The sequence below is a fragment of the Paenibacillus liaoningensis genome (genome assembly GCF_059609455.1).
Window position 1 is genome coordinate 1 of the sequence record NZ_JCAALU010000020.1, and the last position, 115,343, is coordinate 115,343.

Consider the following 115,343-nt stretch of genomic DNA (forward strand, 5'->3'; position numbering starts at 1 on the left):
ATTTCCCAATTTAGTAAGACCCCTTGAAGACGACGAGGTTGATAGGTTCGGGGTGGAAGCGCAGCAATGCGTGCAGCTGACGAATACTAATCGGTCGAGGGCTTATCCTAAACAACACGCTAAAGTTTCAGACTTTGTCTTTCGCATCCAGTTTTCAGGGTAGCAATACCCGTTCTATCCGTTTGGTGGCGATGGCGGAGGGGAACCACGCGTTCCCATCCCGAACACGACCGTTAAGCCCTCCAGCGCCGATGGTACTTGGACCGCAGGGTCCTGGGAGAGTAGGACGTCGCCAAGCACGAGAAGCCTGCCGCAGTTTGCGGCAGGTTTTTTGTTTTGTTTTTAATGAAATAAACGTTATTACGTCAAAAGTCCTTTGAACGAAAGGGCCTTTGGCGTTTTTATATTTTAACCCTGTGTTACCGTTGCTTTGGTAACGTCCACAGCTCTGCTACCGGTTCTTGTTAACGCTGTAGCTTGTAAATGCATAGATGATACTAATTAGGCTTCTAGGCTTTATACACGATGCAGGTTGCTTTTAGGCATGCATAGCACTAATTGTTTTGCATGGCAGGTTAACTAACGGTATGGGATTGGTCTTTAGATATGGCTGGGTATTAGCGGAGTTGGACAGCTAGAGAGTAGTTTGTTGGGCTCATAGAAGGGATTAGTATCATGTTTATAAAGCCATTTTAAGTATACTATTTAGGATATTTTTCATCTTAAATTACAATATTATTATGAACAACAAGATTAAAATAAGGGTTAACAAGGTTCGTAAATATACATAATTAGTTTATGAAATGTCCTGACATTTGATTGTTTGGTTATAGGCGATGATCCTATTCTTATAATAGCTGTTGTGGATTGTTATCCTTTTAAAGTGTCGAGCTAGTGGTCAGGAAAAGAACAGCTATAAATTTTTTGATGAAATAAATATGTTTGATTTTGTAAAATAATATTGTAGTCTTAGTATGTGAGATTATCTCATTAGAATTGGTTTATTAATCTGTTTTACAGTTACAATGACAATAATATTGACATGCTCAGCGCTCTATAATATTGCTAAAATAACGGGAGGTTATGAAGATGGAAAAGTCCATTAAGACGTTGTTTGATCAAGTTGCTAAGGACTATGATTTTCAGCGGCATCAGCTAATTCCATGCTTTGATGAGTTTTATGGAACAGCTGTGGATTGGGTGAATACACCTAAGCAGAAACCGCGTATTTTGGATCTTGGGGCTGGGACAGGGCTGTTCGCCGCGTTTGTTCAGCAAAAATACCCGCTGGCGGAGTTTACTCTGATTGATTTGAGCGAAGAGATGATGAGGGCAGCTCGTTTGAGATTTGAACATAGCAAGCAAGTCGAATATATTGCGGAAGATTATACAAAATATATGTTCAAGCAAAAATATGATATTGTCATTTCGTCCTTATCTATTCATCACCTGAGCCATGAATCTAAGCAGGAGCTTTTTCACACCGTGCATGAGCTTCTAGAGGACGATGGCAGCTTTATTAATGCTGACCAAGCTGCCGGAAGCTTATCTTGCTTTGATCTTGCCTATAAGGACAAATGGGAGCGGCACATTGGCAAAGGGGATTTGGCTGAGCAGGCGATAGAGTCTGCAATTGAGCGAAGAAAGCTCGATCAGAATGCAACGGTACACGATCAACTGCAGTGGCTCCACAAAAGTGGTTTTGCAGCGGCAGATTGTGTCTATAAGCATCATGAGTTTGCTGTTTTTGCAGCTTTTAAGCAGGTACTTAATTATTCATAAATTTGTTTCAAGTGCTGGAAGAGACGATGCTGAACAAAGAGCCTATTGCCAAAGCTATTGCCAAAGTAGAAATCGAAATGATGCCTGCTAGCGCTGATTATAAAAAGGCAACAGCAGTCGGACTTGTAACCCTTTTTATTACAGATATTTCGCCTCCTCAAAATACGAAGTTCTCACATGTAAGCGTGACGCTTCTGTTTAGTGAGAAAATTCAGACAAAAAGCTTATTGCAAAACGGAAATTGCTCGCCTTGTGACAGCCTTGACAGCCCATGACCCCTCTGCTAATATTGCAATAATATACGTGAAGACGGCTCAATTTAAGGGAGGAACATATTCGTGTGGGAATCAAAATTTGCCAAGGAAGGCCTAACATTTGATGATGTGCTGCTCGTTCCAAGGAAATCAGAAGTACTGCCAAGAGAATCGGATATTTCGACAAAACTTTCTGCTAGCATCAAGCTGAATATTCCATTGATCAGCGCAGGGATGGACACGGTTACGGAAGCAGCTCTTGCTATTGCCATAGCGCGTGAGGGCGGAATCGGCATTATTCACAAGAATATGTCCATTGCACAACAGGCGGAAGAAGTAGATCGTGTAAAACGTTCGGAAAGCGGCGTTATTACGAATCCATTCTCGCTTACACCTGATCATCATGTGTATGATGCGGAAGAATTAATGGGTAAATATCGCATTTCGGGCGTGCCGATCGTAGATGCTGACAAGAAGCTTGTTGGTATTTTGACGAATCGTGACCTTCGTTTTGTACATGATTATTCCATTAAAATCCATGAAGTTATGACACGTGACAATGTAGTAACGGCTCCAGTCGGCACGACGCTTACAGAGGCGGAAGTATTGCTGCAAAAACACAAAATTGAGAAATTGCCATTGGTGGATGACTCGAATACGCTCAAAGGCCTGATTACAATCAAGGACATTGAGAAGGCGATTCAATTCCCTAATGCTGCAAAAGATACACATGGCCGCTTGCTTTGCGGAGCAGCTGTTGGTATTTCTAAAGATACAATGGATCGTACCGAAGCACTCGTACAAGCAGGTATCGATATTCTCGTTGTAGACTCTGCACACGGGCATCATATCAATATCCTTGAGGCAGTTCGCAAAATCCGCAAGCAATACCCGGAATTGACGATTATCGCAGGTAATGTGGCTACAGGCGAAGCTACACGCGATTTGATTGAAGCAGGCGCATCTGTCGTTAAAGTCGGCATCGGTCCAGGCTCGATCTGTACAACGCGTGTAATCGCAGGTATTGGCGTACCACAGATCACAGCGATTTATGACTGTGCTTCCGTTGCTCGTGAATACAATGTACCGGTTATCGCTGATGGCGGTATTAAATATTCCGGCGATATTACGAAAGCTATTGCAGCAGGCGCAAGTGCCATTATGATCGGCAGCTTGTTTGCAGGTACTTCTGAAAGCCCTGGCGAAACAGAGATTTTCCAAGGCAGAAGCTTTAAAGTATATCGCGGTATGGGTTCCCTTGGCGCTATGAAAGAAGGCAGCAAGGACCGTTACTTCCAAGAAAACGAGAGCAAGCTAGTTCCAGAAGGCATTGAAGGCCGCGTGCCATTCAAAGGTCCTTTGTCGGATACGGTTCATCAGCTGCTTGGCGGCTTGCGTTCCGGTATGGGCTATTGCGGAACATCAAACCTGGAGCAACTGAAGAACGATACACATTTCATCCGGATTTCTGGTGCAGGACTTCGTGAAAGCCATCCACATGATGTGCAAATTACGAAGGAAGCGCCTAACTACTCGCTTTAATATCCCGGCCAACGGGCCAGAGACAGACCACAAGAAAGCGGAACTTCGCTTTTGCCGGGTCTGTCTTTTTTTTCAATAGAGGGCATTGATTTAGATCCACTATTTTACATGGTAATTATTGCTCCGGGGAAGTTTTAAGGGGTTTAAACAGCTCAAACGGGCTTCCTGCAAGGGCTTAGCTATTGAAAGAGGGCTGAGCGCAGTAGAGGTTTAATTCCCCTGCTTGCATGTGATACAATTAACAACGACAAACTTTCGGATGAAAAGGGGAGAAGACGTTGAAGGCAAAGGTAAAGCCGATTAGACTGACATCGGTTATCGCCGCTTTTGTGGCGATGTGGTTGGTTATTCTGTCATTAGGGTCTGGTGCAGCAGCGGCTGCAGGTAAGGAAGATTGGGTCGAAAACTCTTTAGGCATGGAATTATCATCAGCCATTCTAATAGATGCAGATTCGGGACAAGTCATCTATGAAGTCAATGCGGATACGCCGCGTCCTCCTGCCAGCATGACGAAGCTCATGACGGAATATATCGTACTTGAGGAAATTACGAATAAAAGATTAACTTGGGATCAGGTCGTTACCGTTAGTGAAGAAGCAGCGAATACTCCTGCAGATGGCTCGCAAATTTATTTGGCGCAAGGCGATCAGCATACGGTTAAGGACTTATATATTGCTATGGCAGTAGGTTCGGCGAATGATGCAACGATTGCTCTTGCTTCGCAAATAAGCGGTGGTGAGCAGAGCTTTGTTGCCAAGATGAACGAAACGGCGAAAGAGCTCGGCCTGACGACGGCTCATTTTACAAGTGCGACAGGATTGCTTGATACAACGCTTATTTCGGCTCGCGATATGGCGAAGCTGGCACAAACGATTTTGAAAAAACATCCGGACTTTCTGGATTATTCGAAAATTCAGGAATACAAATTCCGTGAACGCGATACAGCGACCATGAAGAATTATAACTGGATGCTGGAAACGAACAAAAGCAACACGTATTTACGTGCGTATGCTTATGAGGGCGTAGATGGCATGAAAACCGGCTATATATCGGCAGCTGGTTATACGTTTACGGGTACAGTTAAACGAGGCGATACGCGTTATATCAGCGTCGTAATGAATACAAAGTCAAAAGAGGCCCGTTTCTTTGAAACAGCTAAGATGTACGACTATGCGTTCAACAATTTTGAGAAGAAATCAGTGCTTCCTGCAAAATCTGTAGTAGAAACGCTGGAATCGGTTAAAATTAAGAAGGGTGTCGAAAAGACGGTTCCTGCCGTTACGGAGTCCGACATCACTTTCACGGTGAAAAAAGGTGCGGAGCCTAAGATCGAGCTGAAGGAAAGCAATCTTTTGAAAGAGGAAGAGCTTGTTGCTCCCATTACAGCTGGTCAGAAGCTCGGAACAGTCACTTACGAGTATACGGATGCTGAAGGCAATAAAGTGGATAGAACGGTTAATTTGATCGCATCGGAGGATGTGGAAAAGGGCGGCTGGCTGCGTCTGCTGTTCCGCGCTATTGGTCAATTTTTCGTTGGACTGTTCAACGATATTGTGAATCTGTTTTAATCACATAAATACAGGGAAAACAATAGTTGTCGATTAAGGAGCGTTCCTGTAAAATTAGTGCCTAGAGCAAGTATCGATATTATAATGGGAGCTAAGCGCTAACCCTTCAGGATGAAGGGCGCGGCGTAAAACCTTGAGGAGGATTTTTCGAAAATGGAAACAGGAACTTCGCGTGTAAAACGTGGTATGGCTGAAATGCAAAAAGGCGGCGTCATCATGGACGTTATGAACGCCGAGCAAGCAAAAGTAGCAGAAGCGGCAGGTGCAACAGCAGTTATGGCGCTGGAGCGCGTTCCTTCCGATATCCGTGCAGCAGGCGGCGTTGCCCGTATGGCTGACCCAACCATCGTAGAAGAAGTTATGAAAGTTGTTTCGATCCCTGTTATGGCGAAAGCGCGTATCGGCCACTATGTAGAGGCGAAAGTGCTTGAATCGATGGGCGTTGACTATATTGACGAGAGTGAAGTTCTGACTCCGGCAGACGAAGTGTTCCACATTAGCAAAAATGAATTTACGATTCCTTTTGTATGTGGCGCTAAAGATCTTGGCGAAGCGCTTCGCCGTATTCAAGAAGGGGCAGCAATGCTTCGTACGAAAGGTGAGCCGGGAACAGGAAACATTGTTGAGGCTGTTCGCCACCTTCGTCTGATCAATGGCCAAATCCGTAAAATTCAAGGTTTGTCGAAGGACGAGCTGTATAATGAAGCGAAGGTTCTGGGCGTTGCTTATGACCTGCTTCTGGGCGTACACGAGAGCGGCAAGCTGCCAGTCGTTAACTTTGCAGCAGGCGGCGTAGCAACACCTTCTGACGCAGCACTGATGATGCACCTGGGCGCTGACGGCGTATTCGTAGGCTCGGGTATTTTCAAATCCGACAGCCCGGAGAAATTTGCTCGTGCTATCGTAGAAGCTACAACTCATTACCAAGACTACAAATTGATCGCAGAAGTATCCAAAAACTTGGGAGCGCCAATGAAGGGCATCGAAATTTCCAAGCTGGACGCTTCGCAGCGTATGCAAGATCGCGGAATTTAAGCAACAAGCTTGGATAAGAAAGGCGTGTAGGCGATGAAAATTGGTGTACTCGCGCTTCAAGGCGCAGTTGCAGAGCATATACGCAGTTTGGAGGCGGCGGGCGCGGAAGCGGTCGCCGTTAAACAGACCTCGCAGCTGGATGAGCTGCAAGGTCTTGTTATTCCAGGCGGCGAAAGTACGACGATAGGCAAGCTGATCCGCAAATACGGCTTTCTAGAAGCGATTCAAGCTTTCTCCGAGCAATCTAAGCCGATTTTTGGTACTTGTGCGGGAATGATTCTGCTCGCTGAACGTATTGAAGGACAAGAGGATGCGCATCTGAAGCTCATGGATATGACGGTGGAGCGCAATGCTTTCGGAAGACAGCGGGAGAGCTTCGAAACTGATCTAGACATTAAAGGCATTGATGAGCAGGTTCGTGCGGTATTCATTCGTGCTCCTTTGATCAAGGAAGTTGGATCGCAGGTTGATGTGCTATCGGAATACAAAGGGGAAATTGTGGCGGCTCGGCAAGGACATTTGCTGGCAGCATCCTTTCATCCCGAGTTAACCGATGATTACCGTTTGCATGCCTATTTTGTCGATATGATTAAACAATTGGCAGTGAGCCGGTAGCTGAGAGGAGTTCAACCAAGCGTGATAGATATAAAATGGCTGCGTAATGATTACGCAAAAGTAGAGCAAGGGCTGACCAATCGCGGTAAATCGCTTGATTTAATCGCAGATTTCCCTGTTCTGGATACAAAGCGCCGGGACCTGCTGCAGGAAACGGACCAGCTGAAAAATCGCCGCAACACCGTATCGCAGGAAGTGGCGAAGCTGAAAAAAACAGGCGGCGACGCTGATGCGCTGATTATCGAAATGCGTGAAGTAGGCGACCGGATTAAGCAATTGGACGAAGAAGTGCGCGCGGTAGAGGTACAAGTGGACGAGCTTATGCTTTCGATTCCGAATTTGCCGCATGAAAGTGTGCCAGTAGGGGCTTCTGAGGATGATAATGTAGAGCTTCGCCGGATTGGCGAGCAGCCGGCATTTGATTTCGAGCCGAGAGCGCATTGGGATCTTGCACAAGAGCTTGGCATTCTTGATTTCGAACGTGCAGCTAAAGTAACGGGCTCCCGCTTTACGTTTTATCGCGGCTTAGGTGCGCGTCTTGAGCGTGCGCTGATTAACTTTATGATGGATCTACATAGTGATAAGCACGGTTATGAGGAAGTGCTGCCGCCTTATTTGGTCAACCGCGACAGCTTGATTGGAACAGGGCAGCTTCCGAAGTTCGAAGAGGATTTGTTCAAAATATCCGATTCGGATTATTTCCTAATTCCAACGGCCGAGGTTCCGGTTACGAATCTTCATCGTGAAGAGATTTTGTCGCTTGAAGAGCTGCCGAAGCATTTTGTAGCTTACAGCTCTTGCTTCCGCTCGGAAGCGGGTGCGGCAGGCCGAGATACACGCGGCTTGATTCGTCAGCATCAATTCAACAAAGTCGAGCTGATTAAGCTTGCGAAGCCGGAAGAGTCCTACGATGAGCTGGAGAAGATGACGGCTAATGCCGAGAAGGTACTTGAGCTGCTGGGCTTGTCCTATCGCGTGCTCGCTCTGTGCACAGGCGATATGGGCTTCACCGCTGCGAAAACCTATGACCTTGAAGTATGGCTGCCAAGTGCAGGCACATACCGGGAAATCTCCTCATGCTCGAACGTAGAGGACTTCCAGGCGCGCCGTGCGGGCATCCGTTTCCGCAGAGACGCGAAGAGCAAGCCGGAATTCGTTCATACGCTTAACGGCTCAGGTCTTGCGGTAGGACGTACCGTTGCCGCTATTCTTGAAAATTACCAACAGGCAGACGGCTCCATCGTCATTCCTGAAGTATTGCGTGCTTATATGGGCGGAATCAGCGTAATTGGACCTAAAGCTTAAAGTTTTTACATTTTTGATAGCCACAGGTTAAGAAAAAGGTTGATATTCATTTTTAACCTGTGGTATAATGATTTTTGTGATGATTTTATATGTGGAGAGGTACCGAAGCGGTCATAACGGGGCGGTCTTGAAAACCGTTAGGGTGCAAGCCCACGTGGGTTCGAATCCCACCCTCTCCGCCAACTTAATAAATGATAACGTCCAACCTTACGGTTTGGGCGTTTTTTTGTTGTCTGGGGATTGGGGATATCGTCTGAGCAGGAGTTATCACCATTATCCACGATAGCCCTGTGGACAAATTGTATATAATGTGGATAACTCGCATGAATTGTGTATAAAACTGTGGATAATCTTGTGTTTATGCTGGATTTTGCCTGAATAATTGGCGGGCTCGCGCCGCATCTTATAAGATGTGGAGGTGTTGATAAAGATGGCGAAAAAAGATGAGCTGACCTACAGCCAGCCAGAACTGGTGGAAGCATGGAACCGCACGCTGCCGGATATGATGAACAAGCCGGATAAGTGCCAGGTAGCAGCCGATGAGGCGGACCCAAAATCGCTGCGGATTACAATTCAGTCCGCGGGGCATCAGGCGTATGAGATCGATTTTAAGGTGACATATGTGGATAGCCGTGAAATTAAAGTGGAGCTCGTAGATGTGGAAAAGGATCATCAAGCTGTGGATGAACGCACAGACATGCTTCAACAGCTCATTCATGATTATAAGCGTCATATCCATGAATGCGCCCAAGCGCTTGCGCAGCTTACACACGCCTAAAAGGAGGACGATGATATGAGCAAGCCAGACAGCGTGCCTGTGCCGGAGGCGCAGCGTCAATCTCAGGACAAAAGAAGCCGCAATGATGACTCTGCACAACAGCAGCCTTTATCTGGATCGAAAAAAACGAAGCAGAAAAATCATACTTCTCACCTAAATCCGGAAGGATCATAAATTCAAGGTGTTCATACAAAAGTCCCGTTTCTTCTCAGAGAAGCGGGATTTTTTGGATATTGCTTCTATATGCTGTCGTTTTGTTATAAAATAGGGGGGATGTCAAGCAGAGATACAAATAGGGAGGATCAACTAGAATGAAAAACAGACTACATAAAGTGGCTATGCTATTTATCGCTGCTGCTTTAATTATTGTCGCAGGATGCAGCGCGAGCGCGTCTCCTAAGGAGTCTTTGGAGAAAGCTACTCAAAAAATGGCGGAAGTCACATCATATGATTCTACGATGTCTTTTGGGATAGATGAGCTTACAGTGCCAGACGAATTGCTTCAGGAAGACGGAGCTGGAGCACAATATGTCATTGGCCTGCTTAAAGGCGCTAAAGTAAATGTTAAAGCGGTATATCAAAAAGAGCCGCTGCGCACAGATATGGAAATGGATGTTACGGCAGCGGGCCTTTCCATTAAAATACCGATGATTATGACAGACAAAAAGATGTTTGTGAAAATTCCAGCGCTTCCAATGCTTATGCTGCCAGAGCAATACACAGATAAATTCGTGGAGATTGATCTAGAGGAGCTGGCAAAGCAAGCGGAAACAGGAGCGATGCTGGATACTGCGGCCCAACAGAAGCTTGGTCAAGAAGTGAGCGGCATTATTTTAAAACATTTTGATGAAAAAACGTATTTCTCCTCGCTGAAAAAAGAAGATGCAGCGCTCCCTGAAGGGGTAGAGGCGGATCAAGTTGTTCGCTTTCAAATTAATGAAGGCAACTATCAGCAGGCAGTAGAAACAATCGTTAATCAAGTGCTTCCAGAGCTAATCGACACATTGACGAAAAACGAAGATTTCATGAAAATGATTGAAAGCACGAATGAGGATGTAACGAAGCTGAAGGCAGATTTCGAAGCCAACAAGCAAGAAACGTTGGACCAGCTGAAAACAAACCTGAAAGTCAATGATTTCTCCATTGTAGGAGCCATTAAAGATGGCTACTTATCGCAGCAGACTGCTAAAATCAATGTAGATTTTACGGATGAAAGCGGCGGTATCGTGAAAGTTGGCGGTTCGTTAACAGCTGAATACCACAATATTAATAAAGCGCCTAAATTCCTGTATGAAATTCCGACGGACGCGGTTAAGATGGATGAGCTGATGTCTGGAATGGGATTGGGTATGTAATTTTATAGCTTAAAATGATACAAAAGAAACCGCCCATTCTAAGTGAATGAGCGGTTTTTTTTATAACGCTGTAGCGGAGGCCTGAATGATTCTATTGCTTTAAAAAGTAAAGTATATTACTATACGTATATGAGTTTAAAGGAGGAATCGTAATGCAAATAGATGTATGGTCAGATTTTGCATGTCCGTTTTGTTATATTGGTAAAAAGAGGCTGGAGGGCGCATTAGCCAAGTTCGAGCATGGCAAGCAGGTGAAGGTCGTGTTCCGCAGCTTCGAGCTGGACCCTAACGCCGCGATCAGCTATGAGCACGATGTGCATGAAATGCTGTCCCGCAAATACGGCATGCCACGCGAGAAAGCAATCGAGATGAACAGCGATTTGGCAAAGCAGGCGGCATCCGTTGGCTTGACCTTTAACTTCGATACACTGGTGCTAACGAATACGTTTGATGCGCACCGCTTAACCCATTTTGCAGCTAAATACGGCAAGCAAGATGCGATGTCGGAACGACTGTTCCGTGCTTATTTTACCGATTCCAAGCATTTGGGACAGCGCGATACACTCGCTGATCTGGCTGCTGAGGTTGGACTGGATCGTCAGGAGGCACTTGCTGTGCTGGAAAGCGATGCTCATGCACAGGACGTTCGTGGCGATGAGGAGGAGGCTTCGCGGATAGGCGTGCGCGGTGTGCCATTCTTCGTCATTAATCGCAAATACGCGATATCGGGCGCTCAGCCCAATGAAGTGTTCCTGAATGCAATCAAGCAGGCTTGGGATGAAGCGTATCCGGCCCTGACCGTCATCAATGATTTGCCGGATGATGCTGACGATGCAGCTTGTTCGGATGGCACTTGCGCGCCTTCGGCGGCTAAGGATGCTAATTCAGACAAGGCGTAATTGTATATAACTGAAATGATGAATATTTGAATATAAACAGATTTTAGGGAAGGCTGGGGTGGCGGGCAAGTGACGCTGCTTCAGCTTTTTTTTTGAAATATAAGAAAGTATATGTTTTGCCTAACAGGTGTGAAAATAAAATTTGGCCAAGGGTTGTCCTTCGCCCTTTATGATGAGAAAATGAGGAAAAAGAGCATCAGGAGGCTATGCGCGTTGAAAAGAAAGTCCCGTAAAAAGAAGTTTAAAATGAAAAATGCCCTTATTTCCTTGCTTATTATGCTGGCTTTGGCCGGAGCGTCTTATATGGGCTGGCTTGATGAGCTGGCGAAAGATTGGAATACGGCAGAAGGAACGGATTACACGTTATATTTTCCGACGGATCGGTATCCAGAGACAGGCAAGCACATTAAAGATGCGATTGCAGCGGGAAAATCCCCTATTTGTACGATTGATCGGGAAGGCGCGGATCAGAATCGGAAAAAATCTTTGCAGGGCGTAAAGGTGAAAAAAGGCTACGATCGTGATGAATGGCCAATGGCGATGTGTGCCGAAGGCGGGAGCGGCGCCCATATTGCTTATATTGACCCATCGGATAATCGCGGGGCGGGGTCATGGGTCAGCAACCAGCTGGAGAAATACCCGGATGGTTCGAGAATTGCTTTTGTTATCAAATAAGCAAGCATTTATTTTGAGTAAAAGTCTAATTGTCTGCGTTCATGCAGAGGATTGGGCTTTTTTTATATTCAAAGACTGGGTGAATACCGTGTTGCATATAGGGCGCAAACATAGACTGGTGTAATGATGATAAAAGACTATTTTTTGCGTTTTTGAATAGAAAGCGAGCAAATAAATCGGTAAAGAGGGATGAAGATGAACAGGAACCGGAAATCACAAGAGCTTAACAAATGGATTAAGCAGCTCCAGCTTGTGAAAGGTCTAATACGCCAAAATCGGGTTAAACGAGCGAGCTCCCATATTCGATATGTCATTTCAGCATGCAGGCGTACAGTCTATAAAAAGCGGTAATGCGAAAAAATAATGGGAGATGAGCAGGTTGGCGAAAAGAAGAGCCAGTTGTTTGCGGAAATTAAACCTCGCCATTCTTGAATTGAGATTTGCGCGCAGGCTGGCGGGGAGAAATAAAATTGTCCGGGCGGAGCGCGAAGTGATCGACTCGATTTTGCTGCTGACAGAGGCGCTGAAATGTCTCGATGGGAATCAAGATAAAAAACCTCGGAATGGCCATACCCATTGGCCAGCTCATGCAAGACGCGGAAAACGTGGCCCGAGGGGTGCCAGAGGCCCAAGGGGTGCGAGAGGTTTTAGCGGTCAAGCTGGAACTGATGGGGCAACTGGAGCAACTGGTCCGGCAGGAGCAACAGGATCTGCAGGGCAGCCTGGAGCGATGGGCCTTCCCGGAGCGATTGGTCCAGCGGGATCGCCTGGAGCGCAAGGCGCTGCGGGAGCAATTGGCCCAGCGGGGGCGAATGGTGCTCCGGGAGCTACAGGATCGCCTGGAGCGACTGGTGTAGCTGGAGCAACAGGGGCAGGGCTAGAAGGGATAGTCGCGTATGATCCCTTGGTAGCCCCAACTTATCCCGTTAATCAGGTCGTTACGTTTAATGGTAGCACGTATATCGTGAATACGGCGCCGCCAAGCGGAGTGCCAGGAAGCTCCGCAGACTATACTCTGATTGCTGGCGCGGGAGCAACGGGTGCAACAGGAGCCAATGGGTCGGCAGGATCAGCCGGTGTAATGGGAGCTACAGGAGCGACAGGTGTAACGGGAGCAACAGGGGCAGGACTGGAAGGGATGGTGGCATTTAATCCTTTGGCAGCCCCGGCATATCCCGTTAATTGGGTCGTTACATTCAATGGAAGTACGTATGTCGTGAATACGGCACCGCCAAGCGGAGTACCAGAAAGCTCGGCAGATTATACGATGCTGGCTGGTGCAGGTGCGACGGGTACGACTGGGGCAACTGGAGCAACGGGGGCTGGAGTGACCGGAACGACCGGAGTAACCGGGGCTACTGGTACAACTGGAGTGACAGGTTTTACAGGAGCAACAGGGGCGACGGGTGCAGGGGTTACAGGCTCTACTGGCATAACTGGATCTACAGGTACAGCGGGAGAAACAGGTGCAACAGGAGAGACAGGAGCAACGGGTGTAACGGGTACCAACGGCGTAACTGGAACAACCGGAGCAACGGGCTCGACAGGTATGACTGGTGTGACAGGAGAGACAGGAGCAACCGGTACGACTGGTGTATCTGGAGCAACGGGTTCGACAGGTATGACTGGTGCAACAGGAGAGACAGGAGCAACGGGTGTAACGGGTACCAACGGCGTAACTGGAACAACCGGAGCAACGGGCTCGACAGGTATGACTGGTGTGACAGGAGAGACAGGAGCAACCGGTGTGACCGGGGTAACGGGTGCGACAGGCACGACTGGTGTAATCGGCGTAACGGGCTCGACAGGCGTGACCGGTGTGACAGGAGCAACTGGTGCGACAGGAGCAACAGGAGCAACCGGAGCAACCGGAGCAACCGGAGCAACCGGAGAGACGGGGGCCACGGGTGTAACCGGAGTAACTGGTGTCACAGGAACAACCGGTGTAACTGGTGTGACAGGGGCTACTGGTGAGATCGGAACGACTGGAGAAACTGGGACAACTGGTGCAACAGGAGCAACCGGAGAGACGGGAGCCACGGGTGTAACCGGAGCAACTGGGGTCACAGGAACAACCGGTGTAACTGGCGTGACAGGGGCTACTGGTGAGACCGGAACGACAGGAGCAACCGGAGAGACGGGAGCCACGGGTGTAACCGGAGCAACTGGGGGCACAGGAACAACCGGTATAACTGGCGTGACAGGGGCTACTGGTGAGACCGGAACAACAGGAATAACCGGACCAACTGGTGCGACAGGAGTCACAGGAGCAACCGGAGAGACGGGGGCCACGGGTGTAACCGGAGCAACTGGCGTCACAGGAACAACCGGTGTAACTGGTGTGACAGGGGCTACTGGTGTGACAGGGGCAACTGGTGAGACCGGAACGACAGGAGCAACCGGAGAAACGGGAGCGACAGGAGCAACGGGTGTAACCGGCATAACTGGTGCGACAGGAGTCACAGGAGCAACCGGAGCAACTGGCATCACAGGAACAACCGGTGTAACCGGGGCGTCCGGATTTACAGGATCCACGGGAGCTACAGGTGTAACCGGAGCCACGGGAGTGACAGGTGTGACCGGAGCAACTGGTGAGACCGGAACAACAGGAATAACCGGACCAACTGGTGCGACAGGAGTCACAGGAGCAACCGGAGAGACGGGGGCCACGGGTGTAACCGGAGCAACTGGGGTCACAGGAACAACCGGTATAACTGGTGTGACAGGGGCTACTGGTGAGACCGGAACGACAGGAATAACCGGACCAACGGGTGCGACAGGAGCAACCGGAGAGACAGGAGCCACGGGTGTAACCGGAGCAACTGGTGTCACAGGAACAACCGGTATAACTGGCGTGACAGGGGCAACTGGTGAGACCGGAACGACAGGAATAACCGGACCAACGGGTGCGACAGGAGTCACAGGAGCAACCGGAGCAACTGGCATCACAGGAACAACCGGTGTAACCGGGGCGTCCGGATTTACAGGATCCACGGGAGCTACAGGTGTAACCGGAGCCACGGGAGTGACAGGTGTGACCGGAGCAACTGGTGCTACAGGAGCAACTGGAACTACCGGAGTCACTGGAGCAACAGGCGTTAGTACGACAGCTGTATCCGCTTTTGCAGCCAATACAACTGGGGGTATCATTGCAGTTATACTTGGAGGCACGAATGTACCGCTTCCAAGCTCTCAAAATATCGCCGCAGGCATAACGGTCAATGGATTAAACGATACGTTCACAGTTGCCGCAGCGGGCAGATATTATATTACGTACCAAATTAATTTGACAGCGGCGTTATTGGTCAGCTCGCGTCTGTTAATTAACGGCATAGCGAGTACGGCCTCAACATTAGAGCCAGTATTAAGCTTATCCTCTTTCAATAACGATATTATTGTTGGACTGACAGCAGGCTCGACCATTACCCTTCAATTATTTGGACTGCTGGGTGCGGCCACATTGCTTGGAGGCAGCGCCGGCGCGGCATTGACCATTATCCAATTAAGCTAAGTCGGCCAGTTGGGCACCAAGGCAAGAGTGACTGAATAGGATGGGTCAATAGAATCAACTCGCAGGAGTGTGGTTTCATTGATCGCGATCAGTCTTTGCATGATAGTCAAAAATGAAGAAAAAACATTGGCACGCTGCCTCTCCTCTATTGCCCCCGCCGTAGATGAAATTATTATTGTCGACACAGGCTCGACCGATGCTACAAGGGAAATCGCTGCCGATTTTACCGATCGCGTCGAGTCTTTCACCTGGGTGGATGACTTCGCCGCCGCCCGCAATTTCGCATTCTCGCTTGCAACGAAGCCTTATATGATGTGGCTGGATGCGGACGATGTATTGGAGGTTTCCGAGCTGCATAAGCTGAAGGCGCTCAAACACCAGCTGGACGATACGGTAGACTCCGTCTCGATGGATTACCACCTGTCCTTTGACGAGTACGGCAACGTAGTTAACAAACTGCGGCGCAATCGCATTGTTAAGCGTGAGCGGAACTTTCAGTGGATTGGCGCGGTCCATGAGTATTTGGAGGTTTACGGAAACATCGTTCATTGTGATGTAATCGTTACACATAAGAGCCTCGGGCATGATAGCGACCGCAATTTAACGATGTATGAAAATCGACTTCGCAGAGGAGAAGTTTTCACCCCGCGCGACTTATTTTATTATGCCAATGAGCTGAAAGACAATGGCCGCTACGATTCGGCCATCCGTTATTATGACAAGTTTCTTGCTACCGGCAAAGGCTGGATCGAGGATAATATTCTTGCTTGCGGGCGGCTTGCGGACTGCTACCACGAGCTGAACGAGCCACGCAATATGATGGATTCTGTGCTGCGATCCTTCTATTATGATAAGCCTCGGGCGGAATTTTGCTGCCGCCTTGGGTATTATTTTTTGCAGCGGGATGAGCTTCAGATGGCGGTATATTGGTATAAGCAGGCGCTCCACGTGGAGCATACGGACACAACAGGCTGGGGTTTTGCGAATATAGCCTGTTCTACTTGGCTGCCGCAGCTTCAGCTATGTGTCTGCTATGACCGTCTGGGCGACTATGAGTCAGCTTATAGGCATAACGAGCAGGCGGCCAGCTACCGGCCGGAGGATGAGCGAATGGTATCGAACCGGGAATATTTGAGTCAGCGGCTGAGTAAGAAGGATGAGGGAGGGATCGTACTTGTCTGAGAAAAAAAGGCGTGTGCTCATTGCCAGTCCCGTTCAGCAGCAGCCTACGATTCTTGCGTTGTTTCTCGCTTCGCTGAAACGCTTTCATGCAGATCAGCTGGAGCTGAGCTATCTCTTTATTGACGATAATACGGATGCTACGAGCAGTCAGCTGCTGGAACAGTTTACTGCCGCTCGCGAGGGGGTAACCATTATCCGCTCAGAATCCTCCGATAGTCAAGACGTGTATGTACGCACGGATATAACGCATTGCTGGAACGAGCAGCTCATTTGGAAGGTTGCCCATTTCAAAAATCGAATCATTGAACATGCGCTAGAGAGCCAATTTGATTACTTATTTCTGCTCGACTCTGACCTGCTGCTGGACGCCAGAACGCTTCCGCAGCTAGTAGCGGACGACAAAGATATAGTATCGGAAATTTTTTGGACCCGCTGGCAGCCGGATGCGCGTCCTCAGCCGCAAGTATGGCTGCATGACGAATACGGACAGTGGGAGCGAGGCCGAGGCGAGAAGCTGAGCGATATGGAAATTGCGGTGCGCTTGGAGCAGTTTTACGCCATGTTAAGCGAGCCTGGCGTATACGAGGTAGGCGGGCTTGGCGCATGTACACTGCTGAGCAGACGTGCCCTTGAAGCAGGTGTGCACTTTGGCCCCATTAGCAATTTAACCTTCTGGGGGGAAGATCGGCATTTTTGCATTAGGGCGGCTGCGCTTGGCCTGCGGCTGTTTGTGGATACCCACTATCCCGCCTATCATATTTATCGCAGCGCGGATTTGGCTGGGGCGGAGCGGTTTCTACAGAAAGAAGCGGAAGTCCAGCCCCAGACCCGAGGACGGCTCACGCTGTCGATGATCGTAAGGAACGAGAGCAGCCGCTATTTGCGCCAGGCGCTGGAGCAGCATCGCCAGTATATTGATGACGCGGTCATTATTGACGATGGCAGCACGGATGACACAGCTGAGGTGTGCCTACAGGCGCTGGAAGGCATTCCGGTTAAGCTGATCCGCAACGAGGTGTCGCGTTTCAGCAATGAAATTACGCTGCGGAAGCAGCAGTGGGAAGAGACGTTGACTGTAAATCCGGAGTGGATTCTGAATCTAGACGCGGATGAATGGTTCGAGCAAAGCTTCGTTCAGGAGCTCGATTCGCTGCTGCAAAATCGGTCTACGAATGTATTTTGCTTCCGGCTATACGATTTCTGGAGCCTTCATTCGTATAGATCGGATGCGATCTGGCAGGCGCATGAAAGCTATCGTCCTTTTTTGCTCCGCTATGACCCAGCATTTGATTATAAGTGGAAAAATACACCGCAGCATTGCGGGCGTTTTCCCGCTAATATTTTGGAGCTGCCTCATCAGCTGTCGGGCATTCGCCTTAAGCATTATGGCTGGGCAAAAGAAGAGCATCGCCGGGAGAAGCTCCACCGCTACCAGCTGCTTGACCCCGACGCCAAGTATGGCTGGAAGGAGCAATACCTGTCGATTTTGGATAATAATCCACAGCTCGTGGAGTGGCAGGAATAACAGGCACCAGCATGAAAAAAAGCATCTCTGCTCATCAGGAATGATGAGTGGAGATGCTTTAATCTTCTTATCGGATTTACGTATAATAAATGGCTTAACGCAAAATTCGGCCAATAATGCCGCCGAGCCCGCCTTCGTTATTGTTATTGCTTGGAGCACCGCCGTTATTGCCAACGTTGCCAGCGTTACCAGCATTGCCGCCGTTGCCGCCAAAAGTGTTTTGGAAGGCGCTGCTTTGCTCTTGCGGCTGGTAACGGTTGTCATCAATGCCGAATTTCACGCCGCTTTGGCGCTCGAAAGGCTGAATGATAACGATTTGCCCAGGCTCATTGAACTCATACATATACGATTCGCCAGAGGTTTGTCCGATAAGGGTTTTCCAGTTCACATCAAGCTTCACTTTAGGTGAAGGGCCTGTCCAGGCAACAATCGCATCGGGATCGACGCGGCATGGAGCTTGCAGAACGAGCGGGTTGCCGTTCGTTTTCACTGCGACTTGAGCGCCTTGTCCGTTATAGGAGAGCTTGGAGGTGAAAAGTCCGCGTTGGGAAATGACACCGGAGCCGATGATCGTAACGCCGTAGTGGCAAGTTTCTGTAAACGCCAGCAGGTCTTCACTTTCAACACTGACGTGCTGCCAAGGGCCGCCCTGCTCCAAATTAATGATGGTCACATGCGTGTTCTGGTCAGCAAGATAGACGGAGCCTTGGCCTTCGACTTCCATAATTTCAAGGTTTTCGCCTGTAATGCGGCGCATACCGTGGTTCAATACTTGTCCAACAATGTTGCCGGAGTTTGTGCCAAGCAAGCGCTTGGAATATTTAAATTTGCCGTTGTAAGCCTGATCAGCGACCATGGAGCCTTTTTTAGCGAAAAACTTGCCTTGGCCTTCAGCTTTCAGAAACAGCTCGCGTTCCACTTGAAATTGAAATGGCATATGAGTTGACCTCCAGTTAGATGTGTAGTGAATTACATAGCGCCATAATGTGCGCAAATGCCAGTGAGATCAAGCGTAAGGCCTGTACCTACCGCATTGAACTTCCACTCGTTGTTGTGGCGGTATACTTCTCCCGCGAGCAAGGAAATGGAAGTGGAATAGTCCTCGGACAGGTCGAAGCGGCAAATTTCAGCGCCGTTCGCCTAGTTGACGATCCGAATGTAGGCGTTGCCGATTTGGCCAAAGTTTTGATTTTTGCGAACAGCGTCGTCAATCGTCACGGTAAATACGATTTTCTGAATGTCAGGAGACACGCGGGACAGTTGGATTTCTGCCGACTCATCGTCGCCGCTACCTTGTCCAGTCCGGTTGTCGCCGTTATAGCGAATCGCTCCGTCTGGGCTGTTCAAGTTATTATAAAAAATGATATGGCCGTTGGAAGGAAGCTTCTCCGCTTGGTTCAGCAGGAAAATTTCAACATCGAGGTCATAATTTTGGCCTTGCAAGCGATTCGTATCCCAACCGAGTCCAACCTTTAAATGGTCGAGTCCGGGGTTGTTTTTCGTCAAATCGAGCTTCTGTCCCTTGGACAATACAAGTCCGCCTCCGAAGCCGCCACCTTGAGGAGCAGGTGCTGCACCAAAGGAGTTAGCGTTGCCCGCATTCGGGAATCCGCCTTGCTGAGTACCGCCTTGGATGCCGCCCTGTTGAATGCCGCCTTGTTGGATGCCGCCTTGCTGAATACCGCCCTGTTGAATGCCACCCTGCTGGATACCGCCTTGGATACCGCCCTGAATGCCGCCTTGTCCACCAAAATTGTTGCCGCCGTTTGAATTCGATCCAATACCCATTTGTATTGCCTCCTCAAATATGAAATAAAAGAACCATCTGCCTCGACAGTTATTCACCTTAAAGCTCTTAACAGGCCAGAATGGTGGAATTTGTCGATTCTGTGTAAGAATATGAAACTATTTGTAGTATAGCAGATTGTGATTGTAGTTGTTAATGGTTAATGGTGTTACAGTTCCTGCTGCAGCAGGGATGTCTGATTAGATACGGCGAAGCGAAAGCTTGGTTGCATTTTTAAAAATATAGGAAAGTATAGGATTTCCCGATCCTTTCTCTATATTTCTCGGAATGAAACGTGCTGTGCCGCCAAAGGACGGCGACAGCCGTTTCACCTTAAATTAAAGAAACATAACAAAATAGAAGACAAAAGAGAACTATAAAAACAATTTGAATCTCCTATTTTTTTCAAGTGGTTCCTCTATAATGATGTGAAGCGCTTTCAAAACACTTTAAAAAATAGGAGGTTCGCATGAATAAAAAACGCAAATGGATCGCGGCCATCATGGCCCCAGCTATCGTTGTTTCGATGTTCTCTTCTGCTGCTTTCGCTCAATCAGGGGCGGCAACTAACGCGTTTGCTCCCGATATACAGGGACATTGGGCGAAAGCTGCTATAGAGAAATGGAGTGCGCAGGGAATTGTAAGCGGTTACTCGGACGGGACCTTCCATCCGAATGGCAGCATGACCCGGGCGGAATTTGTCACGGTCATTAATCGGCTGTTCGGTTTATCGGCTTTGTCTGCTTCAGCCTTTAGCGATGTGCCGGAGACAGCATGGTATGCGGGCGATCTTAGCAAAGCGCGGGCTGCGGGCTTTTATGAGGGGTTCCCGGGTAACGAGGCAAGAGCGGAGCAGCCGATAACGAGGCAGGATGCGGTAACGCTGCTGGCGCGTATTTTCGAGCTGAAAGCAGCGGACAATGCAGCGTACGCGGGGTCCTTCAAGGATAGCGGCCAAATTTCCAGCTATGCGAAAAAGGCGATCAACGCGCTGCAAGGTGTCGTCAGCGGCTACGAAAATGGCGATTTCCAGCCCGCAGGAAAAATCTCTCGTGCAGAGGTCATAACCTTGGTGGACAAACTGGTGGCCGAGCTGTATGCCAAGGCAGGGGATTATACAGCGGCGCAAACGATTTCGGGCCATGCGATCATTAATCATGCTGGCATTACGCTCAAAGATGCCCAAATTGCCGGCAACCTTTATTTGACCGCAGGCATTGGGGACGGCGAAGCAGTAGTCGATCATGCCAGCGTGAAAGGAACGACGTTTATTGCAGGTGGCGGCGAGCATACCGTTATCTTTCACGATTCAACGCTGGCAGGCGTAGAAATTAACCGCAAGGATGGCAAGGTGCATGTCGAGGCAGACGGAGACACCAAAATCAATAGCATCGTGGCTAACAGCAAGGCTATTCTGGAGCTGGGAGACAACGCGGAGGCAGACAGCATAGTGCTGAATCAGCCTACGGAGCTGATCACCGGCCCAGGTACAACGATCGGGAGGCTGACGGTGCAGGCCGATTCCGTCACTATTAATGGCCAGCCAATAGCCAAAGGCAGCTATACGTTGAAAAATGGCACGCTGACGCCAGTTGGCACCGGCACGATGCCAGGAACAGGAGCATCCTCGGGCAGCAGTGGTGGCAGCAACAACGGCGGCGGAAACGGCGGAAATACGGAGCCGACGGTGAACTTTGTCGATCAGCATGCAACGGCTGAGACCAAATCACTGTTCGCCTATTTGAACGGCGTGCGCGGTCATGAAATTTTATTCGGCCATCAGCATGCAACGGACGAAGGTGTGACATTGACCGGGGCAGACGGCTCGCAATCCGAGGTGAAAAATTCGGTTGGCGATTACCCTGCCGTGTTCGGCTGGGATACGCTAAGCCTGGAAGGCAAAGAGAAGCCGGGTGTGCCGAACAATGTGGAGCAAAGCCGGATCAATCTCACTGCATCGGTCAAGAATGCCCACGATCTCGGCGGCATTGTGACGCTCAGCACCCATTTTCCGAACTTTGTGACCGGCGGCAGCTTTAATGATACGTCAGGCAATGTAGTTGCTCATATTTTGCCGGGCGGCGACAAGCATGCGGAGTTTAATGCTTTTTTAGACACCATTGCGAATTTCGCAAATAATGTGAAGGATGATGATGGCAAGCTCATTCCAATTCTGTTCCGTCCTTTCCATGAGCAAAACGGCGGCTGGTTCTGGTGGGGCGCGAAAACGACGACCACAAGCGAATACAAGGAGATTTTCCGCTATACGGTTGAATACCTGCGCGATAAGAAGGACGTGCGCAACTTCCTGTATGTTTTCTCGCCAAATGGCTCGTTCGGCGGCGCAGAAAGCACTTATTTGACGACGTACCCGGGCGACGATTATGTCGATATATTGGGGATGGACCAATACGATAACAAGGAGAATGCGGGTTCGCAGGGATTTTTGAACGGACTGGTTACGGATCTGGGCATGATCTCAAGGCTGGCGGACAGCAAGGGGAAAATTGCGACGTTTTCCGAATTCGGCTACAGCCCGGAGGGGATGAAGACGACCGGGAACAATAATACGACCTGGTTTACCGATTTGCTGAGTGCAATCAAGTCCGATGAGGACGCTTCACGCATTGCCTATATGCAGACATGGGCGAACTTTGGCCTTGGCAACAATTTGTATGTGCCTTATAAAAATGCGCCAAACGGGCTCGGCGATCATGAGCTGTTGCCTGATTTTATTAACTTCTATAATGATTCGTTTACGACTTTCCGCAATGAGGTGCAGGGCGTATATGGCCATACGGTCGTGACAGCGCCAGAGCAGCCGTTCATGCATATTGCAACGCCTACGGATAACAGCATTGTCGGCAGCTCCGTCACGATTCGCGCACGGGCGCTGGAAATTACCCCAACGAAGGTCGTCTATACGGTACAGGGTTCGGATACAGAATATCCGATGACGCTTGATAGCGACGGATTTTTCTATACGGCGAATTGGTCTCCGGCAGCGGGCTTAAATGGCAAAACAGCGGTGCTGAACGTCAAAGCATATGTTGGCAATCAGGTTGCGCTAACGCAATCTGCGACGGTATCGGTACAGGCAAGCGAGATTTTGATGAAAACGTACACCTTTGACCAAGATACAGAAGGCGTCGTTAAAAATGGCGATCCGGGCACTTATCCGGAAACGATGGCGCTGACCGTGGGGCATGATGTTTTGGACGGCAACGGCGTATTGAAGCTGGATGCCCAGCATGCAGCAGCAGCGGATACGTGGCAGGAATTCAAGCTTGCGCTTCCAGTGCTGGACAGCGGAAATGCACTGGCCGATGTGAAGCGCATCAAGCTGGACGCTTTTATTCCGCTGAATGCGGGAGATGCGGAGGCGACGATTAGCAGCATGGCGATGCTGCCGCCGGATTGGGATACGAAATATGGGATGACGACGACCAAAATCAAGCTGTCCGAGCTTCCGCAGGTGACCGTAGGCAGCACGGTATATGCGAAATTTTCGCCAGTTATTGATTTGAATGATGCGGCAAAATCAGCAGCGGCGACGGGGCTTGTCCTTTCCTTGGTGGGCAGCGGATTAGAAGGCGATTTTTCAATCTGCGTCGATAATCTAAGCTTGTACAGCACGTTTGCTGAAGCGGAGAAGGACCCGGCTGTAGTGGACAACTTCGAGACGTATCAAGGCAGCGATGCCGCTCTGGCAGCGAAGTTCATCCATGCGGGCGGCGATGCGACAGCTGTAGCGCTGGACGGCGTGCATAAAAGCTCGGGCAACTATGGGATGAAACTGGACTATACGCTGGGCACTTCCGGCTATGCGGGCATTACGAAAGTGCTGGGTGGAGTAGACTGGTCCACGTTCAACCATTTGAAATTTTGGATGGTGCCGGACGGCAGCAACCAGAAGCTCGTGATTCAGCTGCGTGTGGATGGCGTTTCCTACGAAGCATATCCATCGCTTGCAGGTACAACCGGGCAATGGGTCAGCCTTCACTTTAATGCGTTTACCGTTGCTCCTTGGGATACAGGAAATACGGGCAAAAAGATCAACAAGGTCAGCTTGAAAAATGTACAGGAGTTTTCCATTTACGTGAATGCCACTAATGGAGCAACCCTTAATAGCACGCTTTATTTCGATGATATTGAAGCGATAAATGATGGAACAGGCGGCGTGCCAAATGGCGGCTCCGGTTCGGGAAGCTCGCCAGCGGAGCCAGGCACGCTTTATGGATTCGAAACGGATACGGCTGGCTGGACGGTAAGCTCGAATGAGGCGCAGGCCACAGATGCCGCGACTACAGCGGATGAGAAGACAGAGGGCGACCATTCGCTGACGTCTACCTTCTCGCTAGCAAGCCCGGCGGGCTTTGAGCTGACGAAGGTTGCTGCAGCGGACCTGTCCGCCTCTACATCACTCAGCGTCAAGGTGAAGCTGTCGCAAGGAACTGCTAATGCCCGCCTATATATTAAGACAGGGAGCACATGGGAGTGGCATGATAGCGGAATGGGCGTTATCGTCGATTCCAGCGGATTTAAGACGCTGACGCTTCCGCTCACCGGTGTAACGGGACTAGAAAGCGTGCAGGCAATCGGCGTGAAGATCGAGCCGACAGCGGGGCAGACGGGCACAGCAGCTGTCTATGTAGATGATGTGTATGTGGAAGGAAGCGGGGGGCCGGGAACTGCTGGTCCCACTTACGATTTTGAAAGCGGAGCAGAGGGTTGGGCCATTAATACCGATGCGGATAATGCCTACAATACGGCAAATGCCCGTGATATAGCAGTGTCGACTGATGCAGCATCATCAGGAAACAGCTCGCTGAAGGCGGCTTTTGATTTGAACGGCGGCAATTTCCAGCTTAGACGGGTCGGTGTGCTGAACTTGGGTACAGCAAGTACGCTGTCCGCCAAGTTTAAAGTGGCAGCGGATGGGAATGCAGCGCTTTCGGGCGCTGTATCCGTGAAGTTGTTTCTGCAAACGGGCAGCGGCTGGAGCTGGTTCGCGCCGAATGAAACGGTTTCCTATAGCGGCGATGGATTCGTGACGGTAAGCTACGATTTGTCAGGCGTCGCGGATAAAAGCAATGTTCAGGCGCTAGGCATTCAAGTGTTTGCACCAAGTGCCTCGACAGGTGCAGCAACGATTTATTTGGATGAGATTAAGGTGCAATAAATGAATAATCGAATGTAATAGCAAAGAAGGGAGGCCCCGCATAAGGGCCTCCCTTCTCTATTGATATGCCGTATCTCTGCATATGTGGGACTCGACTATTTTTAAATGCATGCTAGCCCTCTGGAGTGCGAAACGAATCCAAATAATTGTGAATGTCAGCTTCGGGTGTCTTCAGCAAGCCCTTGAGCATCGATTGAATGGAGCGCAGCGACTCCACCTTGTCATCAATCTCGACTATTTTGCTGCGCACATACTCTTTTAAGGCTTCAGCGTCCATATCACGGCCTAGCAGATGCAGCACTTCCTGAATCTCCTTAAGGGAGTAGCCGAGCGACTTGGTGTCCTTAATGAATTTGATTTTGACCAAATAATCGTCCGAGTACAAACGGTATCCACCTTGGCTTCGGCGGGGGGCCGGAAGGATGCCGCTTTCCTCGTAGTAGCGAATCGTTGCCATGCTGAGACCCGTTTTTTTGGCAAGCTCGCCGCGTGTCATTCCTTCCATGAGCATTCCCCTTCTTGCTGTTGTCCGTGTGTTTATTGGGCAGCAGCTTTTTTCGTATAGTTATTGTCGAACACAACCTCAGGATAGTCCGGCGATGGCCCAGCCAGCAGCGGCTGCGATTCATTTTTCAAATATTGATTGAAAAAGGCCGTGATATAAGAACGGGTAATGTCTACGACGTGATCGGGGTCAACTCCCTTGGCGAACAGCTTAGGCGACAGCAGCGCGATATCGGTAAAGCTCTGATGGATAAAGGGTTCAACGGTCATATAATAAGTGTCATTGGTGCTTTTCGTCATGACCGAATCCAAATCGGAAGCGAACTCATCGAAATAGACATAGGATTTCTCCTTCGTCGCTGGATCAAGGCTTTTGGCTGTGTCGCCTGTCATCAAATACATGAACGGCTGCTTCAAGCCATTATGGGCTACATCGCCCCAAAATCCGCCTTCTAAACTAACCCCCGCCTTAAAACGGCTGTCCTGTGCCAGCGTCTCCGCAGTTGTCGCCCCGCCATAGGAGTGGCCGAAAATGCCAACGCGGTTTAGATCCAGCTTGCCCTCCAGCTTATGATCAGGGTCATCCTGATTCCATGCCGTCAACGTGTCGAGCACAAAACTCGTATCAGTTACACGGATAGCGACTTCTTTGATATTGTTGTCGTAAAGCTCTGCTGAAGTTGGAAATTCGGGCTCAGCTTCGTATAAAATCGAACGGCCATCCGGAAAATCAACCTTCGCTGATGTATAAGGATGATCCATGCCTACGACGATATAGCCATTGCTTACGAGTTCCTCAATTGCCGTCATGCTCTGGAAGCGGGTCGAGCGAATGCCAGGAGAAAACAGGACAACCGGATAGCTCGCTTCAGCAGAGGATAGCTCGGCCCCTTCTACGACATGCGTCGGAATGTTAACCACATGGCTGAAAATTTGCTTCGGTATGCCGAATACGAGGCTGACCGCTTCCCCAATTTCCGAAGGGTAATGCTCAGTCGATGCGCCTTCGGTATTATTTTTATCTACCGGATACCATATATTGATCATCAGCTCGCGCTTGTCATTCGGGTCGTCACTGTGCGTTTCAGCGCGGGACTCATCCGTCAGTTGCCGTGCGATGGTGCCAATGCCATAGCTGCCGTTAGGTTCAGGCATTGTGAAAATCGGCAGCAGCGTGCTCGCATATCCAGAAAATCCGCTAAGTGCGATGACGATAAGGGAGAGCAGACTTTTTTTAATAATAGCTTTGGAACGGATAGAATTGTCATAGGGCTTCAGCAGCCGGCGGACTAAGGCCATAATCAAAACGAAAGCTACAGCGTAAGCAGCAACCATCTGGATGCGGAAATGATCGATTACTCCATGCAAGAGCACAGCCAGTACAACCGCTCCAAGCATCCCGGCATCGAGCCGCTTCGATTTTCTTGCGAATAACAAGCCTCCCGCTGCCGCTAAAATAACCAGAATGACAATGACCTCTAATATTTTCATTATACAGTACCTCCATTTATTTCTGTATTCTCCGTCCAGCAGGCCGGAAATCTTGTATAAACAGAGTATAAAGATTGAAGTATACCTCAAGGTCAAGGTATTATTTTTGAATGCCCTCTTCTGCCGAAAAAGTCTCCCCTTATGAATGTGAACCTACATACCGAGAGGCAGAGTTGTCCTTTTCGTTTTGAGAGTTTACTTCCAGCACAGAGCTAGTCTTGGCGGACACAGTAGCAGCTATTTTATCAGAATGATGGGTTAAGGCACAGGCCGCGGACACAGGAGCCGTTAATATGCTGCAAATGGCCATTTTGACGGGATCATGCGGTTGATAACGAATTTCCTGTCCGCTTACGACCCGAAATCGGTTCAAAATCCAGAATAGCGGAACCCCTGTCCTCACCATTTAGAGAAAAAAGAACGAACCTAGCAAGCATTGTGCTACTATATTGGCAAATCAAGCACGATGTTTGACAGAAAAGGGGACTAGCTGTGTTTTACTCATTAAAAAGCCGACTAATTGCTGTTTTTATTTTGCTGTTCGTCCTTTCTTTTGGCGCTATGTCTTATATATTATTTAATGAATCACGCTCTATTATCCGCTCTTATATCGAATCCTCGGCACTGGAGAAAATGGAGGAGTACGGCGCTTACGTCGATATGGTCCAGATGCAGATCTACGATCTGGCCTCGCTCGTGTTCAATAGCGATACGACGAAAAACTGGGACGGGGCCATGACAGACCCGAAGCTTGTGGCGGGCGAGAAAATGCTGGCGAATATTAAGCTCAGCAGCTTTCTCACGCAGGCGATGAACAGCTATACGAGCGTATCGAGGGTGACCTTTTACCGCGCCGATGGCACGTGGATCAGCAGCGACAATCAGGTCGTGTCCGATCCGGGTCTGCTTGAGCAGCAGTGGTACAGCGATTTTAAAGCATCGGGAACCCACTGGGTGGCCAGCCATATTGACCCGGTCGAGGCACGATACAATAACACGCATCCGGTTGTCAGCATGCTCATGCCAATCGGAACGTTTGAGCCAAGCCGTGCCCGAACGGTGATGAAAATCAATGTGAGCAGCGACTATTTTCAGCAGCCGCTCAATCGGATTCACCTTGGTGAAAGCGGTACCATTTATTTGCTGGATCAAGGCGGCCAGCTGCTGCTTTCCCCGCCTGAAGCCGGGGCACAGGCCGACATGCAGGCTGCTATGGAGAAAATCCGCGGAGATATGCGCAAACAAGGCGTTATTTATATGGATTCGGATAAAGGGAAAACCGATATTGTCGTATTTAAAAAGCTGCAAAGAACGGGATGGATACTTGTCGGCTTCGTATCGGAACAAGACTTGTATGCAAAGCTGTTCCAATTGCGCAGCAGCATTATTTTATTCGCCTCCATATTGCTCGTATTATCCGTCTTTCTAGCCATATGGCTGTCGCAGAGCATCTCCAATCCGCTATCCCGCCTCATATCCGCTATGCGCCATGTTCAGCGGGGCGATTTCAATCAGGCGGAGCTGCGTCTTCCGCCAGAAATCAGCATTCGCAACGAAGTAGGTTTTGCGACGGTAACCTTCCGCAATATGGTGCGCCAGCTCCGGCAGCATATCAAAAACGAATTTGAGCTGAAGCTGCTGCGCCAGCAAGCGGAATACAAGGCGCTGCTGATGCAGATCAATCCGCATTTTTTGTTCAATACGCTGGAGCTGATGAGCAGCCTCGCCATGCAGAAGCGCACCGACGATACGGTGCAGGTCATCGAGTCGCTCGGCAAAATGATGCGATTCTCGCTGCGAATGAGCGACGATGTGGTGCCGCTGCGCGAAGAACTGAAATACGTGAAGGATTACGTGGAGATTTTGCAAATCCGCTTTGGCGAACGGCTGAGCTTGACGTTGAAGGAAGAAGGCGAGCTTGCGCATCTGACGATTATTAAGTTTATTTTGCAGCCGCTAATCGAAAATGCCGTCAAATACAGCTTTCAGCATCAGCCGGAAGCCTGGGTGGAAATTGTGGTCAGCAGGAGTGAGGGGCGCATCGTTCTGAGCATTGCGGACAATGGCCAGGGCATTCCTGACGACATGAAGCGCCAGCTTGCGGAACGCTCGGCCGCTGCTCGAATGGACATGCTGTTGAATAGCCGAGATAGTCAAATTGGCCTCAGCAACGTCATTGCAAGGTGCAGGCTGTATTACGGCGAGCTGTTTGAGATCCAGATTAAAGATAGCGGCTGGGGCGGTGCGCTAATCGTACTGGCGCTGCCTATACAGGAGGAGGGTAAGCATGTATAAGGTGCTGATTGTGGACGATGAACCGGAAATCCGGCTGGGGCTGCGGCTCAAGGTAGATTGGGAGGAACTGGGCCTATGTATTGCGGGCGAGGCGGCGAATGGCATGGAGGCGCTGGAGCAGCTGGAGCGCGATGCTTTCGATGTTGTTATGACAGATATGAATATGCCCGTGATGGACGGATTGTCTTTTTTGGACGATTGCCGCAGGCTGTATCCTGAAATCCGGCTGATCATCCTTACAGGCTATGAGGATTTTAGTTATGCGCATGCGGCTGTCCGCCATCAGGCACGCCATTATTTGCTCAAGCCGGTTGCGCGGGATGAGCTGACGGAGGCGCTGCTGAAGGTCAGAGGGGAGCTCGATAGGGAGCAGGAGAGCCATCGGCAGTCAGAGGATATGAAATGGCGTCTGACCCAGTATTATCGGGAAATGAAGGAGCATTTTCTGCGCTATCTCATCCGGGGCGAAGCAGGGCGTGAGGAAGCGCTATTGGAGCGGGCAAAGCTGTTTCAGCTGGAGGAATGGGGAGAGCGGACGGTCAGATTTATAACAGCAGGATTAGAGCAGCGTGGGCAGCAGTTGAATCAGCCGAATCAGCTGATTCAGGCGGGGCAGGCTGGACACAAGAGTCAGTCAGAACAAACAGACCAGGCTGGACAGAGGAGTCAGTCGGAACAAGCAGAACAAACAGACCGGACAGACCGGACAGACCGGACACGCCAGACGGAACAAGCAAACCAGACGGCTTGGCAGACGAACCGCAGGCCGGAGCAGTTCAGCCTGCCGTTCGAGCTGATATGCCGTGAGCTAGCGGAGGGTTCCACCGGCTCGGTGCAAGTCGTTCGAGACGAGCATTATCACGGCTTAATGCATATTGCTTTGCTGGATGGAGAGGAGAAGCCAGCTGAATTTGAGCAGAAGCTGCGCGATATGGTGTACGGGCATCTCGGATTCGTGCCCTCCATCGGCATAGGAAATGCTGTTAAAGGCTTTAAGCAGTGGAAGGAGGGCTGCATGTCCTCGCTCGTCGCCTGGAATTTGGCGGAGGCGCAAGCTCGCCAAGGCGAACGGGCAGCGGAGGAGCCGTTTCTGCTTCCGAAGGAGACGGTCGGTTTGATCCGGCGGCTGCTGGAACGGGGAGAAATGGAGCAGCTCGTCAAAATGATAGAGCGCGAGCTGAAGGAGGCGCTTAGCGTATCGCGCATCCGGTTCGTGAAGGCGATTTTTCAGTTTAACCTCGTCTTGGAGGCGCAGGCGCATGAAGCGCATGTGCCGTTAACGGGCGGCGAGCAGCTTTGGCTGCGTCCGGAAATGGCGCTCAACCTAAGCACAGCGGAGAAAGCCTGCCAATTTTTGATGAAGCTTGCCTCGTCTATTCATGACAAGCTGCAAGGGGCGGAAGAGGGCGCTGTTGATACGGTTCTGGAGGCTTCCAGGCAATATATCGCAGAAAACTACATGTATGACTTGAATTTGACGATGCTTGCTGAACGATTCAATTATAATTCGTCCTACTTCTCGGAGCTGTTTAAAGCGAAAGCGGGAAAAACGTTTATTCACTATTTGACCGAAGTCCGCATGGCGCATGCAACCCGGCTGCTGGAGGAAACGGGGCTCAGCCTATGGGATATTTCCGAGCTGTCCGGCTTTTCCAATGCGAGCTATTTCAGCTCCAAGTTTAAAAGAATGTATGGCCTGACACCGTCCGAATTTCGCCAGCGCCTATCTGAAAAAAGTGATAACGAACTCCCGAAGAAATGATATGTTGCCGAATCCTATTCCTGCGTATGATTGGTGTACGAGTGCAGCTTGCTTGCGTACATCAATCATTAGGAGGGATTTTTGCCATGGGCGTTTCCCGCAAAACACTGGCCCGCGAGCAGAACCAAACCGCTTATTTGTTTCTGCTGCCGTGGCTGATTGGCTTTTTCTGCATGACGGCTGGACCGATGCTTGGCTCGCTGTACCTGTCCATGACCAAGTACAATTTGCTGTCTCCGCCATCATGGATTGGGATGGATAACTACGTACAAATTTTTACGAATGACAGCACGTTTATGGGCTCTTTATGGCTAACCTTCAAGTATGTATTCATTTCCGTGCCGCTCAGGCTGGCTTTTGCACTGCTTGTAGCAGTGGCGCTCAATAAGGGCATACGGGCACTGGGCATTTACCGGACGATATATTATATCCCGTCCTTGCTTGGCGGCAGCGTTGCCATTGCTATCGTATGGCGGCAAATATTTGACGGTACTGGTGCTGTAAACAAGGCGCTCGCTTGGCTCGGCATTAAAGGCCCATCCTGGATTGCCCATCCAGATTATATTGTATATACGATTGTTACGCTGTCGGTGTGGCAGTTCGGCTCGGCGATGGTCATTTTTCTAGCGGGGCTAAAGCAAATTCCCGCCGATCTTTACGAAGCTTCCCAGGTGGACGGGGCGAGGAAGTGGAATCAGTTCGTCAGCATTACGCTGCCGATTTTGACGCCGGTTATCTTTTTCAACCTCATTATGAGCGTCATTCATTCGTTTCAGGCGTTTACACCGGCTTTCGTCATCGGTGACGGCCGCGGCGGCCCGCTTGATGCGACGATGTTTTATACGCTGTATTTGTATTTGAAGGGCTTCTCCTTCTTCGATATGGGCTACGCCTCGGCGCTCGCCTGGATTATGCTGCTCATTATTGGAGCGTTGACGGCGATTATATTCGTGACCTCGAAATACTGGGTGTTTTATGGAGACAACAAGGACGGGAGGTAAGGGCAAAGGATGACAAACCGCATGAAATATGGGCAAGTACTGAGGCATGTGCCGATCATCGTCATGGGCCTGCTGATGATCTACCCCGTTCTATGGCTGATCAGCAGCTCCTTCAAGCCGAACCAGCTGATCTTTTCCGATCCGGGCATCTGGCCAAGCTCGTTTACGCTGGAAAATTACGTGAATGGCTGGCGCGGCTTCCAAGGCATCAGCTTCAGCCGTTTTTTCGCCAACTCTTTTGCGATATCGCTCACGAGCGTGCTTGGAAATGCCATAACCTGCTCGCTTGCTGCTTTTGCTTTTGCTAGATTAACCTTTAAGTTCAGCAAGCTATGGTTTTCGCTGATGCTGGTTACGATTATGCTGCCCTATCATGTTACGCTGGTACCGCAATACGTCATTTTCAACGAGCTGCACTGGATTAATACGTATTACCCGCTGGTGCTGCCAAAATGGCTGGCGACGGATTCGTTTTTTATTTTGCTCATGGTCCAGTTTATCCGGGGCATTCCACGCGAGCTTGACGAAAGCGCAACGATTGACGGATGCAGCCAAAAACAAATTTATTTCCGCATCATTCTTCCGCTGCTGGTCCCGGCGCTGATTACGACGGCCATCTTTACGTTTATATGGACATGGGATGATTTTTTCAGCCAAATGATTTATTTGAGCGATATTCGGCTGTTCACGGTGCAGCTGGGCATTCGGGCGCTGTTCGACCCATCGGGCTCCTCGGATTGGGGTGCGCTGCTCGCAATGTCTGCGCTGTCGCTGCTTCCCATTACGGCGGTTTTCCTGACGTTCCAGCGTTATTTTCTGGAGGGGATTGCAACGACAGGCTTGAAATAGCGGCCTCATGGCTAGCAATCGGCGAGTCAGCGATATGGCAATAACGCGATCCGAAAAAATTGCAAATGAACTGCCGAAATAATGAAAGGCGCTGAGGCTAAGGTTTAAAGTAAGATGGCGTTGTAAGCGTTTTACTCAAACAAAATTAACGAAAATGGGGGAGATTGGCATGAAGCGGCGTATTCTATTTTCAATGCTGGCAGCATTAATGGTAATTGTAACGGCATGCTCGGGAGGTACGGGAGCAGGAGGAGCAGCATCTGGCAATAATGGAGAGGGCAATGGTGCAAGCGCTGGCAGCGGCAGTACAGGCCAGGAGCAGGTAGAGCTGCGCATCATGTGGTGGGGAGACCAAGGGCGGGCTGACCGTACAAATCAGGTGCTGGAACTATTCCAGAAAAAAAATCCAAACATCAAGGTACAGGGCGAGTTCGCGCCTTCATCCGGTTATTTTGACAAGCTGAATACCCAGCTCGCATCGGGTACGCCGGCGGATGTTTTTTTCCTCGGCGGCAACGTTGTCGATTATGCCAATAAAGGGGTTTTGCTGGAGCTTGACCCGTATGTAGGCAAAGAGCTCGATTTGACGGATATGGATGAATCGATGGTGGAGTATGGTACGCTGGGCGGCAAGCTGCTGCATATATCTGCTGGCGCGAATGCAAGAGGCATCCTGATTAATACGAAGCTGTTCGAGAAAGCGGGCATTGCGGTGCCTCAGGATGGCTGGAGCTGGGACGACTACGCCGCCATTAGCAAGGAGCTGTCTGAAAAGCTGGGCGACGGCGTATATGGCACCTATAATTTTACGGTAGATGGCATGGATATTGCGCTTAAGCAAAATGGCGCCCAGCTTTACAACATGGCAGAAGGCAAGCCAGGCTTTACAGAAGAGCAGGCGCTGAGCTGGTTTAAATACTGGGAAGCGACAACGGCGGGAGGCGGCGTCGTGACGCCGGAGCTTGCCGTATCGAATCCGCCGAGCGATCCTAGCAAATCGTTAATCATCACGGGCAAGGTGGCGATGAGCCTTATACCATCCAACCAGTTTGCAGCGTATCAAGGGCTGACGGAGGATAAGCTCACGATGGTGCAGCTGCCTAGGGGGGCGAAGGGAACGGGTGTCGTATTCGAGTCGAGCCAAGGGCTGTCGGGCTATGCAAAAACAGAGCATCCGAAGGAAGTGGCGATGCTGATCAACTTCTTCATTAATGATCCAGAGGCAGCCAAGGTGCTCGGCAATGACCGCGGCGTTCCGGTTACGTCCAAAAATCGGGAGGCGCTGCAGGCCGAAGCGAGCGACGCGGACCGTATCGTTTATGATTATACGAGCCGCGTTTCGGAAGCGACAAAAACGGAGCCTTTCGCAGTCAGCTACAATCCTCCGGGCTTCGCGGAGTTTTCCAAGCTGGCGGAGACGACGGTTCAGGAAATCGGTTTTGGCCGTAAAAAGGTAGAGCAGGCAGTTGCCGATTTTTACAACGGCACGCTGCAAATTTTTGCGAAAAATCAATAGGCAATGAAGCTTATAGGCGGAGAAAAGGCAAAGGCGAAAGCAAAGAGAAATGCAAATGCGAAGGCCACGCTAACCTGCTAATTGGAATATAAATAGGTTCATTCGGGCTGCCGTCAGGCAGCCTGCTGTTGTCAGAGCCGATAAGGGCGGAGAAGGGGCTAAGGTCGGCATGCGAGTGTGCTCGCGTATTTTAACCTAGCAGGTGCCAATTGAAATCGTTCATTTTAGTAGAAAGCGGGGCGAAATTAATGGAAGAAAAACTGCTGGAACGGCTTAGGAGCAAGTCTGCAAAGCATATATGGGGGCAGGGGAGCAAAGCCTCCGATCAATCGTTAATAAGCGAGTGGGAAGCTGGCGGAGTAAAATTTGCTGCAGCCGAAGGGCGGCTGGAAGGCGTACATAAGGAGGCCATGCGCCGCTTGCTGGATTGCATCGTGCCGACGGGCGGCAATCCGGAGCCGATTTTGCATGAGGGCGGCGTCTACTTAGGCTGCTGGCTGGAAAGTACAGGGACGATAAACGCAGAGCTGTTGTCCCGGTTTATTCCATCTGTATCGGAGACAACGTATCTCTCCTTTGCCGCGTTTCAGCGGGAGGATGGCCTATTTCCGTACAAAATAACGGAGAATGGACCGTCTTACCGGCAAATTCAGCTGGTGACGCCGCTCGCCCGCAGCGTTTGGAACCATTATGCGCTGCATGGGCGGGACAAGGCTTTTTTACAAACGATGTATGACGCTATGTCTCGTTATGACGACTGGCTGGCGGCTCACCGCGATACGAGAGGGACGGGCTGTGTAGAAGCGTTCAGTACATTCGATACGGGCCATGATTTGTCGCCCCGCTTCTGGCATGTGCCGGATACGCCGCATTTGGGGGATGCGGCACATTGTCAGCCGGATTCTCCGATTTTGCCATTTTTGGCTCCAGACCTAACAGCTAATGTATATTGCCAGCGGCAGTATTTGGCGTTAATAGCGGAGGAGTTGGGGCTGCCCTCCGAGCAATGGAAGCGGAAGGCGGAGGCCTCGCTTGCAAGCCTGTTCGAATATTGCTTTGACGAAGCGGATCATTTCTTCTATGATCGCGACCGCCAAAATGAGCTGGTAAAGGTGCAGTCGGACGTGCTGCTGCGGGTTATGGCCTGCGAGGTGGGCGACCGCCGTTTTTTTGATACGATGCTAAGGCGCTATCTGCTCAATACGAGCAAGTTTTTTGCTAAATTTCCGTTTACGTCGATGGCGATGGATGATCCGCGTTTTGATCCGTTTTCCAGCTATAACAGCTGGGGCGGGCCGACTAACTTTCTTAGCATTATTCGCGCTGCCCATGCGTTCGAGAAGCATCAGCGTTATGTAGAGCTGACCTGGGTTATGTATCCGCTTGTGTCGGCAATGGCCAATATGACGCGGTTTTCACAAGCGCTTAGCCCATGGACGGGGGTGGAGGGCTATACGGAAACGTATTCGCCAGCGATACTGAGCGTGCTGGATTATGTAGAGCGATTATGTGGTATATTGCCTGCGCCAGATGGAACGCTGTGGTTTACGGGGCTGCTGCCTTATGCGATGGATCATGGAGATGAGCCGGCAGGCGGAAGCACAGCCTACAGCAGAACCGTGGATGGCTCGACGTTTGAGCTGCTCAATACTCGGGAGGAGTCTGTCATTTATTTAGATGGGAAGGAGCATATGCGTTTCCCGTTCGGCATTCGCGCCGTTACGGATCGAGCAGGCAGGCTGAGCCGCTTGATCGGCATGAGCGTTAGGACGATTAATGGAGTTGTCCACTACGATGGAGCGGAGCTCGCTTTGGAGATTAAGGGGAATGAACAGCTTCATTATACAGAGGGGCATTTAGAAAAAGAGCTGGATATTGGCATTGTTTATCCGGCCTATAGCTGAAGGAAGGCAGCAGAATCTAATTGGTCCTCAATTAGCAGCATAGGCATTAATAAAAAGCTCCAACATACTCAGAGGCTGCTGCTTCGGCGGCAGCTTTGCTGTGAAAACCGGATTTTTAATCAAAAAAGACGGTTTTTTTGCTATTATTTCACAAAAAACAACGTTAGTATCTATTTGAAAGCGTATTCAAATAATTGCCAAAGCCATTAAACATAGAAGCAGGGAGGGATGATGGCCTCATAACGAACAGACAGCTTAGGATCGTACAGCAGGATGCGGTATTTTGTAAACGCTTACTTAATATTGAGGCTAAAAAACGGATACGCAGTTTACCCGCAAGTCGAACCTTGTTGCAATGAATGAACATTTCAATTGAGAAAATGGGGGGAATTTTTTTATATGTTAAGAAGTAAAAAAAGGCTAATGTTTCTGCTGCTTGCCGCAGCGGTTTTATGGACCACTATTTTGCAGGGGCTGCCGCTTGGATCGCAGACGGCCTACGCAAGCACAGTAGAACAGCTTGTGAAGAAATTCGACTTTGGCACAGCCTCAAGTCCTGTCAAGGAAGGCTTTATCGGCGTAAGCGAATCGCAGCTGTATACGGCTGAGGCTGGTTACGGGCTGAGCGCCGCGTTGGCATCCCGGAACCGCTCCGGCGGAGATGAGCTGACGAATGATTTTGTCCTCGGAGCCTCGTTTTCCTTTTATGCAGATTTGCCTAATGGCGAATATGATGTAACCGTATATTCGGGCGATTTGCTGACGGGCACAAGCTCGACTAAAACGAATATTGCCTTGGAGGGAGCCGCTGCCGGCACGCTTTCTACACGTCAGGCGGTCGTTCATGGCACGTACCGGACCACGGTAAATGACGGGCAGCTGACAGTCGATATTTCAGCGACTACGGGCTACGCTTATTTGAACGGCATCGTCATTGAGCAGGTAGTAGCTGCTGCTCCTGAGGCGCCGGGCGGGCTTGCCGTGACACGCGTGACGCCGCAGGATGTGACGCTCGCGTGGAATCCGGTTACCGGTGCGGCTCGTTACAAGCTCTATCGCTCGGAGGGCGCTGCCGCTCCTGTCCTTGCAGGTGAAACGGCAGCTGCCTCCTATGTGGATACGGCCGTTGCAGAAGGGAGCAGCTATAGCTACTTCGTCGCTGCCGTCAGTACAGCTGGACTGGAGTCGGTCTTAAGCGCCCCTACCGCTGCGATAACGATACCGGCGCTTACGGCTCCAGCCGCGCCGAGCCAAGTCAGCATCAGCGCCGTGCAAGCTTCTGCGGTTGTGCTGGGCTGGACGGTTGTCGAGGGAGCGGAAGGCTATAAGGTGCTGCGTGCCGATGCGGCAGCAGGGCCGTTTGTAGAAATCGGCCAAACGACGGTTCCTGCCTATACGGATACGGGCGTCGACACGTCTGTGGCGCAATTTTACACTGTGAAAGCTACTAACGTGCACGGGGAATCGGAAGCTTCCGCGGTTGTGGAGAGCGCTGTCTATGTGCCGCCTACTACACTGCCGGAAGGCGATACCATTCGCTTCGATTTTGGATCGGGCGAGCTTGCTGACGGCTATGTCCGTGTAACAGCCGAGACCGCCTATACATCTGCGCTCAAATACGGCTTTACTGATATTTCGAATATCGGCTCAGGCAACCGTGGCACAGCTGATCCGCTGCGCTCGGATTTTGTTACACCGAATAATGGGGTTTTTAACGTCGATCTGCCTAATGGCGACTATACGATTTCACTCATTGCGGGTGATGCGACCGAAGCATCCGAAATCGCGATCAAGGCCGAAACCATTCAGAAGGTACAGCTGACTAGCAAAGCAGCTGGCCAATATCTGGAGATGGACTTTCAGCTGGCGCTTGTGGATGGGCAGCTCAATCTTGCATTTACGGGGTCCGCGCCCAAACTGAACGCGCTTGTCATCAAGAAACAGCAGGAGCGTCAGCCTGGAGAGCGGCAGGCCGTATATCTCGCGGGCGATTCTACCGTTCAAACCTATGATCCCTATTGGGAGCCACAGGCTGGCTGGGGCCAAATGCTGCCGCGCTTCTTCAGCAATGATGTTATTTTCAAAAATCATGCCATTGGCGGCCGCAGCTCCAAATCCTTTATTGTAGAGGGCCGTCTGGATGAAGTGCTGCGGACGATTCGTCCGGGGGACTATTTCCTTGTCCAATTCGGCCACAATGATGCGACGATTAGTGTTCCTGAGCGCTATGCTTCGCCAGCCGATTACAAAAACTATTTGAAAACCTACGTTAATGGTGCCAGACAGCGCGGCGCGACGCCGATTCTCGTAACGCCGATGGGCCGCCGTGATTTCAATGCGGACACAGGCATTTTTAATATTAGCTTTCCAGAGTATGTGCAGGCCATGAAAGAGGTAGCTGCCGAGCTGAATGTGGAGCTGGTTGACCTGAGTGCGCTCAGTATCGCCTACTACAACTCCATTGGCCCGCAAGCTTCCTTGTCTGTATTCCTTCATGTGGAGCCAGGCATTTATGGGGCCTTCCCGAATGGTTCTGCGGACAATACGCATTTCCAGGAATACGGGGCCATTCAAATCGCTCGTCTGCTGGCAGGCGGCATTGAACAGCTTCCGGTGCCGCTGGCGGATTTTGTCCGCGAAATTGCACAGCCTGATGCTGTGCCTGATGCACCAGCTAATCTAGTTGCAGGCAGTGTCAGCAACGCCGGTGCAGTGCTGAAGTGGAGCGCTTCGGACAACACCGATATTTATAAAATTTACCGCAAGCTGGCTTCCGAGCCGGAATCGGCTTACGCCATGATTGGCACAGCGACGGTGCCAACCCTGACCATTGGCGGAATGCTGGAAGGAAAGTCTTATACCGTACGGGTAACGGCTGTTAATGGCCGCGGCGAATCGCTTCCATCCAGCGAAGTATCGATCACGACCAAATCGGCGCAGTACCGTTTTGATTTCGGTCCGGTAGGAGCACCAGTTGCAGCTGGATACACCGAAGTTACGCGCAATGTGCTGTATACACCTGAGCTCGGCTATGGGCTGACGAACAGCACAGGCATGATTGACCGCGACCGGGGGGCGGGAACGGACGACCTGAGACGCGATTTTGTGGCTTATTTCAATGCAAGCTATGAGTTCAAGGTCGATTTGCCAAACGGTTCCTATTCGGTCAAAACGTATACGGGCGATTGGATTGGCTCGACACGTACCAATGTCAATATTGAAGGGAAGGATTACGGCACGATTACGTCCGGCAAGGAGTCTATTGCCGAGCGGGTATTCAATCAGATTGCGGTCAAAGATGGTCAAATGAATCTCGTATTCAGCGGCCAAACGGCTCATTTGAATGGTCTGGAAATTACGCCGCTGCTGCTGGCACCGACAGGTCTAGCGCTGACGGAACTGGAGCTTGAGAACGAGCCTGTAACGGCTGCCCTGGCATGGAACGCTGTGGAAGGCGCATCGGCCTACCGCGTCTACCGTCAGGCTGCTGTAGCCGCTAGTGCAGAGCTTTTGACCGAGACGGCAGCGCTTAGCTTTGCCGATACGACAGCTGATGTCGGTCTGGATTATGTGTATACGGTGACAGCCGTTGACCATACGGGGCTTGAGTCGGTGGCCTCCAACGCGCTTGCTGTGTCGATGGTTGATCCAAATGTGCCAACAGCAGCCATTCCGACAGGCCTCACGCTTGTGGAAACGAATAAAAATGACCTGACATTCCGCTGGGATGCGGTCAGCAATGCGAAAGTGTTCTATATTTACCGGGCAACCAAGGTGGATGGCGATTACACGCTAATTGGCAAGTCTGCGGAAGCCGCCTATACGGACACAACGGTGCTGACGACGATTCCTTACTATTATAAGGTTGCATCTGTGAATGCGGGCGGCATTTCCGAGCTGTCCCAAAGCTTGGAGACGTCTGCCGTAACAACTTTGTATCGCAATATGGAGTATTTGGACCGTGCTCCGGTTGCGGTGAAGAAGGCTGAAGGCAACTACATTGGCTGGAGAATGCTTGGGCTTGATCCATCATCCATAGCCTTTAATGTGTACCGCGATGGCAGCAAAGTGAATGCGGAGCCGATAACAGGCAGCACGAACCTGCTCGATACGGAAGGAACAGACAGCTCCGTTTATCAGGTGACGGCTGTTCTGAACGGCGTGGAGAAGCCGGCGACTGACGATTTCGGCGTGTGGACACAATCGTATTTGTCCGTTCCGCTGCAAAAGCCAGCCGACGATTATACAAAGGATGGCCAGCCTTACACGTACAATGCGGGCGATGCGAGCGTTGGCGATCTTGACGGCGACGGCGAGCTGGAAATTGTACTCATGTGGACACCATCCAACAGCAAGGATAATTCGCAGGCAGGCTATACAGGCATCGTCTACTTGGATGCCTACAAAATGGACGGAACACGGCTGTGGCGCATTAATATGGGGCCAAATATCCGCTCCGGTGCCCATTATACGCAGTTCATGGTTTACGATCTTGATGGAGATGGACGCGCTGAAGTAACGATGAAAACAGCCGATGGAACGATTGACGGCCTGGGCCGCGTCATTGGCGATCCGAGTGCCGATCACCGCAATAGCAGCGGCTACGTGCTGCTGGGGCAGGAATTTTTGACTGTATTCAATGGTTTGACTGGCGGTGCACTGGATACCGTTGCCTATGATCCGCCGCGCGGCGATGTCGGCGCATGGGGCGATGCATATGGCAACCGAGTCGACCGGTTTCTTGCGGGCGTCGCTTATTTGGACGGTGAGCATCCGAGCGTTATTTTTAGCCGTGGCTACTATACAAGAACGGTATTGGCTGCCTACAATTTCCATGACGGAAAGCTGACGCAGCAGTGGAAATTTGATTCTAATACCGAAGGCTACAGCTCTTACGCCGGACAGGGCAACCACAACTTGTCGATTGGCGATGTAGACAACGATGGCAAGGATGAAATTACGTTTGGCGCGATGGCGATTGACGATGATGGCAAGCCGCTATACAACACAGGGCTTGGTCATGGCGATGCTTTGCATTTTGGCGATTTGGACCCTACCCGTCCGGGACTGGAAGTGTTCGGCGTGCATGAGCATACGGATTCCAAGTATGGCATGGAGATGCGTGATGCGGCTATGGGAGAAATCCTTTGGGGCGTCTTCACCGGCATAGATACCGGACGCGGACTGTCAGCAGATATTGATCCCAACCATATTGGTGAAGAAATGTGGTCAGCAACGATTACGAATGAGCAGCACATTCCCATCACCGGGTTGTACAATGCACGCGGCGAGCTGATCACGACTAAAATCCCTTCCTCGACTAACTTTGGCGTATGGTGGGATGGCGATTTGCTGCGCGAGCTGCAGGATGGCAATCGGATCGACAAGTGGGATTATGTCAATGAAACGACGGTCAATCTGCTCACAGCGACTGGCGCTTCCTCGAACAACTCGACGAAGGCCAATCCGAGCTTGCAGGCCGATCTATTCGGCGACTGGCGTGAGGAAGTGATGTGGCGTTCTACAGACAGCTCGGAGCTTCGTATTTATACGACGACCGATGTAACCGAGCATCGGATTAGAACACTGATGCATGATCCTGTATATCGCCTTGGCATTGCATGGCAAAATGTAGCTTACAATCAGCCGCCGCACACTAGCTTCTATCTAGGTGCAGGTATGGAGGAGCCGCCAATGCCGCGCATTCAGTATGTGGGTGCGCCGCAGGAGGAAGAGGATACAACCCCTCCTGTTATTACAGGCTTGCCGCCGCAGCAGATGACCGAAGCCGACAGCTGGACGGTGGCGGTAACGGCGGAAGATCCGGAATCAGGCATTCGGAGCCTGACGCTTTCTTTTGACGGCGATCCAGTGGTAAATGGCGACGTTCTGTCCATGGCTGGCCGGGCTGGAACGCATACCTTTACAGCGACAGCGGTCAATGAGGCCGGGCTGCAAACGACGCAAACCGTCGTCATTACAGTGACAGGAGCCGAGAAGGCAACGGATATTCCGGGCAAGCCGGTGCTGTCCGACAATAACGGTCATGACAATGGGCTGCTGGATGGCAGCTACAAAATCACCATGAACCTGTGGTATGGGCAAAATGGTACGGTATATAAGCTGTATGAGAATGGGGAGCTCATTGCTAGCAAGGTGTTAACGGACAACTCGCCGTCTGCGCAGTCGGCGTCCGTAGATATTACCGGAAAAGCAAACGGTACCTATACGTATACTTGCGAGCTGACTAATTCCTTCGGTACGACGAGCTGTACCCCTCATACTGTAACGGTTAAGGACGCTTTTCCCGGCCAGCCTGTGCTGTCCAATGACAACTGGGACGGGGATGGCAGCTACAAGGTGACGATGAACATGTGGTGGGGAACGAACGCCACCGAATACCGTTTGTATGAAAATGGTACGCTGATTGATACGCAGACGCTGACGGCAAATACGCCGAGCGCTCAAAGCGCATCTACGACAATAACGGACCGCGCTGTAGGCAGTTACACTTACCGCGTCGAGCTATCCAACGATAGCGGCATCACGGAAAGCAGCCAAATGGAGGTTAACGTAACCAAATAGGAAGAGCAGCAGCCTGCTTTGGTCGGATCAATCCGGCAAAGGCAGGCTGTTGGCATTGAATAAGGCACACAATTGGATAACCAGGACAAGAGGTTTGGTTTTCAAGTATGGCGGGATTTAAAAACGGCAGGAGTGCTTCATTTTTCATAGGAAGGTCTAGGTCGCTATTCCCTTTGAAATGTGATGATTAAGCTTTAAGCTTAATTGATCAGGTATAAGATAGGACAGGAGAACCCGCCATGCGCATAGCTCTGCAAATACTAGCCATCGTTGTCATGATTATTTTTACGATTTCGCTGATTTATCCGAGATTTATGTCGATGTACAAGCGGTGGCAGAAAATAAGTCTGCTTGTTATCGCTGGATTTTTGTTCGTACTGACGTTATTGGCGGCGGAGGATTTTAATGTATCTTCACATTCGAAGACATGGGAGCTGATCGAGAGCTTGTTCGGACAAGGGGATTCGTGATATCCGAATATTTTAAATCGTTTTAGCATCTAACAAAAGCATGTATGTAATAGAAGTTTGGGTATTGAAACACGATAGCAACACGAGTATATATATCACTTAGTGTTGTTATTTTGGTTAATTGTATTGTTGGGTCAGTTCCCCTAAGAAAAGTTTTAGTCTTTACTTATGGTACGGTTCCCCGTATCAGTTTTTAGGGTAAACTCGGACGAATCGAATACTCTGCAACATTAAAATACAATAGTTCACGCTGGTACGCGAATTCATTTTTGCGTGCCTGCTTGCTTGGTGTGTTTAAGAACCTGTGAGCATGATATACTATTACTGATTGGAGCTGAATGCAGATGAATGAACTGCTTGATCCCCGTAATGACTTTTTATTCAAACGGATTTTCGGCAGTGAGGAAAACCGCGACGTTCTGCTTGCCTTCTTGAACAAGACCTTTTTAGAAGCTGACAGACCGCCTTTGACAGAAATCATCCTGCTGAATCCTTACACCGAAAAAGATGCCCCCCGCGACAAACAGTCGATATTGGACATTCGCGGCAAAACAACGGACGGGGAACTTATCAACGTTGAAATGCAATTATTCAACAAATACGATACCGAGAAACGTACCCTCTTTTACTGGAGCAAGCTATACAGCGGACAGCTTCAAGAGGGCCAATCATATAAAGTGTTGAAGAAATGTGTAACTATCAACATCCTGAACTACTCGTTCCTGCCCAACAACCAATATCATAACGTTTTTCATTTGCGTGAAGATCGAAGTGGTATACCGCTTATAGATGACATGGAACTGCATTTTCTCGAATTGCCCAAGCTTAGCGATCATGCGGCTCCTGTGGAGAGCGGTGGACTGGTCAACTGGTTACTCTTCTTGAAAGGTGTCGATAAATCCAATTGGGAGGTGCTGACGATGAACGAGCCTGTTTTGAGGAAAGCAATGGACACGTTAGAATTTCTTAGTCAGGATGCCGAGGCCCGCCGATTGTACGAAGACAGACAAAAGTATCTTCATGACGAAGCTTCAATGATTGAAGGAGCGTTAGCTGAAGGCGAGAAAAGGAAAGCGGCCCAGATGGCTCTGGAACTTCTCAAGCTTGGAGTTGATACAGCTATTATAGCTAAGGCATCCGGACTGTCTGAAGCTGAAATCATCGCACTAAAAAAACAAGGCTAAATTGACATGGTGAAGAGTCAGTCCATTGGAGACTGGCTCTTCATACTGCTAGTCGCTATGAATGTGTGGTAAGTTTTTCATGAAATTTAGTATGTGTTCTGTCGGTTGTTATTTAATTTGGAGCCATTCCTTATACAAGTACCCCTTAAAGCATCATTGGTTCCCATATGGGTTTTCCAATGTCTACTCTAAGGGTTGCACTTCACTCAGGCAACTGGCTGCTTTCGCTGGCCCCTGCTACCGCCTATGCTGCCTCACACCAACTTCTTGCGAACATAGCCGGAGATGAGGTCAATAACGGTAATCATCACAACGATGCCGAGCAAAATAATGCCGACCCTAGGCCAGCTTCGGGTACTCAGCGCGAAGATCAGCGGCGTGCCGATTCCGCCAGCGCCAATGACGCCCAGTATCGTGGCTGAGCGGACGTTGATTTCAAAGCGGTACAGCGTGTAGTTCAGAAAGCCCGGCAGCACTTGAGGCAGCACAGCGAACCAAAGCTGCTGCAAACGCGTCGCTCCGGAAGCGAGCAGCGCTTCGGAGGGGCCGAAATCAATATTTTCGATATCGTCCGCAAACAGCTTGCCGAGCATGCCAATCGAATGCAGTCCGAGGGCAAGAACGCCGGCAAATGAGCCGGGGCCGACCGCTTTAATAAACAGAATGGCCATAATAATTTCCGGAAACGTCCGGATGAAGCTGAGCATGATTTTGCCCGAGCCGGAAATCGGCCGATATTTGCTCATATTGCGGGCGGACCAGAAGGCGAACGGAATGCAAAGCACAGCCGAAATCACCGTACCGAGTATCGAAATAGCCAGCGTATCCAGCAGCCCCCGCAGCAAATCCTCGCCTTCAGGCAAGTATACATAACCCCAATCGGGAGAAAAAATGCCCGCCATAATCGACTTCATGATCTGACCCGCGGTCTCTTTAAAGCCAGTAAACGGAACGCCAGAGAACGCCCAAATGTAAACGAGCGCAAGCACAATAATAATCGGCCACCGAAGCGGGTTTTTCCGCGGTTTTTGGATGAGGTAATCCCCATTTTTCGTCGTCATAGTAGTTTCTCCCGCAGCTTTGTGCTTGCAAAATCAATAAACAGAACAATGACCAGTGTAAATAATATAATAACAGCGGTTTTGTCATATTCGAGAAAGCCAAGCGTCGCTTCATAAAACAAGCCGATGCCGCCAGCCCCGACAAGGCCGAGAATGGCGGCTGCCCGCACATTAATTTCGAAGGTATACAGCACGTACGACATAAAGGCAGCCGAAATTTGCGGCACCACTCCAAATACGATGCGCTGAATAGCGTTGGCCCCAACCGCCGTCATCGCTTCAAGCGGTCCCTGGTCTATCGTTTCCAATGTCTCATAAGTCAGCTTGGCGATTAAACCGACCGAAAAAACAGCAAGCGCGAGAATGCCCGGCACAGGCCCAAGCCCGAAGACCGCGACGAACAGGGCGGCGAGCAGCAGGTCAGGCAGCGTTCTTACCAAATTGAGCAAAAATCGTGCCGGATAATACACCCAGCGATGCGGCATCAAATTGCCCGCGCACAGCAATGCCACCGGAATGGCTATAATCGCCCCAATCGTTGTTCCTACTAGTGCCATGCGAATCGTCTCCAGCATGCCGTCCACGATATTATCAAAGTAGGTCCAGCGGGGAGGAAACATTTCGCGCAGCAGATCTAACATGTTCGGAAAGCCCTCAATCAGCTCCTTAAAGCTCACTTCCGTCTGCACGGCACTGCCCCAGAGCAGCAGCAAAATAAGCAGCGTAGTCAGCACATGCTTCGTGCGCGTAGGCGGCAGGGGACGGGGCGCCTGGCTTGTTCCAGTCTCAAGCGGGCTTTTCATGCCGATACCTCTCCCAGCAGCTCGCCTTCAAGAAGAGGCCTGCCATAAATTTCAGCAAACCGCTCGTCTGTAGCTTCAACTACAGGGCCATCAAATACGACCTCGCCTGCCCGCAGCCCGACAATTCGCGTCGCATATTGCCTAGCTAAATCGACAAAATGAAGATTAACGATCGTCGTAATGCCCAGCTCCTGATTAATTCGCTTCAAATCATCCATGACTTGCTTTGTAGTAAGCGGATCTAGCGAAGCGACAGGCTCGTCCGCCAAAATGATTTTGGCCTCTTGCGCCAGCACGCGTGCTATCGCGACACGCTGCTGCTGTCCGCCGGAAAGCTGGTCGGCGCGGGAATAAGCTTTTTCCAAAATGTTGACCCGCTCCAGCGCTTCAAACGCCAAATCCACATCCTCTTTGGGAAAACGGCCCAATATCGTACGAAGAGTGGAGTGGTAGCCGACGCGCCCTGCCAGCACATTGCGCAGCACGGTAGAACGTTTGACGAGATTGAAGCTTTGAAAAATCATGCCAATGTCGCGGCGGATCATTCGCAGATTCTGGCCCTGAGCACTCGTAATCGAGTTGCCGTTAATGAGGATATCGCCCTCGCTAATGTCGTGCAGCCGATTAATCGAGCGCAGCAGCGTAGACTTGCCTGCACCCGATAATCCGACAACAGCGACAAACTCGCCTTGTTCGAAGGTGAGATTAATATTATTCAGGCCCTTGGTCTGATTGGGATACACTTTAGATACTTGACGAAGCTCAATCATGACGTCAATCCTTTCGGTTCAAGTTCGGTGCGAGAATAGCGGCGGGCAACAATGCAATCAATGCAACAAGCCAGCACAGCGCACGCTTGCGCTGAACTGGCTCGCCTTGTGCCGCACGGTGCAGGACGAAAAATCGTACTACTCTGTTTTTACTTTTTCATTATATTGACGAACGATATCGAACTTGCTGTCATCGGATTGCACATAACCTTCATGGGAATAAATTTCTTTAATAATGGCATGTCCTTCTGTATCTTTGCCGATATCAATGAAAGCTTGCGTAATTTTAGCAGACCATTCCGCGCTCATGTCGGAACGAACGGAAATCGTATCGTTAGGAATCGCTTCTGTAAACGAAAGCACACGCGTGTCTTCAAACACGGTAGGGAAATCCTTCATGACGGTATTGCGCGCATCTTGGAAAATCGCCGCCGCATCCACATCGCCATTGATTACCGCAATAACACCTTGGTCATGGCCTTTAACCGTTACAGGCTGCACATCGCTAAGCGGGTTCAGACCCTTGTCCATCAGCAGGGCGGCCGGCCATACAAAACCAGCGGATGACGTCACGTTCTGATAGGCGATTTTTTTGCCTTTAAGCTCTTCCACCGATTGAATCGGCGAATCTTTTTTCACAATAATCAAGGATTTGTAGAAATCAACAAGCTGGTCTGTAGGAGCGCCAGTCTCATCGTTTACGCCAAAGCGCTGCGCCTGCAAAATAACTTCAGCTGCGCCTTTTTCTTTAGCCAGTACATAAGCAGTTGGAGGCAGGAAGCCAACGTCTACCTTTTTAGATGCCATTGCTTCAATGATTGTGTTGTAGTCAGTCGACACGCTGACCTTTACCGGAATGCCAAGCTTGTCTCCCAGAAGCTTCTCAAGCGGCTTTGCTTTCGCTTCCAGCGTATCTGCATTTTGTGAAGGGACGAATTGGACAGTCAGTGTTGTTGGCACATAGCCTGTGTCTGCACTAGCTGTTGGTGCTGGCTCAGTTGAGGCAGCTGTAGATGGGCTTGAACTAGGACTAGCGGATTCGGTACCAGCCGAACCAGTCGTATTGTTCGTTCCGCAAGCTCCAAGCAAGAGCGTAGTCAGTAACAGAGGCAACATAAAGGCATACATCTTTTTCAATCAAAAACCCTCCAAGAGATTGTATTTTTTGACACTTGCTTACTATATTCAATTTATATTTGCGGAGTATCAACGATAAATGAATTAATTGTAAAACAAGCTTATGCACTGCTAAGTTGAAAATGATTTTGCTAGAATAGTTACATTGGAAAAAAATGATGCTGCAACGAGGGAGAGGTTTATGTTGACGCAAACGAACAAGTACACCTGCGAAATTATACTGACGAGTGATCTGCACGGCGCGATCCGTCCGATCCATTACCCGACCAATGCCTACAGCCATAACGGACTGGCTTTATTGGCAGCGCGAATTAAGCAGGAACGCGAACGGGCGCCTGAGCTGCTGCTGGTGGACAATGGGGATTTGCTGCAGGGCTCGCCGCTGGCTTCCTACGCTGCTGCCTTTCAAGACAGCTATGACACGCATCCTTTTATAGAGGTGTTGAATGAGCTTGGCTATGATGCTGCTGTTATGGGCAATCATGAATTTAATTACGGCCTGGATATGCTGAACCGTGCTGTTCAGGCTTCAAAATTTCCATGGCTGTCGGCTAATATCGTCGATGAACAAAGTGGCGAGCCCGCTTTTGGGCCTCCGTTCATCATGAAGCAAATGGCTTCTGGCGTAAAAGTCGCCCTGCTTGGGGCTACAACCCACTACATTCCCAACTGGGAGCAGCCTCAAAATCTGAAAGGGCTGCGTTTTCTTGACGCGTTAGAGACGCTTCGGACATGGGTTCAGCACATACGCGACAAGGAGCAGCCGGATCTCGTTATAGTCAGCTATCACGGAGGCTTCGAAAATGATCTAGCAACAGGTCAACCAGCCGAACCGCTGACGGGTGAAAATCAAGCCTATGCCATTTGCCGCGAGGTGGAAGGCATAGATGTATTGCTGACCGGGCATCAGCATCGGTCGTTTGCGGAGGAGCTGCATGGCGTCACGATTGTGCAGACGGGCTATAACGGATCATCTGCTGCTCATGTTGCGGTACAGCTGGAGCGGCAGCCCGAAGGCCGCTGGGCAATTGCGAGCAAGCGAGCCGAGCTGCTTTATCCAGAGGAGTCTGCCTTGCCTGACGCCGCCGTTCTTACGCTTACCGATGAGCTGGAGCGACGTGCACAAGCTTGGCTGGATCAGCCGATTGGCGAAATCATTGGCGATCTGTCGATCCAGAATGCAGCTGAGCTGAGGCTGGCTGCCCATCCGTTCCTTGCTTTTGTCCATCAGGTCCAGATGGAGGCTACGGGAGCACAGCTTTCTAACGCTGCTTTGCTAAGCGAGGAGGCGCGCGGTTTTGGGAACAAGGTAACGATGCGGGATGTGCTCTCGAATTTTATTTATCCCAACACGCTGACGGTGCTGGAGCTAAGCGGGCAGGACATTCGGGCTGCGTTGGAGCAGGCTGCGTGTTATTTTTCACTGGACGATCAGGGGGAGATTATTGTAAATCCATTGTACATGGAGCCGAAGGCGCAGCATTATAACTACGACATGTGGGCAGGCATCGACTATGAGCTGGATATTTCACGGCCGGAGGGAAGCCGGGTGGTCAAGCTTGATCGCGATGGAGAGCCCTTGCAGATGGATGCTCAGTATTCGGTTGTAATGAACAGCTATCGTGCGGCTGGCGGCGGCAATTACGCGATGTATGCAGGAAAGCCTGTTCTTTTTGCCGGTGATACGGATATGGCGATGCTCGCCGAAAATTACATCCGCAAACATCAGCCGCTGGATGCCCCTCGCGCGGGGAATTGGAAGGTTACAGCAGGGTAAAGGTTTGTGTGCGTCAAATACCGTTGCTAAATAAAAAAGCTCTCGTGTTTCCATAAAGGAATCGCGAGAGCTGAATTTGTGAGCAAGAATGGATGAGCAAGCGCTGCTGTCCGGTACTGGGAGCTTGTCGCCAGAATAGGCAGAACTATTTTTTAAAAATATAGGAAAGGATATTCTTTCGTTATCCTATCTCTATTTTTCCCGGAATGAAACGCGCCGCGTCGCCAAGGATGGCGACAGCCGTTTCACCTTGAAATATAGGAAATTATATGATTATTTTATCCTCTTTCTCTATATTTCTCCGCGAAACGATAGCTTTGCCGCCAAAGGACGGCTTCAGCCGTTTACGCTTGCTTGAACGGTGATCGTTTCGCTCGTTGTCACTCCTGCTGCATTCACAAGCTCGGCCCGATATTCGTAAGACCCAAGCTGGCGGCCAGACAGTGCTGTTACGGCATGTTGAGCGGCAGGAGCAGCTGCTTTCAGCGACTGGGTATCGATAAGCTCGTTATTTTCGTACAAACGGTATTCCGTCGCGTTCGTTCCCCACCACATATTCATGGTAATGCTGTATTGGCCGTCACCGTCCCAGTTGTCTTGCGACAGCACAGGCTTGCCTGGAGAAGCATCGGTCACGCGTACCGTTAAAATCTCGCTGCGGGTTGTCCCCTTGGCATTAGTAAGCTCAGCGGTATACGTGTACGTTCCATTGGCCTTGCCGCTTACATGGGTTTGGGCAAATTGGGCAGAGGGGGAGACATCAGGCAGCGTCTGGCTGTCAATCAGCTCGCCATTTTCATAAAGCTTGTAGCTCGTCCCATTGTTGCCCCACCACATATTCAAGGAAATCGTATAGTCACCGTCTTGCAAGCCTGTATCATAGCCGTTGTTGCTCGAAAGCACAGGCATTCCAGGAGCACCTACCGCAAGCGGCTGCCCGGTAATGCGGAAAGAAGCTTGCAGGGAAGCTTGATTGCCGGCAAAATCCGTTACCGAGTAAGCAACGTTATGAGTGCCAATGCCAAGCTCAGAGCCTTTAATGGAATAAGGGCTGTTAACAGGCTGGCCGTCCAGCAGCAGCTGCTCGCTAGCAATACCAGACAAGGCATCCGAGCTGCTCAGCGCAAAAATAAGCGTATCCGTCTCGGAAGCATCAGCTATCGCGCCTCCGGACTGCGTTAAAATCACGTCGGGTGCTGATTTATCCAGCTTGACCGTTACAGATTTCACCGCTTCTTTATTGCCAGCCGCATCTGTAGAGAAGAAAGAAATAACAGAGCTTCCTTCCTCATTAATAGGAAATGGTGCTTCATAGGCTTGGTAGACACTCCCGTTCACGGCGTATTCTGTGCGAAGAGGGGAGGTGCTGCTTGCGTCATCGGTTGCTGTCAAGGTTACGGAAACGTCTTGGTTCAGCCATCCCGCCTCATTAGGCGAAGCGGAAAGGGAAGCCGTTGTCTCCGGAGTGGCTGTATCGCCTTGCAGGGTGAAATCGCTAAGCCCGCGTGGCTTCAATTGAAAGACATCTCTGAAAATAGCGGCAACGCCTGTAATGCTAACCTGCTGGCCTTCGACATAAGGGAAGGAAGCTAGCGATAAGCCAGTGCGTGTGTCTACGCGGATATGGTTGCTGATTCCGGCAGCATCGACGGCGTCAAACTCGAAAGAACCGACTGGCGTTGCACTCGTCAAATTTTGAATCGTTACTTCTGAAAGCTGAACAAGCTGACCCTGGTTATTTGCCGAGACGCGGTCTGCTGCAAGGGGGGCTGGCAGCGGCGCTGTGCCGGTTTTTTCGATAGCGATAACATCGGTCAACTCAAGCTCCGAATTGTATAGAGCTGTAGCGGCTGTCACTTTAATGCGGTCGCCTTGATGGAAGCCGCTTGCGCTTTGGAACACATAAAGGCCGCCTGAGTCATCCTGCAAATAAAAAGCTTGTCCGCCAAATGCGCCCGGCTCCGTCGTCACGATTCCTTCAACCGTTACGGTCGAGCCGACTGGCTTATTACGAGCTTCCGTAATGGGAACCAGAGCAGGGATCGGACCTTCCTCTTCAGGAAGCGGCTCTGCCGGTACATTGCCTACGGTTACTGCGTTCGTAATCAGATTGCTTCCGTTCAAGCGCAGGCGCAAGCTGGCTGCACCGGACGTTCCAGATTTAATACGGACGGTCAAATCTTTAAAGGCATGTCCTTTGCTGTCCGATGTGACACTAAAAGCTGAGCTGTAGCCGTAGGCAGACGGCCAGGTGCCATTTTCATTTTGAACCATGGCGACCTGCGTGCCTCCGGTCAAATAAATGCCGGCGCTAAAGCCGGATACGGTCGTATTGGCAGGCAAATTGTCGGCGACAACACGAATTTGAAAATCCTGCGCGTTCGGAAGCGTCGCCTGCTTGACGAAGCTGTAAGCGGCATTGGCGCTCGCTGTTGGGCCGCCGTACGAGCCAGGCTTAAATGTAGAACGGTCGTACCATTTGTAGCCCGCGCTTGGCGCGGACCATGGCTCCGGCTGCGGCTCCGTCGAAGCAGCAGGGTTCTCAAAAGGCAGCAATGCCGTAGCGCTGTCCAATTGCAGACCGTCAACCTCGGTAAGACTCGTGTAGCTTTCCTGCTCAGCGAGCCAATTGACCAAATTCACGAGCAATACGCCGTCATCTTCCTCTTTAAAGCCGTCGTAGGTCGTTTTGCGCGCTCCGGTTTCCTCGCGCAAATATTTTGGAGAAGCATCTTCAACCGGAGAGGAGTCCCCGATAAAAGCGGCCTTGCCTGCTCCCAGCTTGGAGACAGCGACATAAGGCCCTTCAGCGACACCGCCGCCGTTGTATACGCCTTGGTCTACGGCGCTGCCCCAAGCTTGATTCGTTTGTGGCAAATATACGATGCCTTTGGCTTTATTCGGGTCGGTAATCGCAAGCGTGGAGCCCGCATGCATCGCAACAGCAGATACGCCAGCGGTGATGCCAAAGGCCTGCTCTTGCGGTACAATTTGATTAGCGCTTATGTCGCCAAGCGCGTTGTAGCGAAAGCGAACGCCAAAATGGTCGGACAGCCAGTCTGAGCTGGTTACGCCTTGCATGGCCTCTGAGCTACGCTCTTCAGCGCTCATGCCTTTTGCCGGATCTGTCCATGCACCACGGCGGTAGCCGTTGATCGCTTCGGAGCCGTCCCAGCGGTTTTTGTTGCGATCGGCGTTGTAGTGGTCGCCAACGAAGAAAATGCTGCCGCCGCCTTCTACATACTGCGTCATAGCAGCTTGTTCTGTTGCTTTGAAAGGGATGTTGGGTTCTGCGATGACGAATACGCTGTAATCTTTCAAATCATTGTAGGTAAATGGGGTTGTTTTGCGAAGCTCTTGAACATAATAGCCATCATTAGCGAGTGCGTCGCCGAAATCAGAGAAGCCGCCGTCAATGACCCAATCTGCTGCTCCAGCGGTCTGGGCGTGGGTATTGTCGAACAAAATCTTTTTTCCAGCGTTTTCGTTCACGACTTTAGGCTGGATAAAAGGGGCCGGGTCAGTGGGGCCCTCAGCGTGAACCGCTGTCGTGCCGCCCCATAAACCAGCTTGCAGCGGAATAGCGACAGATAGAGCGATAAGCGACTTGATCCATTTGTGTGACAAGGATGACTTCCGTTGTGTAAGCTTCATCAATTCCATTCCTCCCATGAATCATTAATCTTAGCGTTCGTCCATATTCTAGCATGTGAACATCTGCTATAGTGATATGAATTTGTAAAAAATAGTTAAATATTCCTATGTGAGGCGTGAATTGGGGAGGATGGACTAGGCGTTTAAGAAGAGCGTATATCTTGCATTCGTGCCCTACTATATAGGGACATAATTTGAGATAATTGTGATGAAGCGGCTGTAGATAAGAGTATGGTTCAAGTTTATCGAGTTAATCAAGTCTATTAAGTCAATTAAAGGTGACATATAGGAGGAATTAAGATGAGTAATCAAATGCTAAAAAGGCTGCAAACGGCCGAGGGACAGGAGCTGCTTGTCCAAATGTATGGCAAGCAGCAGCTTGTAGAGCAAACTAACCGGTATCAATCGCTTGTTGAGCAATTTCAGACGTATTTCGGAGAACAGGAGATTGGACTGTTTAGCTCCCCTGGAAGATGTGAGATTGGCGGCAACCATACGGATCATAATCACGGCAAGGTTCTAGCGGGAAGCATTACGCTGGATACGATTGGGGCGGCGGTGAAGGTGGACGAGCCTGTTATTACCTTTTTCTCGGAAGGCTATGCAACGAAATATGTGATTGATCTTCAGGATATACAGCCTCGGTCTGGAGACGATGGCACGACCTCGTTGGTTCGCGGCATTGCAGCCGGATTCATTAATGCGGGCTTTCAAGTAGGCGGCTTCCATGCTTATATATCGAGCAACGTATTTGCTGCATCGGGATTAAGCTCTTCTGCGTCTTTCGAAATGCTAATCGGCACGATTCTAAATCATTATTATAATGATGGAAAGCTTGATGCTGTGTCGCTCTCTAAAGTCGGCCAATTTGCTGAAAATCGCTATTGGAATAAGCCGTCCGGCCTGCTGGACCAAATGGCCTGCGCCTATGGCGGTTTAATCGCGATTGATTTTGAGACGCCTAAGGAGCCTGTTATTAAGCCCGTGCGTTGGGATTTTCAGAAAAATGGCTACTCCTTGGTCATTGTAAATACAGGCGGAAATCATGCTGATTTAACGGAAGATTATGCGGCGGTACCTAATGAGATGTATGCGGTGGCCAAAGCGCTAGGAGCTTCGGTCTGCCGTGATTTAGCGCCAGAGGATATTTACGCTAATTTGAAGGCGGTTAGAGAAGCGGCTGGAGACCGGGCTGTACTGCGCGCCTTGCATTTCTTTGCGGAAAATCAGCGCGTCGATGAGCAGGTGCTGGCACTTGAGGATGGCAGGTTCAATGATTTCTTGACGCTCATTACGGCTTCGGGGAATTCATCTTGGAAATGGCTTCAAAATGTATATCAAAGCGGGGCTATTCAAAATCAGGAGATCGCTATCGCCCTGTCCCTTACTGAAAACTATTTGAAAAAAATCGGCGATGGCGCATGCCGAGTTCATGGCGGAGGATTCGCTGGAGTGATTTTGACCATTATTCCTAACGAGCATGCGGAAGCGTATATGTCATGGATTGGCGGAATGCTGGACACGCCTGTGCTGGTCGTGAATGTGCGTGAGCATGGGGCTGTATGCTTAAATGAACTGTTAGATAGGTAGTAAGTTGAAATGCGGAGCCAGTCCGGGTATTGATTGAATAGGCTTGGAATTGCAGAAGCCCCAGAAATCATTAGATTAATGGGGCTTCTTTGCTATTGAAATGCGTGCAATACAGTTGAGAAAAACGGCACTAATTTGTTCCCAACTGGGCACCAAACAGAATAAAGCCCATTTTGATTCTGGTGTAAAAAAAAGAAAAACCCTTATAGAATAAAGGTTTTGAAGACTTTGTTATGGCGCGCCCGATACGATTCGAACGTACGACCTGCAGTTTAGGAAACTGTCGCTCTATCCTGCTGAGCTACGGGCGCGCAGCATTGATTATTTTACCATGGAAGGCGGGATCAAGCAACAAGGCTTGCCTGCCTAACCGTTTGGTCAGCCTATTGAACTGAGGCTTCATCAGTCCGCTCAACCATTTTGCTGCCCTGCTGCACTATTTTCATCACGCTTATTAAATCCGCATCTTATTGCGCACAGTCAGCGCCGCGCCGGTTACGACGGCATCCTCTTTGAGCTGGCCTTTGGAAAATCTCGGCTCATAGGCGGGGGAGTAGTAGGTGTTTTTCTTCGCAGTATCTGTAGCGGTCTGAAAATACATAGGCTTTGAATTAATTAAAGCGCCGCCCAGAATAACAAGCTCCGGGTGAAAAATATTAATCAAATTCGCCAGGCCGACGCCGAAATAGACGGCGGACTGCTGGAACAGCTCCCGCACATACGGATCATCGGCCGACAGAGCTTGCAGCAGCACTTCATAGTTCAGCTGCTCGGGCGTGACGGAATACGCTTTGAGCAGCGAATCCTGCCCCATCTTCGCATGGGAGCGTGCCTGATGCTCCAGCGCCTGAATCGAAGCGTACGCCTCCAGCGCTCCGTAATTTCCTGCCGAAGACAGCCGTGGCCCATCAGTGTGAATAATCATCTGTCCGATCGAGCCTTCCATATCCATCGTGCCATGGACGATACGGCCATACGACATGATCGCGGAGCGCAGGCTGACGCCGGCATGCACATACAGCGCATGCTCGATGTCTTCATGGCGCAGCGCCCAGCGCTCGCCGAGCAGCGCGGTGTTGGCGCCATTTTCGAGAAACGCTGTGAATCCGGTCGCTTCCTCAAACATCTGGCAAATCGGAACCTGCGTCCAGCCCCTGGCCGCAAAATACAGCGGGTCCAAAATCATCCCGCTGCTCCGGTCAAGCGGCCCAACCGCCCCAATGCCAATGCCGAGAATCTGCTCCCGCTCAATCCGGTGATCCCGAAGAAGGGTACGCATCAGCTGCGACGCGTAGTCGACCAGCGCCTGCGGTGTCATCGCTTCATCCATCCGCCAGCGAACGAGTGATTTCTGATTCAGCTGCATATCGAATAAGCCTAATGTCGAAGAGAAACGCGAAATTTCGAGTCCAAAGATGTACCGGTACTCCGCATGAATCTGATACAAAATCGGCCGTCTGCCGCCGCTGGAGGGACCAAGACCCGTCTCCTGAATCAGCCCGTCCATCACAAGCTCCTCCAATACACGCGTTAGCGTACTGCTCGTCAGCTTGTGCCTGTCCAGCAGCTCCGCTTTCGATACGGTGCCTTGCTCGGCGATTTGTGTATAAATAAGCTCTTTATGAGAGGGAACGCTCCGTTCCGCTTTGTACATAACTAATCCCTGCTTACTGTAGGTAGGATGAAAAAAATGAAAGTGCCACTCCTCATTATATCGTAATTCATGGACAGTCGCTATGTTCATGTCTGCTTCGAACATTTATTCGAAAAGAAATAAACTCAACCCAAATCACTCATAATTCAATCGAATAGCTTCGATAAAACGAAATTACGAGCCTTTTTTCAATTACTTAAATTCAATATGGAATAAAGGTGGTATAATAGAGAGAAAGCATCACCCCATCAATGGAGGGAACCTCATGGCAAATGGACAAAATAAACGGCTGGGCATGCTGCTGCAGCTGTTTTGGATATTTTTTCGAATTGGACCTACAACGTTTGGCGGCGGCTATGCGATGATGCCGATGATCGAGCGGGAGGCCGTACAGAAGCGGCAGTGGCTGGATGAAAAAGAATGGACGCAGCTCATTTCGCTAGCAGGGTCAGCGCCAGGCGGTGTAGGCGTCAATGCTGCAGCGATGGTTGGCTATCGCCAGGCCGGTGCCGCAGGAGCTATTATCGCCATCGTTGGCATAACGCTCCCTACGCTGCTGCTCGTTTTGCTGCTGGGCTTGTTTATACGCGCCTTTGGCGATCATCCGAAGCTGGTGGCGGCGCTTAAAGGGATACATGGGGCGGTCATCGCCTTAATGGTGATGGCCGCTTACCGCATGGCGCGGACGGCATTGTTTGATGTTGCGACGACATTCGTAGCGGTTGTGACGCTCGCTGTGCTGCTGTTTACTGCGATTAATCCGATTTACGTCGTCATGGCGGGGCTGCTTGGAGGCATCATATTCACGAAGGGCAAGCAGCTGCTGGGGATGAAGGTATTGACGGAGAAAGCTTCTGTCAGCAGAAGCAGCAGCGAAATTGAATACTACATTTAGACGGGAAATGGGGAGGGGGGACGGAGCATGCTCGGAGAGCTGTTTATTGTTTTTTTGAAAATAGGCTGTGTGTCGTTTGGAGGGGGCTACGCGGTTATTCCGATTATTCAATATGAGGCTCTATCCCGAGGCTGGATGACGCAAGGGGAATTTGAGCAGGCCGTCTCCCTTGCCGGGATGGCGCCGGGCTCCATTGCAACAAATTCGGCGACGTTAATCGGTTATCAGACAGCCGGCATCACGGGAGCGATCATATCGACTGCTGGCATGGTGCTGCCGTCGCTGGTGCTCATGATTGTGCTGTCAGCGTTTATCCTCCGCCTTCAAAATAATAAATGGCTGTCGGCCTCCTTTTACGGCTTGAAGCCGATGATTACCGGCCTAATGGTCTATGCAGCCATTCATTTCGGATATCCGACTGCTGGCGCGATTCTGAGCTGGTCGTTCGCTGGAATGCTGCTCATTGTTGCAGGCAGCTTGTTTTTACTAATGCGCTTTAAGCTGCATCCGTTTATTATCATTGCCGGAGCAGGGGCAGCGGGTATCATTTTATTTTAGCAGCCATTGTCGAAGGGTGCGCAAAGAAAAAGCCGTTCATTCGTTTGCTAATAAAACGTTATTTTCCAGCTTGAAGCTGTATGAAGGTATATGATGGGGTAAGAAGTCGCATAAAGCCGCTTGTTTTGAGAGTTTGCTCCTTGCAGCAAGCTCCCGAAACAAGCGGCTTTTGGCTTTCTTTCAAATCATGAATTCAACAGCATTCGCGAAGGATAATGTTCCATGTGGAACATATTGTCGAACGGATTAAAGAGTTTTTACTAAAAATTTAATAAAAAATAATTCAAAAGACCTAAAAAATCAGTTCTTTTTTACCGAAATATAATTAAACAACTTGAATTAGACAGTGAGGGATACCAATATGAATTCAGTCCAAGCTATGCTCCACGCCATGCCTTACATCCGGAAGATGATGCGGGAGAGTGCAAGCCTGTCTCTATATGACCGCACTCATATGCTTTATTATTTGCCTATGCCGGGAGTCGATATGGGCTTCAAAACAGGCGATACGCTTTCTGAGGGCTTTATGAATTTTGCCGCGCTCAAAAATGGCAGGGAGGAAAGCATCACCCATATTCCCCAGGAAACGTTTGGAATTGCAATGGATGTTGTAAATATACCGCTTAAGAACGAGAATGGCGAGGTGGAGGCTGTTTTTTGCGTTGCTTATAATTTAACGAACCAGAATCAGCTGGAGCATCTTGTGCGCGAAAGTCATTCCATTACAGAGCATTTGGTGCAGATGGTACAGCAAATGGCAGCCCACTCCGAGGAATTGCAAGCGGCAAGTGAACAAATTTCGGAAAATTCGAAAACAACAGCGGAAAACTCGAAGCAAATCAACAAAGTAGCGGGCTTTATTAAAGAGGTATCTGAGCAGACGAATATGCTCGGGCTGAACGCAGCAATTGAAGCGGCGCGCGCAGGTGAAGCAGGAGCAGGCTTTGGCGTCGTGGCCACCGAGGTGCGCAAGCTGTCCGTCGATTCCAAAAAAGCGACTGTAGAAATTGAGAAGGCGCTTGGTGATATTCAGACGTCGATAAAAGGCATGGAACGCGAAATTTCGCAAATTGTGGCCTCATCCGAGGAGCAGGCTTCCATGGTTAGCGCTTTTACGAGCGTGATCGAGCGTCTGCAAAGCTCAAGCCAATCGATGAAGGACATAGCTGATCAGATGATTTCCTACAATCTTACGGAATCATAGTTCCAGAATGAAAGATCTGTTTGGGACAAACGCTTTCAGCATTTTGCAAGCGAGAGAAGCCTTGCCCCTTGGCGATAACCGTCAGGAGGCAGGGCTTTTTTTCAAAATGTCAGCTATATCAAGGTTTCTCCTAGGGGTGTACTTCTATGCTATGCAAAATGCATAAAGATACGGCACAGATAGCCGCGCCTTCCATGATAATGTCAGCTTTCATTTACAAAAAAAGATGTATTACGACAAAATCGTGGTGGATAAATCGACATCGCATGTCGGGAAAATAAAAATGACTTTCCCAAATGAAGAAATGAACAGCAGCAACCATTCATGAATGTCAGGTTTACCAATATGTTGCTGATTTGGTTAATCATTAAAACTTTAAAAATGGGTATAATGGACTACTATTTTGGAAGCTAATCCTGATTTTGTCGAAAGTTGCCTGAAAATTATAGGTGATTGTCGACACGTTTTTACAAACAGCCCACCGGAATAAGCGTATAATAAAATAAAATTGCCACACGAGCGCTATATTTAAGGAGTGGGCCACGAAGCGAGCTATGGACAAAATAATTCTACTCGATCAATTGCAATCGCTAAGGCTAAAGCTCCATGAGATAGCCGAAGCACGAGGTAGTCTGACAGACCCTGACGTTCTTGCGATTAGCGAGGAAGCAGATCAACTAATCGTTGCCCTTCAACAGATGCAGCGTGATGAGATGATTGGTTCTTCCATGCGTCGTAAACACGACTAGTCAACTATATATTTTTCCGTCGCAGCTTCCTGAAGAACTGGGTAAGCATTGTGGCGCATTCTTGTTGCAATACGCCGCTAGTCAGTTCCGTTTCGTGGTTGAAACGCGGCTCCTGCAGCAAATTCATTAGCGTGCCTGCGCATCCTGCTTTGGGATCGCCGGTACCATAAACGACACGCTTCACTCTGGATTGGACGATAGCTCCAGCACACATTGGACATGGCTCCAATGTTACATACAAGGTACAATCGAGCAGCCGCCAAGCGTCCAATTCCTTGCATGCATCGCGAATGGCGACCATTTCGGCGTGGGCAGTAGGATCATGCTGCGTTTCTCGAAGATTGTAACCTCTCCCAATGATTTGATGATTTTTAACAACAATTGCTCCTATGGGAACCTCACCAATTTGCTCAGCTTTTTTGGCTTCCTCAATAGCCTGTTGCATCCAAAATTCGTCTTCCTGCTCTTGCAGCATGATGCAATCCCTCCTATATATGTAAAATCAATTGCGTTTATTCAGCGAACAAATATTCTGTTGTTAACATGTGGTGGATAACATTGGGGATAACTTTCTGGTTATACACTTTTTTATACACAAAATATTCGACCAGCATGTGTATAAGTAGCGTATATTGTTTATAAAATGTGGATAAGTCGTTCGAATTTACGACGATAAAGGTGGTCTTCGTAGTGCCATTCAAACTCAAGCTCTGCTTACTGATTGCGATAGCATTCTTCTCCATGTTTGTTACCCTACTTATTGTGGACCAATATTCGATGTTTCGCAATATGCACAAAAATCTTGGCAGCATGCTGAGCAAAGCATCTGTACAGCTCTACGAGACGCTGGCTTTATCAAATAACGAGCTGGCGGCGGGCATGCCTCTTGATGCAGAGACGGAGGAGCAGCTTAATAAGCTGATTGAAGACTGGAAGCGTTGGGACGCACGCATTTTGGATATAACCATATTACGGCCTCAGGAACATGAGGAGCAGATTACGAGCGTAGCTAGCTATGATATTATTTACGGCAAACAGAGCCTCTATGACGCCGAGCTTGAACAAGAGCTGATTAATCTGACAGCCAAGGATCGTCTTTATCGGGTTAATGAAATCGAAACGGACGGGGCCGCTTATTTAAAGAGCTACTACAGCAATAAAAATATGCAGCCCGCTGTTATCCGCATCGTCTATAGCTACGAATACTTTCAGGATCGGGCTGCGTACAAGGTGAAGGATTGGCTGAAATATGCCGGCATCTTTATGTTATTTATTTTATTTGGCAGCTATTTGCTGTCGGGGATGCTGCTCCGTCCACTTAAATCGATTTTATGGAAGGTCAATGAGGTGTCTCACGGCCGCTTTGATTCGTTCATTAAAGTGAGAAGCAGGGATGAGTTTGGCCTGCTTGCTGTGAAAATAAACGCGATGTCGCAAAATCTCAGCATTTACATGGACAAGCTGCGCAAAGCTTTTGAAGAAAACCGCCGGATGAAAAATTTTCTGCAATCCTTCATTAATCATACGAGTGATGCGATCCATGTTGTCGATCTGCAGGGAATCATTATTCAAGTGAATCAAGCCTTCGAGCAGCTTTATGGCTATACAGCGGAAGAGGCGCTTGGCAGCCAACTTACGCTCATACCAGAAAGCCACCGGGGCGAAATGAAGCTGATCCTTGCCTCGCTTCTAGCGGGCAAGGTGCTCCCTGCACAGGAGACGAAGCGTTTAACGAAGTTGGGCGAGATTATCCCCGTTAGCGTCACGATATCCCCTATTCGCGATAGCGCGGGCGAGGTGAAGGCGTTCGCGAGCATTACTCGCGACATGAGGAGCCGCAACAAGATGGAGGAGCTGCTGCGCCGCTCCGAGAAGCTGACGACAGTTGGTCAGCTGGCGGCTGGTGTCGCCCATGAAATACGCAATCCGCTGACGACGCTGCGAGGCTTTCTCCAGCTTCAACTGAAAAATCGTACGGGCAATACCGAGCATACAAGCTTGATGCTGTCGGAGCTGGATCGCATTAACCTGATTGTCAGCGAATTTTTGATTTTGGCCAAGCCGCAGGCGACACAGTTTACCTTAAAGGATGTTAAGCAGGTGCTGCGCGACGTACTGCTGTTTCTCGATAGCGAGGCTCATCTGCATAATGCGGAATTTCTGACCGTTTTCGCCGAAGAGCCCTGCCTGATTTCCTGTGAGGAAAATCAGCTCAAGCAAGTGTTCATTAATGTGCTGAAAAATGCGATTGAAGCGATGCCGACTGGAGGGCCCATTTACATACGCTTGAAACGAAATACGGGCCACATTACGATAGAAATAGCAGATGAAGGCATCGGCATACCAGAGGAACTGATTTCGCAAATCGGCAGTCCATTCGTGACGGGCAAGGAGAGCGGTACCGGACTTGGCATGATGGTCAGCCAGCGTATTATCCAGAGCCATCAAGGCATGATTGATATTCAAAGCCAAGTGAACGCCGGAACAACGGTGACGATTACGCTCCCTGCTTTGAAAGACGAGGGAGACGGAGGTATACTAGTAGAAAAAGCAAGCGCTGCAGGTTAATATGAACAGCAGAATGAGCGGCATACTTGAATGAGGTGAGCGCAAGTGAGAATTAATAAATTTATTAGTGAAACCGGTTATTGCTCGCGAAGGGAAGCGGACAAGCTTGTTGAGAACGGACGTGTGACCATTAATGGTCACACGGCGCTTCTAGGCAGCCAAGCCGAGCACGGCGATGATGTGCGCATTGACGGCAACCGTATTGGTGAACATAAGGGGCATGTGTATATCGCTTTAAACAAGCCAGCTGGCATCACTTGTACGACTGAGCTGCATATTGAGGGCAACATCGTTGATTATGTGCACCATCAGGAGCGGATTTTTCCGATTGGCAGACTCGATAAAGATTCGGAAGGGCTTATTCTCATGACGAATGACGGCGATGTCGTGAATCCGATTTTGCGTTCGGAGGGCAAGCATGAGAAGGAATATATTGTGACCGTGGATCGTCCGATCAGCGAATCATTTGTTATTGGCATGTCGGAGGGTGTCAAAATTTTGGGCAGCATGACGCTGCCCTGCAAAGTGACGCGCAGTGCGGAGCGCGTGTTCCGCATCGTATTGACCGAGGGGCGCAACCGCCAAATTCGCAGAATGTGCGAAGCTTTTGGCTACCATGTGCGTAAGCTTCAGCGGGTACGCATTATGAACATTCAGCTGGGCGAGCTGCCTAACGGCGAATGGAGAGACTTGACGGAGCTGGAGAAGGCGCAGTTGTTTGATCTGCTGGATTATACGCCAGCTTCGCCGTCGCCGTCATCGTCTGCACAAGCAGGGTCTAAATCAGAATCGAATCAATAGTTAGAAATGGTCGTATCATGTGGAGGAAGCAGCTCGAGCGAAGGCTCGGGAGCTTTCTTTTTTTATAACACTAGCAAATAACGACGAGGGGCTGAGCTAGGATGCTGCATGATTTAAAAGGTGAAGCGAATATGTCGCCGATTGTGGGAATGCTATATTCCGCTGTAAAAGAGAACAGTGAGCGACTAAAATTCATCACAAGCGGCATGTCGCAAGAGGAAGTAGACAGCAAGGGGCCTAGCCATCATTCAAATAGTACGGCTCAGTTAATCAAACATATCCTCTATGTTGATCTGAACTGGGTTTATAGAATAAAAGGACAGCCGCTTCCGCAGTTATTGAAAGAACAATATGGCCCTATGATAGATGAAAATAACCGGCTTCCCATGGTCCAAGGCATGCCCTTGAACACGCTTATTTCCAGCTATGAGGATGTTTTAAATATGTTGAAAGACATATGTGCACAATTAATAGATGCTGATCTAGATAAAGTTGTCACTTTCGGTCATGAAAATGAAAAGCAAGCAACTATACGCTGGGGGTTGTGGCATATGGCTGACCATAGCCGCTACCACCAAGCCCAAATCAACCAGCTTAGAAAGTGGTTTAGTGAAAATGTTCTGTCGAAATAAAAGCACTAATGCGATTACTTTCATTAATAGCAAAAAAAGCCGTCGCTTCCGATGCATAAGCATAGGGGCGACGGCTTTTCTATTACCCATTCGTGCTGCCAAGCCGGTTATTCTTTTGGTTTGATTTTAAGCTCCTGCGCTTTCTCCAAATCTACATAGTTGCGGATAATGGATACTTCAACGCGGCGATTTTTCGCTCGGCCTTCCTCGGTGTCGTTGCTGGCAAGCGGGCGATTTTCTCCGTAGCCGCTTGCGGTAAATCTGGTCGGTGAGAGCTGTTGGTTTTCAAGCAAAATGTCCATAAAACGTACAGCACGGGAGGTGCTTAAATCCCAGTTCGATCTGAAGAGATAGGTGTTAATCGGTTTGTTGTCCGTATGTCCCGATACGATAATTTCGTAGTCCGGGTACTGCTGGAGCATCGTGCCGATGGAAATGGCGAGCTCGCGCGAATCTTCCTTCACTTCAGCGCTGCCAGATGCGAACAGTGCCTCGTCGCTAATAGTAATCATCAGCTGGGACTGGTTGAGCTTCGTCTCAAGGTCGGAGGTGAGACCATTTTTCTTAATATAGTCATCGATTTGCTTCTTCAGCTTCTCCAGATCCTCTTGCTCCTGCTTCATCAGCTCTTCACGGCGCTTCTGCGCATCGTCCTTCTCGTCATCACCAGCAGCTGGGTTTTGCGTTGAATCGTTAGGTGACGGCTCCTGCTTGTCTCTTTGATCACCCGTAGTGACCGCAGCTGGATCGGTAAGCAGGCCTGTACCGCCGGTGAAGGCGATATTGAAGGCGTTGCTCATTTCCTCGAATTTTTTTACGTCTACCGAGTTCATTGAATACAATACGATAAACAGTGCCAGCAGCAGAGTGAGCAAGTCGGCATAAGGAATGAGCCAGGATTCGTCAACATGCTCCTCATGTTCTTCGTGCCTATGCTTTTTGCTCAACGGCCCCTTCCTCCTTCTCCCTCATCTTCTCACGCTCAGTCGGAGTCAGGAATACCGACAGCTTTTGGTTGATTGCGATGGTGGATACGCCTGATTGGATAGAGAGCAAGCCTTCTACCATCATTAGACGAATTTGAACCTCGGCTTTAGAAAGCCTCTTGAGTTTGTTGGCAAATGGATGCCATAACACATAACCTGTGAAAATACCGAGCAGCGTTGCGATAAACGCGCCGGCGATAGCATGGGACAGCTTCTCAATGTCACTCATATCCGACAGGGCGGCAATCAGGCCGACCACGGCGCCGAGTACCCCGAGTGTAGGAGCGTATGTACCTGCTTGGGTGAAAATAAGCGCGCCGACTTTATGGCGGTCTTCTGTAGCGGCAATATCCTCAAGCAGAACGTCACGAACGAATTCCTGATCGTTGCCGTCAATAATCATCCGCATGCCGTTACGCAGGAAATTATCTTCGATTTCATCTACTTTAGCTTCAAGAGCGAGCAGGCCTTCGCGGCGTGTAATGCCGGCCCATTCCATAAATTGAGTAATGAGTTGTTCACGTGAAGTCAAGTTCTGAGTGCCAAATACCATTTTAAACAGCTTGCCGATTTTTGTTAGCTCTGACATGGGGAAAGCGATCATTACGGCTGCGACGGTACCCAAGATGATAATCATGTAGGCAGCAGGATTCAAGAGACTGGAAATTGGAGCTCCCTTGACGACCATCCCGCCAAAGATACCTATGATAGCTAGAACAATACCGATAATAGTTGAATTTTTCATTATACACCCCGTCCAATACAATTTCGAAAGTTCTCTATTTATATTATCGACAGAAGGGGGCGGTGAGATTAGACCTGAAAAGGATTTAAACAGAAAGGCATTAAAAATTGTGAAAATGAGGTAAAATGAATCATATAAATCAGTGAAAAGGTGGAACCTTATTATGGGCGTAAAGCATGCAAGGGAATATGCGGATATATTGAAGGAACTGACAACAGCGGTTAGCGCGATTGAGGGAAGCTACTCTTTTTTTGAAATGGAAAAGGAAGAGTGGGAGGCATTGGGAGAAGAAGAAAAGCACGAGGTGATGGAGGCGTTGGCCGATGATGTGTTTTTCGGATTGGGCGAGCAAGCGCTGATCGAGGTGGGCGCAGGCAAAGTTTCCTATCACGCGAAGCATCATGTCATTGAGGTCGCGCAGGGCGATAATGTCACGCATATGGTGCGGTTGATTTAGAGCATAGGGCGAGCAGGGCATTCGGAGCCCGAACAGCTGGGGAAAAATCGGTCTTAGCGAACGCTGTCGCTTCTTTACAACGAATGTCGATTCCGCTACAATAGGGTCTAACTTTAACAATGGAAGAATATATGACATCGTTTTTATGTAGAGGAGCACGCGATGAAGGACCGACAAACGATGCGAAAGATACCGGAATCGCTAGGCCTTAAGGGCGAGCAGCTTGCTGCCTTCTATCAGCCTATTCTGGCGATGGACACCAGAACCATTATGGGGTATGAGGTGCTGGGCAGAGCCTATGCAGGCGAGCGCGTGCGAAGCTTGGGCCCTTTTTTTGGAGACGCCGCCATTTCGGTAGAGGATCATATTGCGGTCGATCGGATTTTGCGGGAGCAGGCGATGCGCAAGCTGGGTGCGGAAAATTCCGAGTCGCTGCTGTTTATTAATTTAAAGCCGAACTGGATTCATCGCTATCAGCAATCCGGCGAGCTGTTTACGCTGCAGCTGATCGATAAATACCGGATTGATCCGCGCCGCATCGTCATCGAGATTACCGAGGAAAGCTTTAATGGCCCGATGGATGAGCTGCGCTCCATTGTGGATCTGTACCGTTCGAGAGGGTGCCTCATTGCGATCGATGATGTAGGAAGCGGATTCAGCAGTACGGATCGTATCGCCCATATTCAGCCGAATATACTGAAAATCGACATTCATATGATCAAAAAGAGCGCGACGCACAATGGCTATCTAGGCGCCCTTCGTTCCTTCTCCGCGCTGGCAGAGCAGATCGGGGCGTCGCTGCTCGCTGAAGGAGTGGAGACGCGCCAGGATTTGGTGCGTGCGATTGAAGCGGGTGCCCGTTATGTGCAGGGCTTCTTCTTCTCCAAGGCCGAGCCGGAATTTCAGCGAGCGGATCGTTTCGCCGCAGCACTGGAGGCCGAGCTTGCGGAATATGTCCAGCAGCGCTTGCGCACCGAGAGGAATTGGCAGAAGGAAGCGGCGCAGCTTGCTGCGTTCATCGACAAGGAGCAAGCTTTCGCTTTCGGTCGAGAGGACGAACCCGGAGCAGGCAATGGATGGATTGCCGGACTGTTGGAGGAGCTGCCGCCGAGCTGCGTTCGCATTTATTTGTGCCGGGAGGATGGCATTCAGCTATCGGCCAACTATTGCAGGGTGGAGGCTGGCGAGTGGGAGCGGCAGGAGGAATATTATGGGGCGAATTGGAGCTGGCGCCCCTACTTCATTCCTACCATTGCGCAGTTAAGCGAGACGCAGAGCACCCTAGTGTCGCGTGCCTACGTCGATTTGGATACATGTGAATGGATTCGGACCGTATCGGTCCTTGCTGGCCCCGGCCTTATTTTATTTGCAGATATGAAGGATGATGAACAGCAGACGGATCGGCAACGAGAGGACGCTGCTTGCAGAACCACGACAGGATGAAAAATCCGGCGTCGTGGTTCTTTTGTTAGGATATAGGAAAGGATATGATGGTTTCAGCCCTTCTCTATATTTCTCGGACTGAAACGCGCCGAGCCGCCAAAGGACGGCGACAGCCGTTTACGCTCGGGCGGGACCATATGCCATGATAAAGGTGGGGGCGTTGAGAAGTGTATCATGATTTCAAGCTCATAGAAGGCCGTCCAGTATCGATTCAAGTAAAAGATTATATGAAGCGTTTAATGATAAAAGGCGCGCTGCAGCCTCATCAGAAGCTGCCGTCGACACGGGAGCTTAGCGTATTGCTCGGTGTGAGCCGCAATACGGTCATTGCCGCTTATGCGGAGCTGGCGGACGAGGGCCGCGTATATGCCTTGCAAGGCAAAGGCAATTATGTGTCAGAGGATTCGGCGGGCAGCGCCGCCCCGTCGTCCTTGTCTTGGCAGTTGCCATGGAAGGAGCGTCTGAGCAGGCAGGCTTTGCTTGCGGAGGAGCTGGACCTCATGAAGCGCGGGATTCGCGCAGGCAAGAGTACGATTTCTTTTACGAGCATTGCCCCGGATGAGAAGCTGTTTGATCTGGATCATGTGAAGCAGGCGTTTCTGGGCCGTATGTCGGTGGAGGGCCATGTACTGCTGAACTATGGCTATGCCAAAGGCTATAAGCCGCTGATTCAGTATTTGATGACCTATATGGAGAACAAGGGCGTGGATGTGCAGGGCAAGGATATGATTATCACTGCCGGCTTTACGGAAGGATTTGACCTTGTGCTGGCCGCGCTTCGGCAAAAGCACGGCGCAGTCCTCTGCGAAAATCCGACCCATCATACCGCGATAAAAAATCTCAAGCTGCATGGCTTTGACATTAAGGGCGTTACGATGGAGCCGGATGGCATTCATTTGGGGGAGCTTGAACGGGCTTTGGAGGAGCGCCCCTACGATTGTGCCTATTTTGTCCCCTCCTATCACAATCCGACAGGCATCGTCATGTCGATGGAGAAACGGCTGGCGCTCATGCAGCTCATGAGCCGTTATGAAATTCCCGTCATTGAAGACGGATTTAATGAGGAGCTGCGTTATTCCGGAGCGCATGTGCCGCCGCTCATCGCATCGGCGGGCAGCGGCAACAGCGTCATTTATATTGGAAGCTTCTCGAAGGTGCTGTTCCCCGGCCTGCGGGTGGGGTGGGTGCTGGCAGACCGAGAGCTGATTGATTATTTGGAAAGCATGAAGCGGGCCCGCAACATTCATACCTCGACGCTTGACCAATCGCTGCTCTATCAATATTTGCATAATGGCAATCTGCACAAATATTTGAAGCGGGCGCGGGCGGAATACAAGCGTAAATACGAGCTGACGCTGCAAGCCTGCAAAGCCTATGTTCCCTATGAGACGCTGTCGGGAGATGGTGGGCTGCATCTGTTTGTGACCTTTCGGGAAGCGTGCAAGGTGCGGGAGCTTCTGGAGGCGTGCTCACAGCAAGGCGTTATTTTTACTTTAGGCCATCATTTCTTTACGGATGGACGGGGCGGTAATACGCTGCGTCTAGGGTTTTCCCGCGTGGCGGATGAGGATATTGTGCATGGTATTCGAATTATCGGCGATACGGCAAAACAGCTGTGGGGCCTTTCATAAGGAATAGAGCGACAACTATACATTTGATTATTTTGAAAAGGGGATGCAGGCATTATGGTGCAGTATAACGTTTCACCGCTTGTAAAGAGCTTGCCCGCTTCGGGCATTCGCAAGTTTTTCGATATGGCCGGGCAGGATGAAAATATGATTTCGCTGGGCGTGGGCGAGCCGGATTTTGCAACACCGGAGCGCGTGCGCGCCGCGTGCATACGAGCGCTGGAAAGCGGTCAGACGATGTACACGCCGAATGCCGGACTCATGGAGCTGCGCGAGGAAATCGCCCGTTATTTGGCGAGCAGCTTTGAATTAAATTATGAGCCGAAGGATGAGATTCTCGTGACGGTGGGCAGCAGCGAGGCGATTGATCTGGCGATGAGAACCTTGATTTGTTCGGGCGACGAGGTGCTGATCCCGGTTCCAAGCTATATCGCTTATTCGCCCATTGTAGCGCTGCAGGGCGGCAGTATTGTAAACGTTGAGACGCATGAGCATGAGCAATTCAAACTAACGGCACAATCGCTGCGGGAAAAAATCACCCCGCGCTCCAAGGTGCTGCTGATCAACTATCCGAACAATCCAACGGGTGCGGTCATGTCCTATGAGGATTGGCTCCCCATTGCTGAGCTGGTGAAGGTGCATAATCTGATCGTCGTATCCGATGAGGTATACGCGGAGCTGACTTATGAAAGCCAGCATGTGAGCATCGCATCGCTGCCTGGCATGCAGGAGCGGACGATCGTCATAAATGGCTTCTCGAAAGCTTTTGCCATGACAGGCTGGCGTATTGGTTATGCCTGCGGCCCTGTGGAAATTATTTCGCAAATGCTGAAAATTCATCAATACACAGCAATGTGCGCGCCTATTATGGGACAGATTGCTGCTCTGGAATCGCTGCGCAGCGGATTGGCAGACAAGGATCTAATGAAGGAGGCTTACAAGCAGCGCAGGGCGATGTTCGTGGGCGGCTTGCAGCAGCTTGGGCTTTCCTGCCATATGCCGGAAGGGGCGTTTTATGCTTTTCCATCCATCGCCCATACGGGACTAAGCTCGGAGCAGTTCGCCTTCAAGCTCATGAAGGAAGCGGGCGTGGCCGTTGTGCCAGGGCATGTTTTTGGACCAGGCGGTGAAGGGCGCATCCGCTGCTCCTATTCGGTATCATCAGCAAAGCTGTCGGAGGCTTTGGAGCGAATGGGCTGCTACATGAGCCAGACGAGGCAGGCTGACCCGTTGCAGCAGTTGGAGCGGGTCGGCGGTTGATGGGAACGGAGCGGAAAGGGCTAAGGAAGGGCTAGGAAAGGAAGCGGAAAGGAAGAGGAGGGGGGAGAGAGACGCTAGGCTTCTTCCCCTCCTCCGTAAACCATGCAATGAAATTCCGCCGCGCCTTGCGGTGTCGGGCGGATATACGTGTCGGTAATGCGGAAGCCTGCCTTCTCGTATACACGAATAGCACGTGCATTCCAGGTCAGCACCTCCAAATCCAGCTCGCTGTTTGGAGCGCGGCGGCGAGCCTCCTCTACCAGCAGCGCAACAAAGGCGGTGCCTGAGCCCCTGCTGCAAAGCTGTGGGTGAAGACCCAATCCAAGCCGCAGCACTTCATCCCCCAGCGGGAAAAACTGTGCAAAACCAGCGAGCTCCCCGCGATCGTCTAAAATAGCAGCATATTGCCTCTGGCGCAGCTCGGGATCACCGAACTCCATTTCGGCTTGCTCCATAACCTCCCATGCGGGCCATTGATAGATGCCGTAAGGCGGCTCATACCGCCAATCGCACAACTGCCGGGCATGGGATGCATCCATTGCGGCAACCTTCCAGCCAAATGGCGGCTGGGCGCCAGCAGGTGCAGCATTTGCTTTTGTCATCATTATACAATCTCCTTATAAACCTCAATCGCGCGGGCGCGTGAAGCTTTCAAATCAACGATGGCATGCGGCTGCGGCAGGTGGATTCGCTTATCAGGCAGATGGGCAAGCTCCGGCAGCCAGCGTCTAATGTAAGTGCCGCCCGGATCATGTGTTGCGGACTGCGTAGCCGGATTCATAATGCGAAAATATGGCGCGGCGTCGTAGCCGAGTGACGAGCTCCAAAGCCAGCCGCCTCGGTTCAGTGTATGATCATAATCGGCGAGCTGGCGGCGGAAATACTGCTCGCCCAACGTAAATGGGCATAACAGATTTTTCGTCAAAAACATGGCGGTAACCATCCGCAGCCGATTCGGCATTTCCCCCGTTTCATTTAGCTGCTTCATAGCGGCGTCAATAACAGGAATGCCCGTTTTTCCTTCGCTCCATGCCTCGAAATGCTGATCGCTTAGCGCAGATAAATCAAACTTCTGCTCATATCGGTAGAAGTCCTCATTGTATTTTCCTTGATATAGAAAAAAATCCCGCCATGCCAGCTGTCTAATCCACGCCTCGGCTCCAAACTGCTGCTGCGCCGCTTCGTAGGCTTGCCGTGCTGACAGCGCTCCCGTATTCAAATAACGCGCCAAATGGCTCGTCTGGTCGTCCGCAAACTGGTCGCGGCCGCCTTCATAGCCAGACAGGCGTTGATTTAGAAATTGCTCCAGCACCTCGGCTGCATGGCTCGCGTGGGATTGGCCGCGCCCGGCTGAGTCATCTATCTGCTGAAAGGCTGCCGCAGCCAGATGCTCCCGCGGAAGACTGAAGCGCTCTGCCATGCTGGCATCTATATTTTTCAGCGTATTAAGCTGCTGCAGTGTTGTCTCGCCCGCAGGGGAATAGTGGCTCTGCATAAAGGCTTGCCACATGCGGTAAAACGGCGTAAATACCTTGTAAGGCTCACTGCGCCGAGAAAACGTATGGAGCTCCTCCAAATCGGCCAGCGGCGCATCGTCGAGCGTCATCCAGCGGCGTCCCGCTGCGCGTACAACCTGCTGAATACCGTGGTCGCGTGCCCTTGCATAAGGCGTTGCCAGAAAACAGCAAAGCCGCAAGCTATTTGTCCGAAGACAAACAACTGCGGCTTTGCTGATTGAGACAGCAGCTTTTCGTTATGTAAGCGAAAAAAGCGTGGCCTGGCTCTATTGCTCGCTTGCGTACTTGTCGTAAGCGTCTTGGCTCATAACGCGTGTAGCTGATACGTAACGATCAGCATAATAAGACTCGCTAAGTTTGCTAATAATAACGCCTCTGCTCGAGGAAGCATGTGCAAACTTTCCATCGCCTACGTAAATACCAACGTGGGAGATGCCTTTGCCGCTCGTGTTGAAGAATACGAGATCGCCAGCGATCAGGTCACTCTTCTTCACTTCACTGCCATCGTTCGATTGGGCTTGGGAAGTACGGGAAAGATCGATGCCCATTTTGTCGAAAACATACTTCGTAAAACCGGAGCAGTCGAAGCCTTTCGTAGTCGTTCCGCCGCTTTGGTACGGTGTGCCGATCAGATCAGCGATAACACCATCCATCTTCGAACTCGCGAACACGCTGCCTGCTTGGAAAGCAAGCATTAATACAAGACCAACGAGTAGTGCAGTAACCTTCTTCAAAATTTGAAACTCCTTCCGGTGCCGACGAGGTTAGCTGTGGGGTTCGGTTGTGAAGGTTCCCTATGATTTCCAAGACACTTGAATCAAGCCGTCCAAGCATCGAAATCAATTCACCCAAAGTGGTTCCCCCGTATTTCTATACCTTTGCGGTATAAAAAATTAGGCTGGTTTAATTTTGCTCTGCGCTAATAATTCGTTTTTTTCATGTGATTTCCTTCTATATGAATGAATTTCTAATAATTCTCATGTAACCTTTTGGCTCAATTTTGCGTTAAAACAAGTTTCTTGCCTAATAAATGTTCGATCTATCGCCGTTCTTGGGCAAAAAAACATTTTGTCAGTTTATATGAGAAATAGGCAGCTAATATGCTATGAATCGTGTGAATAGGCAAGAATTATAGCGTAAAATGAAGATTTAGAGAGTTTGAGCTAGGTCGCCATATAGGCTGGGAAGTAAATGGAGGCTTTACCTGCAGGTGCAGGATAACGGCAAAAAACCGATTTCGGCCTTTTGGCCGCAATCGGTTTTTTTATGAGAAGGGCTTTAGAAAAATGAGAATACTAAATGAGAATTAGGTGGGGTTGCCCTCATTTTTCTAAGGGTCTCAGCTCTGCTTTGATTGCAGGCAATCGTATTGGGCAGCGAGCGTCCATACTTTTAACAAGGTGCGCAGCAGATGATAGGCTTGATGCATGATGAGTGCCAGCATGCCTGCCCAAGCATAGGAAAGCCCAGACACAGCGAGCGAAGCGGCAACAGCCAGCAGCCACATCAGCAGAGAGAGGCCGGCATAAGGGAAAAGATTTCGGAGCGCATGGCTGAGCCAGCGCAAGGAGCCCGTGCCGGAGGCGGCGCCGAACTGCATAGCGAGCAGCAGCAGGTGAACGAGGAAGCTCCATAGCAGCCAGCCGCCAAAGCCCGGCAGCGTGCCTTGCAGCAGCTCGCCCAGCGAATGGCCCTCCATAAGCAGCTTGAAGGCGCGAGGCAGCAGGAACCAGCCGGGTGCGAAAATAAGCAGCGTGCGCAGCCAATAGAGCAGCGTCACGGGCTTCCAAGCTTTGCGAATGCCTTGAAGAAACTGTGTTTCACCTGTTTCGCCCATATGATGCAGCGAGTAGAGCAGCCCCGCATTGAACAGCGGCGTCAGCAGCATGCGGGCAGCGAACAAGCCGCCCAGAAGCCACAAATAAGGATTGATCAAATCCGTCTTCGTCAATTGAAACTGGGCCTCGCTGAAGAATAGCGACACGGCCGAGTCAGACGGATGCTGGAGCGGAAAGCGCCGCAGCAGCGGCAGTACAGTCATATCAACAAAACGGTAAAGGAAAAATCCCCATAATAGCTGGTAAAGGAATAACAGAATGACGATATAGAAATGGCGGATAGCGAGCCGCCAGCCTTGCTTCATATGCTGCTTCATTTTTCAACCTCCTCTCTACCAGCCTACGGATCCGAGCAAGCCTTCGATGAGCTTCGTCAGGCCGAGGCTCCATCGAATGCGCGACTGCTCGGGCACTTCTGCGCGCATAAAATTGTTAATATGCTTGTTGTCCAGCACATTGCTGTTTTTCGGGTCAACCGCCACCCAGGCAAGCGGAGCAGCATGCACAACCTTGTACTGGATATGCGACTCGGCGGCATCCCATGTTTTCGAAATCTTTTCGCCGTCGGTAAAGGAGAATACGAGCGGGATTGGCCCATTTTGCCCGCCATTGCGCTTAATCAGCACGGTAGACTCGTACTCCGTTTGGCCATCCTGCTCCACTTCATTCACTCGAATAGCCTCTACTGAAAAATCCGCCATCAGGCTGCCGTATACATACTGGTGGAAGTAGTCCTGCCATTTTTCCTTCGTAATCTGCTCAACGACACGCTGGAAATCAGACGTGGTTGGATGCTTGAATTTGTATTTTTGAAAATATGTGCGCATAATTTTTGACATCGTCTTTGCTCCGACCTGCTTCTCAATGCCGACCAGCACAAGCTTGGCGCGCATGTATACATTTTCCGCGTACTCATCGCTGTTGTGATAAGCCCATGAAGGCTGCTTCAGCGGGGCAGGGGCCGTAATATAGCTGGCTTCCATAGCCAAGTTAGGCTCAACGCCATAGGCGTTCTCCATCACCTTATCCTCCGCATAAGAAGTAAAGCCTTCGTCGAGCCACGCTTCTTCGAACTCGTTCGATGCAACCATCCCGTACCAATACTGATGGCCAATTTCATGTACAACGGTGCGCTCGAGGCTGTAGCCAGGGTTATCGGATTCAGCAGCTAAAGCGGTTACGAGCGTTGGATACTCCATGCCGCCTGCACCATTCGCACCCTTCGGAGGGACGATAATGGACAGCGTCGAATACGGATAATCGCCGTACCACTCCGCGTATTTGGACAGTGCTGATTTTGCTGCATGCATATAGCGGTCTTTCAGCCCTTCGTGGGCAGGGTCCAAATAAAGCTTAATGCGAACACCCGGAATACCCGTTCCTGACAATGTGTCCTCCGCATATATGAAGTCCGGCGAGGCTGACCAAGCAAAGTCATGCACGTCTTCGGCATAGAACTGATAGGTGCTTGTGCCATTTTGCGTCACAGCTTCCCTGGTCTGAATGCCGGTAGCAGCGACCGCAAAGTTTTCTGGCACTGTAATCTGGGCGCTGTACAAGCCAAAATCGCTGTAAAACTCCGAATCGCCATGATACTGGTGGACGTTCCAGCCTTCATTCGTTCGGCCGCGTGTGCCAGCCAGTTCATAAACAGCAAGCTTCGGAAACCACTGGCCCGCCATAACAAAGCTCCCGGAATAGCCCATGCGAGCGAACACCTCGGGCAGCTTGACCTCATAGGTCATGGAGAGTGTTACTGATTTGCCCGGTGCGACTGGAACCGGAAGATTGAGCTTCGTCAGCGTAAAGTCGTCCGTATTTCCGTCATCGGGCTGAACATAATGCAGACGGGGAAGCAAGCTCTCGCCCTCCAGCGTTTGCAAGGTAAGCAGCTTCATATAACCTTGGCTGTCGACCGTGGCCTTATCACCCCGCAGCTGACCGCCAGACTCGCGCATGAACGTCGACTTTTCGGACTGAAAGGCATTGGGGTACAGATGAAAATACAGCTCGGACACCGTTTTTTTGCCTGGGTTCGTCCAAGTTACGGTCTGGGAGCCATCTAAATATCGGATATCCTCCCGAAGCGCCACTTGCATGTTGTATTGGACGACTCTTTTGCTAAGCGTCTGTACCGTTTCGATCTGGGCAGGGTCGGGCTGTGCTGGCGGTGCCGGGGCAGGCGGCTTGGCCGTTTGCGGAGCAGCTTGCTCTACTGCTGCTGTCGTGAGATCGGCAATGCCAATCGGGTCTGTGGCGCCAGAGGCGTACGTATACTGGGATAACCAAGCGTTGCCGAAGCCATGATGCAGCGACAGTCCGAGCAGGACGGCCGAGAGCATAATGAGCGCGATTCGTTTGAAAGGTCCTGGAGTCATTGAACGTTTCCCTCCCGTTGACAAGCATCTACAGCATGTATATGTCGGCTTGTACCGGAATAGTCTTGTGGATTTTTGCAGCGGCGCTGATGAAGGCGTGTAAAGCGGCAGCCGCTTGCGGATTCGGCAGGAAATTGTGCCGTGTGCGCTTGTGTTATTGGGGAAAAACGTTCAAAATGGAAAGGAGAGATTGGCTGCAAGCTGCTGCGGCAGTACAATAGATGAAATGTGACGAGAGGACGTGTACGAACGGATGGAACAGCAAGGACAACCGGAGAAAAAAGAAAAGAAATCACTCGCGCTTAACGTCGTGAGCAACAAACAGCATAAAGGCTTTGGTGCAGGCACCATCGACCTAAGCCAAGTATCCTGCGTTATTATTGATGCGGGCGTCGCTTATATCGACGACGGCGCGATGCATGCCAAAAGCAAAGTAGAGCGCGGCATCAAGTTTTCTCCTAATAAAGAGGATACGCCTAATGGCCGCCAATGCTGGATTGTATGGGTTGCGGTAGAACGTGGAGAGAACGGCACGAACTACGCTGGCGCAACCGCTTGCGAAATGTGGATTGACACGGAAGCACGCCGCGGCTGGAAAATTCTCGCTGACCATGTCAACAAGCTTGATCATGCGATTAAGCGCCGCTACAACTTGGGCGAGCTGGGTGCGGAAGAAAAGGCTGCGTTCCGCAAGCTGTTAATCGAGCATAATGAAGAATGGTGGACCAACTCCTCCGATGAGCTGAAGCAGGCTTTGGAGGCATAGAATGACAGAAAGAATGACAGAAGAATGACCAAGGCAGCTTCTAACTGGGAAGCTTATAAGTGACGGGTTCCGCTCCAATGCAGCAGCGATTGCTGCGCTGGAGCGGAGCCTTTTTACTTTTTTATAAAAAATATTGCTGCAGGTGCAGGGGATAGCCATCGTTTTGGCGTCTAATATAAAGGGAAGGGGGAGAGAGAGATTCAAGATGAAGCATGGTTAATAGCGCTCCGCGACGGCGGGCCTGCAGAATTCCAGTCATTCGTGCAGGAATATGGCGCTCATATTTATAAAACGGTTTATGCTGTGCTTCATTCGCCGCATGATGCGGAGGATGTTACCCAGGAAGTGCTGCTGCAAATTCACCGCTCTCTCCCCGAGTGCAGGCTGGAAGGCTTTAAAACCTGGGTGACCCGCATTGCTGTAAACCGTGCGATTGATTGGAAGAGGAGCAAGGCACGCAAGCCGGAAGAACTGAGCGAATATGTGGACAATCTGGGACCCGGCACCGATGGGCAAGGAACTGCGATGCCTGCGGAGCGCGCTGCGATCGAGCGCGAGGAAAAACGCTACATAAGAGAACAGGTCGAGCAGCTCCCGGACAATTATCGTGAAGTCGTAAACGCCTATTATATAGAACAGAAATCATACGAGGAAATTTCGTCCTCAACCGGACTGGAGCGCAAAAGTGTAGAATCGCGCCTATACCGGGCAAGAAACTGGATTAAGCGGCACTGGAGAAGGGAGGACTTTGAATGAGTCATCATGAGGAACACAAGCATAGCGAGAGTTCAAGGACGAAACAGCAGGGCAAGCAGGTAGAGCAGCCCATAGAACAACCGATAGAACAGCCGATCATGCCAGTGACGGATGAAGCATCCTCAGCATGCAATCCTGTGAATCATTTGAATCATGTGGAGGCTTCCCTTCTGGAGCAATACGTGGCGAATGTGCTTTCCGAGCCTGAACGCGAGCAGATCGAGCGGCAGCTTGCAGAATGCGACGAATGCTTAGAGCAATTTATGCTGGTGTTGGAGGCGGATATGGCGGGGAGTCCCCCTACGTCTGAGCCTCATATAGCAGGAGCCGTTCCAGGAGCCAGTCCGTTAAATCAGGCGATTGAGCTTCCGGATTTTGAGCAGATGGGCCACAAGCTCAGCAAGCAGCTGTTCGGAGCGTCGGAATCCGAAAAACAGGATCTGCTGTCCGTGCCGGGTCCGTTCCTTCAAGAGAAATCATACCGCCGCAGATCCTGGCTCCAGCATCCGGCAACCCACTATACCGCTGCGGCGGTCATTACCCTGCTGCTGCTCGGTACAGGCGTACTGAACAACATTTCGCAGGAGCTTGAAAAAATAGACCATAGCAGGCTGCAGCATAAAGAGGAGCAGCTCATCCGAGACAAGGAGCAGCGCGAGTCCTCCTGGTCGCAGCAAATGATGAACCGCACTTCCCTCTGGCTGGACGGCATCGCCTCCAAACGGTTTAAATAACGAATGATGAAGGAGAGATCAAGGAATGAATAGGGAGAAAAAGCCCCTTGTTGCGCTGCTGCTGTCCATGCTTCCCGGTTTCGGCCATGCATATATGGGGCGTCCGATAAGGTTTGTGCTATATGCGGCAGGAGGATTTGGACCTCTTGCGCTTCTGATTCTAATAGCAATCGCGGATCATATTAATGACGATACGGCCTTTGTTCTATGCTTGCTGTCGTTTCTCTTCTGGGGCATCAATATGCTTGATATGATTGTAACGCTCATTGGCAGGCGGCAGCCGCATCCGAATGAGGCCGCCTATGGTGTGGGCGCACCTCCAAGTCCAGATCAGATGTACAGCAACCTGCCGCCGGGAGCGATGCGCGCACAAGCAGACATCTTAACCTACAGCGAGCAGAAAGAGCGTACGAACACGCTGCTGCTCTCCATCGTTCCCGGTTTGGGCCATATGGCGCTTGGGCTGATGCAGCGGGGCATTGCCTTTCTCGTTGCATCCATCGGCTTATTCGCAGTTGTTATTTTTATATCGATGGTAACGGGAACAGGAGAGTTTCTTATTTTCCTGCTAGGCGTGCCCGTCATCTGGATTTACAGCATTTTTGATGCTTCACAGCAGCTGCATCGCAAGAAACGGGGCGAGCCCTTGGAGGATCGGCCGTTTTTCGAAGAGATGGAGGAGTACATGAACAAGGGGCGCAAAAATAAAGCGCTCGCTGCAACGCTGTCGCTCTTTCCCGGTGCAGGGCATCTATATCTCGGGCTTCAAACACGCGGCCTGCAAATTATGGCAGGCTTTCTCGCCTCCGTCTATTTAATGGATGCGATGCGGCTGTCGATGTTTCTATTCCTTATGCCGCTATTCTGGTTTTTCGCTTTCTTCGATGTCATGCGGCAGCTGTCGACTGAACCGCAGGAAGGCTTAAAGGATCAAGCGATTATTACGCAGTTTGCTCCTTATCAGCGCTGGATCGGCATCGGTCTGCTGCTGATCGGGCTGTATTTTATGGGTGATCGTGTTCTGGCCGAATACGCTGCGAATTATTTTCCAAGATGGTATGCCCAGTATCAAAATATAAAATATAATTTGCCAACCGCCCTTATCGCCTTTGTCATGATCGCCGCTGGGCTGCGCATGGCATTTGGCAGAGGATTCCAACGAAATAAGGGGCTTCCCCCTAAAGATTGGACACCAACGGAATCGCTGCGGAAGGGGAAAAGCGAATGAAGCAGTGGCGTGTAGGCACGCTTTCGATGGGCGTTGCCTTATTATTGATGGGAATCGCTGTGGCGGTTTCCATCTGGAGCGGCACGGGGGCATACGATATGCTGCTGTGGGTGGCACCGCTTGTTTTTATTTTGCTCGGAGCAGAAATTTTATTGTACATTTGGTTTGCGGGCAGCGAACGGACGACGCTTCGTTACGATTGGATCAGCCTATTTATAGTAGGGATGATCGGAAGCTTCAGCCTAGCGATGGCGGGCCTGATTTCAACTGGGATTTTGGATGAATTCCGCGGGGCGATGCGCCAAATGGAACGGACGGCACTGATCGAGACGGCGCCTATTTCCGTGCCGGAGAAGGTCGATAAAATCGTCGTGCAAGCGCTCCGTCCGGTAAGTGTAGATCAAGTAGACGGCGGAAAGGTGCAATTGCTGGGGCAGGTACAGTACTGGGCTGCAGAGCCGATCGATACATCGGAGCAGCTCGTTAGCACAAGCATAGTGGGATCGGTCATGTATGTCATGGTCGGCGAATTTGATCGGCATAACGGACCGATTCAGTCGAATATGTATAACGCTCAAATGACGCTGGTATTGCCGAAGTCTATCGAAATCGAGCAGCGCGGTTTTTAAGAACTCATCGATTATATAAAAAAGAACGATAAAACGCTTGCTCCAGATAACAACCGGAGCAAGCGTTTTATCGTTCTAGCGGGAAAGCGGCAGCCAGTCGAGGACGCGCTGGATATTGCGATCCCAGTAGCCCCACTCATGCATGCCCGGCTCCTCGTCATAGGCGAGAGTCAGCCCATACTCCTCCATCGCTGCCTTGAAGCGAAGATTATCTTCATATAGAAAATCTTCTGTCCCGCAGCATTGGTAAAACTTCGGCTGCTGTTCAGGAGCCAGCGCAGCTGCAGAGGCTAAAAGGTTAAACAAATTGCTTGGCCCAGCCTCCAGCTTCTCTATGCTGCCGTACAACCGTCCAAACTCGCCTTCATCCGTATAAGAGAAGTCGGGATGCTGGAGACGGCTCACAACATCAAGCGCGCCAGAAAGGCTCGCCGCAGCTGCAAAGCGTTCAGGATGATGCAGTCCCAGCTTGAACGCGCCATAGCCGCCCATCGAGAGGCCGGCGACAAAATTGTCTTCTCTGCGAGCTGACAGCGGGAAGAAGGAGCGGGCCACACGCGGCAGCTCCTCGCTGACAAAGCTCCAGTAGCGGCCGCCCTGCTCCATGTCTGCATAAAAGCTGCGATGCACGCCAGGCATGACGACAGCGATCCCTTTGCTGGAAGCATAACGTTCAATCGACGTATAACGCGTCCAGGCGGTATGGTCGTCGGACAGCCCATGCAGCAAATAAAGCACTGGATATTTGTAATCTGTTCCTTCCTTGCGGGAAGAAAGGTCAGCTAATGACGGCTGCGGCAAAATAACCGACATCCCGGTCGAGAAGCCCAGCTTTTCTGAGTAAAAATCACATTGAAACAAGGCCATTGCGATGGAACCTCCTTGTTAGCACTCTTGATAGCCTATTCACATCGTGAAAGCTGCTGCGTTTATTTAATGCCGGAAATCGAATAATTCTCAATAATTTGCTTCTGGAAGAAAATAAATACGATAACGACTGGCAATACCATAAATGTGGAGCCTGCCATTTGCAAAGCATAGTTGCTGCCATGCTCTCCCTTAAGCAAAGCCAGCCCGACGGATAGCGTGTAAAGCTTCTCGTCATTGGCGATAATGAGCGGCCATAGGAAGCTGTTCCAGCCGCCGATAAACGTCAGAATGCCTTGAATCGCAAGAATGGCTTTGGAGATCGGAAGCACGATTTGAAAGAAGGTGCGCACTTCGCTTGCCCCATCCAACCGGGTTGCTTCCAGCAGCTCGTCGGGAATCGTGGACATAAACTGGCGAAACAGGAAGATGCCAAATGCGCCGACAAAGCCCGGAAGCACGATGCCGACCATCGTATTCGTCAGATGCATTTCATTGAGCAGCAGGTAAACAGGAATCATCGTCACCTGGCCGGGAATCATCATCGTAGCGAGTACGAGATAGAACAGCTTATCTTTGCCTTTGAACTTGAACTTGGCGAATGCATAACCAGCCATTGCGTTCAGGAACAAGCCGATAAAGGAGAAAAAGACAATCAGCAGCGTATTGCTCAAATACGTGCCAAAATGCATATTGACGAACAGATTGCTAAAGTTTTCGAACGTAATATTTTTCGGCCACAGTGTTGGAGGCAGCTGCTTTACCTCGCTTTCCGTTTTGAATGCCGACATAATCATCCATACGAACGGAAGCATCATTACTATCCCGCCGCCAGTCAGCAAAATGCCGAGCAGCCATTGAAGGGCTGTGCCGCTTTTTGTTTTCGGTGCCATAATTATTCCCCTCTCCTTTCCTTAAACATCTGTTTCCTTGTTCTGGAACTTAAATTGAATGAGCGTAATGACGATTATGGAAATAAATAGTATAAAGGATCCTGCCGCAGCATATCCGAATTTGCTGTATTGGAAGCCGTTGTTGTAAATGAACAAGGCTACGGACATCGTGCCGTTAAGCGGCCCGCCTTTGGTCATAATGAGCGGCTCTTCGAAAAATTGAATCCAGCCAATCATTGTGGTGATGGAAACGAAGAAAATAGCATAACGCAACAGCGGAAGCGTAATCGTCCGCATTTGCTGCCAGTTGCTAGCTCCGTCAATTTGTGCAGCTTCATAATAAGAGCGTGGAATGCCCTTGATAGCCGCGATAAAAATAAGCATATTCAGACCGATCGCCCGCCATAAGGCAAGAATGATCAGCGAGATTTTAGCGATAATCGGATGCTGGAGCCACTGGACATCTGGAAGATGCACAAGGTTCAGCAAATAGTTGAACAAGCCAAGCGATGGGTTGTACAAATAAGTCCATACGACCGCAACGGCAACGACGTTGGTTACGGACGGCAAATAGTAAATAACGCGGAACGTTGTAAATACTTTTGATTTGCCGAAGTTAATCAGCAGCGCAATCGCTAGCGATAGGGCGATAACGGACGGAACGCCAATAATGACATAATAAAGCGTGTTGGTAATCGCTTGGAGAAATAAGGGATCAGTCAATACGTCCAAGTAGTTTTGCATGCCCACAAATGAAATGTTGGATACATCGGCAAGGCCGGCGAGATCCATATCTGTAAAGCTGATGACCAGCGCAATAACAATGGGCAGCAGGGAGAACATAGCAAGCAAAATCAAAGTTGGCGCAATAAAGAAATAAGGGGTTTTATTATTCAATATGCCTTTCATCGGCTAAGTCACATCCTTTAAATTTACGCTTGAGCGCAAATGGACAATAATAGGGATAACCGGCAACCCTACCCAAAAGCAGCTGCCGGCTAAAAGATTATTTAATTAATTTTTCGGCTTCAACGTTCAAAGCGTCCATTTCCGTCTGCACGTCAGCGTTAGCGCGATAAATTTGCTCAAAGTGTGATACATATTTTTGCGAAATTTGGTCATAAGCGGTGAGAGCTGGCGTTGCTTCAGCATGCTTGAGCTGCTCCCCGATAACTTGAAGGTTAGGATCAGCAGTCATGGAAGCATCCTGCCATACGCTTTGTACAGCTGGAAGCGCGTCGGACAGCTCTTTCCATTTCAACTGAACTTCTGGTTTGCTCATGTAGGCAATAAACTTAACTGCCGCTTCTTGGTTTTTGCTGTATTTGAATACAGTCAGATCAGAACCGCCAAGAATCGAGTTGTTGTTCGCAGAACCGGATGGAAGAACGGCTGTTGCCCATTTGCCCTCGATATCAGGCGCTTGCTCTTTAATTGGCTTGATCATCCAAGGTCCGCTGATGAACATCGGGATAACACCGTCGCCAGCAAAGCCTTGAACGGCATCAATGCCAAGATCTACAGGAGAAAGCTTCTCTTGATAGAAGCTGCCTACATATTTTACAGCGTCAACGAATTCCGGTTGATTGAACAAAGGTTTATTTTGCTCATCAAAAATCTTGGAACCGTTCTGGCGGGCAAACATAATACCCAGCGTCGGCTCGCCTGGAACGAGGTCAATGCCGTATTTGCCTTCGCCGCGTGCAGTCAGCTTCGTTGCTGCATCCTTCAGCTCATCCCAAGTAGCAGGCGCTTTGTCATAGCCTACTTCTTTCAGCAGGTCAGTACGGTAGAACAGGACGCGAGTTTCAGCATACCAAGGAATACCGAACGTTTTGCCGTCAAATTGCGTTGTATTTACGATACCGTCGAAAAAGTTCTCCGGTTTAAATTCAGGATATTGGTCGATGTAAGGCGTCAAATCAAGCAAAGCGCCCGCATTTGCAAATTCCGGCATCCAGGAAGTACCCATTTGCAGCACGTCAGGACCGGATTTGGAAGCAACAGCTGTCAGCAGCTTGTCATGCGCCGAGCCCCAAGGAATAACTTGCACATCTACTTTAATGTTCGGATTGTCTGTTTCGAATTGCTCGGAAATCGTTTTGAGCGTCTGCTCTTGGTCGCCCATGCCCCAAACTTTAATGGTGACAGGCTGATCGCCAGTAGCGGCTTCGCCAGTTGTATTTGTATTATTGGATGAGCACGCTGTCAAAATACCTGAAAGCAGCATGGTGCTGATAAGTGCAGTTTTAACGGATTTATTAAACATTCCAATCTTCCTCTCTTTAAGAAGCAGTAATTTAAGGTGCAGTAGCTTAAGTAAATGATGACTCTATTGTTGTCGGTTTATGCAATGGTGTTGTCATTAAAGCAGCTGGCTTCCTTCTGAACATATCCCTTAAGCGACATGCCCCCCCTCTCATATTCCTGAAAAGCTCCCCTTAATATATAAGCCTTATGAAACATAGAAACGTTTCGATTTTAGATTATACGCGATTGCATCAGAAGATGCTAGTGACTATAGAAACGTTTCGATGTCATTATAAAACAGAATGTAATCGTATTCAACACATTTTTTTTGGCTATTGAAATTTACTTCTGGGGCGTTAAAATGATAATAGAAACGTTTCACTTATATAAAATTCGGGTAATGGGAGCAATTGACGGGAAGTTGAAAACGTTCTATAATCCTTTTAGTTGTAAAATAGAAACGTTTCGATTGATTTCGGCAAATGCCGTCAATCTGCATCAACTTCGCTGGTATCAGCTGTTTATTATGCGTTTATTGATGAAAGCCTATGTATACAAATAAGCAAGCGTAAACGACTGAAGCCGTCCTCTGGCGGCAATGCTACCGTTTCGCGGTGAAATATAAGCTGATTATAAGGGTGAAACTTATAAATTCTTATATTTTAAAAAAGTCAGGAAAGTGAGTGATGAACATGACAGCAGCAAGCACAAGCAGCTTTCGAGTAGAGGCCGGGCCATTAGCATTCACCTTTCTCAGCAGCGGCGATCTTTATCAAATTACCCACAACAACACGATGATTAATCAGCTTCTATCCAATGCGGTAGACGGTTCACTCAATAATATATATTTGCGTTTGCATCGTGAATCGGGCATTGCAGCCTTTCCACTGCTTGGTGTGCGATCGAATAGCCGTGTCTCCTATAGTGCAAATCAAGTCGTATGGGCAGGAGAAGCGGAGGGCGTTCGTTACCAAGTTCGTTTCCTACTGTCGGAAGCAGGCGTATGGTTCTGGGATGTAAATGTAGTTGGCAATGGCGAGACGGTGGATGTGATCTACGGTCAAGATATCGGGCTGGCTGACCAAGCTGCTGTTCGCAGCAATGAAGCTTATCAATCGCAATACATTGACCACTCCGTATTTGAGGACGGGCAGCGCGGTTATGTCGTCTGTTCCCGCCAAAATATGCCGCAAAGCGGCAGCTTCCCTTATTTGCAGCAAGGGGCATGGACAGGGGCGGCTGGCTATTCGACAGACGGCTTCCAGTTCTATGGCTTGAGCTATAAGGAAACGGATATTGCTGAAGCATTGACCAAGCCATCATTGGCTAATGAAGTTTACCAATATGAATTTGCATATACAGCTTTGCAAACACCGCTTGTTAAGGTGGACGGCGAGCAGAATGTTGTTTTTTACGGCTTGTTTAAAGCCAATCATCCTGAGGCTGTAACGTCGCTAGCCTTTACGGCGGAAGTGCAGCAAGCGTGGGAGCAAGTTTGTGCTGCGCCTGCTTTACAATCGCAAGATGCGAATCCGGTACGCAAAGCGGAGGCTATTGGTTCCCCTTTACAAACGGTATCGATGACGGCGGAAGAGATTAACGGCTTGTTCCCTGAACGCTCGCAGGAGGAGTATGTGGGAGAGTCTCTGCTTTCTTTTTTCACTGCGACCCATGAGCATGTTGTATTAAAGGAAAAAGAGCTGCTCGTTGAGCGTCCGCATGGCCATATTCTAATGACGGGCGGCAATGACCACTTGCACACGCATGTGCTGACGACGACCTCGTATATGTACGGCCTGTTCAATTCGCAGCTGGTTGTAGGCAACACGACGTTCCACAAATGGGTGACGAATGCCCGCAACGCGCTGAATGTGCCGAAAACGTCGGGACAGCGCATTTATGTAGAGCTGGATGGCGTATATCGTCTGCTTACGATGCCTTCGATGTTTGAAATGGGCTTTAACTTTGCAAAATGGTATTACAAAACGTCCGATGATCTCATCATCATTACGAACTATACAACCGTAGACACGCCGGAAGTTCGGATGCATGTTCGCTCGACAAGCGGAAGAAAGTACCGTTATCTGGTCACGAACCAAGTGTTGATGAATGATAATGAATATATTTTGCCGTATCAAATGAACAAAAATCAGGATTGGCTTGAATTTACGGCCGATTCGGCGGCGCTGAGCGCAAGTGTATATCCGAAGCTTCGCTACCGTCTGCGTGTGGATGGAGCGGAGATGACTGTTGCGGATGAGCAAAAGCTCGTAACGGGAATGGAGTCTGGCGGCGCATCGCTAGTCGTTCTGGAGCTAGGCGCAAGCAGCGAATGGACGGCTACGGTGCAGGGCTTGCTGCAAGGCGAAGAGCTTCCAGCGGCAACCGTTAGCGTAGAGGATGCAGAAGTGCAGGCACAGGCTTACCGTGCTTTTTACAAGCGGGTGATGAATGGATTTGAGCTGACGCAAAAAGGCGGCAATACCGCTGAAGTAGACAAGTTCAATACGCTGGCATGGTGGTACACACACAATATGCTCGTCCATTATTCGGTACCGCACGGGCTAGAGCAATATGGCGGCGCTGCATGGGGAACACGAGATGTTTGCCAAGGGCCGACCGAATATTTTATGGCGATGCAAAATTACGGCGCAGTTCGCGAAATATTGCTGACGGTATTTTCCCATCAGTATGAGGAAGACGGCAATTGGCCGCAATGGTTTATGTTCGACAACTACGTGAATATACAGCAGGAAGAAAGCCACGGCGATATTATCGTATGGCCGCTCAAGGTACTGAGCGACTATTTGACTGCGACGCAGGATTATTCCGTGCTGGAGGAGCAGATCCCTTATACGACGAAAGAAGGTTTTGCTTTCACATCGCATACGGCATCGCTGCTTGAACATGCGCAGAAGGAAATCGCCTATATTAAGGGACATTTCCTGCATGACACCCATTTGTCCTCCTACGGCGATGGCGATTGGGATGACACGCTGCAGCCTGCCAACGCCCAGCTTAAGCAGTATATGGTGAGCAGCTGGACAGTAGCGCTGACGTACCAGGTGTTTACGCACCTGTCTGCGGCCATGCAGACGCACAATAAAGAGTGGGCGGCAGAGCTCGGAGCATTGAGTGCGGGCATTGAAGCAGATTTCAATCGTTATATGCTGCAAACCGATGTTATTCCTGGCTTCTTGTACATGGAGCAGCCAGATAAAGCGGAACTGATGCTGCATCCATCGGATGCGGTAACAGGCATACAATACCGCCTGCTTCCGATGACCCGCAGCATGATTGCTGAGCTGCTTACAGCTGAGCAGGCCGAGTCGCATTATGCGCTTATCAAGCGCGAGCTTTACTGCCCGGATGGCGTCCGGCTGATGAACCGTCCGGCGAAATATACCGGTGGTGTAAGCACGCATTTCAAGCGCGCTGAGCAGGCGGCGAACTTTGGACGCGAGGTAGGGCTGCAATATGTACATGCCCATATCCGGTATGTAGAAGCAATGGCTAAGCTCGGCAAGGTAGATGAAGCATGGAATGGACTTACAATCATCAACCCGATTGGTTTGAAGGATGCTGTGCCTAATGCGGAGCTTCGCCAAAGCAATTCTTATTTCAGCAGCTCGGATGGCAAATTTAATACGCGTTATGAGGCGCAGGATCGTTTTGCACAGCTGCGTGATGGCTCTGCTCCGGTTAAAGGCGGATGGAGAATTTATTCCAGCGGACCGGGGATTTATATGAACCAGCTTATAGCAAACGTGCTTGGTATCCGCCAAGTGGAAAATAAGCTGATCGTTGATCCGGTGCTGCCACAGTCGTTGGATGGCCTGCAATTCGATTTCGAATATCAGGGCGCTCCGATTACCTTCGTTTACCATTTGAATGGCGATAGCGATGCGACTGTGAAAAGTGTGAAAATAAATGGTAATGAAATGGCAGCTGTACTCGGCTCCAATCGTTATCGTGCGGGCGGTTTGGAAATTTCTCCGCAGCTGCTGAAGCAGCATCAAACAGGTGAAACGACGATTATCGACATTTTCATGTAAGGACTAAGTGTACGGCGATTCGTTTCGGATCGCCGTATGCACATAAGTCGAGGCAACTTTAATCTGTTATGATATAGTTAATTAATCAGGAATATTTTAAAATATAAGTGTTTATAAGTTTAAATGCCTTTAATAGGCTTTTATATAATCTCGGTTTATATTTTTACGCGAAACGAGCTTTTTCCATTTGAATGGAAAAGCCGTTTACGCTTGAAATCTAAGGATAATAAGGGGAACCTCTTATTATTAGGCTTATATTTCTACGCGAAACGAGCTTTGCTACCATAGGTAGCTAAAGCCGTTTACGCTTGAAGTAACAGATTGGAGAGAGTGCAGTGGTCAGTATTAAAGATATCGCTAAGAAAGCTGGTGTCTCGATATCGACGGTTTCCTACGCGCTGAACGGCAGCCCGAAGGTGACAGCGGAGACATGCGCCAAAATTTTAGCTATAGCCAAAGAGTTGAACTACGTGCCGAATGCGGCTGCCCGTACGCTTAAGACACGCGAGACTAAAATTATTGGCGTATATTTGACCGACTTCAGTGGGGCCTTTTATGGGGATTTGCTGCAAGGGGTGAATGAAATGCTGCACCGCAAAGGCTATGATACGATTGTATGCAGCGGCAAGCGTTCGCATCGCATGCTTCCAGAGCGGATGATTGACGGTGCAATTGTGCTCGATGCCACGTTCGATAGCACAGAGCTGCTGCGGTACGCGGAGCTGGGGCATAAAGTAGTTGTGCTCGACCGCGAGCTGAACCACCCGAATATTAATCAGGTACTGCTTGATAACAAGGCAGGAGCTACACTTGCGATGGAGCATTTGCTGGATCGGGGCTTTCGCAAAATCTATGCGATTATGGGGCCGGAAGAGTCTTATGACGCAGGTCAGCGGCTGCAAGCGGTCAAGCAGGCGGTGGAGCGCTGCGATGACTTGACGTTTGAAGCCATTGAAGGCAGCTTCCGCAAGGAATCCGGCGAGGAAGCAGCTAAAAAAATATTGGCTGAATACACAGAGCCGGCTGCTGTTTTTTGCATGAATGATGAAATGGCGATTGGCCTGCACAACTATGTATCCCAGACAGACTATGTCGTGGGCGAGCATATTCATATTATCGGTTTTGACAATGTGGAGCTGGCCTCGTATATGCAGCCAAAGCTGGCCACGATTGATTATTCCAAACATAAATGGGGAGCGCTTGCATCTGAGCAGCTGCTGAAAATCATAGCCGGAGAGCCGGTCGAGAACGAGCGAATTTATGTGACGCTGGTTGAAGGCGACTCTGTTGGCACAAATAAAGAGGCTAGCGCCCAGCGCTAGCCTCTTTCCTTGTTGCAGGGCAGATACAATATACAATGCACCTATCAAAACTATTTCGTTTTCTCTGGCTCCTCGAACGTCATGCCTTTCAAGTCGACGGTCACTTTCGTCATTGAAAGCGGCTCATTCGGACGATCCTGGCTATTCGTCGGCTGGTTGACGATTTGATCAACCGCATCCATGCCTTCAATAACGGCGCCAAAGGAAGCATATTCGTTATCAAGCGTTGGCGCATCCGCTACCATAATGAAAAATTGGGAGCCGGCGGAGTTCGGTTCACCCGTTCTCGCCATGGAGATCACGCCGCGCGTGTGCTTCAAATCATTTTGAAAGCCGTTTGACGTGAATTCCCCTGGAATCGAATAGCCAGGGCCGCCGGCGCCTGTTCCATCCGGATCGCCGCCTTGAATCATAAAACCTTGAATGACACGGTGAAAAATCAACCCGTCATAATAGCCTTTTTGGACGAGCGATATAAAATTGTCAACTGTATTCGGTGCAATTTCCGGATACAGCTCAACTTTAATGTAGGTGTCATTGCTCATCTGAATCGTTACGACCGGATGCTTGTCCGAGTCAAGCAGATTGGCTGATGGGCTGGATGAAGGCTCAGCCGATGCAGCAGGTGCCGAAGACTCGCTGGACACGTTAGCTGCCGATCCAGCGGCTCCTGAGCTGGAATTGCTGCCTGTACCGCTTCCTGCGCCGCAAGCGGATATAACAAGCATCATGGCTGCCAGAAGCAGAAGCAGCGAAAAAGCTTTTTTGGTGCTTTTCATTTTCAACATGTAAAGGGTTCCTCCTAAAATGAATGTAGAGACACAGCGTAGCAGCTGTCTAATCAGGCTAAAAGCTATTCCAAGTGTACTATAGCCCTATTGGAAAATAAAGCGAAACAACAAGAACCCCCGCCAGCACTCAGGGAGCGCCATCGGGGGTTCTTGTTGTTATGCGTAAGCTAACCTACAACGTTGTAGGACATAATCCAGATAGAGCCTGCAACGATGGTGAGCAAGATGACGAGCCCGAATATAAGTGCCATCGTATTGTAACGCGGCTTTTCCTCGTCTCTTAAATGCATGAAGAAGAACAATTGAACGACGAATTGCAAGGCTGCCATAATCAGAATGACGATTATCGTCAGCTTCTTGCTCAGCATATCGTTCATGACGATGACAATCGGGATAATCGTCAAAATAATCGACAATACAAACCCGATGACATAGGATCTCATGGAACCATGTGATTCATGAGACGGGGAATGCGAGTTGTGGTTATCCATGCTACATCACCCCCATCAGATAGACGACCGTGAGGACGAAAATCCAAACGACGTCCAAAAAGTGCCAGTACAAGCTAATAATATTAACCTTGCGCTGTGTTACTGGCGTAATGCCGCGACGGTACAATTGAATCATCAGCGCGGTCATCCATACGATACCGACCGATACGTGAAGACCGTGCGTACCGACAAGTGTGAAGAAAGCAGACCAGTAAGCGCTAGTGCCGATTGTTACGCCTTCGTGTACCAGCTCAATAAACTCGCTGACCTCCAAATAGATGAAGGCAAGACCGAGAACTGCGGTAACGGCGAGCCAGCCAATAAGGCCTTTCTTATTGCCTCTGTGCATTTGAAGCACAGCGATACCGCTTGTAAAGCTACTTGTAAGCAAGATGAACGTCTCGGCGATAACGCCAGGCATCTTGAACATTTCGTCGGCCGTAGGGCCGCCATCCGTGCTGAGTCGAAGTACGACAAATGTTGCAAATAACGTACCGAACAAAATAACGTCGGTAATCAGAAACATCCAGAAGCCGAATGTTTTGAGTGATTCATGTTCATGCTCATGGTGCTCGTCATGATGACCGTGGCCGCTATGGCCGTGCTTATCATGACCGGTTACTGCTTGTGCCATTATTTTGTCCCTCCTAATGCGGCTTCCGTCCGCTCGATCTCATCTACAGGAATGTAGTAGTCGGTATCGTAGCTGAAGGAACGTGCCAGCATGCAAATGGCAACGCCGATTGCGCCAGGTATAATCATCCATTTCCAATCCCATACGAACCCGAAGCCCATAACGAAGAAGGAAACGGAAATCAAAAATGGAATGGCGGAGTTTTTCGGCATATGAATCGGCTCAAGTGGAGCAAGCGGCTTAGGCTTTCCGCCATTTGCCAAACGCTGCTTCTCTTCCCACCAAGCATCCTCGCTGTCTACAACCGGAACTCTTGCAAAGTTATAAAGCGGTGCAGGAGATGGAATCGACCATTCCAGCGTACGGCCATCCCATGAATCGCCGGTTGGCTCTTTTTTGTAAAACTTGATGCTGTGCGCGATTTGCCATACTTGGAACAGGAACGCCAGACCCATAATAAACGCGCCGACAGTAGAGACGATGTTAAGCGGCTGCCAGCCCATATCAAAGTTGTATTCGTTGAAACGACGGGTCATCCCCATCAAGCCAAGCGCGTACTGCGGCATGAAACAAACGTAGAAACCGATGTTCCACAGCCAGAATGCCCATTTGCCAAGGCCTTCATGCAGCTTGAAGCCGAACATCTTAGGCCACCAGTAGTAAAGTCCGGCGAAGTAACCGAATACGACGCCCCCGATCAGCACTTGGTGGAAGTGGGCAATCAGGAAGTAACTGTTGTGGAACTGGAAGTCAGCAGGCGCGACAGAGAGCATAACCCCGGTCATACCGCCGACGATAAAGCAAGGAATAAAGGCGATCGTCCAAAGCATCGGCGTTGGGAACGTCAGCTTGCCTCGGTACATCGTAAACAGCCAGTTAAATACTTTAACCCCTGTAGGAATGGCAATCAGCATCGTCGTTACGGCGAAGAAAGCATTGACGTTCGCGCCGGAACCCATGGTGAAGAAGTGATGCGCCCATGTAAAGAACGAGAAGAAGCTAATCGACATCAGGGCGAATACCATGGATTTGTAACCGAACAGCTTTTTCTTCGAGAAAGCCGATACGACTTCGGAGAAAATACCGAACGCCGGCAAAATAACGATATATACTTCGGGATGTCCCCACATCCAGATGAGGTTGATATACATCATCGGGTTGCCGCCGCCATCGAGCGTAAAGAAGTGAGCGCCGAAGTAGCGGTCAATAAACAGCAGGAACAAAGTAACGGTCAAGATTGGGAAAGCAAACATAATTGTAATACACGAGGAAAGTACGGACCAGACAAACATCGGCATTTTCATCAGCTTCATGCCTGGTGCGCGCATTTTCAAAATCGTTACGACAAAGTTAATACCGGTGGCTAAGGAGCCAATACCGGAAATCTGAATGCCCCAAATATAGAAATCTTGTCCTAGACCCGGGCTTCCTGACAGCTCGGAAAGCGGTGGATAGGCCAGCCAGCCTGCATCCGGCGAACCGCCGATAACGAAGGAAACGTTAAACAGCATGGCGCCAAAGAAAAACATCCAAAAGCTGAGCGAGTTCAGGAACGGGTAGGCGACGTCGCGCGCGCCGATTTGCAGCGGCACAACGATATTGAATAAGCCGAACATAAGTGGCATCGCCATAAATAAAATCATAATAACGCCGTGCGTTGTAAAGATCGCATTATAGTGATCGGCGTGGAGGAACTCTACCTGCGGCACAGCGAGCTGCACCCGCATCAGCAGGGCATCGACGCCACCACGGAAAAGCATGAGAATCGACGCGATAATATACATAATGCCGATCCGTTTATGATCGACGGTGGTCAGCCATTCCGTCCATAGCCAGCGCCATTTTTTGAAATACGATAGGGCGAAAACGACGGCAACCATGGACAAGCCGATGGATACCTGTGCTCCAAGTATGAGCGGGTCGCCAGTGATGAAAAAATCATTGAGCAAGAAATCGATTAGATTCTGAAACATGCGGCGTCTCCTTTCGTCTTGTGTTTAGTGTGAATGCTCGTTCGTTGAAGATTCTTGGTCATGATTCATATCCATGCCGTCCATATCTTTCATGTCCATATCACTCATATCCATGTCGTGATCCTTGTTGGTGTCTTCTTCTGTAGCTGTGGAGCCGCCATGATGATGGGCAGAGCCGCCTTCGCCAATGTATTGCATCACGACTTTCTGGAACAGTCCTTCAGGGAAGGAGGAGAACGATTGCACCGTCTCAACGCTTGGCTCAGTAAGCTTCTCAAAGCCTTCTTGTGTCAGCGCTGGGGCGGTTGTCTTCACCTCTTGAACCCACGCTTTATAATCATCCTCGGAAGTTGCCTTCACATTAAAGGTCATTTGGGCAAAATGCTCCCCAGTGAAGTTGGCGCCCGAGCCATAATAATTGCCAATCTCATCTGCTTGCAGATAAAGCGTCATAGCCATGCCGGACATCGTATAAATTTGGCCGCCCAGCTGCGGAATCCAGAACGAATTCATCGCCGTATCCGAAGTCAGTCTGAACTGAATCGGAGTGCCCTCTGGAATTTGAAGGTAGTTGACTGTAGATATGCCCTCTTCCGGGTACATGAACAGCCATTTCCAATCCAGCGAGGTCACTTCAATCGTTATCGGTGCTTTCGCGGAAGCAATCGGCTTGGATGGCTCCAGCTCATACGAATACTTGACCGTTACGATTGCCAGAATAGCGATAACTACAATTGGAATACTCCACCAAATAATCTCCAGCTTCGTGCTGTGATTCCAGTTCGGCTGGTAGGGAGCGTTGTTGCCTTTTTTGTCACGGTAGCGCCATACGATGTAGCCGGTCAAGATCAGAACGGGCACGACAATAACCAGACAGAGGATCGTTGAAAAATAAATCAAATCCTTCTGGCTCTCGCCAATTGGCCCTTTTGGATCGAGCACCAGATACTGCTCGCCGCAGCCAGAGAGAAGAACGGCCATCAGCATGATGAGCAGGGGTGTCAATACACGAATATAACGTCTCAAATGGTTCAACTCCTTGGATATACTCTTAGCCTTAACATTAGCAGAAGTTACGGAGAATAACTGCTGACTTAACAATTACGTCAACAATTCGTCTTTTTTTTGTAATAGAAAGTTCACCAGTTCGACAATTGTCTTTGTCGGGCTCTCTAAAAAGCTCCGGCTTTATCTAAGGTGAAACGGCTATCTCCGTCCTTTGGCGGTTTGCGCGGGCTAAGGCTTGTCCTGCTGCATGAATCCTATCGTCATAATTATGGCTGCATTAAATAGGTTGAAAAAAATAAAAAGCCTCACTGTCAAATCGACGGTGAGGCTTTAAATTGTACGTTCTCAATGGCTGTGCTGCTTCAGCACGGTTACTTCTGTTCTTCTTCAGCCTGCTGGGCCCGTCTTGCATGCACAAGGCCAATGGCAGTGCCAATGGTGTAGATAAATACGCTGCCTACCATAAATCCGAGCCCGACCATAAGCCATACGTTCTTATCGCTGAAGTGGCTGAGATTTATTAAGCAAAGGACTACGCCTACTGAGAGAACGGTCCAAGCGATGATGGTCATTGCGGTTACTAAACGTTTCACACTAGCTGCAGTTGCAGATTTAACGTCGCTGATTGTTGCTGTTTTCGTTGTCATTATAAACACCCCGTTTACTTGTAAGTGCTTTCTTGCACTCATTATAACACACTTTATGCGAAATGTTCAAAGAAAATTCACGATTTGATCAAATTTCCGACAAAATTAGGGGAAGTGCCTTTACTTTTAGGTTTTTGTATTAGTCGTGCTGCCACCAGCGCTTCAAATCATTCCACCAGGATTTTCGCTCCTCGGCAGCTTTGCTCTCTCCTGTTCCCTGAACGGAGGTGTCCCCGGGCTCTCCCGATGCTTCGCCGCATACTTCGACAGGTTCTGTGCCTTTGACGAAATATTCGAGCTGCTTCGCCGAGCAGGTGGCTTCTGCCAGCTTGCCGCTGGCGGGATCGACGTAGACGCTGACGACATCCTCCGGTATCGGAAAAATTTTCGGCGGAACCGCCGACAGCGCCTGTTCGGTATAGGCGGCGAAAATCGGCGCTGCGCGGTGCGCCTCGGCAACGGTCAGCTTGCGGCCTTTGTCAAAGCCCGTCCAGACTGCTGTAGCCAGCTCTGGCGTATAGCCAACGAGCCAAGCATCATTAGCGGTCGTGCCTGTTTTGCCAGCGACAGGCCGTTTAATCATGGCCGCTACCCGATTTCCTGTACCTCCGGTATCGAAGACACTCTCCATCAGGCTGGTCAATACGAACGCATTTGCGGGATCGACAACCTGCTCGGCTTGTTGCTTCGCTTCATATAAGATGTGTCCGCTGCGATCCTCTATTCTTGTAATAGCGATCGGTTCTACCCGTTTGCCGCCGTTAGCCAGCACAGCGAAAGCCGAAGCCATCTGGTAGGGGCTTACCGGGAAGGTGCCCAGTGCGAGCGATGGCAGCGGGCTCATCGGGCTGGTTATGCCCAGCTTGCGCGCCGTCTCAATGACTTTGTCCGCGCCGACCGCCATAATCGTATCTACAGCGTAAATGTTATCGGAGCTGGCAATCGCCTGCCGCATCGTAATAAAGTCATTGGTGTACTTGTCATTATAATTGCTCGGCTTATACACTTTGCGTCCCTCATCATAGATGAAGGAGGTCGGCTCGCTTTTGAAGCGTGAAATGGGCGTCAACAGCCCGTTTTGGAGCGCGGTTAAATAAACAATCGGCTTGAAAGAAGAGCCGGGCTGGCGTGTATCCGCAAATACGCGGTTAAATTGATTGTTCTTGTAATCCCTCCCGCCAACCATGGCTTTAATGTAGCCATTGCGCGGATCAAGCGAGATGAGCGCTGCTTGCTGACCGTCACTGTCCGCCAGCTCCTTGTCGACGGCGGCTTCGGCAGCATTTTGCGCCACAGGATCAAGGGTTGTATAAATCGTAATGCCGCCTTCGTTCAGCAGCTGCTCGTTGATGCCGAGCTTGTCTACGGCTAAATATTTCACATAATCGCGAAAATACGGTGCGAATCCGGTCTGGTTGCCGGCTCCGAGCGGCTGGAATTGCAGCACCTCTTTATAAGCCTTACCCGCTTCCATCTTCGAAATCACACCATCCTCGGCCATAATGGACAAAATGGTAAGCTGCCTGTCCTTGGCGTTTTTCATATCCATGTATGGGGAATAGTATTTGGGACCCTTCGGAATGCCGGCCAGCATGGCGCTTTCGGCGAGCGTCAATTCCGATGCTTTCTTATTAAAATACAACGACGCTGCCGCCTCAATGCCATACGCGCCATGCCCGTAATAGATTTGGTTCAAATAGAGGCCCAAAATTTCGTCCTTGGAATAATGCATCTCCAGCTGAATCGTATAGATCGCTTCTTTGAATTTGCGCTGCCACGTTTTCTCATGCGTTAAATACAAATTGCGGGCGAGCTGCTGCGTCAGCGTGCTGGCGCCTTGCTTGGCTGATAACGAAACGGTATTCGCCACGATGGCGCGTCCCAGCCCTTTGATGTCGAAGCCAGGGTGGTCGTAGAAGCGCCTGTCTTCAATTGCAATGGTCGCCTTCACCAGATTGGGGGATATTTGATCGAGCGGGACGGAACGGCGATTTTCGCCCGTATGGAATGTATCGATAACCTGGCCATGCAGGTCGAGCATTTGGGAAGTTTGGCTTATGGATGCCGCAGGCAGCGACTGCATGCTTAAATACAGCAGTGCACCGACAAAGCAGGCGGTCAGCAGCAGAAACAACGCGGCGAGCCGCCCCGCCCATTTTTTAAATCGATAAAAGGCAGTAGGCTGCTGGACCATTCCGGGTACCTGATGCTGGGGCGTCTGATGCCGGGATGCTTGCTGTGCGGATGCTGGGGCCGCTTGTGTGCGCCGGTTTCGGTTCAAGCTTGGACGCTGGTGGAGTCTAGGGAAAAACCGTTCAGAAAACGCAGAAAGCTTGCGTCTTAAGGACGGCTTGGCGGGCTTGATTTTGTGCTTGTTCATGGAGCGTGCTCCCTTCGGATGAACGATCATTCCTCATTAGTATGGAAAAAGCAGGGAGGCTATATTCATCCTATGTTAGCGGAGTGTTAATTTTTTGGGCGGATATGGTTTAAAAGGTTGCTTTTTGACCTCGTTCTACTATAATACAGATTGAACCATTGACGGAAAGAAGGGATATCACGCTATGGAATTGTGGTACACGGAGAAACAAACTGACAGCTTCGGCATTACGGCGAAGATTAAAGAAACTTATGTTACGGAACAAACAGACTTTCAAAAGCTCGATATGATTGAGACGGAAGAATTCGGAACGATGCTCGTATTGGATGGCATGGTTATGACGACAGTGAAGGATGAGTTCGTTTACCACGAGATGGTTGCTCACCCGATCCTGTTCACGCACCCGAACCCTGAGCATGTGCTCGTCGTGGGCGGCGGCGACGGCGGCGTTATTCGCGAAATCATGAAACACCCTAAGGTGAAAAAAGCAGTCCTCGTTGACATCGACGGCAAAGTTATCGAATATTCGAAAAAATATTTGCCGACTATTGCTGGCGAGCTGGACAACCCGCGCGTAGAAGTAATCGTGAATGATGGCTTCATGCATATCCACGATCACAAAAACACGTATGATGTCATTATGGTTGACTCCACAGAGCCAGTTGGCCCTGCAGCCAACCTGTTCACACGCGGCTTCTATCAAGGCATTTACGAAGCGCTGAAGGAAGATGGCATTTTCGTTGCTCAGACGGACAACCCTTGGTTTAAAGCGGACCTGATCCAAAGCGTCAACAAGGATGTGAAAGAAGTGTTCCCAATCGTGCGTGTATACGGTGCGAACATTCCTACGTATCCAAGCGGCCTGTGGACATTTACGCTGGGCAGCAAAAAATACGATCCGCTTGAGGTTGACGAAGCGTCGATCGCCGAGATCGATACGAAATATTACACTCCGCGCCTTCACAAAGCGGCATTCGTGCTGCCTAAATTTGTGGAAGACCTGATTAAATAAGCAAACGTACAGAAAGCGAGGACAAGCCCTCATGAAACTCGATCAAAAATATTCCGGCAACGTCTTCATCCTGAGCTCTGAGGATTATGCGGCTTCCAAAGCAGTCATCTACGGCATGCCGATGGATTTCACCGTCAGCTTCCGTCCAGGCTCGCGCTTCGGCCCTCCGCGCATTCGCGAAGTATCGATTGGCCTGGAAGAATACAGCCCGTATCTTGACCGCAGCCTCGAAGAGATTGAATACTTCGATGCAGGCGACCTGCTGCTGCCATTCGGCAACGCGGCACGCAGCCTTGAAATCATCGGCGAATTTGTGCGCGGCGTACTGAACGATGGCAAAATGCCAGTCGGAATGGGCGGCGAGCATCTCGTATCTTGGCCGATTTTCCAAGAGGTGTATGCGAAATATCCGGATCTTGCGATCATTCATTTTGATGCGCATGCGGATCTGCGTGAAAGCTACGAAGGCGAGCCTTTGTCGCACTCCACGCCGCTGCGCAAAGCAGCAGGACTGCTTGGCGGCAAAAACATTTACCAATTCGGTATTCGTTCGGGCTCGCGCGAGGAGTTCCAATATGCTCGCGAGAACATTAATTTCCACCCGTTCGAGGTGCTGGAGCCTTTGAAAAAAGTGCTTCCGGAGCTGGCAGGACGTCCGGTTTACTTGACGATCGACATCGATGTGCTTGATCCTTCGGCAGCGCCGGGCACGGGCACAGCAGAAGCAGGCGGCATCACATCGAAAGAGCTGATAGAAGCGGTTCACGCTATCGCGGCTTCCGGTGTGAACGTTGTGGGCTGCGACCTTGTCGAGGTAGCGCCAGCTTACGACCCGACGGAGCAAACGCAAATCGTTGCGGCGAAGGTCATTCGCGAAATGCTGCTTGGTTTTATTAAGTAGCACTTGAATATAAATAAGCAGCACTTGAAATCAGAAAGAAGCTTGCTCTGGCATAGATTGCCGGGGCAAGCTTCTTTTTCATTCGGACTCAGGATTTCTACTTCTGAAATGAAGGCTATTTCGTGATTTCACCGCTTCGCCGTCAGCTTCTGCCCGCCCGGTATTTCATTGTTGGCGATCATTTCGCCGAATGGGCTGATGAAGGAAGGGTGGTGGCTTCCTGCTTCCACGCGGTTTAAAGGCAGCTTCGGAAAGAGCAGCTCGGCTGTTCGGTAAGCTTCCTCCAGATGCGGATAGCCTGACAAAATAAACGTTTCAATGCCCAGCTCCGCGTATTCTTTCATGCGTGCAGCTACGCTGTCCGGGCTTCCGACCAGGGCCGTACCTGCGCCGCCGCGAACAAGTCCGATGCCCGCCCACAGATTAGGGCTGATCTCCAGCTTGGAGCGGTCGCCGGCGTGCAGCTGCGCCATCCTCTTCTGGCCCTCAGAGTCCATTCTGGCGAAAATTTGCTGGGCAGAAGCAATCGTATCTTCATCTAAATGCTGAATCAATTCATTTGCAGCCTTCCATGCTTCTTCATCAGTAGAACGGACAATGACATGCAGGCGAATGCCGAACCGCAGTGTTCGGCCCTGTGCGGCTGCGAGCTTCCGCATCCGGGTGATTTTTTCCTCGACCTGCTGAGGCGGCTCGCCCCATGTTAAATACACATCGACATGCTCGGCTGCGACCTCCATGGCTGCTTCCGAGGAGCCGCCGAAATAGAGCGGAGGGTAGGGCTTTTGAATCGATGGGTACAGCGCCTTGCCTCCTTCGATCCGGATATGCTCGCCTGCAAAATCCACCGATTCCCCTTCGAGCTCCTTGCGCCACACCTCCAAAAACTCGTCCGTCAACGCATACCGATCATCGTGGCTGAGGAAAAGGCCGTCTCCAGCCAGCTCTACGGGATCGCCGCCCGCTACGACATTAATCAACAATCGACCGTTGGAGAAGCGGTCTAGCGTCGCGGACATGCGTGCGGCAAGGGTAGGCGATACGAGCCCGGGCCTGACCGCCACCAGAAATTTCAACCGTTCTGTAACGGGGATGAGGCTGGAGGCGACGACCCAGGCGTCCTCACAGGATTTGCCCGTCGGCAGCAAAACGCCGCTGTAGCCGAGCTCATCCGCTGCTTGGGCAATTTGCTTGCAATAGGAGTAGCTGACGGCCCGCGCTCCCTCGCGTGTTCCTAAATATCGCCCGTCGCCATGTGTGGGAATAAACCAGAATATTTCCATGCCGTAGTGGCCTCCTTTATTAAAATCGTTGCTTTATCGCAAGCTTGTCATTCAGCGCTTGCTGCTTTCCTTAAGCAGCCGCCAGACGGGGTCTGTCAGGCTTTCCTTATCAAAGCCGAGATATTGGTTGGCATAAGCCCGGACGGGATCGCCGGCATAGAAACGCTCATACAGCTCATGCCGTGACCCGAGCGGACTTCCGACCAAATCCCAGGCCAGCTTGAACAACTGGACCTTCTTCTCGGCGCTGACGGAGGCACCCTCAAAATAAAGATGCATCAGCTTCGAGATGGGGCCATAAAAGTCCTCGACGCCTGCGGGTGCCTGCACAAACCCGCCGCCACCGACCTGCTGGACAATTTCAATGGCTCGCGGGTAAAACTTCGTTCCAATATTGCGAGCTGCATCAATGTAGGAAATATCCGGAACGAGCACGCCGGCAGCATCGGGCCGGGCCTGTGTCTCGGAGGCGATGACAAGCGCCTTCATGACCGAAATTTGTGTCAGCAGCTCCCCGAGCTTTTCCTGCACATGCAGAAAGCCATTGGCGCCAATCGCCTCCGCAATCGCGAATGCAATGCCGGTTACAAATTCGAGCTTGGCGACATAGCGCACAACATTTTGATGGAAAGCCAGCGCATTGGCTGTCTTGTTCGCTCTGAGCGCGAGCACCTTCTCGGAATCGCCGTGCAGCAGCACCCTTTCCCAAGGAATGAGCACATCATCGAAAAATAGCACCGCATCCATCTCGTCATAACGGGAGCTCAAAATATGATTCTGCTCTCTGCCGTCCGCGAAGGATTCCCGGCAAACAATATGCAGCCCTGGCGAGTTAGCCGGTACGATCAGCACATGAGCGTGCTTGCGCTCCTCAGACTTGAATTTAAGAAAGGAGAAAATGAGGAAATCATGGGTATAGGGCGCGCCTGTCGCAATCATTTTGGCACCCCGTACGACGATGCCTTCGCTCGTCTCCTTCACCACATGCAGAAAACGTTCAGAGATGCGGCTGTCTTCCAAACTGCTGGATCGGTCAATCTGCGGGTCGATAATGGCGGTAGTCAAAAATAAATCCTGATCCCGCGCTTTCTCATAATAGGCGGTGATTTTGGATTCGAAATGGGGATCAAGCTGACCCAGCTCGGATCTTGCCGCATACCAGCCGGTTACCATCGACCGTGCATAGTCGGACAGCCTGCTCATCATGCCGTGCGTCTCCTGTGACCAGAAAGCAAACGACTCGCTGCGTTTCGCAAGCTGCTCGGAAGTATAGGGCACAAGGAAGGAGCTGTGGGCATAGCGGTCGGTCCCTGAAACTTGAAAGCCGATTTTATCCCGCACTTCCGGGTCGTCGAGTTGATTAAATAAGGTTTTGATTGTCTCAAGCGTGCCTTTGAAGGCTGGATGGGCAGGCAAATCACTTAGCTTCTCTCCTCCAAGCCATACGCTTCTCCCATCATTCAAGCTTTGAAGAAAATGTCCTCCCCGCACTGAAGCTGGTCTCCTTTCATGGGTAAACCCTTGCTTTTTTAATCTCGCAAAAACCAATTGATTTAGTTTGATTTATTTATTATTATAGCTAGTAACCTGAAGGCAGCAACAAACAATCTGCCTGCTTTTATTGCTAAACCAACATTAAGCGGCCATATGTTGCCGTGCTTTGCCCATAGCCTATTTTTCCAACATATTCAATTCATGTGTCGGACTAAGCGGAGGAGGACTGAAGTTCATCAGATGGAACATTCAAACGCTCATTCTGTTGATCGCCGTATTCAACGCACGCGCCAGACGATTATCGATGCATTTGTGAAGCTCATGATGGAGAAGGAGTTTTCAAGCATTATCATTAAGGATATTACGGAGAAAGCCAATGTGAATCGCTCAACGTTCTATGCCCACTATTTGGATAAGTATGATTTGCTGGATAAAATCGTGGAACAAAAGTTTTCTGCCCTGCGCATTCTTATGGAGCATGAGCTCGCGAAGCCGGAGCGCGAGCAGCCGGGTTTTGAAGCGCCTGATCCTTATTTTCTCGCTTTATTCGAGCATATTGCGGACAATGAAAGCTTCTATAGCGCGATGTTTGCTAAAAAGCCGAGCGAAGCTTTCGGGGTGAAAATGGCAGATGTCATTCGGGAAAGCTGCTATGCCCAAATATCAGCGATGAGCCTGGAGAAGAAGATGATGGTTCCTATGGACTTGCTGCTCGATTATATGAGCGCATCCATTATGGGAATTATCCAAAGCTGGCTTGACCAGCGGATGATTTATTCCCCGCGTTACATTGCCCTCCAGCTTACACGCCTCTCCCTTTCGGGAACGTATGCGGCAATGGGGCTGCAAAAATAAGCTCACTACAGATTCAGCTGCAAAGTGGATTATTGTTTTGATCCCTGCTATTCCATACGCTAAATGTAGGATATCCAACAAATTCGCTATAAATGGCGGTTGCATTGCTAGCGTGATTAGCTATTATAAATATCAAATACGATTAATTTTATCGGAATTAAATGCTTTCTTTTTTTAAAAACGTTTCATTATCAAAAACTGCCGATTAGACCACTAAAGGCACCTGATTTAAGTAAAGCTTCAGGTGTCTTTTTCGTGCGCAAAAATTGGGCCGCAAGGAGGGATAGCGCAGGCTATCCTCTTGACTAAAAAATCAGTAGAGGTGAGTAAAAATGATTTTGAAATTTGCTTATTGGGTGCCAAATGTAAGCGGAGGCTTGGTCATCTCCAAAATTCCGCAAAAAACCGGATGGTCGTTCGATGATAATGCGAGATATGCGCAGATTGCAGAAGAAGCGGGCTTCGAATTTGCGCTGCTCCAGACCCGTTTCATTGCCAGTTATGGAGCAGACAATCAGTTGGAGGCGATTAGTCTGGCTTCTGCGCTGGCGGCAGTGACCTCAAAGATTAAATTGATTGCGGCTGTATTGCCGGGTTTATGGCATCCGGGGACAGTAGCCAAAATGATTTCAACTATTGATCATATCAGCCATGGAAGGGCTGCCGTTAACATCGTCAGCGGCTGGTTTAAGGGAGAGTTTCATGGCTATGGCGAGCCATGGCTGGATCACGACGAGCGCTACCGCAGGTCGGAGGAATTTATCCGCGTGCTGCAAGAGCTGTGGTCGCAGGATGAAGCTTCCTTCCGCGGCGATTTCTACCGCCTTAACTCCGCACCCCTGAAGCCGAAGCCGAGCGTCATTCCACCCGTATTTCAAGGTGGCAATTCCTCGGCAGCACGAAAGATGGCCTCTCTAGTATCGGATTGGTATTTTATGAATGGCAATACGATCGACGGCTTCAAGGCGCAAATTGATGAGGTTAAGGCGGCTGCGGCGGCTAATAATCGTGAGCTGCGAGTAGGGGCAAATGCATTTGTCATCGTGCGGGATACGGAAGAAGAGGCCAGGCAGGTGCTGAGGGACATTATTGCGTATTCGGACCCCGAGGCTGTAGAAGGTTTCCGCAGTCAAGTGCAGTTCGCCGGGAAAGCCTCGCCTGAGAAGGAGGGGATGTGGGCGAACTCGGATTACAACGATCTGGTGCAGTACAACGATGGCTTTAAGACGGGTCTCATTGGCACGGCTGAGCAGGTGGCTGACAAGATCATCGCGCTAAAGGCCATTGGGGTGGACCTCATTCTGACCGCCTTTCTGCATTACGATGAAGACATTCAAGCATTCGGCGAAAAAGTGATTCCTCTCGTTCGGGAGAAGGAAGCAGCGTTGCTGAGCGTAGCATCCCAATAATAAGAAACTTAAGGAGAGATGAAGATGAGTGTACAAATAGCATCGACTGCAGACCATGTTAAGCCTGACTATGAGCAGCTAAGGGAAGAAATTCGCAGCTTGGTAGAAGCGGAGATTAAGCCAAGAGCGGAGACCACGGATAGAGAAGGCCGCTTTCCTAAAGAAAATCTGCAAGCACTGGCTGAAGCTGGCTGGAATGGCGTGTTGATCCCTGAGCAATGGAAGGGGCGCGGATTGGATCATGTCGCCTTCGCGATTGCGGCTGAGGAAATCGGCAAGGGCTGCCCTTCTACCTCGCTCGTATATGTGATGCATGTGGGCGCCGTCCAGACGATTGCGCTGTACGGCAACGACGATCAGAAGGAGCGCTGGCTTGTGCCGGTAAGCGAGGGGCTTGTAGGCACCTATTCAACAAGCGAGAAAGCATCGGGCGGTCATTGGTGGTTCAACTTCAGCGAAGCTTCCCGCGATGGGGACGATTATATACTGAATGCCGAGAAGTCGTTTACAACCAGCTCGGGCCAGGCGGATTTTTATGTGTTCCAGACGAGGACGCCTGGTGCGCAGACCCCTACCGATGTTAGCTTTTTCCTTGTAGATAGCAAGCTGCCGGGCATTACACCTGGCGTATGGGATGCATTAGGTGTGCGAGGCAACCATAGCGGCCCGATTACTTATGAGGGTGTACGGGTTGAGGCTCAGGACAAATTAGGAATCGAAGGACAAGGCCGGGAGATTTTGGAGAGCGGCGTATCTCCGGTATACCTGATTGGGCTAGGATCAACCTGGCTGGGCGTTGCAGAGGCTGCTCTGGAGGCTGCGACCGCTTATGTGAAAGGCATGGTTCACCGGGATTTCAATAAACGGCTGGCCGATTATCAAATTATTCGCCAGCAGCTGGCCGAAGTGAAAATTTTAATCGAAAGCCTTAAGCCGTGGCAGCAAGCATTGGCGAAGCAGCTGGATGAGCTGCAAGCGCAGGGCAGGCCGCAGGTAGAGCTGCTGCTGCCGCTGGTGGAATTTAAGGTGCATGCGGCCGAGGTGGCGAACAAAGCGACTAAAGCGGCATTGGATGTAACAGGAGGTTATGGCTACAAAAAAGGCGTATTCGAGCGTTTGTTTCGAGATGCCAGAGCTGGCATTGCGATGGGGCCTTCCAACAATATCGCAAGAGAGTGGATCGGCAAAGCGCTAGTCGGTCTGCCGCTGGAGCTGTGGCATGAGGGCGGAGACTAATCGAGAAGGAAGCAGCTTTTATTAAAATAAATAACGGGTACTGCTCTGATTGTAGAGCAGTACCCGTTTTTGTAATTATAAATGCGATTGAATCGCCTCGCGAATTTTCATCATCGTGCGATTCAGGTCGAGATTTTCCAGCACATGCTCACATTGCTTGCGGTAGACGACCTCTTCGGTGTAAATCGACATGTAGCTGTTGATAACCTCCGCAGGAAGCCCCTTCGCCTCCAGCCGCTCAATGACGGTGCGTTTCTCTACGTACAGGAAGATGCGGACGACTTGCTCGCCGTACAGCTTCTTGATCAGCGAAGCGCCATCGCTGTTGAGAATCATATACACATGCTTGCCCTCGCTCAGTAAGTCAGTAAGCTCATGAGTGCGGATTCCATAATGATGCTTATGGATAACGGCGGTTTCAATAAAATCGCCGCTTGCGTTCATCCGGTCAAATCGTTCTTGCTCAATATAGTGATAGTCGCGGTCAGGCGGCTCAGAATCTCGTGGAGGGCGTGTTGTGTAAGAGCTGACATGCTTGATGCCAAGTTCCTTGCCAATCCGGTGAGCCATCGTTTTTCTTCCAGATCCGCTAGTACCGGTGAAAATGAAGATATAAGGTCCAGCCATAGCCTGTCGCCTCCTTCATCGCGTAGAAATATAAGTCCATTTATAAGCTCATCTATAAGCTCTTCACTTAAAATGTCTTATATTTTAAAGATAGCATTCGACAAAAATCGCGTGAATCCTTCTTTATGGAAGAAGCCGCTATGATAATTTTCAATAAATTGGTAAATCAAGACCCCTTCGATTCAAAATAAGCCTTCGTAAACCGTATCCATTCTTGGGCGGCAAACGATAAATACCCGTCTCGACGCCAGATCATCGCAAGATTCCAAGGAATGACGGGATCTACCATAGCAATCGTGCGGATGCGGGACGTATCGAGTTTCTGGCAAATGGCTTCGGGCAGCAGAGCGATGCCGAGTCCAACCGCCACCGTTTCACAAATAAAATCCCACTGGGAGCTTTCGAGCATGATTTTGGGTTTAAAGCCGAGACGTGCGCATTCGTCTATGATGCGGGCATGCAGCGCGAAGTCCTCGCGGTACATAATGAACGCCTCCTGCTCAAGCTCGCGCAGCGTCAGCTTGCTGCGTCCTGCCAGCGGATGCTGGCGGTGCATGACGACTCTAAGGCTTGCATTTTGAACCGGAAAAACCTCGAATTGGTCATTTCTCACAGGCATCATGACAATCCCGGCATCAATGGCGCCGCTAGCTACTTCGGCCTCTACGGTCAGCGAGCCCTCCTCGATCAGCCGAATCGTCAGTCCGGGATAGCGCTTCACGAACAGGCTGACGATCTCAGGGAACATAATCGAGCTGATCATCGGCGGGAGGCCAATGCGCACCAGCCCTTTGCGAAAATCAGTTACATCGTTAAGCTCGTTTTGCAAGGTTTTGAACAGGCGGACAATATCCTGCGACTGGGCTACGATAGCTTGACCTGCATCGGTCAGCTGCACTTTTTTCCCGGATCGAATGAATAGGGGAGTCTGCAGCTCATCCTCCAGGTTTTTAATCATTTTGCTAATGGTAGGCTGCGTAATATGCAGGGCCTCGGCTGCTTTCGTGAAGCTTTCATGGCGCACGACCTCCAGCACATATTCCAAATGACGAATGTCCATTCAGGCACTCCTATTTTTCTGGCATAGATAATATCAATACAGATCATTCTAATTATTCATTTTACCTATGTCAATTCGCAGGTATACACTGGATGAAGGAAGGGGCTATACGCATGATAAGAAAAATAACACTTGGACTCGTCCAGGTTCTCTTTTTTGTAGCACTGTTTTGGACGCTTAATGGATTATCGGTTTGGCTGCATTTGAAGGTGCCGGGAAGCATTTTGGGGCTGATTCTCGTCTTTGTGCTGCTGCATTTTAGAGTGATCAAGGTGGAATGGGTCGAGTTGGGCTCGAAGTGGCTGGTGGCGGAAATGCTGTTGTTTTTCATTCCTCCTGCTGCGGGCATGATGCAGTTTAAAGATTTATTGCTGGGGAGCGGCGTGCAAATTTTGCTCGTTATTGTGGTGACTTCTGTTCTCGTCATGGTGTGCGCTGGCGTAATGACGCAATTCGTAGCGGGCAGGAAAGAGCGGGGCAGAGGATGATGGCGCTGGTCTATATTTTGCTGACAGTAGGCATTTATTGGGGAGCGAAGCGGCTGCACCGGTTGAAGCCCATGCTGCTGCTGTCTCCGCTGCTTGTGACACCGATTGCCGTCATTCTTATTCTGGCATTAGGAAAAATTCCTTATCAAAATTATAATGAAGGCGGCCATTTGCTCAGCAGCATGGTTGGCCCGGCAACGATTGCTTTGGCGGTTCCTATGTATAAGAATGCAGCTATTATGAAAAAGCATGCGTTTGAAATTATTGCGGGCGTTCTATCGGGCTGGATTGTCGGCATGATGGCGGCGCTGTTGTTCAGCCGTTCCCTTAAGCTGAGCGATAGCCTGATTGACTCGCTGCTGCTTCGCTCGACGACAACGCCGATTGCGCTGGCCATTAACGATATGATTGGCGGCATTTCTACCTTGACGGCTATTTTCGTGCTGGTTACAGGCATCCTTGGCACGATTATCGGGCCGCTCGTTATTCGAATGGCACGCATTCGCAGCGATATCGCTAAAGGGGTTCTCATGGGGAGCAGCGCACATAGCGCTGGTGCTCATAAAGCGTTTGAGTTTGGGCTTGTACCGGGATCGATAGCGAGCATAGCGATGATCGCGACCGCCTTTATCTCGCTGGCGCTGCTGCCTTGGCTGACGGGGCTGTTCATGCATGGGTAAGTGAGCTTAAGGTCCGAAAAAAAACACGGCGAGCGGTGAAAACATAAAAATGTACCAGCCGAACAGCAGGAAGTTGACCCATGCGACAGCTGCGTAACCAATGGATTGTTTTCTAGCCTGAAACGGGCCGCAAAAGCTTAGAATCGAGCCTGCCAGGCTGCTTGCAAACCCAATAAGCCACTGCGAACCGAACAGCTGCTGCTTTGTCATTAAAAAATAGACGGTTAAAAGTGCCATGCATGCGGCTAATAGGGTAAGCATACTGCGTGCTTTGCTCATTTAATCAGCTCCTTGTCCTTTTATTTTAGATAAATAATGCGGATTGAAGAAGTACTAACTTTGTGTAGTACTTCTTATTAGCATGTGTTAATTTGTGCGCGAGAAATTTCCCGCTAAAAATGCCATAATAGTTAAAACAGCTGGCAGGGGGTGACAGAGCGATGACAGAGCGTGTATATTCTTTTCCTCCCGTCATTGATGAGCGGGCCCGCGTGTTGGTGCTGGGGACGGCGCCGAGCGTGAAATCTTTGGAGCATCGCCAGTTCTACGGTCATCCGCGGAACTATTTTTGGGGAATGGTGTACGGGTTGTTTGATGCTGGGGCGCCGGATGAGGATTATGCGAAGCGGCTCGCTTTTTTGCAGGAGCATCGGCTGGCGGTGTTCGACGTCATTGAATCCTGCGAGCGCGAAGGCAGCCTTGATGTGAACATTAAGGATGAGAAGCCGAATGATTTGCCTGCGCTGCTGGCGCAATATCCGGGGCTGCGCTGCTTTGCATTTAATGGTACGAAGGCGTACGATACGTTTCGAAAATATTTTCGCAAGCATCCGGCGTTTGACTCGCTGGCGCTGCTCAAGATGCCGTCCACGAGCCCGATTCCGACGCAGAAAATGCGAAATCTCGAAGATCGGATCGCAGCGTGGCGCGGCATTGTTCCTTTTCTAGAGGAGCAGTAATCAACGGTAATCGTTGAAATTGGAAGGATACGTGTATATAGTAGAAGCATACGTCAAGACTGAAGATACAGGAGCACGAGGATGTCAGAAAGAATGAACGTCAGCATTAAGCTGGAAAGCAGGCAGGATGGCGCTGTTCAGGTGGGTGAGCATCGCGGGGAGCTGTTTCGCAAGGATCGCTCGCTCTATATCCGCTATGAGGAGCCGATCGAGGGAGAAGCGAATGCGGAGCCAATCAGGTCGCTTATTCGCTATCGCCAAGGCGAGCTGCTTATTACGCGCAGGGGAGCGGTAGAATCGGAGCAGCTTTTCGCTGTGGGCGGCAAGCGGGCTGGGCGCTATCGGTCCCCATTTATGAATTTTCAAATGGAGACGGAGACGAAGCAGCTTGTGCTTCATGCGGCTGGCGCCGCTGCGGGAGAGCTGGCGGAGCCTCCTTTTTCAATAGAGTGGAAATATGATTTGTGGATTGACGAGCATTTATCTGGCCGATTTCATATTCGGCTGCATATTCAGGGGGAACAGTAACGATGAGTGGAAATGTATTAGAGCAATTGTATGAGCAGGTAAAAGCGGCTATTGCCGACGCGGCAGTAGCGGGCGGGCTCGCAGCGCGCGAGGAGCTGCCAGCATTCGTGCTGGAGGTGCCTAAGGATAAAGAGCATGGCGACTTGGCGACCAATGCAGCGATGCAGCTTACCAAGCTGGCGAAAAAAAATCCGCGGATGATTGCCGAAACGATTATCGCGAATCTCGATTATGCGAAAGCATCGATTCAATCGGCTGAAATTGCCGGCCCAGGCTTCATTAACTTCCGCATGGACAAAAGCTACTTGTACGCCGTCGTTGGCGAGGTTGTCGCAGGTGGCGACAACTACGGACGCACGCAAATCGGCGCAGGCAAGCGTGTGGAGATGGAGTTCGTCAGCGCGAATCCGACGGGCAGCCTGCATCTTGGACATGCACGCGGCGCAGCAGTAGGCGATGCACTGTGCAATGTGCTTGAATATGCGGGCTATGAAGTGACCCGCGAATATTATATTAACGATGCCGGCAATCAGGTGAACAACCTGGCGAAGTCGATTGAAGCGCGCTACCAGCAGGCGCTGGGCAAGGAAGCGGAGATGCCGGAGGATGGCTACCACGGCGCGGATATTGTCGGCTTTGGAGAGCTGCTTGCCGAGCAGGAGGGCGATCGTCTGCTGAGCTTGAGCACAGAGGACCGTCTGGAGTTTTTCCGCAGGTTCGGCCTGGAGCGCGAGCTGGACAAGATCAAGCATGATCTTAATCGCTTCCGCGTCGGCTTCGATATCTGGTACAGCGAAACGTCGCTTTACAAGAACGGCAAGGTTGAACAGGCGCTTGAGGCGCTTAAGGAGAAGGGCCACGTCTATGAGGAAGAGGGCGCAACCTGGCTCGACACGATGCCTTTCGGCGACGATAAAAACCGCGTGCTCGTCAAAAATGACGGCTCCTACACGTATTTGACGCCGGACATCGCGTACCATATGGACAAGTACAGCCGCGGCTACGACCGTATGATCAACATTTGGGGCGCAGACCACCACGGCTACATTCCGCGCGTTAAAGCGGCGATGGAGGCGTTAGGCAACGACCCAGGCAAGCTGGTCGTGTTGATTGCCCAGATGGTCAGCCTGTTCCAGGACGGCGAAAAGGTGAAAATGTCCAAGCGTACCGGCAAAGCGGTTACGATGCAGGATTTGATGGATGAGGTAGGCGTAGACGCCATCCGTTATTTCTTCACGATGCGCAGCATGGACTCGCATCTGGATTTTGATATGGATCTCGCGATTTCTACATCCAACGAGAATCCGGTGTTTTATGTGCAATATGCGCATGCGCGTATTTGCAGCATTTTCCGCCAGGCGCAGGAGCAGAGCCTCGCGCTGCTGCCGCTTGAACAGATCGACCTCAGCAAGCTAACGTCGGAGGCTGAATACGACCTGCTGCGCAAGCTCGGCGAGCTGCCGCAGGAAGTGGCGGAGGCGGCGGAGCAATATGCGCCGCATCGCATCATTCGCTATGTATATGAACTGGCCTCCCAGTTCCACAGCTATTACAGAGCAGAACGCGTCATTACCGAGGACGCGGCGCAGACTCAGGCGCGCCTTGCGCTGCTTGGCGCTATTCGCACCGTCATTGCGAATGCGCTCCGCCTCGTGGGCGTTTCGGCTCCTCAGCAAATGTAATATTCCCATGCAGACAAAGATCAGCCTTTGCGGCAGCGGTGGCAGACAGCTACCCTTGCAGCAAGGGCTTTTTTTCTTGAAAATGGTGCATAATACGTTTTAAAGAAAAATGCCCAGCCAAATAGCAGCGATTTAACTTTACTTTAACCAAGGAATGCTATTATACTAATTGTCGAAAAATGGACAACATCATAGAGAGCGAGGGAAAAGTCATGAGAGGCGATGAGTCCGATTTGCCTATTGTATCGATCGTCATGCCCTGCTATAACGAGGAAGAAGCGCTGCCGGAAACGGTGCGGCAAATGTCCCTGCTGCTGGAACGGCTGGTGAAGGAGAGAAAGGTGTCCGAGCACAGCAAAATGCTGCTTGTAGACGATGGCAGCCGCGATAAAACGTGGTCGCTCATTGATTCCTTTCACCGGAGCAACCGTTTTGTGAGCGGGCTGAAGCTTTCCCGGAACGTCGGGCATCAGCGGGCACTTCTGGCGGGCTTGTTGACGGCGAAGGAGTATGCGGATTGCATTATTTCCATCGATGCCGATTTGCAGGACGATATTACGGTGATCGACAAGTTTATTGAGAAGTACAAGCAGGGCTATGAAGTCGTGTACGGCGTGCGGAACAAACGAACGACCGATACGATGTTCAAAAAGTTCAGCGCGCAATTTTTCTACAAACTAATGATTAAGCTTGGTGTAAACGTCGTTTATAATCATGCGGATTACCGGATGATGAGCAAGAAGATCGTTGATAAGCTGGAGGAGTACCAGGAGGTCAATCTATTCCTGCGTGGCATTATTCCTACCATCGGCTTCAAATCCGACAGTGTGTACTACGATCGTCTGGAGCGAACCGCCGGCGAATCGAAATACCCGTTGAAAAAAATGCTTATCTTCGCATGGGAGGGCATTACCTCCTTTAGCGTATCTCCTATCCGCGCAGTGTCGGTTGTCGGCTTTTTTATGTCGGTCATGAGCCTCGTGTTCGCCCTTTATGTATTCGTCAGGCATTTGCAGGGAAACACGGTATCCGGCTGGAGCTCGATGATTCTTTCGATTTGGTTCATTGGCGGCATTCAGCTGCTGTGCATTGGACTAATTGGCGAATATATCGGCAAAATTTACATTGAAACGAAGAAACGCCCGAAATACTTCGTGGAAACCGTGCTGCATAACGTTGTGCCAGCGGAAACGAAATCGCAGCAATTACAAGAGACGAGGTGACGAATGGAATCGCTGCTGCTTAAAGCAAAATCGAATACGCAAGTTTTGATCTTCCTGCTCTCCTTGTTTGTCATTACGAGAATATTGCTTTATTTTGCAGGCTTTCTCGGCATGAATCTGTTTCCGAACTATCAAATTCCGCCGGACTATACGGTCGTGCAGGGGCATGATTTCACATCGAGCCAGCTCTCGATCCAGACGGATATTTCACAGCTGAAGAAGCCGAGCTTCGAGGATCTAAGGAAATTTGACAGCGTATGGTACTTGGGAATTGCCGAAAATGGCTATGATACGTATAACATCAACGAATCGCATCCTAGTGCAAATTGGGTGTTTTTCCCTTTATACCCTTTGTTAGTCTTTTTGGTGGAGTCTATTTCTAAATACGATGCGACAGTCGTGGGATCGGTTTTATCGAATTTGTTTTTGCTCGTATCACTTTTTTATTTTTATGGCATTTGTTTAAAAAGAGGACTGAAACAGGAGCACGCCCAAGTCGCGGTGCTGCTGCTGCTCATTTTTCCGACCGCCATCTTCTATGCCGTGCCTTATACAGAGAGCCTGTTCCTCATGCTGTCGCTAATGACCGTCTATTATGCGATGCAAAAACGATATTTTCTCGCGTTTCTGTTCGGGGGCTTGTCCGCTGTGACGCGCAATTTGGGCTTCGTCAACTTGTTTTTCGTTGTGGGTACGCTGTTGATCGAACACAGGCTGTACCGTTTCAAGTGGAAGGACACGAAGTATTTAGGCTATGCAATCATTTCGGCGCTGCCGCTAGCCGGTTATCTGTTGTACATGAAATGGCTTACTGGCGATTTGCTGGCTCCGATTACCGAGCAAAGCATCAACTGGTATCGCAAGACGGTTGCTCCGTTCTCGAACTATATTCATTTTATCCAAAAGCCTTATTTCTCAGGAAATGGCGGCTGGGAAAATGGCCTGCTTGCCTTTATTATCGCGAATGCCGTCCTCGTCATTTTTGCTGCCTTTCTTATTATGCGCTGGAAAGATATTCGCCGTAATGCTCATGAATGGCTGTTTTTTGCCTATGGATTGCTGCTTATGCTCATTCCGTTCGCCAGCGCCGAATTTTTGCAGAGCATTCCACGTTATGTCATGGTTGCGTTCCCCTTCTACATTTATTTTGCGGATGTGCTGAAAAATAATAAGGCGCTGCAAATGTTTTATTTCATGATGTTTTTCCTGCTTCATATTGTGTATGCGATTTGCTACTTTAATGGATATTTTTTCGTTGTATAAATTTATGAAAAAATAAATTGACGAAATTTGCGCTTAAGGTGTACAATAGCACCATATTACTTTAGCTCGTACTTTATACCTAGATCGTTTAACGAAAAGGCAAACTCAGGGAAACCTGATGTGCGCAAAGCTACAGGGGCTTCATTCCTAACGGAATATGCTCGCCAGCTACCGAATTCAACATCGATTCTTCCTTTATTAATCAAGGTAGACTTTGTTCTTTCGGGAGCAGGGACTATCTTTTTTTTATTGCTTACACGAAAAGGCAAACTCAGGGAAACCTGATGTGCGCAAAGCTATAGGGGCTTCATCCTTTAACAGGATATGCTCGCCAGCTGCCGAAGCCCGACATAGCCTCCTTTGCCTGATGAAGGTGCGGCGTGTTCTTCGGACCACGACCATCATTCGCTCGGGGGAGGAACTTACTATGAAAACTACAAAATTCGCTCTTACACTCCTTATGCTCGCTTCGACATTACTCTGGGCACTCCCTGCTAGCGCGCAAACCAACTTTTACAACGGAGCATGGATCGGCACTTGGCCGAACCAAAGCTTGAAC

Annotated in this window: 91 protein-coding genes, 2 tRNA genes, 2 rRNA genes, 1 pseudogene and 3 riboswitches (1 of these 99 running past the window's edge); of the genes and pseudogenes, 61 read left to right on the forward strand and 35 right to left on the reverse strand. The window is 50.1% G+C overall.

All coding sequences use genetic code 11. The annotated features are described in order from the left end of the window. From AC6B99_RS27115 to AC6B99_RS27200, 18 genes are all read left to right on the forward strand, one after another. Nucleotides 1-110: ribosomal RNA gene (locus AC6B99_RS27115) — 23S ribosomal RNA — on the forward strand; the annotation flags it as partial. A gap of 71 nt (nt 111-181) precedes the next feature. Continuing rightward, a 5S ribosomal RNA gene (gene rrf / locus AC6B99_RS27120) occupies nt 182-298 on the forward strand. 791 nt (nt 299-1,089) lie between these two features. Then, complete coding sequence (locus tag AC6B99_RS27125; RefSeq protein WP_056035219.1) at nt 1,090-1,782, forward strand: class I SAM-dependent methyltransferase; 693 nt, start codon at nt 1,090-1,092, stop codon at nt 1,780-1,782. Between the two features lie 26 nt (nt 1,783-1,808). Next, nucleotides 1,809-2,057 carry a hypothetical protein gene (locus tag AC6B99_RS27130; protein WP_155973140.1) on the forward strand — a complete coding sequence of 83 codons (249 nt, stop codon included), beginning with the start codon at nt 1,809-1,811 and terminating at the stop codon, nt 2,055-2,057. A gap of 63 nt (nt 2,058-2,120) precedes the next feature. Next, nucleotides 2,121-3,578 (forward strand): IMP dehydrogenase, encoded by a 1,458-nt coding sequence (guaB, locus tag AC6B99_RS27135; RefSeq protein WP_056035212.1) that lies wholly within the window; start codon nt 2,121-2,123, stop codon nt 3,576-3,578. Between the two features lie 278 nt (nt 3,579-3,856). After that, complete coding sequence (locus tag AC6B99_RS27140; protein ID WP_496664707.1) at nt 3,857-5,146, forward strand: D-alanyl-D-alanine carboxypeptidase family protein; 1,290 nt, start codon at nt 3,857-3,859, stop codon at nt 5,144-5,146. Between the two features lie 153 nt (nt 5,147-5,299). Continuing rightward, entirely contained in the window at nt 5,300-6,181 is an 882-nt protein-coding gene (pdxS, locus tag AC6B99_RS27145; protein ID WP_046234144.1) for a pyridoxal 5'-phosphate synthase lyase subunit PdxS, read from the forward strand. A 33-nt stretch (nt 6,182-6,214) separates the two neighbouring features. Beyond that, nucleotides 6,215-6,796, forward strand: coding sequence for a pyridoxal 5'-phosphate synthase glutaminase subunit PdxT (gene pdxT / locus AC6B99_RS27150; RefSeq protein WP_046234145.1), 582 nt, complete (start codon nt 6,215-6,217; stop codon nt 6,794-6,796). A gap of 21 nt (nt 6,797-6,817) precedes the next feature. Next, nucleotides 6,818-8,101, forward strand: coding sequence for a serine--tRNA ligase (gene serS, locus AC6B99_RS27155; protein WP_056035209.1), 1,284 nt, complete (start codon nt 6,818-6,820; stop codon nt 8,099-8,101). 93 nt (nt 8,102-8,194) lie between these two features. Continuing rightward, a tRNA-Ser gene (locus tag AC6B99_RS27160) sits at nt 8,195-8,283 on the forward strand. A 248-nt stretch (nt 8,284-8,531) separates the two neighbouring features. After that, complete coding sequence (locus tag AC6B99_RS27165; protein ID WP_056035206.1) at nt 8,532-8,879, forward strand: hypothetical protein; 348 nt, start codon at nt 8,532-8,534, stop codon at nt 8,877-8,879. 15 nt (nt 8,880-8,894) lie between these two features. Next, entirely contained in the window at nt 8,895-9,053 is a 159-nt protein-coding gene (locus AC6B99_RS27170; RefSeq protein WP_056035203.1) for a small acid-soluble spore protein P, read from the forward strand. Between the two features lie 137 nt (nt 9,054-9,190). Beyond that, nucleotides 9,191-10,234: a hypothetical protein gene (locus AC6B99_RS27175; protein ID WP_494865774.1), complete on the forward strand. Its 1,044-nt coding sequence runs from the start codon at nt 9,191-9,193 to the stop codon at nt 10,232-10,234. 152 nt (nt 10,235-10,386) lie between these two features. Beyond that, complete coding sequence (locus AC6B99_RS27180; protein WP_496664708.1) at nt 10,387-11,133, forward strand: DsbA family oxidoreductase; 747 nt, start codon at nt 10,387-10,389, stop codon at nt 11,131-11,133. Between the two features lie 246 nt (nt 11,134-11,379). Beyond that, nucleotides 11,380-11,808, forward strand: coding sequence for a NucA/NucB deoxyribonuclease domain-containing protein (locus AC6B99_RS27185; RefSeq protein ID WP_056035252.1), 429 nt, complete (start codon nt 11,380-11,382; stop codon nt 11,806-11,808). Nucleotides 11,809-12,187: 379 nt separating this feature from the next. Then, nucleotides 12,188-15,319 (forward strand): BclA C-terminal domain-containing protein, encoded by a 3,132-nt coding sequence (locus AC6B99_RS27190; protein WP_496664709.1) that lies wholly within the window; start codon nt 12,188-12,190, stop codon nt 15,317-15,319. Between the two features lie 78 nt (nt 15,320-15,397). Then, nucleotides 15,398-16,501, forward strand: a complete 1,104-nt coding sequence (locus AC6B99_RS27195; RefSeq protein ID WP_494883461.1) for a glycosyltransferase — start codon at nt 15,398-15,400, stop codon at nt 16,499-16,501. Continuing rightward, nucleotides 16,494-18,026 carry a glycosyltransferase family 2 protein gene (locus AC6B99_RS27200; RefSeq protein WP_496664710.1) on the forward strand — a complete coding sequence of 511 codons (1,533 nt, stop codon included), beginning with the start codon at nt 16,494-16,496 and terminating at the stop codon, nt 18,024-18,026. The genes AC6B99_RS27195 and AC6B99_RS27200 overlap by 8 nt, the downstream gene beginning before the upstream one ends. A gap of 94 nt (nt 18,027-18,120) precedes the next feature. On the opposite strand, the gene AC6B99_RS27205 is transcribed toward AC6B99_RS27200, so the two are convergent. Both AC6B99_RS27205 and AC6B99_RS27210 read right to left on the reverse strand, forming a co-directional pair. Beyond that, a complete protein-coding gene (locus AC6B99_RS27205) occupies nt 18,121-18,963 on the reverse strand; it encodes an AIM24 family protein (RefSeq protein WP_056035191.1) in 843 nt (280 codons plus the stop codon). A gap of 32 nt (nt 18,964-18,995) precedes the next feature. Continuing rightward, nucleotides 18,996-19,556: pseudogene (locus AC6B99_RS27210) on the reverse strand (TerD family protein). 725 nt (nt 19,557-20,281) lie between these two features. Here AC6B99_RS27210 and AC6B99_RS27215 point away from each other — a divergent pair. Further along, complete coding sequence (locus tag AC6B99_RS27215) at nt 20,282-24,994, forward strand: glycosyl hydrolase (protein WP_496664711.1); 4,713 nt, start codon at nt 20,282-20,284, stop codon at nt 24,992-24,994. 112 nt (nt 24,995-25,106) lie between these two features. Here AC6B99_RS27215 and AC6B99_RS27220 read toward each other — a convergent pair whose 3' ends face one another. Continuing rightward, entirely contained in the window at nt 25,107-25,499 is a 393-nt protein-coding gene (locus AC6B99_RS27220; protein ID WP_056035186.1) for a MerR family transcriptional regulator, read from the reverse strand. Nucleotides 25,500-25,531: 32 nt separating this feature from the next. Then, nucleotides 25,532-26,989 carry an alpha/beta hydrolase family protein gene (locus AC6B99_RS27225; RefSeq protein ID WP_496664712.1) on the reverse strand — a complete coding sequence of 486 codons (1,458 nt, stop codon included), beginning with the start codon at nt 26,987-26,989 and terminating at the stop codon, nt 25,532-25,534. A gap of 492 nt (nt 26,990-27,481) precedes the next feature. On the opposite strand from AC6B99_RS27225, the gene AC6B99_RS27230 reads away from it, so the two are divergent. The 9 genes from AC6B99_RS27230 to AC6B99_RS27270 all read left to right on the forward strand — a co-directional run bounded on the left by AC6B99_RS27230 (nt 27,482) and on the right by AC6B99_RS27270 (nt 44,555). Further along, the gene (locus AC6B99_RS27230; RefSeq protein ID WP_056035182.1) at nt 27,482-29,284 is read left to right on the forward strand and encodes a sensor histidine kinase; all 1,803 of its coding nucleotides are present in this window, start codon (nt 27,482-27,484) and stop codon (nt 29,282-29,284) included. Beyond that, nucleotides 29,277-31,046 carry a response regulator gene (locus AC6B99_RS27235; RefSeq protein ID WP_496664713.1) on the forward strand — a complete coding sequence of 590 codons (1,770 nt, stop codon included), beginning with the start codon at nt 29,277-29,279 and terminating at the stop codon, nt 31,044-31,046. The genes AC6B99_RS27230 and AC6B99_RS27235 overlap by 8 nt, the downstream gene beginning before the upstream one ends. Before the next feature lie 86 nt (nt 31,047-31,132). Beyond that, on the forward strand, nt 31,133-32,047 hold the full coding sequence (locus tag AC6B99_RS27240) for a carbohydrate ABC transporter permease (RefSeq protein ID WP_056035172.1): 915 nt from the start codon (nt 31,133-31,135) through the stop codon (nt 32,045-32,047). A 9-nt stretch (nt 32,048-32,056) separates the two neighbouring features. Continuing rightward, the gene (locus AC6B99_RS27245; RefSeq protein WP_056035168.1) at nt 32,057-32,896 is read left to right on the forward strand and encodes a carbohydrate ABC transporter permease; all 840 of its coding nucleotides are present in this window, start codon (nt 32,057-32,059) and stop codon (nt 32,894-32,896) included. Nucleotides 32,897-33,065: 169 nt separating this feature from the next. Next, the gene (locus AC6B99_RS27250) at nt 33,066-34,412 is read left to right on the forward strand and encodes an ABC transporter substrate-binding protein (RefSeq protein WP_496664714.1); all 1,347 of its coding nucleotides are present in this window, start codon (nt 33,066-33,068) and stop codon (nt 34,410-34,412) included. A gap of 248 nt (nt 34,413-34,660) precedes the next feature. Beyond that, on the forward strand, nt 34,661-36,316 hold the full coding sequence (locus tag AC6B99_RS27255) for an MGH1-like glycoside hydrolase domain-containing protein (protein WP_496664744.1): 1,656 nt from the start codon (nt 34,661-34,663) through the stop codon (nt 36,314-36,316). Nucleotides 36,317-36,715: 399 nt separating this feature from the next. Beyond that, nucleotides 36,716-42,901: a rhamnogalacturonan lyase family protein gene (locus tag AC6B99_RS27260; RefSeq protein WP_496664715.1), complete on the forward strand. Its 6,186-nt coding sequence runs from the start codon at nt 36,716-36,718 to the stop codon at nt 42,899-42,901. 239 nt (nt 42,902-43,140) lie between these two features. Then, on the forward strand, nt 43,141-43,371 hold the full coding sequence (locus tag AC6B99_RS27265; protein ID WP_056035160.1) for a hypothetical protein: 231 nt from the start codon (nt 43,141-43,143) through the stop codon (nt 43,369-43,371). Nucleotides 43,372-43,715: 344 nt separating this feature from the next. After that, nucleotides 43,716-44,555 carry an Rpn family recombination-promoting nuclease/putative transposase gene (locus AC6B99_RS27270; protein ID WP_056035158.1) on the forward strand — a complete coding sequence of 280 codons (840 nt, stop codon included), beginning with the start codon at nt 43,716-43,718 and terminating at the stop codon, nt 44,553-44,555. A 254-nt stretch (nt 44,556-44,809) separates the two neighbouring features. On the opposite strand, the gene phnE (AC6B99_RS27275) is transcribed toward AC6B99_RS27270, so the two are convergent. The 4 genes from phnE (AC6B99_RS27275) to AC6B99_RS27290 form a co-directional block, all read right to left on the reverse strand. Continuing rightward, entirely contained in the window at nt 44,810-45,616 is an 807-nt protein-coding gene (gene phnE / locus AC6B99_RS27275) for a phosphonate ABC transporter, permease protein PhnE (protein WP_496664716.1), read from the reverse strand. Next, nucleotides 45,613-46,419 carry a phosphonate ABC transporter, permease protein PhnE gene (gene phnE, locus AC6B99_RS27280; RefSeq protein WP_056035152.1) on the reverse strand — a complete coding sequence of 269 codons (807 nt, stop codon included), beginning with the start codon at nt 46,417-46,419 and terminating at the stop codon, nt 45,613-45,615. The genes phnE (AC6B99_RS27275) and phnE (AC6B99_RS27280) overlap by 4 nt, the downstream gene beginning before the upstream one ends. Continuing rightward, nucleotides 46,416-47,189 carry a phosphonate ABC transporter ATP-binding protein gene (gene phnC, locus AC6B99_RS27285; protein WP_496664717.1) on the reverse strand — a complete coding sequence of 258 codons (774 nt, stop codon included), beginning with the start codon at nt 47,187-47,189 and terminating at the stop codon, nt 46,416-46,418. The genes phnE (AC6B99_RS27280) and phnC overlap by 4 nt, the downstream gene beginning before the upstream one ends. A gap of 138 nt (nt 47,190-47,327) precedes the next feature. Beyond that, nucleotides 47,328-48,326 carry a phosphate/phosphite/phosphonate ABC transporter substrate-binding protein gene (locus tag AC6B99_RS27290; RefSeq protein ID WP_056035145.1) on the reverse strand — a complete coding sequence of 333 codons (999 nt, stop codon included), beginning with the start codon at nt 48,324-48,326 and terminating at the stop codon, nt 47,328-47,330. 181 nt (nt 48,327-48,507) lie between these two features. On the opposite strand from AC6B99_RS27290, the gene AC6B99_RS27295 reads away from it, so the two are divergent. Next, nucleotides 48,508-50,103 (forward strand): bifunctional metallophosphatase/5'-nucleotidase, encoded by a 1,596-nt coding sequence (locus AC6B99_RS27295; RefSeq protein ID WP_496664718.1) that lies wholly within the window; start codon nt 48,508-48,510, stop codon nt 50,101-50,103. A gap of 336 nt (nt 50,104-50,439) precedes the next feature. Here the strand turns inward: AC6B99_RS27295 and AC6B99_RS27300 are convergent, their stop codons facing one another. Then, nucleotides 50,440-53,757: an OmpL47-type beta-barrel domain-containing protein gene (locus AC6B99_RS27300; RefSeq protein WP_496664719.1), complete on the reverse strand. Its 3,318-nt coding sequence runs from the start codon at nt 53,755-53,757 to the stop codon at nt 50,440-50,442. 300 nt (nt 53,758-54,057) lie between these two features. Between AC6B99_RS27300 and AC6B99_RS27305 the strand changes: the two genes are divergently transcribed. Continuing rightward, nucleotides 54,058-55,347, forward strand: coding sequence for a galactokinase (locus AC6B99_RS27305; protein ID WP_056035137.1), 1,290 nt, complete (start codon nt 54,058-54,060; stop codon nt 55,345-55,347). Nucleotides 55,348-55,581: 234 nt separating this feature from the next. Here AC6B99_RS27305 and AC6B99_RS27310 read toward each other — a convergent pair. Together AC6B99_RS27310 and AC6B99_RS27315 are read right to left on the reverse strand one after the other, a co-directional pair. Beyond that, nucleotides 55,582-55,658: transfer RNA gene (locus AC6B99_RS27310), tRNA-Arg, on the reverse strand. A gap of 143 nt (nt 55,659-55,801) precedes the next feature. Continuing rightward, the gene (locus AC6B99_RS27315) at nt 55,802-57,001 is read right to left on the reverse strand and encodes an ROK family protein (RefSeq protein WP_494864994.1); all 1,200 of its coding nucleotides are present in this window, start codon (nt 56,999-57,001) and stop codon (nt 55,802-55,804) included. Between the two features lie 265 nt (nt 57,002-57,266). Between AC6B99_RS27315 and AC6B99_RS27320 the strand changes: the two genes are divergently transcribed. The 4 genes from AC6B99_RS27320 (at nt 57,267) to AC6B99_RS27335 (ending at nt 60,407) form a co-directional block, all read left to right on the forward strand. Continuing rightward, nucleotides 57,267-57,896 (forward strand): chromate transporter, encoded by a 630-nt coding sequence (locus tag AC6B99_RS27320; protein WP_056035132.1) that lies wholly within the window; start codon nt 57,267-57,269, stop codon nt 57,894-57,896. A 27-nt stretch (nt 57,897-57,923) separates the two neighbouring features. Next, nucleotides 57,924-58,454: a chromate transporter gene (locus tag AC6B99_RS27325; RefSeq protein ID WP_496664720.1), complete on the forward strand. Its 531-nt coding sequence runs from the start codon at nt 57,924-57,926 to the stop codon at nt 58,452-58,454. 361 nt (nt 58,455-58,815) lie between these two features. Then, a complete protein-coding gene (locus tag AC6B99_RS27330; RefSeq protein ID WP_056035125.1) occupies nt 58,816-59,658 on the forward strand; it encodes a methyl-accepting chemotaxis protein in 843 nt (280 codons plus the stop codon). 554 nt (nt 59,659-60,212) lie between these two features. Next, nucleotides 60,213-60,407, forward strand: coding sequence for an aspartyl-phosphate phosphatase Spo0E family protein (locus AC6B99_RS27335; RefSeq protein ID WP_056035122.1), 195 nt, complete (start codon nt 60,213-60,215; stop codon nt 60,405-60,407). Nucleotides 60,408-60,411: 4 nt separating this feature from the next. Here the strand turns inward: AC6B99_RS27335 and tadA are convergent, their stop codons facing one another. Beyond that, complete coding sequence (gene tadA, locus AC6B99_RS27340) at nt 60,412-60,882, reverse strand: tRNA adenosine(34) deaminase TadA (protein ID WP_056035119.1); 471 nt, start codon at nt 60,880-60,882, stop codon at nt 60,412-60,414. Between the two features lie 215 nt (nt 60,883-61,097). Between tadA and AC6B99_RS27345 the strand changes: the two genes are divergently transcribed. The 3 genes from AC6B99_RS27345 to AC6B99_RS27355 all read left to right on the forward strand — a co-directional run bounded on the left by AC6B99_RS27345 (nt 61,098) and on the right by AC6B99_RS27355 (nt 64,408). Then, a complete protein-coding gene (locus AC6B99_RS27345; protein ID WP_056035116.1) occupies nt 61,098-62,975 on the forward strand; it encodes an ATP-binding protein in 1,878 nt (625 codons plus the stop codon). Between the two features lie 45 nt (nt 62,976-63,020). Beyond that, a complete protein-coding gene (gene rluF / locus AC6B99_RS27350; RefSeq protein WP_056035113.1) occupies nt 63,021-63,776 on the forward strand; it encodes a 23S rRNA pseudouridine(2604) synthase RluF in 756 nt (251 codons plus the stop codon). Between the two features lie 101 nt (nt 63,777-63,877). Further along, on the forward strand, nt 63,878-64,408 hold the full coding sequence (locus AC6B99_RS27355) for a DinB family protein (RefSeq protein ID WP_056035110.1): 531 nt from the start codon (nt 63,878-63,880) through the stop codon (nt 64,406-64,408). 107 nt (nt 64,409-64,515) lie between these two features. On the opposite strand, the gene motB is transcribed toward AC6B99_RS27355, so the two are convergent. Both motB and motA read right to left on the reverse strand, forming a co-directional pair. Continuing rightward, nucleotides 64,516-65,355: a flagellar motor protein MotB gene (gene motB / locus AC6B99_RS27360; protein ID WP_056035107.1), complete on the reverse strand. Its 840-nt coding sequence runs from the start codon at nt 65,353-65,355 to the stop codon at nt 64,516-64,518. Then, a complete protein-coding gene (motA, locus tag AC6B99_RS27365) occupies nt 65,339-66,139 on the reverse strand; it encodes a flagellar motor stator protein MotA (RefSeq protein WP_056035104.1) in 801 nt (266 codons plus the stop codon). Before motA ends, motB begins: the two co-directional genes overlap by 17 nt. 163 nt (nt 66,140-66,302) lie before the next feature. Between motA and AC6B99_RS27370 the strand changes: the two genes are divergently transcribed. The 4 genes from AC6B99_RS27370 to AC6B99_RS27385 all read left to right on the forward strand — a co-directional run bounded on the left by AC6B99_RS27370 (nt 66,303) and on the right by AC6B99_RS27385 (nt 70,927). Then, a complete protein-coding gene (locus AC6B99_RS27370) occupies nt 66,303-66,596 on the forward strand; it encodes a hypothetical protein (RefSeq protein WP_056035103.1) in 294 nt (97 codons plus the stop codon). Between the two features lie 162 nt (nt 66,597-66,758). After that, nucleotides 66,759-68,039: an EAL domain-containing protein gene (locus tag AC6B99_RS27375; protein ID WP_081418790.1), complete on the forward strand. Its 1,281-nt coding sequence runs from the start codon at nt 66,759-66,761 to the stop codon at nt 68,037-68,039. A gap of 167 nt (nt 68,040-68,206) precedes the next feature. Then, the gene (locus tag AC6B99_RS27380) at nt 68,207-69,670 is read left to right on the forward strand and encodes an aminotransferase-like domain-containing protein (protein WP_496664721.1); all 1,464 of its coding nucleotides are present in this window, start codon (nt 68,207-68,209) and stop codon (nt 69,668-69,670) included. 54 nt (nt 69,671-69,724) lie between these two features. Further along, nucleotides 69,725-70,927 (forward strand): aminotransferase class I/II-fold pyridoxal phosphate-dependent enzyme, encoded by a 1,203-nt coding sequence (locus AC6B99_RS27385; RefSeq protein ID WP_496664722.1) that lies wholly within the window; start codon nt 69,725-69,727, stop codon nt 70,925-70,927. 74 nt (nt 70,928-71,001) lie between these two features. Here AC6B99_RS27385 and AC6B99_RS27390 read toward each other — a convergent pair whose 3' ends face one another. From AC6B99_RS27390 to AC6B99_RS27410, 5 genes are all read right to left on the reverse strand, one after another. Next, a complete protein-coding gene (locus tag AC6B99_RS27390) occupies nt 71,002-71,532 on the reverse strand; it encodes a GNAT family N-acetyltransferase (protein WP_496664723.1) in 531 nt (176 codons plus the stop codon). Beyond that, nucleotides 71,532-72,623 carry an FAD-binding domain-containing protein gene (locus AC6B99_RS27395; RefSeq protein WP_496664724.1) on the reverse strand — a complete coding sequence of 364 codons (1,092 nt, stop codon included), beginning with the start codon at nt 72,621-72,623 and terminating at the stop codon, nt 71,532-71,534. Before AC6B99_RS27395 ends, AC6B99_RS27390 begins: the two co-directional genes overlap by 1 nt. A gap of 87 nt (nt 72,624-72,710) precedes the next feature. Beyond that, a complete protein-coding gene (locus tag AC6B99_RS27400) occupies nt 72,711-73,181 on the reverse strand; it encodes a C40 family peptidase (RefSeq protein ID WP_056035094.1) in 471 nt (156 codons plus the stop codon). Nucleotide 73,182: 1 nt separating this feature from the next. Continuing rightward, nucleotides 73,183-73,354: riboswitch (cyclic di-AMP (ydaO/yuaA leader) on the reverse strand. 429 nt (nt 73,355-73,783) lie between these two features. Then, nucleotides 73,784-74,599, reverse strand: coding sequence for a hypothetical protein (locus tag AC6B99_RS27405; protein ID WP_496664725.1), 816 nt, complete (start codon nt 74,597-74,599; stop codon nt 73,784-73,786). 15 nt (nt 74,600-74,614) lie between these two features. Beyond that, nucleotides 74,615-76,660 carry a M1 family aminopeptidase gene (locus AC6B99_RS27410; protein WP_494864976.1) on the reverse strand — a complete coding sequence of 682 codons (2,046 nt, stop codon included), beginning with the start codon at nt 76,658-76,660 and terminating at the stop codon, nt 74,615-74,617. Between the two features lie 253 nt (nt 76,661-76,913). On the opposite strand from AC6B99_RS27410, the gene AC6B99_RS27415 reads away from it, so the two are divergent. From AC6B99_RS27415 to AC6B99_RS27435, 5 genes are all read left to right on the forward strand, one after another. Beyond that, nucleotides 76,914-77,426 carry a YwhD family protein gene (locus AC6B99_RS27415; RefSeq protein WP_056035079.1) on the forward strand — a complete coding sequence of 171 codons (513 nt, stop codon included), beginning with the start codon at nt 76,914-76,916 and terminating at the stop codon, nt 77,424-77,426. A 261-nt stretch (nt 77,427-77,687) separates the two neighbouring features. Continuing rightward, nucleotides 77,688-78,182 carry an RNA polymerase sigma factor gene (locus AC6B99_RS27420; protein WP_063892555.1) on the forward strand — a complete coding sequence of 165 codons (495 nt, stop codon included), beginning with the start codon at nt 77,688-77,690 and terminating at the stop codon, nt 78,180-78,182. After that, nucleotides 78,179-78,916: a zf-HC2 domain-containing protein gene (locus AC6B99_RS27425; RefSeq protein ID WP_056035076.1), complete on the forward strand. Its 738-nt coding sequence runs from the start codon at nt 78,179-78,181 to the stop codon at nt 78,914-78,916. The genes AC6B99_RS27420 and AC6B99_RS27425 overlap by 4 nt, the downstream gene beginning before the upstream one ends. A gap of 25 nt (nt 78,917-78,941) precedes the next feature. Then, a complete protein-coding gene (locus AC6B99_RS27430) occupies nt 78,942-80,144 on the forward strand; it encodes a hypothetical protein (RefSeq protein ID WP_056035073.1) in 1,203 nt (400 codons plus the stop codon). Then, nucleotides 80,141-80,773, forward strand: coding sequence for a hypothetical protein (locus tag AC6B99_RS27435; protein WP_496664726.1), 633 nt, complete (start codon nt 80,141-80,143; stop codon nt 80,771-80,773). Before AC6B99_RS27430 ends, AC6B99_RS27435 begins: the two co-directional genes overlap by 4 nt. A 75-nt stretch (nt 80,774-80,848) precedes the next feature. On the opposite strand, the gene AC6B99_RS27440 is transcribed toward AC6B99_RS27435, so the two are convergent. The 4 genes from AC6B99_RS27440 to AC6B99_RS27455 all read right to left on the reverse strand — a co-directional run bounded on the left by AC6B99_RS27440 (nt 80,849) and on the right by AC6B99_RS27455 (nt 84,802). Next, the gene (locus AC6B99_RS27440; RefSeq protein ID WP_496664727.1) at nt 80,849-81,640 is read right to left on the reverse strand and encodes an alpha/beta hydrolase; all 792 of its coding nucleotides are present in this window, start codon (nt 81,638-81,640) and stop codon (nt 80,849-80,851) included. Between the two features lie 62 nt (nt 81,641-81,702). Then, the gene (locus AC6B99_RS27445) at nt 81,703-82,533 is read right to left on the reverse strand and encodes a carbohydrate ABC transporter permease (RefSeq protein ID WP_056035064.1); all 831 of its coding nucleotides are present in this window, start codon (nt 82,531-82,533) and stop codon (nt 81,703-81,705) included. A 21-nt stretch (nt 82,534-82,554) separates the two neighbouring features. Next, nucleotides 82,555-83,442 (reverse strand): carbohydrate ABC transporter permease, encoded by an 888-nt coding sequence (locus AC6B99_RS27450; RefSeq protein ID WP_056035061.1) that lies wholly within the window; start codon nt 83,440-83,442, stop codon nt 82,555-82,557. A 97-nt stretch (nt 83,443-83,539) separates the two neighbouring features. Then, nucleotides 83,540-84,802 (reverse strand): sugar ABC transporter substrate-binding protein, encoded by a 1,263-nt coding sequence (locus tag AC6B99_RS27455; RefSeq protein WP_056035058.1) that lies wholly within the window; start codon nt 84,800-84,802, stop codon nt 83,540-83,542. A 673-nt stretch (nt 84,803-85,475) separates the two neighbouring features. Here AC6B99_RS27455 and AC6B99_RS27460 point away from each other — a divergent pair. After that, a complete protein-coding gene (locus AC6B99_RS27460) occupies nt 85,476-88,838 on the forward strand; it encodes a GH36-type glycosyl hydrolase domain-containing protein (protein WP_494883080.1) in 3,363 nt (1,120 codons plus the stop codon). 335 nt (nt 88,839-89,173) lie between these two features. Further along, nucleotides 89,174-90,160 carry a substrate-binding domain-containing protein gene (locus tag AC6B99_RS27465; RefSeq protein ID WP_494883035.1) on the forward strand — a complete coding sequence of 329 codons (987 nt, stop codon included), beginning with the start codon at nt 89,174-89,176 and terminating at the stop codon, nt 90,158-90,160. 50 nt (nt 90,161-90,210) lie between these two features. Here AC6B99_RS27465 and AC6B99_RS27470 read toward each other — a convergent pair whose 3' ends face one another. From AC6B99_RS27470 to AC6B99_RS27500, 7 genes are all read right to left on the reverse strand, one after another. Continuing rightward, the gene (locus AC6B99_RS27470) at nt 90,211-90,939 is read right to left on the reverse strand and encodes a peptidylprolyl isomerase (protein WP_056035227.1); all 729 of its coding nucleotides are present in this window, start codon (nt 90,937-90,939) and stop codon (nt 90,211-90,213) included. Nucleotides 90,940-91,118: 179 nt separating this feature from the next. Further along, nucleotides 91,119-91,442, reverse strand: a complete 324-nt coding sequence (cyoD, locus tag AC6B99_RS27475; RefSeq protein ID WP_056035051.1) for a cytochrome o ubiquinol oxidase subunit IV — start codon at nt 91,440-91,442, stop codon at nt 91,119-91,121. A 1-nt stretch (nt 91,443) separates the two neighbouring features. Further along, nucleotides 91,444-92,076, reverse strand: a complete 633-nt coding sequence (gene cyoC / locus AC6B99_RS27480; protein WP_494883033.1) for a cytochrome o ubiquinol oxidase subunit III — start codon at nt 92,074-92,076, stop codon at nt 91,444-91,446. Beyond that, entirely contained in the window at nt 92,076-94,049 is a 1,974-nt protein-coding gene (locus tag AC6B99_RS27485; protein ID WP_056035045.1) for a cbb3-type cytochrome c oxidase subunit I, read from the reverse strand. Before AC6B99_RS27485 ends, cyoC begins: the two co-directional genes overlap by 1 nt. 24 nt (nt 94,050-94,073) lie before the next feature. Further along, nucleotides 94,074-95,036, reverse strand: coding sequence for a ubiquinol oxidase subunit II (cyoA, locus tag AC6B99_RS27490; RefSeq protein ID WP_496664745.1), 963 nt, complete (start codon nt 95,034-95,036; stop codon nt 94,074-94,076). Between the two features lie 392 nt (nt 95,037-95,428). Beyond that, complete coding sequence (locus tag AC6B99_RS27495) at nt 95,429-95,704, reverse strand: hypothetical protein (protein WP_056035225.1); 276 nt, start codon at nt 95,702-95,704, stop codon at nt 95,429-95,431. Nucleotides 95,705-95,843: 139 nt separating this feature from the next. Continuing rightward, a complete protein-coding gene (locus AC6B99_RS27500) occupies nt 95,844-97,898 on the reverse strand; it encodes a transglycosylase domain-containing protein (RefSeq protein WP_056035222.1) in 2,055 nt (684 codons plus the stop codon). 370 nt (nt 97,899-98,268) lie between these two features. Between AC6B99_RS27500 and speE the strand changes: the two genes are divergently transcribed. Further along, nucleotides 98,269-99,096 carry a polyamine aminopropyltransferase gene (gene speE / locus AC6B99_RS27505; RefSeq protein WP_046229590.1) on the forward strand — a complete coding sequence of 276 codons (828 nt, stop codon included), beginning with the start codon at nt 98,269-98,271 and terminating at the stop codon, nt 99,094-99,096. Between the two features lie 31 nt (nt 99,097-99,127). Further along, nucleotides 99,128-99,997 (forward strand): agmatinase, encoded by an 870-nt coding sequence (gene speB / locus AC6B99_RS27510; RefSeq protein WP_046229589.1) that lies wholly within the window; start codon nt 99,128-99,130, stop codon nt 99,995-99,997. 128 nt (nt 99,998-100,125) lie between these two features. Here speB and ssuD read toward each other — a convergent pair whose 3' ends face one another. Then, nucleotides 100,126-101,280, reverse strand: a complete 1,155-nt coding sequence (ssuD, locus tag AC6B99_RS27515) for an FMNH2-dependent alkanesulfonate monooxygenase (RefSeq protein ID WP_496664728.1) — start codon at nt 101,278-101,280, stop codon at nt 100,126-100,128. Nucleotides 101,281-101,331: 51 nt separating this feature from the next. After that, a complete protein-coding gene (locus AC6B99_RS27520) occupies nt 101,332-102,771 on the reverse strand; it encodes a 4-hydroxyphenylacetate 3-hydroxylase family protein (protein ID WP_496664729.1) in 1,440 nt (479 codons plus the stop codon). 243 nt (nt 102,772-103,014) lie between these two features. On the opposite strand from AC6B99_RS27520, the gene AC6B99_RS27525 reads away from it, so the two are divergent. The 3 genes from AC6B99_RS27525 (at nt 103,015) to AC6B99_RS27535 (ending at nt 106,274) form a co-directional block, all read left to right on the forward strand. Beyond that, nucleotides 103,015-103,629 (forward strand): TetR/AcrR family transcriptional regulator, encoded by a 615-nt coding sequence (locus AC6B99_RS27525; RefSeq protein ID WP_056035037.1) that lies wholly within the window; start codon nt 103,015-103,017, stop codon nt 103,627-103,629. A 332-nt stretch (nt 103,630-103,961) separates the two neighbouring features. Further along, nucleotides 103,962-105,038 (forward strand): dimethylsulfone monooxygenase SfnG, encoded by a 1,077-nt coding sequence (gene sfnG, locus AC6B99_RS27530; RefSeq protein ID WP_496664730.1) that lies wholly within the window; start codon nt 103,962-103,964, stop codon nt 105,036-105,038. Between the two features lie 24 nt (nt 105,039-105,062). Continuing rightward, the gene (locus tag AC6B99_RS27535; protein ID WP_056035031.1) at nt 105,063-106,274 is read left to right on the forward strand and encodes an acyl-CoA dehydrogenase family protein; all 1,212 of its coding nucleotides are present in this window, start codon (nt 105,063-105,065) and stop codon (nt 106,272-106,274) included. A 75-nt stretch (nt 106,275-106,349) separates the two neighbouring features. On the opposite strand, the gene AC6B99_RS27540 is transcribed toward AC6B99_RS27535, so the two are convergent. Both AC6B99_RS27540 and AC6B99_RS27545 read right to left on the reverse strand, forming a co-directional pair. Continuing rightward, on the reverse strand, nt 106,350-106,901 hold the full coding sequence (locus AC6B99_RS27540; RefSeq protein WP_056035029.1) for a guanylate kinase: 552 nt from the start codon (nt 106,899-106,901) through the stop codon (nt 106,350-106,352). Between the two features lie 166 nt (nt 106,902-107,067). Further along, on the reverse strand, nt 107,068-107,961 hold the full coding sequence (locus AC6B99_RS27545) for a LysR family transcriptional regulator (protein ID WP_056035026.1): 894 nt from the start codon (nt 107,959-107,961) through the stop codon (nt 107,068-107,070). 113 nt (nt 107,962-108,074) lie between these two features. Between AC6B99_RS27545 and AC6B99_RS27550 the strand changes: the two genes are divergently transcribed. Both AC6B99_RS27550 and AC6B99_RS27555 read left to right on the forward strand, forming a co-directional pair. Continuing rightward, a complete protein-coding gene (locus AC6B99_RS27550; RefSeq protein WP_496664731.1) occupies nt 108,075-108,449 on the forward strand; it encodes a CidA/LrgA family holin-like protein in 375 nt (124 codons plus the stop codon). Beyond that, nucleotides 108,446-109,129: an LrgB family protein gene (locus AC6B99_RS27555; protein ID WP_496664732.1), complete on the forward strand. Its 684-nt coding sequence runs from the start codon at nt 108,446-108,448 to the stop codon at nt 109,127-109,129. The genes AC6B99_RS27550 and AC6B99_RS27555 overlap by 4 nt, the downstream gene beginning before the upstream one ends. 6 nt (nt 109,130-109,135) lie before the next feature. Here AC6B99_RS27555 and AC6B99_RS27560 read toward each other — a convergent pair whose 3' ends face one another. Then, a complete protein-coding gene (locus tag AC6B99_RS27560; RefSeq protein WP_496664733.1) occupies nt 109,136-109,408 on the reverse strand; it encodes a hypothetical protein in 273 nt (90 codons plus the stop codon). A gap of 161 nt (nt 109,409-109,569) precedes the next feature. On the opposite strand from AC6B99_RS27560, the gene AC6B99_RS27565 reads away from it, so the two are divergent. From AC6B99_RS27565 to AC6B99_RS27590, 6 genes are all read left to right on the forward strand, one after another. Continuing rightward, the gene (locus AC6B99_RS27565; RefSeq protein WP_494864948.1) at nt 109,570-110,088 is read left to right on the forward strand and encodes a DNA-deoxyinosine glycosylase; all 519 of its coding nucleotides are present in this window, start codon (nt 109,570-109,572) and stop codon (nt 110,086-110,088) included. Between the two features lie 81 nt (nt 110,089-110,169). Further along, entirely contained in the window at nt 110,170-110,616 is a 447-nt protein-coding gene (locus AC6B99_RS27570; protein ID WP_494864946.1) for a DUF1934 family protein, read from the forward strand. 2 nt (nt 110,617-110,618) lie between these two features. Then, nucleotides 110,619-112,298 carry an arginine--tRNA ligase gene (argS, locus tag AC6B99_RS27575; RefSeq protein ID WP_496664734.1) on the forward strand — a complete coding sequence of 560 codons (1,680 nt, stop codon included), beginning with the start codon at nt 110,619-110,621 and terminating at the stop codon, nt 112,296-112,298. A 212-nt stretch (nt 112,299-112,510) separates the two neighbouring features. After that, nucleotides 112,511-113,521, forward strand: a complete 1,011-nt coding sequence (locus AC6B99_RS27580; protein ID WP_496664735.1) for a glycosyltransferase family 2 protein — start codon at nt 112,511-112,513, stop codon at nt 113,519-113,521. 3 nt (nt 113,522-113,524) lie between these two features. Then, nucleotides 113,525-114,784, forward strand: coding sequence for a mannosyltransferase family protein (locus AC6B99_RS27585; protein ID WP_496664736.1), 1,260 nt, complete (start codon nt 113,525-113,527; stop codon nt 114,782-114,784). Between the two features lie 88 nt (nt 114,785-114,872). Beyond that, nucleotides 114,873-114,960: riboswitch (cyclic di-GMP riboswitch) on the forward strand. Between the two features lie 78 nt (nt 114,961-115,038). Further along, nucleotides 115,039-115,127, forward strand: a riboswitch (cyclic di-GMP riboswitch). Between the two features lie 84 nt (nt 115,128-115,211). Next, nucleotides 115,212-115,343: the 5' end (the start) of a glycoside hydrolase family 26 protein gene (locus AC6B99_RS27590; protein ID WP_056037586.1), read on the forward strand. Its footprint extends 816 nt past the window's final position; the window shows 132 of its 948 coding nt (coding positions 1-132); it begins with the start codon at nt 115,212-115,214; its stop codon lies beyond the right edge, outside the window.

Coding starts and splice junctions, on each gene's coding strand:
- cyoC (WP_494883033.1), bottom strand. CDS start 92,076: ATGGCACAAGCAGTAACCGGTCATGATAAGCACGGCCATAGCGGCCAC.
- AC6B99_RS27260 (WP_496664715.1), top strand. CDS start 36,716: ATGTTAAGAAGTAAAAAAAGGCTAATGTTTCTGCTGCTTGCCGCAGCG.
- AC6B99_RS27560 (WP_496664733.1), bottom strand. CDS start 109,408: ATGAGCAAAGCACGCAGTATGCTTACCCTATTAGCCGCATGCATGGCA.
- motA (WP_056035104.1), bottom strand. CDS start 66,139: ATGAAAAATTCAACTATTATCGGTATTGTTCTAGCTATCATAGGTATC.
- ssuD (WP_496664728.1), bottom strand. CDS start 101,280: ATGGAAATATTCTGGTTTATTCCCACACATGGCGACGGGCGATATTTA.
- AC6B99_RS27415 (WP_056035079.1), top strand. CDS start 76,914: ATGGAACAGCAAGGACAACCGGAGAAAAAAGAAAAGAAATCACTCGCG.
- AC6B99_RS27265 (WP_056035160.1), top strand. CDS start 43,141: ATGCGCATAGCTCTGCAAATACTAGCCATCGTTGTCATGATTATTTTT.
- AC6B99_RS27550 (WP_496664731.1), top strand. CDS start 108,075: ATGATAAGAAAAATAACACTTGGACTCGTCCAGGTTCTCTTTTTTGTA.
- AC6B99_RS27405 (WP_496664725.1), bottom strand. CDS start 74,599: ATGAAGCAGCATATGAAGCAAGGCTGGCGGCTCGCTATCCGCCATTTC.
- AC6B99_RS27220 (WP_056035186.1), bottom strand. CDS start 25,499: ATGGAAGGAATGACACGCGGCGAGCTTGCCAAAAAAACGGGTCTCAGC.
- AC6B99_RS27245 (WP_056035168.1), top strand. CDS start 32,057: ATGACAAACCGCATGAAATATGGGCAAGTACTGAGGCATGTGCCGATC.
- speB (WP_046229589.1), top strand. CDS start 99,128: ATGAAACTCGATCAAAAATATTCCGGCAACGTCTTCATCCTGAGCTCT.
- speE (WP_046229590.1), top strand. CDS start 98,269: ATGGAATTGTGGTACACGGAGAAACAAACTGACAGCTTCGGCATTACG.
- AC6B99_RS27570 (WP_494864946.1), top strand. CDS start 110,170: ATGTCAGAAAGAATGAACGTCAGCATTAAGCTGGAAAGCAGGCAGGAT.
- phnC (WP_496664717.1), bottom strand. CDS start 47,189: ATGATTGAGCTTCGTCAAGTATCTAAAGTGTATCCCAATCAGACCAAG.
- AC6B99_RS27270 (WP_056035158.1), top strand. CDS start 43,716: ATGAATGAACTGCTTGATCCCCGTAATGACTTTTTATTCAAACGGATT.
- AC6B99_RS27170 (WP_056035203.1), top strand. CDS start 8,895: ATGAGCAAGCCAGACAGCGTGCCTGTGCCGGAGGCGCAGCGTCAATCT.
- AC6B99_RS27450 (WP_056035061.1), bottom strand. CDS start 83,442: ATGAAAGGCATATTGAATAATAAAACCCCTTATTTCTTTATTGCGCCA.
- AC6B99_RS27495 (WP_056035225.1), bottom strand. CDS start 95,704: ATGACAACGAAAACAGCAACAATCAGCGACGTTAAATCTGCAACTGCA.
- AC6B99_RS27500 (WP_056035222.1), bottom strand. CDS start 97,898: ATGGTCCAGCAGCCTACTGCCTTTTATCGATTTAAAAAATGGGCGGGG.
- AC6B99_RS27240 (WP_056035172.1), top strand. CDS start 31,133: ATGGGCGTTTCCCGCAAAACACTGGCCCGCGAGCAGAACCAAACCGCT.
- phnE (WP_496664716.1), bottom strand. CDS start 45,616: ATGACGACGAAAAATGGGGATTACCTCATCCAAAAACCGCGGAAAAAC.
- cyoA (WP_496664745.1), bottom strand. CDS start 95,036: ATGCTGATGGCCGTTCTTCTCTCTGGCTGCGGCGAGCAGTATCTGGTG.
- AC6B99_RS27435 (WP_496664726.1), top strand. CDS start 80,141: ATGAAGCAGTGGCGTGTAGGCACGCTTTCGATGGGCGTTGCCTTATTA.
- AC6B99_RS27585 (WP_496664736.1), top strand. CDS start 113,525: ATGGAATCGCTGCTGCTTAAAGCAAAATCGAATACGCAAGTTTTGATC.
- AC6B99_RS27315 (WP_494864994.1), bottom strand. CDS start 57,001: ATGTACAAAGCGGAACGGAGCGTTCCCTCTCATAAAGAGCTTATTTAT.
- AC6B99_RS27410 (WP_494864976.1), bottom strand. CDS start 76,660: ATGACTCCAGGACCTTTCAAACGAATCGCGCTCATTATGCTCTCGGCC.
- AC6B99_RS27355 (WP_056035110.1), top strand. CDS start 63,878: ATGCTGCATGATTTAAAAGGTGAAGCGAATATGTCGCCGATTGTGGGA.
- AC6B99_RS27235 (WP_496664713.1), top strand. CDS start 29,277: ATGTATAAGGTGCTGATTGTGGACGATGAACCGGAAATCCGGCTGGGG.
- AC6B99_RS27545 (WP_056035026.1), bottom strand. CDS start 107,961: ATGGACATTCGTCATTTGGAATATGTGCTGGAGGTCGTGCGCCATGAA.
- AC6B99_RS27255 (WP_496664744.1), top strand. CDS start 34,661: ATGGAAGAAAAACTGCTGGAACGGCTTAGGAGCAAGTCTGCAAAGCAT.
- argS (WP_496664734.1), top strand. CDS start 110,619: ATGAGTGGAAATGTATTAGAGCAATTGTATGAGCAGGTAAAAGCGGCT.
- AC6B99_RS27485 (WP_056035045.1), bottom strand. CDS start 94,049: ATGTTTCAGAATCTAATCGATTTCTTGCTCAATGATTTTTTCATCACT.
- AC6B99_RS27555 (WP_496664732.1), top strand. CDS start 108,446: ATGATGGCGCTGGTCTATATTTTGCTGACAGTAGGCATTTATTGGGGA.
- AC6B99_RS27540 (WP_056035029.1), bottom strand. CDS start 106,901: ATGGCTGGACCTTATATCTTCATTTTCACCGGTACTAGCGGATCTGGA.
- AC6B99_RS27175 (WP_494865774.1), top strand. CDS start 9,191: ATGAAAAACAGACTACATAAAGTGGCTATGCTATTTATCGCTGCTGCT.
- AC6B99_RS27300 (WP_496664719.1), bottom strand. CDS start 53,757: ATGAAGCTTACACAACGGAAGTCATCCTTGTCACACAAATGGATCAAG.
- AC6B99_RS27430 (WP_056035073.1), top strand. CDS start 78,942: ATGAATAGGGAGAAAAAGCCCCTTGTTGCGCTGCTGCTGTCCATGCTT.
- AC6B99_RS27535 (WP_056035031.1), top strand. CDS start 105,063: ATGAGTGTACAAATAGCATCGACTGCAGACCATGTTAAGCCTGACTAT.
- AC6B99_RS27185 (WP_056035252.1), top strand. CDS start 11,380: ATGAAAAATGCCCTTATTTCCTTGCTTATTATGCTGGCTTTGGCCGGA.
- AC6B99_RS27215 (WP_496664711.1), top strand. CDS start 20,282: ATGAATAAAAAACGCAAATGGATCGCGGCCATCATGGCCCCAGCTATC.
- phnE (WP_056035152.1), bottom strand. CDS start 46,419: ATGAAAAGCCCGCTTGAGACTGGAACAAGCCAGGCGCCCCGTCCCCTG.
- AC6B99_RS27460 (WP_494883080.1), top strand. CDS start 85,476: ATGACAGCAGCAAGCACAAGCAGCTTTCGAGTAGAGGCCGGGCCATTA.
- AC6B99_RS27385 (WP_496664722.1), top strand. CDS start 69,725: ATGGTGCAGTATAACGTTTCACCGCTTGTAAAGAGCTTGCCCGCTTCG.
- AC6B99_RS27125 (WP_056035219.1), top strand. CDS start 1,090: ATGGAAAAGTCCATTAAGACGTTGTTTGATCAAGTTGCTAAGGACTAT.
- AC6B99_RS27225 (WP_496664712.1), bottom strand. CDS start 26,989: ATGAAAATATTAGAGGTCATTGTCATTCTGGTTATTTTAGCGGCAGCG.
- AC6B99_RS27445 (WP_056035064.1), bottom strand. CDS start 82,533: ATGGCACCGAAAACAAAAAGCGGCACAGCCCTTCAATGGCTGCTCGGC.
- AC6B99_RS27525 (WP_056035037.1), top strand. CDS start 103,015: ATGGAACATTCAAACGCTCATTCTGTTGATCGCCGTATTCAACGCACG.
- AC6B99_RS27370 (WP_056035103.1), top strand. CDS start 66,303: ATGGGCGTAAAGCATGCAAGGGAATATGCGGATATATTGAAGGAACTG.
- pdxT (WP_046234145.1), top strand. CDS start 6,215: ATGAAAATTGGTGTACTCGCGCTTCAAGGCGCAGTTGCAGAGCATATA.
- AC6B99_RS27335 (WP_056035122.1), top strand. CDS start 60,213: ATGGACAAAATAATTCTACTCGATCAATTGCAATCGCTAAGGCTAAAG.
- AC6B99_RS27440 (WP_496664727.1), bottom strand. CDS start 81,640: ATGGCCTTGTTTCAATGTGATTTTTACTCAGAAAAGCTGGGCTTCTCG.
- AC6B99_RS27205 (WP_056035191.1), bottom strand. CDS start 18,963: ATGCCATTTCAATTTCAAGTGGAACGCGAGCTGTTTCTGAAAGCTGAA.
- AC6B99_RS27375 (WP_081418790.1), top strand. CDS start 66,759: ATGAAGGACCGACAAACGATGCGAAAGATACCGGAATCGCTAGGCCTT.
- AC6B99_RS27565 (WP_494864948.1), top strand. CDS start 109,570: ATGACAGAGCGTGTATATTCTTTTCCTCCCGTCATTGATGAGCGGGCC.
- AC6B99_RS27390 (WP_496664723.1), bottom strand. CDS start 71,532: ATGATGACAAAAGCAAATGCTGCACCTGCTGGCGCCCAGCCGCCATTT.
- AC6B99_RS27425 (WP_056035076.1), top strand. CDS start 78,179: ATGAGTCATCATGAGGAACACAAGCATAGCGAGAGTTCAAGGACGAAA.
- sfnG (WP_496664730.1), top strand. CDS start 103,962: ATGATTTTGAAATTTGCTTATTGGGTGCCAAATGTAAGCGGAGGCTTG.
- AC6B99_RS27330 (WP_056035125.1), top strand. CDS start 58,816: ATGAATTCAGTCCAAGCTATGCTCCACGCCATGCCTTACATCCGGAAG.
- pdxS (WP_046234144.1), top strand. CDS start 5,300: ATGGAAACAGGAACTTCGCGTGTAAAACGTGGTATGGCTGAAATGCAA.
- AC6B99_RS27580 (WP_496664735.1), top strand. CDS start 112,511: ATGAGAGGCGATGAGTCCGATTTGCCTATTGTATCGATCGTCATGCCC.
- AC6B99_RS27470 (WP_056035227.1), bottom strand. CDS start 90,939: ATGAAAAGCACCAAAAAAGCTTTTTCGCTGCTTCTGCTTCTGGCAGCC.
- AC6B99_RS27325 (WP_496664720.1), top strand. CDS start 57,924: ATGCTCGGAGAGCTGTTTATTGTTTTTTTGAAAATAGGCTGTGTGTCG.
- tadA (WP_056035119.1), bottom strand. CDS start 60,882: ATGCTGCAAGAGCAGGAAGACGAATTTTGGATGCAACAGGCTATTGAG.
- AC6B99_RS27320 (WP_056035132.1), top strand. CDS start 57,267: ATGGCAAATGGACAAAATAAACGGCTGGGCATGCTGCTGCAGCTGTTT.
- AC6B99_RS27305 (WP_056035137.1), top strand. CDS start 54,058: ATGAGTAATCAAATGCTAAAAAGGCTGCAAACGGCCGAGGGACAGGAG.
- AC6B99_RS27295 (WP_496664718.1), top strand. CDS start 48,508: ATGTTGACGCAAACGAACAAGTACACCTGCGAAATTATACTGACGAGT.
- AC6B99_RS27455 (WP_056035058.1), bottom strand. CDS start 84,802: ATGTTTAATAAATCCGTTAAAACTGCACTTATCAGCACCATGCTGCTT.
- cyoD (WP_056035051.1), bottom strand. CDS start 91,442: ATGGATAACCACAACTCGCATTCCCCGTCTCATGAATCACATGGTTCC.
- AC6B99_RS27180 (WP_496664708.1), top strand. CDS start 10,387: ATGCAAATAGATGTATGGTCAGATTTTGCATGTCCGTTTTGTTATATT.
- AC6B99_RS27130 (WP_155973140.1), top strand. CDS start 1,809: ATGCTGAACAAAGAGCCTATTGCCAAAGCTATTGCCAAAGTAGAAATC.
- AC6B99_RS27165 (WP_056035206.1), top strand. CDS start 8,532: ATGGCGAAAAAAGATGAGCTGACCTACAGCCAGCCAGAACTGGTGGAA.
- AC6B99_RS27250 (WP_496664714.1), top strand. CDS start 33,066: ATGAAGCGGCGTATTCTATTTTCAATGCTGGCAGCATTAATGGTAATT.